Origin of the sequence: Janthinobacterium sp. PSPC3-1 (genome assembly GCF_049896105.1) — a bacterium.
In the GTDB taxonomy this organism is placed as follows: domain Bacteria; phylum Pseudomonadota; class Gammaproteobacteria; order Burkholderiales; family Burkholderiaceae_D; genus Janthinobacterium.
In genome coordinates this window covers 57,672-169,438 of sequence record NZ_JAFCTQ010000011.1, presented here as the reverse complement: position 1 = coordinate 169,438, position 111,767 = coordinate 57,672, and the positions used below count along the sequence as shown (strand labels likewise).

Sequence of the window (111,767 nt, the reverse complement as noted above, 5' to 3'; positions counted from 1 at the left end):
TGGCCGCCGACGATGGCGCGATGTGCTCGTCGCAGGAATTCATCGTCGACGCCGGCTGGGTGTAAGTTCTTTTTTAATCCCCCGCAGCAAACGTTCGCTCCTGCCGGCCTCGCGCCGCAGGAGCTTTTTTTCGTTTACCCCGGACAGGACTTTGTATTTTCGATACCGATATATAAATCGATATCACAAGCGAAAAAGAATTGATTGGATGGCTATGTTGCTTTCTCCTACCATGGGTTCATAAAAAAACGCCCAGCCGGCATCCCGCTGTGTTGGTATTCCGATAATAATGGAGACTACAATGAAATTGACACGCCGCACACTGCTCGCCAGCGCCATCCTGCTTGCCCTGTCCAGCACGACGTCCGCCTTTGCCGCCAAGCCGCTGGTGATGGGTTTCTCGCAAGTGGGCGCCGAAAGCGAATGGCGTACCGCCAATACCGTGTCGATCAAGGATGCGGCCAAGAAAGATGGCGTCACCCTGAAATTTGCCGATGCCCAGCAAAAACAGGAAAACCAGGTCAAGGCTCTGCGCTCGTTCATTGCCCAGAAAGTCGACGTGATCGCGTTTTCGCCGGTCGTCGAATCGGGCTGGGATACCGTGCTGCGTGAAGCCAAGGCCGCCAAGATTCCCGTCATCCTGACCGACCGCGCCGTCAATGTCACCGACAAATCGCTGTATGTCACCTTTATCGGTTCGGACTTCGTGGAAGAAGGCCGCCGCGCCGGCCAGTGGCTGCTCGAGCACGCCAAGAAAACCCCGGACGCGCAACTGAACATCGTCGAATTGCAAGGCACGGTCGGTTCGGCGCCGGCCATCGACCGCAAGGCGGGCTTTGCGGAAGTGATCGGCAAGAATCCGAACATGAAGATCATCCGTTCGCAAACGGGCGACTTTACGCGCGCCAAGGGCAAGGAAGTGATGGAAGCGTTCCTGAAGGCCGAAGGCAAGAAGATCAACGTGCTGTACGCGCACAATGACGACATGGCGATCGGCGCCATCCAGGCCATCGAAGAAGCGGGCATGAAACCGGGCAAGGACATCATCATTATTTCGATCGATGGCGTCAAAGGCGCGTTCGAAGCGATGATCGCCGGCAAGCTGAACGTGACTGTCGAGTGCAGCCCGCTGCTGGGCCCGCAACTGATGTCGATCGCGCGCGATGTGGTGGCCGGCAAACCGGTGCCGAAACGCATCACGACGGTGGAAGGCGTGTTCCCCGCCGAAGTGGCCGCCAAGGAATTTCCTAACCGTAAATACTAAGCTTGCCGATGACTACGCAAGTGAATCATGACGCCGCGCCAGTGCCGTTGCTGGAACTGCGCGGCATCAGCAAGTCATTTCCCGGCGTCAAAGCCCTCAGCAATGTCGCACTGCGCCTGTATCCGGGCGAAGTGCATACCTTGATGGGGCAGAACGGCGCCGGGAAGTCGACCCTGATCAAGGTGCTGACGGGCGTCTACACGCCCGACAGCGGAGAAATCATGCTGGATGGCCAACCCATCGCGCCGGCCTCGACCTCGGACGCCCAGGCGCTGGGCATCAGCACCGTGTATCAGGAAGTCAATCTGTGCCCGAACCTGTCGGTGGCTGAAAACATCTTTATCGGCCGCTATCCGCGCCGCTTCGGAGCGCGCTTTGGCCCGATAGACTGGCGTTCCATGCAGCAGCAGGCGCGTGCCTTGCTGCAGCAATTGCAGATCGATATCGATGTCACGGCACAACTATCTGCTTATCCGCTGGCGATCCAGCAGATGGTGGCCATTTCGCGCGCCCTGAATATTTCGGCGCGCGTGCTGATCCTCGACGAACCGACCTCCAGCCTCGACGAGGCGGAAGTCAACCTGCTGTTTTCCGTGCTGCGCCGCTTGCGCGAGCAGGGCATGGCCATCCTGTTCGTCACCCATTTCCTCGAGCAGACCTATGCCATTTCCGACCGCATCACGGTGATGCGCAACGGCGAGCGTGAAGGCGAATACCCGTGTAGCGAACTGTCGCGCCTGGCGCTGGTCAACAAGATGATCGGCGTGGCGGCCGATACGCAGGCGCTGGCCGACGAACCGCTGCACGATGGCGCCGCCACCTTTGGCCCGAATGTGGTCGAAGCGCAGGGCCTGGGCCGCAAGGGTGCGCTGGCGCCGATGGATTTTCGTATCCGCCAGGGCGAACTGCTGGGCCTGGCCGGCTTGCTGGGCTCGGGCCGCACCGAACTGGCGCGGCTGCTGTTTGGCGCCGACAAGGCCGATACGGGCAGCATCCGCATCAATGGCAAGGAGAAGCACTTTGCCGTGCCGCGCGACGCCATCGGCGCCGACATCGGCTTCTGCTCGGAAGACCGCAAGCACGAGGGCGCCATTCTGTCGCTGTCGGTGCGCGAAAACATTATCCTGGCCTTGCAGGCACGCACGGGCTTGCTGCGTGCGATCCCGTTCAAGCGCCAGCAGGCGCTGGCCGATGAATACGTGAAGGCGCTGGGCATCAAGACGGCCAGCATCGAGACGCCGATCGGCAGCCTGTCGGGCGGCAACCAGCAAAAAGCGCTGCTGGCGCGCTGGCTGGTGACCAATCCAAAAATGCTGATCCTGGACGAACCGACGCGCGGCATCGATGTGCGCGCCAAGCAGGAAATCATGACGTATGTCACCAAGCTGTGCCGCAAAGGCATGGCGATCCTGTTCATCTCGTCCGAGCTGCCCGAGGTGCTGCGCTGCAGCGACCGCATCGTTGTCATGCGCGACCGCAAAGCCTGCGGCGAATATGCGCGTGGCGAACTCGACGACACCACGGTGCTGCAAGTGATCGCCGGCGACACCCACGCTGCGGGAGAAACCGCATGAGCATCTCCACACCGGCCGGCGCCGCGCGTCCGGCCTCCACCACGGATGGTTCCCCTTTGCATAACGTCCTGACGCATCCGCTCGGCCGCCCGGTGGGCGCGCTGGTCCTGCTGCTGCTGGTGGCCTTTTTCACCATCCCCGGCTTTTTCCACCTCGAAGTGCGCGACGGCCATCTGTACGGCAGCGTGATCGACATTATCAACCGCGCCGCGCCCCTGATGCTGGCGGCGCTGGGCATGACGCTGGTGATCGCCACGCGCGGCATCGACATTTCCGTCGGCGCCGTGGTGGCCCTGTCGGGCACCGTGGCCGCCATGCTGATCGGCGGCACCATGGTGATGGACAACGGCGTGCCGACCTACGTCAGCAATATGCCGATGGGCTGGGCGCTGGCCGCGGCCCTGGGCGCAGCCTTGCTGTGCGGCGCCTGGAATGGCGTGCTCGTCGCCGGCCTGGGCCTGCAGCCGATTGTCGCCACCCTGATCCTGATGGTGGCCGGGCGCGGCCTGGCCCAGCTGCTGACGGACGGCCAGATCGTCACCGTCTACTACCAACCGTTCTTCTTTATCGGCAGCGGCTATCTGTTCGGTCTGCCGTTTTCCCTGTACCTGGTGGCGGCGGTGTTCATCATGACCGCCTTGCTGATGAAAAAGACCGCGCTGGGCCTGTTTATCCAGGCGGTCGGCATCAATCCGGTGGCCGCGCGCCTGGCCGGCATCAGGACCGCCACCCTGATCTTTTTTGTCTACGTGTTCTGCGCCGCCTGCGCGGGATTGTCGGGCCTGATGATCAGCTCCAATATCAAGAGCGCCGACGCCAATAACGCCGGCCTGATGCTGGAGCTGGACGCCATCCTGGCGGTGACGCTGGGCGGCACCTCCCTGGCCGGCGGCAAGTTCAGCCTGGTGGGCAGCATGATCGGCGCGCTGATCATCCAGACCCTCACCTACACCATCTATTCGCTGGGCGTGCCGCCGGAAGTGAACATGGTGGTCAAATCGGTGGTCGTGTTCCTCGTCTGCATGTCGCAATCGTCGGAATTCAAGCAATTGCTGCAACGGAGGAAAGCATGAAGGGCTTGCTGCATACCCCTTATTTCACCTCGCTCGTCACCGTGCTGTTGCTGGTGGTGATGCTGGGCCTGGGCGGCGCCCTGTATCCGGGCCTGCTGTCGACGCAAGTGATTTTCAACCTGCTGATCGATAACGCCTTTCTGCTGGTGATCGCCGTCGGCATGACCTTCGTCATCGTCTCGGGCGGCATCGACCTGTCGGTGGGCTCGGTGCTGGCGCTGTCGACCATGATCGCCGCCTGGCTGCTGCAGGTGGCGCACTGGCCGCCGCTGCTGGTGATCGCCACCGTGCTGGCGCTGGGCTGCGTGTTTGGCGCCAGCATGGGCGCCTTTATCCACTACTTCAAGCTGCAGCCATTCATCGTCACCCTGGCCGGCATGTTCCTGGCACGCGGGCTGTGCTACCTGATCAGCATCAATTCGATCACCATCGACGACCCGCTGTACGTGGCCATGTCGCAGACGCAGTTGCAGTTCCTCGGCGGCTTTGTCTCGCCCGGCGTGGTGATCGCCGTGATCACTCTGCTGGTGGCCGTGTGGCTGGCGCACGCCACGCCGTTCGGCCGCGCCGTGTATGCGATCGGCGGCAATGAGCAGTCGGCGCTGATGATGGGCTTGCCAGTGGGCCGCACCAAGGTGCTGATCTATGCCTTCAGCGGCTTTTGCGCCTCGCTCGGCGGCGTGCTGTTTTCCTTCTACATGCTGTCCGGCTACGGCTTGCATGCGCAGGGCACGGAACTGGACGCGATCGCCGCCGTCGTCATCGGCGGCACCCTGCTCAGCGGCGGCTACGGCTATGTGGCCGGCGCCTTGTCCGGCGTGCTGGTGCTGGGCACCATCCAGACCCTGATCGCCTTCGACGGCACGCTCAGCTCGTGGTGGACCAAGATCGTCATCGGCGGCCTGCTGTTCGTGTTTTGCGTGGTGCAGCGTTTGATGGCGATGGGACAGAAGAAAACCGTCTGACCGCAGCTGATTTACATATGGCCATCGGCATCACCGCCGGTGGCTTTTTTTTGACCGTACCGGAGCTATAGCGATATCTATAATATCGATATCGAATAATTTCCGATATCGATCATGATATGATTTATTCATGGATACTCTCAACCCCAACTGGTTCTTGCGAGCCCGCCTGAAGACGCGGCAATTGCTGCTCCTGATCGCCCTTGACGAGCAGCGCAATATCCATCGCGCGGCCGAAGAATTGCACATGACCCAACCGGCCGCGTCCAAGCAAATCAAGGACCTGGAAGAGATGCTCGACGTGCGTCTGTTCGACCGCTTGCCGCGCGGCATGGAGCCGACCATCTTCGGCGAGACCATGATACGCCACGCGCGCATGGCGCTGACCAGCCTGTCGCTGGCGCATGACGATATCGTCGCCCTGAAGTCGGGCCTGACAGGCCAGGTCGAAGTGGGCATCATCATGACGCCGGCCATGGCCCTGCTGCCGCGCGCGATCGCCCGCATCAAGCAGCAGGCGCCCTTGATGCGCATCGGCGTGCATGTGGAGCACAGCAATACCCTGATGGACATGCTGCAGCATGGCAAGCTCGATTTCATGATCGGGCGCATCCTGGAAAAGGAGGGCAGCTCCGGCCTTGTGTACGAGGAATTGACGGAAGAGCCGGCCAGCGTGGTGGCGCGCAACGGCCATCCGCTGATGGCGCGCAAGAATTTGCAGTTGAAGGATATCTCGACCCATCCGTGGATCCTGCCGCCGCAAGGCAGCATCCTGCGCCACCGCTGCGACATGATGTTCCGCCGCGCCGGCCTGGAGCCGCCCGTCAACACGGTCGACACCACCGCCTTGCTCCTGATTACCTCGCTGCTGCAGCAAACCGATTCGCTGCACGTGATGCCGACCGAGGTGGCGCACTACTACCAGTCGCTGAACGTGCTGAGCATTCTGCCGATCGACCTGCCGTGCAAGATGGACGCCTTCGGCATCATCCGCCAGCGCGACCATCTGCTGTCGCCGGGGGCCGACATGCTGCTCAATGCGGTGCTGGCGGCGGCCAAGGATATGTATTAGTCGGGCACCTCAAAAAAGAACAGCTGCACCAATCTGCCATTCTCTGGCGTGTCGCCAAAGACATTGCTGAGCGAGTGAAAATAATGGCCCTTGTACATGATCAGCCGGTTGTGGCGCATCGGTACTTCCAGCAGGGCCTGCCAGCTGTCGCGCCCTTCCTGCAAGTCATTGAATTTTTGCACTTTGCTGTTCGGCAGCCAGCGCTTCTGGAAATCCTTGAAGCTGGCGTAGCCGCCCGCCTTCACCTGGGCTTCGGGCAATCTGCGGTACCAGTCGCTGGGCTGGTGGCGCCAGAAGGTAGTGCCGCCCTGGCACTGCTCGGGCGGATTCAAGTACAGCACGCCCGCATAAAAATTGAAATTGCTGCCCGTTTCATTGTCGACATGGATGTCGGTGCGCGCCATCGCGTCGGCATAGCTGAGGCGGTACGAGCCGTTGTCCGGTGAAATGAAGCGGATCTCGCGCCCCAGCGCGGTGGCGATGCGCTCCATGATGGCCTGGCAGGGCTGGCCGTCGGTCTGGCTGCCCGGATAATTCTGCCCCGCATAGCGCTGCTGTTCGAACGGCAGGGCCAACGCCTGGGCGCGCCAGGCGGCGGGGTCGGGCAGGAAGTCGTCGATGATATGCAGGTCGGTTTCACGCACAAAGTCGCGCAAATCGTCGGCCACCTCCAGTTCGGTCAGGCGCTCGGGCTGCTCCGGATTCGGGCTGGCAAAGCCGACCTTGCACACCTGCGCCAGCGCCGGGTGCAGCGCCAGCGCCTGTTCGTAGCGCACCAAAGCCAGTGCGCGCTGCCCCGTGCGGTAGTACAGCTCGGCCAAGCCCTGCAGGGTTTGCCAGCGTTCCGGGCGCAGGGCGCGTGCCCGTTCCAGTTCCGCTATCGTCTCCGGCAGGCGCTGTTTGGCCAGCAGCAGCTCCGCGTGGACAATCGCATAATCGTGTTCCTGTGGCGCCAGCCGGGCGGCCTGGGCGTAGCTGGCGAGCGCCGCGTCGTTGTCGTTGCCGCGCATCACATTACCCAGGTTGTGGTGGAACAGGGCGTTATCGGGCTGCTGCTTGAGCGACAGTTTCAGCAGCCCCAGCCCCATCGCCGGCTGGCCCAGTTCCAGCATCGCCAGGCCCTGGAAATGCTGGGCTTCGGCCAGCGCCGGCTGTGCTTTATACGCCGCCTGGTAGGCATTGATCGCCTCGATCAGCTTGCCTTGCTGGTGCAGTTGGCGGCCCTTGCTCAGTTGCTGTTCGGCCAGTGTGTGTTTGCCCGTTTGTTCGCCCATTTCCCGCGTCTCCTTGAGTGTGGCGAACAGTGTAACCGAGCGTGCTTTTACATGGCGGGGCTGACGGGAATTTCTTCGCCGTTCAGCTTGATCGCCACCTTGACGATCTGTGCCTTGACCTGGCGCGCCGACATGTCCGCTTCCTGGGCGTAGGCATACACGACGATGGCGAAATTCTTGTAGCTGCTGCGCGCCGCTTCGATCTTGCGCGCCGCTTCCTGGTCCACCTTGAGCATGCTGTAGCCATCGCCATTGCTGAAGCCCAGCTTGTAGTCGCCATTGTCGTACATGTAGTAATAGGTGCCGGCCTCGGCGAACTTGGCGGGGAAGGCGCCCTTGTCCATCGCGTAGGGCGACAGCGCGCCCTGGCCGTTGATCTGGTAGCGCAGGTAGCGGCGGGTCTTCGCTTCGTTGACCTTGGCGTCGATCTGCGGCTTGATGGCGTCGAGCACTTCCTGCTTGCGGAAGGCGTCGTCGGTGCTCGTGTATTCACGCGAGATGCGCTGCGCCACGGCGGCGTAGTCGGGCGGCACGCCGGACAGGGCGATATAGCTGTACATCAGCTGGTTGCCGCTGGTGATGTCGACATAGCTGGCGCTTGGTGTGGCCGGGTCGGCTTGCGGCAGGCTGGCGGCCGCCGCTTTTACTTGTGCCTTGGCGGCCAGGTCGGCGGTGCTGGTGGCGACCGGAGCCGAGGCATCGGGCGTGGCGGTATCGGTTTCTTTCTTGCCGCAGGCGGACAGGATCAGGGCGATGGCGAACAGGGCGGGCAGGGTGCGTTTCATGATGTGGTTCCTTGTAAAAGTGGAGTAAGAGAAGAGTGGGTCAGACGATGCTTTTGCGTTTGAACTCGCCGTAGCCATAGGCCGCCAGCACGATGCTCGATGCCAGCACCAGGTAAAAGCCGATGCCGAACGACATCCCCTGCCACACCTGGCCCAGCATTTCGCTGGCCATCTGCTGCGCCATGCTGGCGGCGCGTGCACCGGCAATGCCGCTCATGGCGTCGCCCGCCTCGCTGATGGCGCCCTTGATCTTGATGTACAGCATGCCGGTGTGGACGACGATAAACAGCAGCGGCGCGCACTTGCCCAGCGCCGCTTTCGGGTGGCTGCTGGCCATGGTGGCAAAGCAGGCGGCGATCGCCAGCAGGAAAAAGAATTGGGCCGAGGTAAAACCACCGCCACCGCCGCGGGCAAAGCCTTCCAGGCTGTCGGCGGACAGGCCCAGCAGCTGCCAGTAGGAGCGCGAGACGGCGGCGAACAGCCGGATATTGATGGTGTTGAAGACAAAGGCGCCGGCCACCAGCACACCGACCGCGCCCAGCGCCTTGACGCCCAGGGTGGCGACGGCATTGCCCCACACCTGCTGGCCTTTTTCGCGCGCCAGCTTGGCGGCGGCGGCCATGTCTTCCTGGGTGATCTGCTGCGTGCTGACGAGTGTCAGGCTGTCGACCGCGCCAGCCTCAGTGAAACGCACGTCGACCGCGGCATTGATGGCGGGCGCCGTGTCGGAGCGCCAGTGGCTGGCGACGTCGAACGGATATTGCACGCCGGCGACGCTGACGGAACCTTGGCCGCCCGGCTGGTAGGCGAGGATGCGGCCCCGTGCGGCCGGGGTGGATGTTGCCGTGGTGTGCGGTGCTGTGTGCATTCTGTACTCCCTGGGAATTGGCATGCTTGATTGCATGTACCCTCCCTCAACGAGGGCGGTCCCGGGAAATACAAAAGTATTTTGAACTTATTTTTTGGCGCTGTCATCGAAACATGTGGGAACGCTCTGGAATTGCCGAGGTCTAACTGCTCAGATCTTTCCCTTCAGGAGTTCACCATGCGCCCAGACCAGTGGCAGGCATTTATCCGGCAATGCACGCAACTGTCGCACCGCCAGCGCCTGGCGGGCATGGCGCTCCTGCACAACGCAGCGTCACAAAATGCGGCCATCATCTTGATCGAGCAAACAGCGCAAGCGGACTTGCATTGCCCTGCCTGCCGTGCGACGCATTTCCACCGGCACGGCCAGGCACATGGACTGCAGCGTTATCGATGTGTACCCTGCGGCAAAACCTTCAATGCACTGACCGGCACGCCGCTGGCGCATCTGCACCATAAAACGCAATGGCTGGCCTATGCGGATTGCTTGCTGAATTCGTTTTCCGTGCGCAAGGCGGCCCAGCAAGTGCACATCCATCGCAACACCAGCTTTCGCTGGCGCCACCGCTTCCTGGCGCTGGCCAAAACCGACAGGCCGCGCTGCCTGCACGGCATTGCCGAAGCCGATGAGATGTATCTGCTGGAATCACAGAAAGGGTCACGGCACATGACGCGCCCGGCACGCCAGCGGGGTGGTGCTGCCGGCCAGCGCGGCATTTCGAACGAACAAGTCTGTATCCTGGTCGCGCGCGACCGCACCGGGCAAACCGTCGATTTCGTGACCGGCAGGGGCCAGCTGACCAAGGCAAAACTGCACGCTTGCCTGCCGCCGGTGATCGACCGCGACATCCTGCTGGTGAGCGATGGCCATCCCGCCTATCCCGTGTTTGCCAGGGAAATGGGCATCCTGCATGTGGCCGTCAATTTACGGGCCGGCATCCGTGTGCGCGGCACCGTCCATGTGCAAAATGTCAATGCGTATCACAGCCGCCTGCGGGAATGGCTGCGTGTATTTCACGGCGTGGCGACGCGCTATTTGCCCAACTACCTGGGATGGCGCTGGATACTCGACGCCCGGAGAATATTGTCGCCGGAAAGCTTGCTCAGAGCCACCTTGGGCTCGTTCCCACATTTGATGGTGACATAGCCTATTTTTTCGGTGGCTGCATGATGTCCTTGGCCGCGCCCTGGTAATCCTTCATCAGGCCCATGAAAGCGTCCTGCAGATGGCGCGCCGCTTCCTGCGGTGGCGCGCCGGTGCGCCGCGCCAGGTCGAATTTATAGGCGTGCGCGGGGCTGTAGCCGGCTTGCGAGGCGGCGTCCAGCAGCACGCCGGCGCGTTTCAGCGAGGCCGGGTCGCCTTTCACCATCAGCAGTTCGGCCAGGTAGGTCTGCGCCACCGGAAAGTCTTTCGCGGCCGCTTTTTCCAGCCACTGCATGCCGGCCTTCGGCTGTTTGACGCCGGCGTCTCCGCCGCCGATGCCGTAGCCCAGCGCCGTCAGCGCCACCAGGTCGCCGGTACGGGCGCGTTTTTCCAGCTGTTGGCGCGGAAATGGCCGCGCCGCGATCTGCATGCGGATTTCATAGTTGATGTCTTGCAGCACATTGCCGGGCCAGACCTTGGCGCCATTCGCCACCGCCGGCTTGCTTGCCGTGACCGCAGGGATGTCTGGCGCCGGTGCGCGCGTGCCGCCGTTGCCATTGGCCGCCAGCACGGCCGGCGATGGCTCGGGCGTGACCTTGCCGCTGCCCATGTTCAGCACCAGGCGCGCCGAGGTTTCGCCAAATGACACGCGCGGCTTTTGCACGTCGTGCGTCATGGTGGCCACGCGCGAGGCCACTTGCGAGAACAGTTCGCCCATCGGCAGGCCCGGTGCGTCGAGTGCGTCGAGCAGGGCGCTGGTATAGGGGCTGTTGCGCGAATCGGGTGACCAGAAGTCGCGCGCCAGCGCGCCGGGGCCGGCCGAATAGGCGATCACCACGCCGCGCGGCGCGCTGGTGTCGGCAAAGCCGTGGCTGGCGGCGCCGCTGCCATTGACGGGCAGTTGCTGGCCGCCGCGCGTGTATTCCGCGCGGCAGGCGTCGAGGATCAGCACGGCGCCGCGCGCGCCGCTGCGCTGCAGGTCGCCTGCCAGGCTGGCCACCGCGACGCCCTGCGATTGAATCGCCGCGCTGCTGAGCGCGTTCATGTTGGCGCCGATCGGCAGCACGTAATTGGCTTCGCCCGCCTGCGCGCCGTGACCGGCATAGAACACCAGGGCGATATCGGCGCCGCGTGCCTGGATGGAAAATTCGGCCGAGGCTTTTTGCAGCTGCGCGCTATTGATGTCGGTGCGCAGCAGCACTTCGAAGCCGAGCCGGCGCAAACGCTCGGCCATGGCGCGCGCATCGTTCACGGGATTTAACAGTGGCTGGGGATAGGCGGCATTGCCGATCACCAGCGCGATACGCTTGCCCGTGGCAGCGTGCGCAGCCATGGATTGCAGGAAAACCAGCGTCAGCAACAGCAGGAAAAGACGGCGCATCGCTCTCTCGGGGTTGTTGTGTGAGTAACAAAAAGTTAGCGATTTTCACATTGGTATGAGAAAATTGCCTCTGTGCATTTTACCTGACTGACAAGTTTTATTTGTCTGCAAGCGTATTTCTTCCCGGCCGCATGCAGGCGTTCCTGCTGCGGCGCGCCCCCCACACACGATCGGACCGGCTTTGCAATCGGAACAATTTGAACGTATCCAGGATTTCTGGAGCCGCCGCCAGCAGCTGACCCAGCACGAACTGGCGGAGTTTTATCAACGCACCATCGCCGCCCTGGCGCCCTGCCGTCCGCGCGAAGCGGCGTCGCTGGGCGACACCCTGGCCGACCTGCGCCACCATTTCTTTGTCGAAAAAGTCCTGGGCAGCGACAGTAGCTCGGTGCCGATCCATATCGGCGCGCTGTTCCTGTATTTCAAGCGTTTCATCATCGACCAGCTGCGCAAGCTGCCCGAGGGCGGCGGCGAGGACGATACCGCCTGCGACTTGCGCGCGCCCGACGACTATGCGCAAGTGCTGCGCGACTACCAGCTGACGCCGCAACAGGTGCGGGCCGCCGCCGAGACTTTCATCACCACCTTGCCGGACGACCTGGTCCTGCTGCTGCGCCATTGCGGCTGCGGCGGCATGCCGGTCAAGGAACTGGCCGAACAGATCGCCTCGGCCCATTACCACGGCGGCAAGCTGGGCCTGGTCCACAAGCAGAAGGGCGACGCCGGCAGCGCGGGCCGCCAGATCGTGCAGGCCTCCCACCGCGCCACCTTGCTCGGTGCCTGGGTCTTCAATCTGCTGAAACTGCGCGTCGGCGACAGCTTGACCGAGCTGGACATCGACGCGGCGCAAATAGTTTTGGATATCTTGTGCCTGGCTGCGTTAAACCAGCATGTGGATCCCGCATCCACCCAACCGAATTTGAATGAAAGGCCACCGGCATGACCGCGCTGACGCCCTCGCTGGCCATTGTTGCCGCCCGTCTGGAAACGGCCCCCGCCAGCACCGAGTTGCTGGCGGGCGAAGTTGCTGATGGCAATCCCCCCGACTGGCGCGGCATCGCCGTGCCGCCCCACCTGCTGGAACGTTTTGCCCGCCGCAGCGACGCCGCGCCCCTGGCGAACCGTCCCATCGGCGGCGGCCAGATTCATTTATTGGCGCGCCGCCCGGGCTTTGGCGCGGTGCTGCTCGATGCCTGGCAGCCAGCGCTGGGCCAGTGGCGCGGCTGGCTGGTGACGCCCGATACGTCCTATGCCGACGCCTGCGGCCTGGTGGTCGAAGAGCGCGACGCGCCCGCCGATCCGCGCGCCGGCCTGGTGCTGTGCGACATGCCGGTGACCGTGGCGGTGGCTGAGCTGGGCGCCTGCCTGGGTGTATTCAGCCAGGACCGCCTGCAGGCGGCGCGCTGGATCGAACTGCATGGCCAGGACAATGCGGCCGCCGCAGCCCCCGGCGTGGTGGCGCGGGTGGCGCTGCCGGACGGCTACGCGCTGACCGGCACGCCACTCGGCATGGCGGGCAAGGACCATCGTCATGCTTACCGCGAGCTGCTGCGCCAGGGCTTGCAGCAGCTACAGATTGGTCGGGCCACGCCAGCCACGCGCACAGCGGCAGCAGAAGCAGCAATTCCGGTGCTGCCGGCAGCGCCTGTCAAAGCGGCGAATGCCTCGCGCTGGCTGAAGATGGCGACCGCCGTGGCCGCCAGTGTGATGGTGGCGCAATCGGTCTGGATCTTCCTGCCGAGACAGGCGGCCATCGTCGACAACGCCGAATATCGCGGTGGCGGCAGCGGCGTCGAGACCGGCGTGCGCATCCGCGTGCTGTTCCGGGCCGACGCCACCGAGGCGGAAATCCGCACCTGGCTGCAGCGCGAGCGGCTCGATATCGTCAGCGGTCCCGACACCCTGGGCGCGTTTACCCTGCTCACGCGCGACCGCCAGAAAGTGTTGCCGCCGCCAGGTCCGGGCAATCCGCTGGCCGTGATCAATCCATAATATTGCACAAGACAACAGAAAGCCATCCAGCATGAACACGACTGAAAAATTTGCCTCCGCGCACTGGCGCAAACTGGCCGCCGGCATCGCCGCCGGCCTGCTGCTGACGGGCTGCGCCATGCAGCCGAATGGCCGTGGCGGCGTGCTGATGAGCGTCGATACGGCCGAGCTGTTCGGCACGCCGATCTCCACGTTCAAGCTGCGCGACGGCACCGAAGGCACCTTGCGCAAGGACCCGCAGGGCAAGTTCTCGATCAAGCTGTCGCAGGCGTTTCGCGTGGTGCCGCTGGCCAATGCCATCACGGCCCGCGTGGCGCGCGTGGAAAATGTCGGCGAGCGCACGGTGGTGATCGTCGAAACCCAGGAACGCGGCTGCGCCTACCGCTACGAGGTGCTGGCCTTCCAGGGCACCGACGTGCTGCAATGGACCATCGGCAACTGCAAGGACCGCCCGCGCGTGGAACTGGCGTCAGACGCCAGGTCGCTCAATATCGACTTCCCGAACTACAACCGCCTGTCGCGCCAGATCTATACCGACAGCCGCTTGCTCAATACCAGCGTGCCGGTGCCGCCCGGCGTCGATACGCGCACCGTGCCGTTTGCCGACGACGCCTTGCGCGGCACGGCCCCGGCGATCGTCAACATGCCGATCGGCGATGCTGCCGGGCGCGTGATTCCGGCGCCGCCGGCGCCCGCCGCCGCCCCGGTGGCCGCGCCGAAAGCCACCACCCGCAGCACGGCCAAGGCGCGCCGCCAGGAAGCGCCGGCCAAGGCCGCCGCGCCGGCCGCCATCAGCCTGCCGCTGCCGCGCGCCAGTACGCCCGCACCGGCGGCCGCGCCGATGATCTTCCAGACCGAAGAAATCAAGCCGGTCGTGATCGACCTGAGGAAATAAGATGGCGGCGAGCTTGCGCAGTCTGCAGATCCGGCAGACCCTGATCCTGATCGTCCTGACCATCGTCTACCTGTGCTTCGAACTGGGCTTCAATGCCCGCCTGCTCGACGTGGTCGGTGGCGACGTCAAGCCGCATGACGTGGAAGACGTGGAGTTCTACGGCCGCAGCCTGTCCGGCATCGCCGCCGCGCTGGTGGTGCTGCAACTGATGTGGCGCCGGCGCCTGAAGAATGGCGGCAAGGATGGCAGCGGCCCCAGCTGGAAGAAAATCATGCTGTGGTGCACGTTCACGGCGGTGCTGGTATTCATGGTGCTGAAGACCTTCGTGACGGTGCTGGTCAATACACGCGATGCCGAATTTCGCCGCATGGCCTTCAGCACCACCCTGATGCAGCGCTCGCTGGTTGGCGGCAGCCTGCAACTGAAAGGCCTGGTCGACGATCCCACGCTGTTTTCCAAGCCGGAAGGCAAGGCCTTCCTGGCGCTGTTCCCCATGCTGGCGGTATCGGTCGGCCATCTCGACGAGCGCATGGGACCGGCCAAGGAGCAGCTGGTACGCGCCAATGTGCGCCGGCTGGCCGGTGGCGCCGGCGGCTATTACAAGAATTACGAAGACGCCATCAAGGAAGTGAACGCCAAGTGGAAGCTGTATTCCGGCATTATTCCGAATGACGATCCCGGCTTGCAGGCAAAGCAGCAATCGTCGTGGGACGACTATCGCCAGAGCCTGTCGCGCCACGGCTGGCAGCCGACCAGCGTGCCGGCGCGCCGCCGTGCGGCCGTGGTCAGCAATGTGCGCAAAAAAGTGCCGGTGCCATCGAACTGGCATCCGGCCGACCAGCTGACGTTTCGCATGGCCGTCAAGCAGCGCTATGCGTCCGAAGCGGCCAGCAAGGGCGTGACCGTGAAAGGCGACCGGATTCCGCCTGGCCTGTCGTTCCCCGCCTTCGTGGCGCGTCCCGGCATCCAGGCCGAATTGCGCGATGGCTTGAAGCTGCCGGCCGGCGCCAGCGTGCAAGCCGCCTATTCCAGCCCGGCCGAGTTCGGTATCCTGTTCGAGAAATTCCTCGACCGCCAGACGGCCGAAAAGCTGGTCGAATACCTGGCCAGCCGGCAGGACTTCGACGGCGGCGGGAAATACTTTGAAGAAGGCAAGGAAGCCTCGCGCGCCGCCATCGTGCCGCCGGTCGCCCTGTTCTTCTCCCTGCTGGGCGCCATCGGCCACTTCTCGAAACTGCTGTACCTGGTCGCCACCGTGGGCCTCTTGGTGCTGGCCGCGCGCCGCGGCGAACAGGCCGGCGAGGATGGCCAGCTGAGCCGCCGCTCGGCCTGGATCGCCACCGGCGTGCTGGCCGGGGCGTTCCTGGGAACCTGGGGCATCTTTACCCTCTCGGACAATAATGTCACGCGCAGCGAGCTGTTCCACCAGATGCTGGACTGGAACCGCCAGGCCGACGCCGACAGCACGCGCTGGAAAATCGCCGGCAAGGGGCTGCTGGCCAATTTCACGCATGTGGTGGCCGTGGGGCAGGGCTATAGCTACCCCGTCAATGAAGCAATCCGCATCAATATTTTGCAGGGAATGGAATATGGTTATCACCCGGAAAAAAAATAAGGCGGCCGCGCTGGCGCTGCTGCTCGGCATGCTGGCCGGCGGCGTACAGGCCGAATGCCTGGGCATGAAGCTGCAGGCCCACCGTGGCGCCGGCAATGCGCCGGAGAATTCCCTGAGCGCCTTGCGCAACGCCTATTTCGGCACCTGGGATGGCGTCGAGACGGACCTGCAACTGCTCGGCGACGGCAGCTGGGTGGTGCACCACGACGTGCTGACGGGCCGGGTGGTCGATACGGGCCAGCCCCTGCCCGTCAGGCAGATGAATGCCGGGCAGTGGCGCGCCGCCAGCATGAAAAACCGCGGCGTGATCACGGCCGAAACGCCGCCCTTCGTGACGGACATCGCCGACCTGGCCACGCCGTTTCCCGGCAAAACCCTGAATGCGGAAATCAAGGACGTGGTGCCCTCGTGCGCGCCGATCGAAGGGCTGGTGAGCCAGCTGCGCGGCGGCATCGCGCACGGCAACTGGTTCCTGACCTCGGGCGTGCCGAACAACCTGGTCTGCGCGCGGCGCGCCGATCCGCAGGGTTACCTGGGCCTGATCGTGTTCGACGCGCGCAATGCGCAGGCGGCCGGCGCCAACCGCGTCAGCCGCTTTATCGCCAGGAATGCCCGCGCACCGAAACTCGACAAGCCCTGGCTGCAGCGGGTGCAGCAGCAGATCGGCATGCCGGTCGGCGTGCACGTCGACGCGCGCAGCCTGGACGCCAATCCCACCCTGCTGGCGGACGCGGCCGGCCTGAACATGCCCGTGTTCGTGTATGCGGTCGACGGCGATTCGGCGCTGGCGGCGTCCCTGTTGCGGGCGCAGAAGCGCAGCCACCGCTGGCCTAGCGGCGTCATCCTTGACGGCAGCGGCGATGCGTTTTGCGGCATGCTGCAATAAGGCCAGGGTCAGACTCCCACGCCCGCCAACGCCGAGCTTGGCGTTAGCGGTGGCGCGGGCCTGACCCCAGATCTACCGCAGCGCACCATCGAAAATGTTTGCATCCTGCGCGCCTCTGGCTTATAAATGTAATCGATTACATTTACTGAAGAAGCCCATGCCGCCCATCGTTCCGATTCCACCCGCGCCGGAGACCACCGTCTCGATCAGCGCCGTCGCCGCCCATGCCGGCGTGTCGGTGGCGACCGTCTCGCGCGTGATGAACGAGCACAGCAGCGTGCGGGCGCCGACGCGCGACAAGGTGCTCGCCTCCGTGGCGGCGCTGGGCTACCGCATGAACCACCTGGCGCGCAGCTTGCGCACGGCCGAGAGCCGCATGCTGTTGACCATGGTGCCCGACGTCGGCAACCCGTTTTATGCGCAGATCGTGCGCGGCATCGATACGGTGGCGCGCGAGCACGGCTATTTCGTGCTGCTGTGCGACACGGGCGCCGACGAGGGCCGCGAACGCTCGTATTTCGATTTGCTGCGCATGCACCGCGCCGACGGCGCCATCTGCCTCGACCCCGATACGGTGCAGCATGCGCTGTCGCATGAATCGATCAGCCTGCCATGGGTGGCCTGCTGCGAATTCGATCCCGCCGTGGCCGTGCCCTATGTCGGCATCGACAACCACCGCGCCGCCTCCGATGCGGTCGCGCATCTGCTGGCGCAGGGGCACACGCGCATCGGCCTGATCAATTCCGACGAGCGCTATCTGTATGCGCGCCAGCGCCGGCAGGGCTACCTGGATACGCTGGCCGCCGCCGGCGTGCAGGTGCAACCGCAATGGATGCGCACCGTGCAAAGCCTGGACTACGAGGCCGGCACGCAGGCGGCGCTGGACCTGATGGCGCAGAAAGATGCGCCGACTGCCATCTTTGCCGTCTCCGACACGCTGGCCATTGGTGTCTTGAGCGCGCTGCGCCAGCTGAACAAGCGCGTACCGCAAGACGTGGCCGTGATCGGCTTCGACGATATCGCGATTGCCGCGCAAATCGATCCTGGCCTCACCACGATTGCGCAGCCGATGCGCGAACTGGGCGAGACGGCCGCGCGCCTGCTGCTGCAGCGCCTGGCCGACCCGGCCGCGCAAGTGCCGGGGGTGGTGCTGCAACATAATTTGGTGTTACGGGGGAGTGCATAGTGAGCGTTGCCGTCAGATTTGAAGCGATCTGCAAGGACTTCGGTCCGGTGCGGGTCTTGCATGGCGTCAGTTTTGAACTGTCGCCGGGGAGGGTGTATGGCTTGCTCGGTGAAAACGGCGCCGGCAAGTCGACCCTGATGAAAATCCTGGCCGGCTACGAGGCGGTCAGCGAAGGGCAGTTATTGATCGATGGCCAGCCGCAGCGCTTTGGCAGTTCGCGTGCGGCGGAGGCCGCCGGCATCGTGCTGATCCACCAGGAATTCAACCTGGCCGAGCACCTGACGGTGGCGCAGAACATGTTCCTCGGCCATGAAAAAACGCGCGGCTGGCTGCTCGACGAAAAAGCCATGCACGAGGAGGCGTCGCGCTACCTGAAACAGGTGGGGCTGGAGGTGTCGCCCGCCACCAAGATCCGCGACCTGATCGTGGCCGAGAAACAGCTGGTGGAAATCGCCAAGGCCCTGTCGCGCCGCGCCCGCTTTTTGATCATGGACGAGCCGACCGCCACGCTCACCTCGTCGGAGACCCAGCGCCTGTTCGCGGTGATGGCGCAGCTGAAAGCGGACGGCGTGACCATCCTGTATATCTCGCACAAGCTCGATGAAGTCGAGCGCAATACGGACGAGGTGATCGTCATGCGCGATGGCCGCTTTGTCACGCGTGAGCTGACGGCCAGCCTGACGCGCCAGCAGATGGCGAATTTGATGGTGGGGCGCGAATTGTCCGACATGTTCCCGGCAAAAGTGCCGCTGGCACCAAGCGCGCCGGTACTGCTGAAGGTCGATGGCTTGTGCGTGCCCGGCTGGTCGAACAACCTGTCGTTCGAGGTGCGCGCCGGCGAAGTGCTGGGCTTTGCGGGTCTGGTGGGCGCGGGCCGCACCGAGTCCTTCGAGGCGCTGCTGGGCTTGCGTGCGCGCAGCGCCGGCACGATTCATCTGAACGGCAAACAGGTCAATATCCGCACGCCGCGCGAGGCGATGATCAATGGCATGACCTATCTGAGCGAAGACCGCAAGGGCAAGGGGCTGCATGTGAACCTGGGCCTGCGCGAAAACCTGACCATGATGACGATGGAGCGCTATGCGAAGCCGTGGCTGGACCTGAAAGCGGAAAAGGCGGCGCTGTCCAAGGCGGTCGAGGATTTCAATATCCGCACCGGCGACCAGGATAGCCGTGCGCGCATGCTGTCGGGCGGCAACCAGCAAAAGCTGGCGCTGGCCAAATACCTGCATTCCGATCCGCGCGTGATCGTGCTCGACGAACCGAGCCGTGGCGTGGACGTGGGCGCCAAGCGCGACATCTACTTTCTGATCCATCGCCTGGCCGCCGAAGGGCGCGCCGTGATCGTGATCTCGTCCGAATTGATCGAACTGATCGGCCTGTGCCACCGCGTCGCGGTGATGCGTGCCGGTACTTTACAAACCACGCTCGGCGCCGAGCACCTGACCGAAGAGGAGTTGATTGCTCATGCAACCGGCACGCACTGACACCACCACCAGTTCATTGTCCCAACTGGGCGCGCGCATCAAGGGCTTTGGCCCCGTGCTGGGCCTGATCGCCCTGTGCATTGCGGGCACCTTGCTCAACGGCGACTTCGCCACCATCGACAATCTGATGAACGTGCTCACGCGCACGGCCTTTATCGGCATTATCGCGGTCGGCATGACCTTCGTGATTATCTCGGGCGGCATCGATCTGTCGGTCGGCTCGATGGCGGCCCTGATCGCCGGCTGCATGATCTATTTCATGAACCAGCTGGCGATGGGCATGGGCGGCGACCTGGCGCCGATCACCATGCTGGTACTGGGAATCGGCATGGCGCTGGTGCTGGGCGCCGGCTTTGGCCTGATGCATGGCTTGTTGATCAGCAAGGGCAATATCGAGCCATTTATCGTGACCCTGGGCACGCTCGGCATCTTCCGCGCCGTATTGACTTACCTGGCCGACGGCGGCGCGCTGACGCTGGACTCGACCTTGTCGGACCTGTACAGCCCCGTCTACTACACCAGCGTGCTGGGCGCGCCGATTCCGATCTGGATCTTTCTGTTCGTGGCGGCGGCCGGCGCCATCATCCTCAACCGCACCACCTTTGGCCGCCATGTGCAGGCCATCGGTTCCAACGAGCAGGTGGCGCGCTATGCGGCCATCAATGTCGACCGCGTCAAGATTGCCACCTATATGCTGCTCGGCATCTGCGTCGGCATCGCCACGGTGCTGTATGTGCCGCGCCTGGGTTCGGCCACGCCGACCACTGGCCTGTTGTGGGAACTCGAAGCGATCGCCGCCGTCGTGGTGGGCGGCACGGCCCTGAAGGGCGGCGAGGGCCGCATCGTCGGTACCGTGATCGGCGCCATCCTGCTGTCCGTGATCAGCAATATCCTGAATTTGACCAGCATTATCAGTGTCTACCTGAATGCCGCAGTGCAAGGTGTGGTGATTATCGCCGTCGCCTTCCTGCAGCGAGGCCGCAAATAAAAACACAGCGGCGTTCTGAAAGGGCGGCCCGCAGGCCGTCCATAACCTTGGAGGAGAGCAGCATGAAAAGCTTTATTCGTGTAGCAGGGATGGCAGTACTGGTGATGCAGGCATGGGCCGTGCCGATGGCGGCGCAGGCCGCCGAAAAACTGGTGGTGGGCGTGGCGATTCCGACCGCCACCCACAGCTTTACGTCCGGCATCGTGTGGTGGGCCAACCAGGCTAAGGCCGAGCTGGAAAAAGCCCATCCCGGCGTGAAGGTCATCGTCAAGACGGCCGCCACCGCGCCCGAGCAGGCGAACCAGTTGCAGGACATGTTGACGGTCAACAAGATCAACACCCTGGTGATTTTCCCGATCGAATCGGCGTCCCTCACGCAGCCGGTGGCGCAGGTAAAAAACAAGGGCGTCTACGTGACCGTGGTCGACCGTGGCCTGACCAACAAGGAATCGCAGGACGCTTATATCGCCGGCGACAACACGGCATTCGGCAAGTTGCCGGCCGAATACCTGGCGAAAAGCCTGAACGGCAAGGGCAATATCGTGGTGCTGCGCGGCATGCCGACCACGCTCGACAACGAGCGCTTCGACGCCTTCAACGCGGTCATGAAGGGCCACCCGGAGATCAAGATTCTCGACGCCAAATACGGCAACTGGAACCGCGACGATGCCTTCAAGGTCATGCAGGATTACCTGACCCGCTTCAAGCAGATCGACGCCGTGTGGGCGGCCGATGACGACATGGCGATCGGCGTGCAGAAAGCCATCGCGCAAGCCAAGCGCACCGACATCAAGCAGGTATTCGGCGGCGCCGGCGCCAAGGGTGCGGTGAAGAAGATCATGGACGGTTCCGATCCGCAGATCGTTGCCAACGTGTCGTACTCGCCGAAGTTCATGTACGACGCCATCAAGCTGACCACGGAAGCGCGGTTGAAAGGCGAAAAACTGCCGGCCAACACGATCATCCCATCGGTGCTGATCACGCGCGAGAACGCCAAAGAGTTTTACTTTCCAAAGTCGCCGTTTTAATCTGATATTTCCCCGGAGCGAGCCTCCGGGGTGGAAAGGAGCAGCATGAAAACCATCCAGGGCCCGGCCATTTTCCTGGCCCAGTTTCTCGGCGACGAGCCGCCGTTCGATACGCTCGAGCACCTGGCGCAATGGGCGGCCGGCCTTGGCTACAAGGGCTTGCAGTTGCCGACCGCGCCGCGTCTGTTCGACCTGGAGCAGGCGGCCGCCAGCCAGCAATATTGCGATGATGTAATTGCGCTGCTGGCGAGGCACGGCTTGCAGGTCACCGAATTGTCGACCCATCTGCAGGGCCAGCTGATCGCGGTGCACCCCGCCTACGATGCGCTGTTCGACGGCTTTGCGCCCGAGCACGTCAAGGGCGATCCGGCCGCGCGCACGGCCTGGGCCACGCAGCAGTTGCTGTGGGCCGCCACCGCCTCGCAGCGCCTCGGTTTGAAAGCGCACGTGACGTTTTCCGGCGCGCTGGCCTGGCCGTATCTGTATCCGTGGCCACAGCGCCCGAGCGGCCTGGTGGAAACGGCGTTTGCCGAACTGGCCAAGCGCTGGCTGCCGATCCTCGATGCGTTTGACGCGGCCGGCGTCGACGTTTGTTATGAGCTGCATCCGGGCGAAGACCTGCATGACGGCGTGACGTTCGAGCGCTTTCTCGATGCCGTCAAGCAGCATCCGCGCGCCTCGATTTTGTACGACCCCAGCCACTTCGTGCTGCAGCAGCTCGACTACCTGGCCTTTATCGATATCTATCACGAGCGCATCAAGGCCTTCCACGTCAAGGATGCCGAGTTCCGTCCGAACGGGCGGCAAGGCGTGTATGGCGGCTACAGCGACTGGCAGGACCGGGCCGGGCGCTTCCGCTCGCTGGGCGACGGCCAGATCGATTTCAAAGCCATCTTTTCAAAGATGGCGCAATACGGTTTCCCGGGTTGGGCGGTGCTGGAATGGGAGTGCTGTTTGAAGCATCCGGAAGACGGCGCGGCCGAAGGCGCGCGCTTTATCCGCGAGCATATTATCCGTGTGGCCGAGCATGCGTTCGACGACTTTGCCGGCAGCGCCGTCGATCAGGATCAGATCAATCACTTGCTGGGCATGAAACAGGGAGACTGAGATGCAGCGACGACTACGGCTGGGCATGGTAGGGGGCGGGCAGGGCGCGTTTATCGGCGCCGTGCACCGCATCGCGGCGCGTATCGACGATCAATATGAGCTGGTGGCGGGCGCCCTGTCGTCCGATCCGGTACGTGCGCGAGAGAGTGGCCAGGCGCTGCATATCGCGCCCGAGCGCAGCTATAGCGATTACCGCGCCATGGCGCAGGCGGAGGCCGCGCGCGCCGACGGCATCGAGGCGGTGGCCATCGTCACGCCGAATCACCTGCACGCGCCGGTCGCCACGGCCTTCCTGGAAGCGGGCATCCACGTAATCTGCGACAAGCCGCTGGCCATTTCGCTGGCGGAAGGCAAGGCCCTGGCGGCGCTGGCGCAAGCAAAGAATCTGCTGTTTGCGCTGACCCACACCTACAGCGGCTATCCGCTGCTGCGCCATGCGAAAGCGATGGTCGAGGCGGGCGAGATTGGCGAGCTGCGCCTGGTGCAGGTCGAGTATTCGCAGGACTGGCTGGCCGAGGCGATTGTCGCCGGCGGCATGGCAGAGGGCAACTGGCATAACGATGCGTCGAAAGCCGGCCCGGGCGGCACCCTGCTCGACGTGGGCGTGCATGCCTATCACATGGCGCAGTTCGTCAGCGGACAGACGCCGCGGCAACTGCTGGCCGAACTGTCGACTTTTGTTCCGAACCGCACCCTGGACGACCATGTGCAGGTGATGCTGCGCTATGCGAACGGCGCCAAGGGGACGCTCTGGGCCAGCCAGGTGGCGACCGGTTGCGAAAACACGGTGCGCCTGCGCCTGTTCGGCAGCAAGGCCCAGCTCGACTTCGACCAGGAACAGCCGAACGCACTGTGGTTCACGCCGCAGGGCGGCAACCGCCAGCTGCTGCGTCCCGGGCGCGTCAATAGTGCCGCCGCGCAGCACGCCACGCGCGTGCCGGCCGGCCATCCTGAAGGCTACCTGGAAGCGTTTGCCCAGCTGTATCTGGATGCCGCGCTCACCATTCGCGCGCTGCAGGCGGGCGAGGCCATCCCCGAGGCGGCGCGGTCGCTGCCGACGGTGATCGATGGCGTGGCGGGGCTGGCGTTTGCCGAAGCCGTGCTGCGCAGCCATGCAGCGGGCGCGCAGTGGACCTCCTTGGAAGGTTGAGACTGCTACACTGGGCGCATGCCTACCGTCACCATCCTCCCGCAGGGCTGGCAGTTTCCCGCCAGCCTGGACACCACCTTGCTGGCCGCCGCCGAACTGGCCGGCATCCGCCTGCTCAGTTCCTGCCGCAACGGCACTTGCCGCACCTGTCTGTGTCATATGCCGCAAGGCAAGGTGCGCTACACGGTGGACTGGCCCGGCGTCAGCCCTGAGGAGCGCCTGGACGGCTATATTTTGCCGTGCGTGGCGGTGGTGGAAAGCGATGTCACCCTGCAGGCGCGGGCCGTGCGCCTCAGGCCTGACCACCCTTGAGCCGCCGCAGCAGCGCTTCCACGCTATCGCCCACCGGCAAGCCGTGGCGGCGCAGCAACTGAACGTGCAGCACCAGGTTTTCCAGCACCAGCTTGGCCGCCACGGCCAGCAGGGCCAGGTTGCGGTCTTCCGGCGTAAAGCTTTCCATGGCGTCGGCCATCTCGCACAGGTGGTTGGCGATCAGGCCGCGCAACTCCTGCTCGTTGAACGGCAGGTCGGCGAAGTCGATCGGGTCGGCCACTTCCACTTCCTGCATCAACACGGCGAGCTGTTCTGGTGTAATGCTCATGGCAGGTCCCTTATTTGCTGACGCTGTAATAACAGAGAAACATGTCGACGGCGAGCGCGCCCACTTCGCGCTGGCGCTCCGGGGCCAGCAGAGGTTCGCCCAGGGTGATCTGCGGCCAGAAGGCAAAGGTTTTCAGGGGCGACATCAACAGGTGCGCCACTTCCAGCGTCTCGCCCGCCTTGATGCGGCCGTCCTGCTGGGCCGCGCGGATCCAGATATTCAGGCCGGTTTCCTTTTCATTCAGGCGCGCCACCATGGCCTGGGCGCGCGCCGGCGAATGGATGGTCTCGCCAAACACCACGCGCGCCAGGTCGATGAACGCCGGGTCGCACAGCAACACCATTTTCTGTTCGACCAGTGCCAGTACCTGCGGCCGCAGCGGCTGGTCCGCCATATAGGGCACGGCTGGCTGGGCCACGCTGCTTTCCCACATGCGCTGCAGGATTTCCGAGAACAGTTCGTCCTTGCTGGGGAAATGGTTGTACACGGTGCGCTTGGAAACAGCGGCCGTGGCGGCAATCTTGTCCATGCTGGTCGCATCAAAACCGTGCTCGCGAAACTCGGCGATAGCGGCATCGACGATGTCGACGCGCTTGCGGTCGGTCAAGCGTTGCGGTGAGGCCATGGCTGAAATCTCCTTTGAAAACAATATTTTACACCTCTTGGTTTACTTTGCCTGAAATTGGAACTACACTGTGTAGTGTAAATTTTCCTTGTATTTGACACGACGGGCCGCATATGTCCTTGCATCACATTATCTTTCTGGGAGTCTTGATGAGCATCAGTTCTTGCACTTTGCGCGCCGCGCCTGCCGAGCCTGCCGCACCGACCGTCTTGCAACGTGTAGACGGCAAGTTCCGCAATCCGGTCACCATGCAAAAATTGGGTGGACTCGATACCATGAAGCTGATGTGGGCCTTTGCCGTCGGCAAACCGGCCAGCACGGTGCCGACCAAGGCGGTGCCGGTCCTGGCCCTGACCCGGGCCCAGTTGCTGGCGGCGCCCGACGATACCCTGTTTCGCCTCGGTCATTCGACCTTGTTGCTGAAGCTTGACGGCCATTTCTTCCTGACCGATCCGGTGTTTTCCGAACGTGCTTCGCCGGTGCAATGGGCCGGGCCGAAGCGCTTCCACCAGCCGCCGATCAGCATCGATGAATTGCCACCGATCAAGGCCGTCATCCTGTCGCACGACCATTACGACCATCTAGATCATGCGGCCGTGCTGGCGCTGGCGGCCAAGACCGAGCATTTCCTCACGCCGCTGGGCGTGGGCGATACCCTGGTGGAATGGGGTGTGCCCAAGGCCAAGGTGCAGCAGTTTGACTGGTGGCAGGGCGTGACCATCGACGGTGTGCGCCTGGTGGCGACGCCGTCGCAGCATTTCTCGGGACGCGGCTTATTTGACGGCAACAAGACCCTGTGGGCTTCGTGGGTGATCGAGGCGCCGCAACTGCGCGTGTTTTTCAGTGGCGACTCCGGCTATTTCGATGGCTTCAAGCAGATCGGCGAAAAATATGGACCCTTCGACGTGACGATGATCGAAACGGGCGCCTATGACAAGCTGTGGCCGGATGTGCACATGCAGCCCGAACAGACTTTGCAGGCGCACCTGGATCTGAAAGGCAAGTGGCTGATGCCGGTGCATAACGGCACCTTTGACCTGGGACTGCATGCCTGGCATGAGCCGTTCGACCGCATCGCGGCGCTGGCCGCCAAGCGCGGCGTCGACCTGGCCACGCCGCGGATGGGCGAAGCCGTCAACTTGCGCCAGCCGCAGCGCGGCGAGAAATGGTGGCTGACGGTGGTGGAGCAGGAAATGGCCGATTGATCCGCAACCACCTCATGCCGTTACATTGATCAGGCGGCCGATCGACTGTCCGAAACTGTTCAGCTGAGGCTGCAATGGCTGGGCGCTATTGGGACCGAGTTGCTGCGGCACCGCCACCTTGATCGCCTGGTCCAGCTGCGGCACCTTGATCGGCTCGGCGCTGCTGGCCTGCGCCTGCTGGCTGCTGCGCTGGGTATCGCTGAGCTGCTCTTTTTCCTTGATCAGCTGGCGGCGGCTGTCTGCCAGTTGCTCGCTGTCGCGCTGCACCTGGTTCTGGCCTTGTTCGACCCGCCGTTGCGCCGTTGCCAGGCTGGCCTGCAGGGAATTGATGGAAGAGAGGGAGGCCACAATAGTCACCTTGGGTATGCGCGGATCAGTGGGAACGGCTTAACCTGAATCAAGAGTAGGATAAATTTTCGCACATCGCCAGGAATCTGTGCTTTCTTGATAATCCAGGCGTGCGCTGCTTAACGCAGAGAGCAAAATGCCTGAGAAATGCCTGAGAAATGCCTGAAGTAAGTGCGTGCTATCGATGCCGCGATTGACTGGCATGGCGATAGTGATTCAGGCAGGCCAGCTTGATGGTATGCCCAGCCTCTTGCCAGGATGTTTTTTCCATATCAGTGGTAATGTTGTTTTTACACCATTCTTGCTGGCATCTGTCAGCGGTTTGCAAGGTTCTCTCGGCTATAATCGGTGGTTACCACAGCTTGATGGCCCTGCAGACAGGTAGTCAACATGAATCTCAAGAGCCTCGCCATCGCCCTGGGCATGTCCAAAACGACAGTCAGCAGGGCATTGAATGGCTATCCGGAAGTCAATTCCCGTACCCGTGAAATTGTCCTGGCCGCCGCCAAGAAAGTCGGCTACCGGCCCAATCCGCTGGCGCGCAGCCTTGCCGTCGGCCGCAGCAATGTGCTGGGCATGATTTTCCCCTTGCAGCCCAACGACCTGGGCGACAGCGTTTTCCTGTCGGTGGTCAACGGCATGTCCGACGCGGTGGAAGCGTCGAAAATGAGCTTGATCATCTCGCCCGTCTCGCCGCAAAACGAACTGCCGTCGTATGAAACCATGGTGCGCAGCCATCAGGTCGATGGCCTGGTGGTGGGGCGTACCAAGGTGAAGGATGAGCGCATCGCCTGCCTGATGCAGGCCGGTTTTCCGTTTGTCGCCCATGGCCGCACCTGCACCGACGCGCCATACGCGTATTTTGATTACGACCACGACACGGGCATCGACCTGGCCGTTTCCTTCCTGCTGGCGCATGGCCACCAGCGCATCGCCTTGCTGAGCGCACCGCAGGGCCTGCATTTCGCCTATCAACGCAAGCAAAGCTTTCTGCGCTGCATGGCGCAAGCGGGCTTGCAGGCCGATCCGCGCCACCTGCTGGAGCAGGCCCTCGATCGCCGCAGCGGCTACCAGGCGATGCAGCAACTGCTGGCCGCAACGCCGCGCCCCACCGCCGTCATCGTCGACAACCATTTGTCCGGCGTGGGCGCGGTGCGCGCGCTGATGGACGCCGGCATCGCCATCGGCAAGGAAATCTCGGTGATCGTCTGGGGCAATGTGGAAGACAGCCTGATCGGCCTGGACGTCACCACCATCGCCCAACCCGATTTGCGCCGCGCCGGCGCCAAGATGGTCGAAATGCTGCAAGCCTTGCTGGCCGGCACCCCACCGGAAAAACTCCAGGAAATCTGGCAGCCGGTGCTGTTGCCGGGGGCGACGGTGGGGCGTTGCACCACAGAGTAGCTGTGGCTACATCTCAGGCCCAATACGGGACATATTCCGCGAATTTATTGCCACTGCTACTGTCCTTGCGTTTGATGCGTCCTGCCGCGACAGCATCGGCAATCAGATTGGTGATTTGATTGCGCTGGCGTTCGCTGACCTTGAAGCGTGCCCGCAAGGTGGTATTGGTCAAGGTCTGGCTGGAAAAATATTGGAGTACCGCATGCTGATAGCAGGCTTCCACGCGTTCGGCTTGCGACATGTCGGCAAACCGTCTTGGCGCATGCAGGGTCACTTGAAAGCCGTTTGCCAGCGGCGTGAAGACGACTGGCGGCATGCCGAACAATTCGATGGCCGAAACCACTTTCTGAAACCCCGTGCCGCGTTCCTCGCAGATACGATATTGGCGAAATTTGGAGGCCAGCAATTCATTGCGTGACTCGGGCGTCGTGCCGATCAGACGGTCCAGGCGCTTGCTGGGAAGCAGCTCGCCTGGATTGGTAAAAGTGATGCGGTCAGCGTAGATTTCAATCGTGGGGCCAGCCCCGGTGATACTGAAATCCTGGTGGATCAAGGCGTTTGCCGTCAGTTCACGCAAGGCGATTTCAGGGTACAGGCCGACACGCTCGCGCAAGGACTGCTGGATGACTTCGGAGTGTGGCAAGATGCGCAGCAAATAGGCGATTACGCTCTCAAAGCCAATCGCATATCCTTTGCTATCAAGCTGCTCGTCGATGGTATCGACCTTGTTGCGGCCAGCATAGCGGATGATACGGAGGCGTTTGCGGCCGAGATGGTCGAATTGCTCCAACTCATGAGCGGCGGCGATACCGCCAAAATTGGTGATGTAGTAGCCGCTGGCATCGAAGACGACCATGTTTTCCGCTTCCAGCCAGCGCATCAGCTCGTCCTGGCGCACTGGCAGCGGGCGTTGCAGGAGTGTCGATATGCTCGGCAGATCCAGGCGTGCAATGACCTGATCGACATCAAGCAGGGTTGTCGCGCGTAACTCTTCCCAGCGCGGCGCATGGCTATTGAGCAGCAGCGCGCCGACTTCCTGGCGGGATGCCTTGCGCGTTGTTCCGCCCGAACGCACCCATGTCTCGTCGATGTTTTTTCCACGCCGGTGTGCTGGTTTGGTCGTTTGTTCGCGTATGTAAATGAACAGCAAGGGTACCGCGCCCACTGTCATGACCGCATGATCGAGTAGCAGTGGTGGCTCCACTGCGTCGCGGCCCAGATGGGTGAGCTGCAAGATGGCATTTTGCACTTGTCCCTGATCGACGCCGGCCAGCATGGCACCGGCATCGCTGATGCCGTAGATTAGGTAGCCTCCCTGCGGATAGTTAGCAAAGGCAATCAGATGCTCGGTCAGCCGTTCCTTGTTATCGGACAAGCTGAGCTTCCAGTCCAGCTCGTTGATCTCGTGCGGCACCGGATCGCGGCTCGATTGCAGCAGCGCGATTGCCTGAGCGATCCAGTGCTTGGCCATGTGATAGCAACTATATGATTTATAAGGGGGAAATGGCTTTGTCGTTTTCCTAGTGTGATAGAAATTCAGCAAAGGGCTGCGCGAAGCACGCCCTACCTTAGAGCGTTAGGCCGCGTATTTGGTTCCAGCCGCCAGCACCGCCAGCAGCCGTGCCTGGTCCTTGCGATACGTTGCCACCGCCTGCTCCTTGACATGGCCAAAGCCACGGATTTTTTCGGGCAGGGCCGCCAGGTCCACGCAGGTGGTGTAGTTGTCGGCCGTCAGGTTCACCAGCAGGCCGGCCAGCAGTTCGCGGTACGCGACGATCAAAGCCCGTTCCATCTTGCGCTCGGCCGTGTAGCCGAACAGGTCAAACGCGCCGCCACGCAGGCCCTTGGCCTTGGCCAGCCAGGTGAAGGCATGCCACATCCAGGAACCGAACTCGGCTTTGACCAGGTGTCCCTTCGCGTCCTTTTTCGCAAACAGCGGTGGCGCCAGGTTGAATTTGACCGAGAAATTGCCTTCGAACTGCTGCTGCAGTTGCAGGGCGAAACGGCCATCCGTGTACAGGCGCGCGACTTCGTATTCATCCTTGTAGGCCAGCAATTTGAAGTAGCTTTCCGCCACCGCCATCGACAGTTTCTGGCCCAGCCCCAGCACGTTTTCGCGGTCGCGCACCTGGTTGACCAAGGTCTGGTAGCCGTGTGCATAGGCCGCGTCCTGGTAGGCGGTGAGAAACTCCACGCGCTGTTTGATCACGGCATCCAGGCTTTGCGGCATTTGCATGACGATCGCCTGCGATGGCGTGGCGATCTGCGTCACCTTGCGCACGTCGACGGCGGCACGCCGGCCCCACAGGAAACTTTTCTTGTTCGACTCGATGCCGACGCCATTCAATTCGATCGCGCGCAGCAGCGCCGCTTCGGTCAGCGGGATGCGGCCCTTTTGCCAGGCGTAGCCCAGCATGAACAGATTGGCGGCGATCGAGTCGCCCATCAGCGCGGTGGCCAGCTTTGTGGCATCGATGAAGTCGGCCGCGTCCACGCCGCCCACCGACTCCTCGATCAGCTGGCGCACCTGTGCGGTCGGGTATTGCCAGTCGGCGTTTTGCGCGAAGGTGCCTGGCGGCTGTTCGTGCAGGTTGACCACGGCCAGGCTGCGGCCCGGGCGCATTTTCGAGATGGCGTCCTGGGCACCGGCCGTCAGCATGTCGCAGCCCAGGATCAGGTCGGCTTCGCCAGTGGCGATGCGCTGGGCGCGGATCTGCGCGGGCGTGGCGGCGATCTTCACGTGCGAGGTGACGGAACCGTTCTTTTGCGACATGCCCGTCATGTCCAGCACCGACGCGCCCTTGCCTTCCAGGTGGGCCGCCATGCCCATCAGCGCGCCGACCGTGATCACGCCGGTGCCGCCGATGCCGTTGATCAGGATGTTGTACGGCGCGTCGCAGGCCGGCAGCACGGGCTCCGGCAAGGGGCCGAAATCATCCTGCTTGCTGGTGCCGGTTTTGGTCTTTTTCAGGCTGCCACCCTCGACCGTCACGAAGCTGGGGCAAAAGCCCTTGGCGCACGAGTAATCCTTGTTGCACGATGACTGGTCGATGGTGCGCTTGCGGCCAAATGGCGTTTCTTTCGGCAAGATCGAGACGCAGTTCGACTGCACGCCGCAGTCGCCGCAGCCTTCGCAGACGGCGTCGTTGATGACCATGCGCTTGGCGGCGTCGGGATACTCGCCTTTTTTCCTTCTGCGGCGCTTTTCGGCGGCGCAGGTCTGGTCGTAGATCAATACCGAAACGCCCGGGATTTCCCGCAGTTCGCGCTGCACCGCATCCATGTCCTTGCGGTCGTGCAAGGTCAAATGCGCCGGCAGGTTGGCGCGGTCCGCATAGCGTGACAGGTCTTCGGTCACCAGCGCGATGCGTTGTACGCCTTCGGCTGCCACCTGCTGCGCCATCATCGGCACGGTGATCAGGCCGTCGACCGGCTGGCCGCCCGTCATCGCCACCGCATCGTTGTACAGGATTTTATAGGTGATATTGACCTTGGCGGCCTGTGCGGCGCGGATCGCCAGATAGCCCGAATGGAAATATGTGCCGTCGCCCAGATTCTGGAACACATGGGGCAGGGTGGAAAACGCCGCCTGGCCTATCCACGGCGCGCCTTCGCCGCCCATATGGGTGGTCAGCTTGTTCATTTCCGGATAGATCGATGTCGCCATCACGTGGCAGCCGATACCGGCCAGCGCCAGGCTGCCGTCGGGCACCTTGGTCGAGGTATTGTGCGGGCAACCGGAGCAATAGAAAGCCGGACGGAACGGCGTGTCGACAGCCTTTTTCAGCACCGCATCCTTGGCATCCAGAAAGCTCAGCCTTGCCTTGATCAGGTCACAGGTAACCGGGTCCGAGATCAGCCGCGCGATGCGGCTGGCGATCACCCTGGCCACTTGCGAGACGGAAAAATCGGCCTTGGAGGTCAGCAGCCATTCGCCGCGCGGCGCCACCCATTCGCCCTTTTCGTCGAACTTGCCGATCACCCGCGGGCGCACGTCGTCGCGCCAGTTGTACAGCTGTTCTTTCAATTGATATTCGACGATCTGGCGTTTTTCCTCGACCACCAGGATTTCATCGAGCCCTTGCGCGAATTCGCGCACGCTGTCCGGTTCCAGCGGCCATGGCATGGCCACCTTGAACAGGCGCAGGCCGACTTCGGCCGCCATGGCTTCGTCGATGCCGAGTTCTTCCAGCGCTTCGAGCACATCCAGGTAGGACTTGCCGGACGCGATGATGCCCAGCCGGGCGTTCGGACTATCGATGGTGGTGTGGTTGAGCTTGTTCTCGCGCGCATACGCCAGCGCCGCATAGATTTTATAGTCCTGCATCAGCGCTTCCTGGTTGCGCGCCTGCTGGCCCAGCGGAATGTTCGACAGGCGCGCGTTCAGGCCGCCTTCGGGCATGACGAAATCGTGCGGGATTTTCACTTCCACGCGGAACGGGTCGGCATCGATCGACGCGGAGGACTCCACCGTATCTGCCAGCGCCTTGAAGGCGACGGTACAGCCGGAAAAGCGCGACATGGCCCAGCCGTGGATGCCCAGGTCCAGGTATTCCTGCACATTGCACGGGTACAGCAGCGGGATCATCGAGGCTGAAAACAGGTGGTCGGACTGGTGCGGCAGGGTCGATGAATACGCGCCGTGATCGTCGCCGGCCACCAGCAGCACGCCGCCGTGCTTGGCCGTGCCCGCATGGTTCATGTGCTTGAAGACATCGCCGCAGCGGTCCACGCCCGGACCCTTGCCGTACCACATGGCGAACACGCCATCGTATTTTGCCGGGCCGATCAGGTCGACCTGCTGCGAACCCCAGACGGCCGTGGCGGCCAGGTCTTCATTTACGCCGGGCACGAACTGCACATGGTGGGCTTCCAGCTGCGATTTCGCTTTCCACAGGTTTTCGTCCAGGCCACCCAGGGGCGATCCCCGGTAGCCGGAAATGAAGCCGGCCGTGTTCAGGCCCGCAGCCTGGTCGCGCAGGCGCTGCATCATCGGCAGGCGTACCAGGGCCTGGATGCCGGACAAAAAGATCGCGCCACTGGTGGCCGTGTATTTGTCGTCGAGGCTGACGCTGGTCAAACGGGAAGATTCGGGGGGCGTAGATGGCGCGGCACCGGCGTTTCTGACGAACGCTGCGGAGCCGTTTTCCGTGGTCACGGACATGGCTGTCTCCAAAAGGGTGGCTCAGATGACGTCTGCGCAACGGCGGCGCCCGGTAAGGCGCGCGCTGGACAGACGGGATTGCCGCGTGTGTGCGGCTGCCTCAGTGTAGGGCGGGGAAGAGGGCGCGGCAAATACGCCTTGCCGATGGGGCTATAAGTTTTACTTATGTAGCGGGTGGCAGCATATGGGCGCCCTGCCAGCGGCCGCTGTCGCACAGCTGCGCCGCCACCTGTCGCACCAGGTTTTTCACGGCGGCGCCGGCGTTGGTCAATGGAATGTTCTTCGAGGCGCACAAGGCGACCGTGCGCGTCAGGACCGGACTATGGATGGCGTAGCTGCGCATGGCGCCGCTGCCCAGCTCAGCCAGCATGGGGGCGGCCGGCAAGATGGTCGCGCCCATGCCGGCCAGGATCGCCGATTTCAGGATGGCGATCGAATTAATTTCGATCACGTGCGTGGCCGTCAACCCGGCGGCGCGCGCGCGGCTGTCGATGCGCGGGCGCACCCCATGCTGCGGACCGGGCAGTATCAGGGTGGTGGCCAGCGCCTGCTGGAATGACATGGCCGGGCCGTCGGGCGCAAACGGCGCATCGCTGCGGCAGATGAAGCGCATCTCTTCCTCCACCAGCGCGCTGCTGGCAAACGGCGTCAGTTGCCCGTCGTCGAACAGCACCGCCAGGTTGATGCGGCCCGATTTGAGTTGCTCGGTCAGGTTGCCGGTGATTTCTTCCGTCAGTTGCAGGGTGATTTCGGGATACTGTGCGCGCGCGGCCAGCAGCAGGGGCAGGGCCAGCGCGCCGGAAATGCTGTGCGGCAGGCCCAGCGTCACATTGCCGGACGGGCGCGTGGCGCTTTGCGTGACGGCCGAGCGGGCGTCGGCCACCTGTTTCAGGATGGCCTGGGCGTGCTCGTAGAAGATCTTGCCGGCGTCGGTGCTGAGCACGCCCTGGGCCGAGCGGTGCAGCAGTTGCACGCCCAGTTCCTCTTCCAGCTGGCGCAGCTGTTGCGTCAGGGCCGGCTGCGCCACGTGCAGCGTCAGGGCCGCGCGCGACAGCGAGCCGTGGTCGACGATGGCAACAAAGTAGCGAAGTTGACGCAATTCCATGGACGGCAATCTGGTGAGGGAAACGGGAGCGTGTGGCATAAAAACCATGCGCTGGCGGCGGCGTTGCCGGGGCTTGCAATTTTGCTATACTCATTCTAGCGCTTCTGGTGCGCCCCGGCGTGCACGCCGACCGACTCGTGGGATGAAAGCATGTTCAAAAAAGTCGATTCTTCCCAATTAAAAGTGGGGATGTATGTCCATGACCTCAGCTGCGACTGGATGACGCATCCTTTCATGCGCAACCGTTTCCTGTTGCGCAGCGACGAAGAAATCCGCAAGATCATCGCCGCCGGCATCCACGACGTGGTGATCGACAACAGCAAGGGCCTGGACGTGCAGGATGCGCCCACCGTGGCGCAGGCGGCGGCCGCCATCGAACGCGAGCTGGTGCAGATCGCCAGCGCGCCGCAACTGGTCACGCGCGTGTCGCTGGGCATGGAGCTGGCGCGCGCGACGCAGCTGCGCAAGCAGGCGACCGGCCTGGTGCGCACGGTGATGGCCGATGTGCGCCTGGGCAATGCGGTCGATATCGACCGGGTCGAGCCGATGGTGGCGGATATTACCGAATCGATCCTGCGCAATCCGGGCGCGCTGGTAGGGTTGCTGCGCATCAAGACCAAGGACGACTACACCTTCCTCCATTCGATCAGCGTGTGCGCGCTGATGGTGGCGTTTTGCCGCTCGCGCGGCCTGGATGCGGCCACCACCCACCAGGCCGGGCTGGGTGGCTTGCTGCACGATACGGGCAAGGCGCTGGTGCCGGACGCCATCCTCAACAAACCCGGCCCCTTGAGCCCGGAAGAATTCGCCTTGGTGAAACGCCATCCGCGCGACGGCCATGCCATCCTGCTGCAAACGCCGGAGGTGGGGCCGATTCCGCTCGATATCGCCTTGCACCACCATGAGCGGCGCGACGGCAGCGGCTATCCCGACGGCCTGGCCGGCGACGCCATCGGCGAACTGGCGCAGATGGCGGCCATCGTCGACGTGTACGACGCGCTGACGTCCGAGCGCAGCTACCACAAGGCGATTCCGGCCGCCGATGCGCTGCGCAAGATCTATGAATGGAGCAAATTCCACTTCAATCCCGTCTTCGCGCAGGACTTCATGCGCTGCGTGGGTATCTATCCGGTAGGCACGATGGTCAAGCTGGAGTCGGGCCGCCTGGCCGTGGTGATCGAGGCCCACGAGAGCAATTTGCTGGCGCCCAAGGTGAATGTGTTCTTCAGTACCAGGAGCAACGCCTACATCAAGCCGGAGACGGTCGACCTGTCGCGCGGGCTGGGCTTTGGCGGCGGCGACAAGATCATCGGCCACGAATCGGCCGCCAAGTGGCAGGTCGATCCGATGCGTTTCCTGTCGCTGGCGGACGCTTAAAAAAACTCGGCGGTATCGTTCGAGGCGACGGCCGTCAGCATGCCTTTTTCTACCAGTTCATCGTAGTGGCAGGCCAGGTTGCGACCGTGGCTTTTCGCGTAGTACAGCGCCTGGTCGGCGCGGCCGAGGATGATGACGGGCGCTTCGAAGGCACTGATGCTGACGAAACCGACGCTGACGGTGACCCGGCCCACTTGCGGAAAATCGTGGGTTTCGACGTTGATGCGGAAACGATCGATGATCTTCTGGGCATTTTCCAGGGTGATCGAGCGCAGCAGCACGACGAATTCCTCGCCGCCGAAGCGGAAGATGCGGTCTTGCGAGCGGAACGACGATTGCAGCAGGTTGGCGATCAGGATCAGCACTTCATCGCCATACAGGTGGCCGAACTTGTCGTTGACCAGCTTGAAATGGTCGACATCGACCACCGCCAGCCATTGCCGTTCGGTATTGCCGTGATGGCGGCGCTCTTCGTCGGCCGGGCGCGCCGCTTCGCTGTCGAGTTCACCGCGCGATTGCAGGATCTTGGCCAGCTGGTCGTCGAAGGTTTTGCGGTTCAGCAAACCGGTCAGCGAATCGCGTTCGCTGTAATCGAGCAGATTCTGGAAATTGCGGTACACGCTGACGATGCCGCCGATCACCTGGATGGTCGCGCCCGTGTATGGCGTGGGGTTGGTGATTTCCAGGCAGGTGGTGACCTGGTCGCCGATCCAGATGGGCAGCCACAGCAGATGGCGGCCATCGGCGCACAGCGCATCGCAGCTGGTTTCATGGCGCGCGATGCAGGCCGCCAGCGCCGGATAGTCCGACAGCGGTTCGCCCGGCAGCGCGGGATCGAGATTGTCTTCCATGCGCGCCGGACTGCCCGCCACGATGATGGCCCGCGCCCGCACGAACACCTGGCCACGCACGCTGCTCAGCGCCAGCACGCGGGTTTGCGACGCGCAAGCGAGCTCCTGCACCGCCGAGATCACCGAGACGTCGAGCATGGTGTGATCGCGGTGGCCGGTCATGTCCACCATGTGTTTCAGTAGGGAATCCATCGTCGTTCTCTGGAAAGTGGTCACACAAGATTCTTCATACCAACATTGCGTCTAGCAATATACGTCCGTTACAAGAAGCCAAGGATTATTTGGTGGCACTAACCAGCGGCGAGATGCCTTTCCAAAGAAGAGCTAAGCAGGATAATGTTTTTTTGCCTCATAGGCAATTACGTATGCAAGATTTCATGTAAATACATGAGATTCCTGCATCGCAGCGTCGGCTGCTGTCGCCATCGTCGCCCGGTCAGGCGCGATCCTCCCCCATTTCACGCAAGCTTGATAATTTCCATATGGAAACTTGTGACGCGTCAACTTGGCAAATTGCCCGCGATTTATAGTCATTGCAATGGCGCAGAAATTTACGGCAAGAAACATAGTAGCAGGAATGGGCAATGTTTCACACTCGATTGCGCCAGGGACTTGTGTTTCACTTTTGGGAGCCTGTCATGAATACCTTCCTGTCGGCAGTACAGCAATTTGTCAAGGATGAGGATGGCATTACGGCAATCGAATACGGCCTGATTGCGGCCCTGATGGCAACTGCCATCACGGCCGGTTTCTTGCTGATCAAGACCAACCTGCTGTCTGTCCTCACCGAAATTTCGAGCAACCTGGTGTTGACGCCTTAAGCGGGTGCCCGCCGCCGGGCAACCGGTGGCGGGTTTTTTGACGGGAGCTTTCTCATGTCCACAAGCGTGCTGTGCGACCTGCTGCTGCTGGTCTTCGTGACGGCCGCCGCCGTCAGCGATCTGATCCGCCGCAAGATTCCCAACCGGCTGGTACTGGCGGGCCTGCTGGCCGCGTTCTGCCTGCATGGCTGGCTGGCGGCGCCATCCTGGCCATGGAACAGCCTGGGCGGTATGGCCACCGGTTTCTTCCTGTTTTTACCTCTGTATTTGCTGCGCGGCATGGCCGCCGGCGACGTCAAGCTGATCGCCATGGTGGGTGCCTTTGCCGGCCCCTGGCCGACGCTGCTGATCTGCTTTGCCACGTTCGTGCTCGGTGGCCTGATGGCCTTGTTGATCGTGACCTGGCAAGGCAGCTGGCGTGCCTGCTGGCGCAATCTGCGCCAGTTGCTGTGGCCGCTGATGGTGCGCACCGCCGGCCTGGCGCTGGCGCCGTCGCCGCCCGCAAGCCAGCCCAGCGTCGGCAACATGCCGTATGGCCTGGCGATCGCGCTGGGCACGTTGCTGGTACAGGGACGAAATTATTTCTGAAACGGATCATTGCTTCGAATCAATGTCGCTCTGAAGTTGCTCGCTAGAATGAAATTCTGCCTTTCGCAAGCTGGCCACGTTGGGAGAAATCGCATGACCGAAGTCGATTATTACACTGCCGAGACCAGCCGTCCGGCCGATGCGGCGCTGATGCCGCCCTTGCCGCCGCAGCCGAAAAGCCTGCACGAGACGGGACTGGAGCGCCAGCTGGTGGTGGAACTGATCGCCAAGGCCATGCTGGTGGGCGGCAAGAGCCATTTGTCGGTGCTCACCACGCGGCTGCGGCTGTCGATCAATGTGCTGCGCGAAGTGCTGGACTTCATGGTTGGCGAGCAACTGGCCGAAGTGGCCTGGCGTGGCGAATCCGAGATCGACGTGCAATATCAGCTGACGGGCGCCGGCAAGCAGCATGCCGCGGGTTTCATGGCGCGCTGCGCCTACCTGGGCGCGGCCCCGGTCACTTTGGCCGCGTACCGCGCCATGGTGGCGCGCCAGTCCTGGCGGGCGCAGGAGCAGCGCGTGGCCAGCGACGACCTGGCGGTGGTGCTGGGCGGCGCCCACGCCGGGCCGGGCCTGCTCGACACCATCGGCGCGGCCCTGCATTCCGGGCGTTCGCTGTTGCTGTATGGTCCGCCAGGCAGCGGCAAGTCCGCGCTGGCGCTGCAACTGGGCAAGTTGCTGCATGGCCTGGTGGCGGTGCCGCATGCCGTGGTGGCCGGGCGCGACATCATTTCCCTGTATGACCCGGCGGTGCACCTGCCGCCGGCACCGCATGGCAACCATGCGCGCCAGGCGCTCGAGCGCCGCAGCACCGATATCCGCTGGGTGCTGTGCCAGCGTCCCGTGATCCAGGTGGGCGCCGAGCTTGACGCCGGCATGCTGGAACTGCGCCATGACGAAGGTGGTGGCTGCTACCAGGCGCCGCCCCATGTGCGCGCCAACAATGGCATGCTGATCATCGACGACCTGGGCTGCCAGCGCCTGCCGGCGCCCCAATTGCTGACGCGGCTGATGCCGCCGGCCGCCTGCGGCCTCGATCAACTGGGCCTGCGTGGCGGCGCCAGCATCGGCATGCCATTCGACACTGCCCTGGTGCTGGCCACCAACCTGGCGCCGGCCGGCCTGTTTGACGCCGCGTTGCTGCGCCGCATCGGCTACAAGGTGCGGATCGGGCCGCTGGGCGAGAGCGCCTACCGCGTGCTGTTCCGCCAGCAATGCCGCGCCACCGGCATCGCCTTCGACGAGCAAGTGCTGCACCATTTGCTGCGCCAGCTGCATGGCGCCAGCGGACGGCCGCTGCTGGCCAGCACGCCGCGTGAATTGCTGGACCGCATCGCCGACTTTGCCGGCTTTGCCGGCAGCGAAGCGCAATTGACGGTGGCCACGCTGGAGCAGGCCTGGAGCAGTCTGTTTGCCGGCTGCGACGCGCAGGACGCCGTGCTCGACGAGAGCATCGCATGAAAAACCGCCGCGCACTGGTGATGATGGGGCTGGCCATCTTGCTGGGCTTGCTGGCGGTGCTGCTGGCCTCGCACTGGCTGTTGCGCCAGAGCCCTGCCGGCAAGGGCAGGATCGTGGTCGCCGCGGCCGACGTCAACCTGGGCCAGCGCCTGAGCCCGGACATGCTGCGGCTGGCCGAATGGCCGGCGGAAAGCCTGCCGGAAGGCGCGCTGCAAGATCCTCTGAAACTGTCGGGCCGGGTGCTGAAAAGCAGCGTGCTGCGCGGCGAACCGTTGAGCGAGGCGAAGCTGGCGCCGGCCGGCACCCTGGGTGGCCTGTCGGCCCTGATCACGGAAGGGCGGCGCGCCATCACCGTGCGCGTCAATGACGTGATCGGCGTGGCCGGCTTTGCCTTGCCTGGCAATTATGTCGACATCATCGTCAGCACGCAGCAGGATGCGGGCGACCGCACCTATCCGCAAAGCCGCAATATTTCCAAGATCGTGCTCGAACGCATCCTGGTGCTGGCGGTGGCGCAGGAGGTGGGGCGCGACGAAACCAAGCCGCGCGTGGTCAATGCGGTGACCCTGGAAGTGACGCCGGCGCAAGCGGAAAACCTGGACCTGGCGCGCAGCGTGGGCAGCTTGTCGCTGGTCTTGCGCAACCAGGTCGATCCGCAGCCGGGCGTCACCGGCGGCGCCACCAAATTGACGCTGCTGGGCACGCCGTCGCCCGAGCCGGCGGCCGAGCCACCGGTGGCCGCCGCGCCGCCCGCTGCCATCAAGCCGGCCGCGCCGCGCCGCGTGGCGGCGGTGGCGCCGCGCCGCGTGGCGGCGGTGGCGCCGCCACGGCATTGCAGCGGTCTGATCGACGGTACGCGCGCCTCGCGCGAATGCTTCTAGCCGCCCGCCCCCAACCATGGATATCCTGCTATGAAACGCGCCCTGCCGATCCTGTGCCCGCTCTTGCTGCTGTCGGCGGCGCCACCGCCGGCCGCCGCCGACAGCGCGCCGCGCTGCGGCGGCGCGGCCGCCACGCCCGGCCACCTGCAACTCGAGGTCGGCAAGTCGAGCATGTTGCGCCTGCCCGAGCCGGTGCTGCAGCGCAGCGTCGGCAATCCTGCGGTGGCGCAAGCCATGCTGGTGGCGCCGGACACGCTGTACGTGGTGGGCGCCGACATCGGCAGCACCAACATGATTATCCAGGGGCGAAGCGGCGTGTGCAGCGTGGTCAATGTCACCGTCAGCATGGACCCGGCAGGCTTGCGCGCGACCCTGGCCGAACTGATGCCGGAAGAAAAAGCCATCCGCGTCACGGCCGCCGCCGATACCCTGGTGCTGTCGGGCACGGTGCAGGACGCGGACGCGGTGCTGCGCGCCGTCGAGCTGGCGCAAGCCTATGTGCGGCGCGCCACCACCCCGCTGGCGCTGCCCAGGCCGGCCGCTGGCGCCGCGCCCGCCACGCCGGCGGCGGCGACAGGCGCGGGCGGGGCCGCCAGCCGCATCATCAACATGCTCAACGTCAGTGCGCCGCAGCAAGTGATGCTGGCGGTGCAGATCGCCGAAGTCTCGAAGTCGCTGCTGGAACGGCTCGAAGTGGGCGCCACCTTGCGCTTTGCCTCGGGCAGCTGGGCCACCACCTTGCTGTCGAATTTCCTCACCGGCGCGGCCAATGGCCTGCTCGACCTGCGCAAGTCGAACGGCCAGCAGCTGACCATCGAAGCGCAGAAACAGGATGGCCTGGTGCGCATCCTGGCCGAACCGACCGTGATGGCGATCAGCGGCCAGGAGGGCAGCTTTCTCGCCGGCGGCAAGATTTTCATTCCGGTCGGCCAGGACAATAACAAGATCACCCTGGAAGAGCGCGAGTATGGCGTGGGCCTGCGCTTCACGCCGACCGTGCTGTCGGGTGGACGCATCAACCTGAAGGTGGCGCCGGAAGTGTCGGAGCTGTCGCGCGAAGGGGTGGGCATTTCCAGCGCCGGCGTCAGCGGCCGCTCCATCCTGCCGGTAATCACGACGCGGCGCGCTTCGACCACGGTGCAGCTGTACGACGGCCAGAGCTATGCGATCGGCGGCCTGATCAAGAATAACCAGGTCAGCAACGTCACCGGCCTGCCCTGGCTCAGCGAGCTGCCCATCCTCGGTGCGCTGTTTCGCAGCACGGATTTCCAGCACGACCGCACCGAGCTGCTGTTCGTCATCACGGCCCACCTGGTCAAGCCGCTGCCGCCCGCCGGCGCGGCTTTGCCGACGGCGCAGCTGGCGCCGCCATCGCGGATGGATCTGATGTTGAGCGGCAAGATGGAAGGCGCGCCGCCGCCGCTGTCCGTGCCCGCCGCCGCGCCGCCCACGGTGGGTGGCTTCGAATTGCAATAAGCCAGGGAGCCATGCCATGCGATCGATTTCACTCACCTTGACACGGCCGTCGGCGCGGCTGGCGTGGCTGGCGCGCATGGCATTACTGGCGCCGCTGCTGCAGTTGGCCGGCTGCAGCAGCGGCAGTACGCCGCGCTTCGACGCGCGCTTCGGCGAGGCCACGCGCCTGGCCATGGCGCAGCAGGTACTGGACCCGGCCGCCGCCGGCAATACCACGCCGGCCAACGGCCTGGACGGCGCCAGCGCGCGCGCCGTGATGGAGCGCTACCGCGCCTCGTTTGCCGAGCCGAACGGGCAAGTACCGCCGCCGGTGACCTTCATGCTGGGAGGCGGCGGTGGAAAATAGAAGCCAGCTTCAGCACCAGCGGGGGGCGATGCTGATCATGTTTTCCATCCTGCTGATCGTGGTGCTGGGGTTTATCGGCCTGGCGCTCGACGTCGGCCAGGTCATCGGCCGCAAGACCGAATTGCAGAACCTGGCCGACAATGCGGCGCTGGCGGCCGCTCCCGAACTGGTGGGCACGGCCGCCGGCCTGGCCAATGCCGTCACCAAGGCAAAAGCCAGCGCGGCCGGCCAAAGCCTGTACCGGCGCCGCATGCAGGGTGCGCTGCTGTCCGACGACAGCATCCGCTTTGCCAGCGCGGCCGATGCGCCGGCCGGTGCATGGCATGCCGCCGGCGCGGTGCCCGACCCGGCCAGGGCGTTGTTCGTGCGGGTCGACACGCGCGACAACCTGCCGGCGCTGGGGCAGGTGACGACGGCGTTCCTGGGCGCCTGGTCGCCGGCCCTGCGCACGCTCGACACCAGCGGGCGCGCGGTGGCGGGCCGCAGCAGCCTGCGCATCACGCCGCTGGCGATCTGTGCGCTGTCGGCGGCGCCGGCGTCCTTGCGCACCAATCCGGGGCCGCCCGAGCGCCGCGAAGCGCTGGAATTCGGTTTTCGGCGCGGCGTGGCCTATAACCTGTTCAACCTGAATCCGCATGGGGCCGCGCCCGAGCATTTCTTGCTCAATCCGCTGGGTCCGCTGGGCGCCATCGGATCCTCCGCGCAATTGAGCGATGCCAGCGTCGAGCCCTTTATTTGCAGCGGCAGCGTGCTGCACACGGCGATTGGCGCCACGCCCATCCATGTGCACCGGCCGTTTCCCACCGCGCTGTGGCCAGCCTTCAATGCGCGCTTCAACCAATATGGCGCCAACCGCTGCAACCCCGTGACGGCGCCGCCCGATACGAACATCCGCGCCTTTCCGAATGCCTTGTCGAACTGGTGGATGAACGTGCCGTCCGGCTCGAACGCGGTGGCCAGCGGTGGCACCCCCTTGCTGACGGTGGCCGACTTGCCGCCGCTGGCCGCCGGCACGCCCGCCAGCATTGCGCCCGCCAGCTACGGGCCGCTGTGGTCGTTTGCCAAGGCGGTGCAATATGCCGATCCCAAGCCGGCCGGCGACTACACGGCCTTTCCCAACAGCGCCTGGGCCAGCCTGTATCCGGGCCTGCCTACGGCGCCCGCCAGCAACAGCTTTTATCCTGCCAGCGGCACGCCGTATGGTTCGTCCGCTTTCCTGACGGCGCCCGTCGGCAATGCGGGCGTGGCGCAGCGCCGCGTGCTGCATATCGCCCTGCTGGCCTGCCCCCTGCCGGCCGGCAGCGACGTGCTGGCCAACGTGCTGGGCATCGGGCGCTTTTTCATGACGGCGCCCGCCAGCGCCAGCGTATTGAGCGGTGAATTTGCCGGCATGGCCGACGAACTGGCGCTGGGCGGCCCGGCGGAGCTGCTGCGATGAGGCGCCATGTCCCGTGCCGCGCCAGCCGCCGCCAGAAGGGCGTGGCGGCGATCGAACTGGCGCTGATCATGCTGTTTTTCATGGGCCTGTTGCCGGTGGTGCTGCTGTTCGGACGCGCCCTGTTCATGTACACGATGGTGCAAAAAAGTGCGCAGGACGCGGCGCGCTACATGGCCACCTTGCCGCTGCAGCAGATGACGAATGATGTCCCTGCCACCCAGGCCGCCGCGTTTGCCACGCAGCTGGTGCGGCAGGCGCTGGCCGAGACGGGGCCGGTGCTCAATGCCAGCCGTATCCGCATCGAATGCGTATACATCGATGGCGGCTATCCCTGCGGCTCCTATCCCACGCGGCCGCTGCAGGTCAGCGTGAAGTTTGTCGCCCAGCTGCCGATCGCTTTCCTGCCCGACCTGACCTTGCGCTGGCTGCCGCAGATGGCGCCGATTTCATTGCATGCCAACGCGGTGCTGCGCTATGCGAACTGAGGCCACATATGCGCGCCGCCGGCGCGAAGGCGGCGTGTTTGCCGTCGAATTCGCCATGCTGGCGACGCTGTTTTTCATTTTCCTGTTTGCGCTGCTGGAAGTGGCGCGCGCCGTCTACCTGTGGAACCTGGTGCCGGAAATGACCCGGCGCGCCGCGCGCGCCGCCGCCGTCACCGACTTCAGCAATGCCAGCGCGGTGCAGGCGGTGCGCGAGCAGGCCGTCCTGCGTTCGGCGCCCGGCCGCCTGCCGCTGGGCGGCGCCATCAGCGACGCGTATGTGCGCATCGATTACCTGTCGCAGTCGTCCGGTGGCGGCGGCGTGCCGGCGGCGCTGCCGGTCGGCGTGATGCCGGCTTGTCCGCAACGCAACCGCATCAACTGCCTGGACAATCCGCACGGCGCCAGCTGCATCCGTTTCGTGCGGGCGCAGCTGTGCCTGCCCGGCACGGGTGGCAGTTGCGAGCGGGTGCCCTACCGGCCGATCCTGCCGCTGCTGGAGATGCTGTTCCCTTCGGGCGCGCAGGCGGTGCGCCTGCCCAGCGGCGTCACGCTGGCGGTGGCCGAGTCGCTCGGCTACCAGGACAACCCCGCCTTTTGCCCTTGATCGCCGGACCGCCGTACCGTTATCTCTAAGGAAGTGCAATGAGAGCCTTGATGATTAGCCGTGACATCCCGCTGCACGATGAAATCGCCGCCCAGGGCGCGGCGCGCATGCCGGTGCTGCGCATCCTGGAGCGCCGCAGCGGCTTGCGCGACGCCGTCGACCGCATGTTGTCCGAGGCGCCCGAACTGGTGATCGTCGACGCCAGCGGCATCGACGCCGACGAGGCCGACCTGCTCGAACGCCTGGCGCGCCAGTATCCGGCGGCCGTGTTGATGCTGCTCACGCGCGGCCAGCAGCAGGATGTGCTGATCCGCGCCATGCGCGCCGGCATGCGTGAAGTGCTGCAGCTGCCCCTGGTGCACAAGGCCTTCCACGAAGCGATGGACCGGGTCGATATCCAGGCCGGCGTGACGCAAATGCGCGACGGCAAGGTGCTGGCGTTTATCTCCTGCAAGGGCGGCAGCGGCGCCACCTTCTTGTCGACCAACTTTGCCTACGCGCTGGCCGCGCTGGCCGGCTGCAAGGTGCTGCTGATCGACCTGCACGGCCAGTTCGGCGACGCCACCCTGTATGTCTCGGACCAGAAACCGGCCATGACCTTGTCCGATATCTGCGCCCAGATCTCGCGCATGGACGGCGCCTTTCTCGCGTCCTGCCTGGTGCATGTGACGCCGAACTTCGGCGTGCTGGCGGCGGCCGACGACCCTGCCCACAAGGTCGACATGCAGCCCGAGCACATGGACCGCATCCTGGCCGTGGCGCGCCAGCACTACGACTACATCGTGCTCGACGTGGGGCGCCAGATCGATGCGCTGTCGCTGCGCGCGCTCGACAGCGCCGACGCCATCTACCCGGTGCTGCAGCTGGCGCTGCCGGACATCCGCGACGGGCGCCGCCTGCTCGACATCTTCCGCTCGCTCGGCTATCCGGGCGAACGGCTGCGGCTGATCGTCAACCGCTACGAAAAGGGCGGCCGCTTGCGCCTGGCCGACCTGGAGCAGGCGCTGGGCGCGGCCGTGGTGCACACGGTGCCGAACGATTACCTGGCGGCCACCGACTCGGTCAACCAGGGCATCCCGCTGCTGCAGCTGTCGCGCACCAGCGCGGTGGCGCGCAGCCTGGCCGACCTGGTGGAACAAGTAACAAAGCGCCGCGTGACGGAAAGCCGCGGCCTGTTCGACCGCCTGTTCAGCCGCAGCGATACCTGACCAACCATCAAGGGAGACGAGATGACACTACGCGAACGCCTGGCGGCCAACGAAGCGCCGCGCCCGGCCATCCACGGCCATGGCGCGCTGGCGCTGCACGCCTACCAGGAGCTGAAAAAAACCATGCACCAGACGATACTCGACCGTATCGACCTGGAACGCCTGAAGCGCCTGACGGCCGAGCAGTTCAAGCATGAACTGGCGCTGCTGGTGCAGCGCGTGATCGAGGAGGAACGCATCGTGCTGAACCAGCACGAGCGGCACAGCCTGGTGCTCGACATCCAGCACGAGATGCTGGGCTTCGGCCCGCTCGAGCCGCTGCTGGCCGACCCGGGCGTGTCCGATATCCTGGTCAATACCTGCGACAAGGTGTACGTCGAGCGCGGCGGGCGGCTGGAGCTGACCGACGTCACGTTCCATGACAATGCCCACCTGATGAAGATCATCGAAAAGATCGTCTCGCGGGTCGGGCGCCGGGTCGACGAATCGAGTCCGATGGTCGATGCGCGCCTGCCCGACGGCTCCAGGGTCAACGCCATCATTCCGCCGCTGGCGGTCGATGGCCCGATCCTGTCGATCCGCCGCTTCGCGGTGCAGCCTCTGACGATCGCCAACATGCTCGACTATAAAAGCCTGACGCCGCCGATGGTGCAGGTGCTGCAGGCGCTGGGCCAGGCCAAGATCAATATCCTGATCTCGGGCGGCACCGGCAGCGGCAAGACGACCCTGCTCAACGTGCTGTCCGGCTTCATACCCGGCAGCGAGCGCATCGTCACCATCGAGGACGCGGCCGAACTGGCGCTGCGCCAGCCGCACGTGGTGCGCCTGGAAACACGCCCGCCGAATATCGAGGGCAAGGGCGAAGTGAGCCAGCGCGCCCTGGTGCGCAACGCGCTGCGCATGCGGCCCGACCGCATCATCCTGGGCGAGGTGCGCGGCGCCGAGGCGCTCGACATGCTGCAGGCGATGAACACCGGCCATGAAGGCTCGCTGGCGACGATTCACTCGAACACCGCGCGCGACGCGCTGGCGCGGCTGGAAAACATGGTCGGCATGGCCAACGTGAACCTGACGCCGCGCGCCACGCGCCAGCAGATCTGTTCGGCCGTGACGGTGGTGATGCAGGTGTCGCGCCTGACCGACGGCGCGCGCAAGCTGGTCAGCCTGCAGGAAGTGACGGGCATGGAGGGCGAGATCATCGCCATGCATGAAATCTTCCGCTTCGAGCAGACCGGCGTGGACGCCAATGGCCGCGTGCTGGGCCACTTCTGCGCCACCGGCGTGCGGCCGCGCTTCACGGAGCGCCTGCGCATGTTCGGCGCGCCGGTACCCGACAGTGTGTTCGACCCCGACCGCATCTACGAATAACAACATCTAACTGAACCTACTGCGCGTCGCGCTTTGTGGCTTGCGATGCTCACTGCCTCGGCGGCCCCGTGCATTCGCACAGCTGCGCTTCTCGGCCACAAATCACTTCCGCTCGCTACGGTTCTGTTAGACGTTTAAGGAGGAATTATGGACCAGGTGTTCTACGGTTTTGCCATCGTCCTGTTCGCCGCCTGCATCCTGATGATGGAAGGCGCCTGGCTGTGGTGGTCGGGCACGCATGGCAGCGCCGCGCGGCGCATCAGCCGGCGCCTGCGCCTGATGGCCGCGCGCGGCGAGACGGGCGGCGAACGGGTCTCGATCCTCAAGCAGCGCCGCTACGCGCGCGCCCCTGGTCTGGAGCGCTGGCTGCGGAAAATTCCGCAATGCGAGGCGCTCGACCGCCTGCTGCTGCAGGCGGGCCTGGCGTGGTCGGTGGCGCAATTCCTGGCCGTTGCCGGCGGCGTGCTGCTGGCCGCGCTGCTGGTGCTGGCGGCCTGGCCGATGCCCTTGCCGGGCGTGTTGCTGCTGCTGGCGATGGCCGCCGGCGGGCCGCTGTTGTTCCTGCTGCGCGCGCGCACGGCGCGGCTGCAAAAGATCGAGGCGCAGTTGCCGGAAGCGGCCGATTTCCTGGCGCGCGCGCTGCGCGCCGGCCACTCGTTTTCAAACGTGCTGCAAATGGTGGGCGATGAATTGAATGAACCGATCAGCGGCGAATTCAAGCTGGCCCATGAAGAGATCAATTACGGCGTGCCGATGAATGAAGCGCTGCAGAACCTGGCCGTGCGCATTCCGCTGACGGACTTGCGCTACCTGGTGATCGCCGTGCTGGTGCAGCGCGAATCGGGCGGCAACCTGGCCGAAGTGCTGGTGAGCATCGCGCGTATCATCCGCGCCCGTTTGAAGCTGCTGGGACAGGTGCGCGTGCTGTCGGCCGAAGGGCGCATGTCGGCCTGGGTGCTGGGCCTGATGCCGGTGGTGATGATAGGCGTGATGTCCCTGGTCAACCCGCAATACATCAGCCTGCTGTGGACCGATCCCAGCGGCATACGCCTGCTGTGGTATGCGGCCGGCATGGTGGCGCTGGGCGTGATCTGGATGCGCAAAGTGATCAAGATTCGTATTTAAAACACCTGATTCGAGGGAGAGCGCCATGACCGGCCAGCAACTGCTGTTTCTTGTGATCGTGTTTGCCGTGGTGGCGGGACTGGCGGTGGCGGCGTCGCTGATTTTCTTTCCGGGCAGCTTGCGCCAGCGCCTGTTCGGCGCCACCGCGCCGGTGGCCAGTGCCGTGGCGCTGGAGCATGGCTGGGTGGAACGGGTGGCGCGCGTAGCCAAGCCATTTTCGAAGCTGTCGCTGCCCGAGGAAGGCTGGGAGCGCTCGCCGCTGCGCACCCGCTTCATGAATGCCGGCTGGCGCCAGGCCAGCGCGCCGGCCCTGTATTTTGCCGCCAAGTCGGTGCTGGCCCTGCTGTTTCCCACCGTGCTGGGCCTGTATGCGGCCAGCAGCATGGCGGCCGGCATGCGCAGCGTCTTGTTATTTTTCCTGTGCATCAGCGCCACCGCCGGCTATTACCTGCCCAACCTGATCCTGGCCAGCACGGCCAGGCGGCGCCAGCGCGACATCTTCGAGAACATCCCCGACGCGCTCGACCTGCTGACGGTCTGCGTCGAAGCGGGCCTGAGCCTGGAACGCGCACTGGTCAAGGTGTCCGGTGAGATCCATATCAAGAGCATGGTGCTGGCGCAGGAACTGCAGCTGGTGCTGATGGAAATGCGCGCCGGCTTTACCAAGGAAAAAGCGCTGCGCAACCTGGCGCTGCGCAGCGGCGTGGAAGACGTCGACGTGCTGGTGGCCATGCTGATCCAGTCCGAGCGCTTCGGCACCAGCATGGGCGATTCGCTGCGCGTGCATTCCGACAATCTGCGCGGCAAGCGCAGCCTGCTGGCCGAAGAGGCGGCCGCCAAGATCGCCCTCAAATTGTTGTTCCCGCTGATCTTCTGCGTGTTTCCCACCTTGATGCTGGTGCTGATGGGTCCTGCCGTGATCGAAGTCTACCGCGTGCTGGTGCCGGCCATGGCCAACCGATAAAAGGAGTCCCATGTCGATTACCCTGCCGCGCCTGGCCGTTGCCGGCGCTTGTATCTTGCTGGGCGCCTGCGCCAGCCCCGTCACCGATCCTGGCCCGGTCCCGGTCCCGGTCCCGGTCCCGGTCCCGGTCCCGGTCGCGTTTCCCGTTGATCCTGCCGAACGCAATGGCCAGGCCGTGCTGCATGCGCAGCGTGGCGAAGTGCGGCAGGCCATCGCCATCTGGGAGGCCCTGCTGGCCGGCGGCGCGCTGCGGGAGCCGCGCCATGCCTATCTGTTGCGCAACCTGGGTCATGCTTACAGGCTGGCAGGGCGCGATGCCGACGCCGTGACGGTGCTGGAAAAAGCCTGCCTGCTCGACCCGCGCAATGCGCTGGCCTGGCAACAGCTGGCGCAGGTGCTGGCCAGGCTGGGGCAGCACGAACGGGCGGCGCGCATGCAGGACCAGGCGCACAGCCTGCAGGCACGCGAGGTGCCGCGCGTCCGGGCCGAGGCCGAGGCCATGCCGGTGCCCGCGCCGGTGGCGCCGGTGATGGACCGCATCGACATTACGCAAAGTGCCGGCATGGCGGTGCTGCAGCGTGTGGCGGCGGCCAGCCCGCCGGACGCGCCGCGCCTGCGGCTGGAAATTCTCAATGGAAATGGCAAGCCGGGCATGGCGGCGGCGCTGGCGCGCAGCCTGGCCGGCAGTGACTTGCAGGTGGTTCGTACGGCTAACGCCTCGTCGTTCCGGGTGGCCCGCACGCGCGTGGAATACCGGCCGGCGCAGCGGCAGGCGGCGCGCCAGCTGGCCCGCCAGCTGGGCGGCAATATCGAATTCGCCGCCGCCGATTGCCCTGCCAGCGAACTGCGGCTGATCCTCGGGCGCGATATCGATCCGGCCGTGCTGCACCGCTACTATGTGCAGCAGCTGGAACTGGCGCGCCAGGCGCTGGCGCGGCTCGGGTAGTCCATTATGCAGTGCAAGCCTGGCGCCGGCGCGTGCTCGCCAGCGCCGCCAGGCCGATGCCCAGCAGCAGCAGGGTACCGGGCTCCGGGACTTGCTGCACCACGACGATATCGGTGCGGGTGGACTTGGAAAAGTTCAGGGTGTAGCTGCCGGCCGGCAAGGCAAAATTCGAGGTCAGCGAAAACAGCGCAAAGTCGTTAGTGAACGTGCGCGAGGTGCGCGGATCGTTGGTGCCCGCCGTCACGTTCATGCTGAACGGATCGAGGCTGCCGGTGGTGTGGTTGCCGTTCACGTCGCTGCCATTGTTGGCGTCGCCATCGGGCGCGAACTGGAACACGATGCCGTCGGCGTTGGCGCGCGCGGCGCAGCCGGCGGGGCTGCCGGCATTGCAGGAAATGCTGAAGATATCCATGATCGACACATTCGACTTGTCGCCCAGGGTCGTCACGCTGCTGCGCAGGTCGCGGCGCGCCATGAAACTGAAGGTGATGAAGCCGGCGCTCGACAAGGTCAGGTTGACCGAGCCCGTCAGCGTATCGCCCGCCGTCGACGAGGCGGCGCCCACCGTATCGCGCTGCGCTTCCGACACGGCCCGCATGGTGGCGCCGGCGGTGGTCAGCATATTGCCGAAGGAATGGGCGTCGCCGCGTGCAAACTCCAGCACCGTGCTGTGCGCATAGTTGTTTTGTGGCAGGCCGCTACAACCACCGCCGGCGCATACCTGCAGCACATCGGCATTGGCGGCGGGGCCGGTGTTGACGGCACGCGGATTGACGGCGGCGGCATTTTCAAAATACGTGCTGTCGCTGGCGTTGCGGTTGGCGCCCGTCAGCGACAGGGTGCCGGCGCTGGTGGTGATGCGGAAATTGTTGATATCGTTGACGGCCAGGCCATACGCGCCGGCCTGCGCCTGGCCGGCGGCCAGCAAACCGGCTGCGGCGAGCGCGGCGAACAGGCCTAGGGTTTTGCTTCGTGGGTGATCGACGTTCATCGCAGCCTCGTTATCATGGTCGGTTCAGTCGGGGACATTCAGAAGGGGTATCCGAGTGTCGCTGTCGACGTTGATAAGCAGCTTGCGTGCCAAACAAAAAAATCCAAGTCGAATCAAGGACTTGCGTAAAGCGAACTGAAGGGAAATGCGCTGACTGTAAGAAACACCGACACTGTGCAAAAATAGGCGATGGCAAACAAAACCCCCACCTTTCCCGGCGCGCGCACGGGCCGCGGCCAGGTCCTCGCCGTGCTGCTGTCGAACCGCGACCAGTCCGGCGCCGAACCCCTGCAGGGCCGCGTCTCGCTGGCCGCCATCGTCAAGGCATTGAAACGCAAATATCACTGGCCGATCGAGACGCACAGCTTTCCGGCCAATACGGCGGACGGCCGCGCCAGCTGGGCCACCGTCTACAGCCTGCCGGAAAAAGTGATCGCCGTCGCCCTGGCGGCCGGCGGCCAGGAATGGCTCGACAGCCGCAAGGGCTAGGTTTTACTCCTGCGGCAGCAAGGCCAGCGCCGCGCTGAAGTCGCCCATCGGCTTGCCGCCATTGGCGACCAGTGCCTTGTCGCGCGTGCTCAAGCCGTCAAGCACCGGCAGCGAGAAGCGGTGGGTAATCGCGCGCAGGATCGAGGCCGAGTCGTATTGCGTATGGTCGACCAGGCCCTTCTTCACGTACGGCGAGACCAAAATCGCCGGCACGCGCGTGCCGGGACCCCAGCGGTCGCCCTTCGGTGGCGCGGCATGGTCATAGAAGCCGCCGTTTTCATCGTAGGTGACGATCACCAGCATGTTCTTCCACTGCGGGCTCTTTTTCAACTGCGCGATGACGCTGGCGATATGCGCGTCGCCATCGGCCACGCTGGCGTAACCGGCGTGCTGGTTCAAATTGCCCTGCGGCTTGTAGAAGGTCACCGGCGGCAGCTTGCCGGCGGCCGCATCCGTCATGAACTGGCTGTCGAAATCGCGCAAGTGGGCAGCGCGGTAGGCGGGCGCCTTGACCGGGTCCATGCTGGCGAAATAATTGAACGGCTGGTGGTGGAACTGGAAGTTTGGTGGGCTCGGGAAACTGCTGCCGCGCGCACTGGCCGTGGCCAGCGCCGTGGTGTCCTTCCAGGCGCCCGCATACCAGGCCCAGTCGATGTTCTTTCCGGATAACAAGTCGCCAATATTCGTCTGCGTCTGCTGCGGCAAGGTATTGGCCTTGGTGGTATCGGCATACAGCTTGCTGCTGTCGCCGGACGCCGGTGCATTGCTGCTGGGCTGGAAAGCCGGCTGCATGGTGTTGACGGCGTAGAACATGCCGCTGCTGTCGGCCGGCGTCAGCGTGTTGTCGTTGGCGTAGACTGGCGCGCCATTGAGCACCGTGGCCGGCGCGGTGGCGGCCGGCGTCAGGCGCACGAAGTTGCCCTTGGCGTCGACATCGATCTTCGAGATCGAAGCCTTGGCGACAGAGGTGTCCGCGTTCGGATAAGTCGGCGCGCAGGCGCAGATCAGGTACTGGTGCGTCAGGAACGAGCCGCCGAAGGCGCCGATGAACAGGTTGTCGGCCAGCGCGTACTGTTTGGCGATATCCCACAGCTTCATCTTGCTGCCGTCGTAGTAGCCCATGGTGAGGCCGCCCGCATCGGAATAGGCCGCGAACTTGTCGTTGGCGCCGCCATTGATCTGCATCTGGTTGTTGTAGAAGCGGTGCACCAGGTCGCGCGTGATCACCGATTGCGGCAGGCTGATCGGGCTGTTGGCATCGTCGATCTGGAACGGCTTGTTGGGCAGGTTGGCCGATTGCGCCTGCGTGATCACGGTGCTCTGGCCGGCGGCCGTCATGCCGCCCCAGGTCGGTGGCAGCACGGGCAGGGTGCTGTTGTCGATATCCTTTTGCGCCACATAGCCGCCGGTCGAAGTCGGGTTGACACCCGGCACGCCGTTGGCGCCCGGGAACAGGCCGTACAGATTGTCGAAGCCGCGGTTTTCCGCGTAGATCACGACGATGGTCTGGATATTGTTCAGCGCCAGGCCGCTGTTCAGGGCGGCCAGGGCGTCTGCGGGTGCGGCCTGCGCGCTGGCGCCGGCGATCACCGTGGTGACGCTGGTGTTTTCCGCTTTCAGCTTCGCCAGTTCATCGCCGCTGGCCTTGTTGAAGTCCGACGCCAGGGCAGTTTCCGACACGCCGATGCGCGCCGCCAGCTTGCTGCTGGCGGCAGCGAAATCGCCGCCATTGCCATCCATCACCTGTGCCAGTTCGGTCGACAGGGCGCTGACGAAGCCCGCGTGGCCGGCGGGGGCGCGCAGCAGCAGCTTTTGCGTGACCTTGCTGCCGGCGTCGCCCACCACTTCGTGGCGGATCGCATCGGTGCCGACCATGGCCAGCACGGCGCCTTCGCCTTCCACCGTGAAGCTGCCGTCGGCGGCCGTGCGCACGGGCGCCGAATCGCTGGCGCAGGTCAGTTTTGCCGTCGTGCTTTCCAGGCACACCTGGGCGTTTTCATAGTAGCTGCCGATCACCTGGCCCTTGGTGGTGGGCGCCAGGGCATAGTTGCTGCCACAGGCCACCAGGCCGGCGCCCAGCGCCAGCGACAATAAGACGGGGAGGGGGCGTAATCGGAGCGGGCGTAATACAGGTCTTGCGTGCGGTTTCATGCTCATGCCTTCTGGGTGTGAGGGTGGAAAAGCACGGATGCTAGGCAAGCAATATGTCCGCTGCGTGACATGTCCATGTTCCGTTACATGCGATACATGCCGTAATGTTGCGGCGGCATTGGCGGCCGATTTGTCACGCAGCGGTCATATGGCGTTGCTACGCTGGCCGCCCATGTTCACAGCTGTTCGATTGCCGCCATGATGAAGTTCACGCCCTTTTTATTGCTGCTGGCCGCCTGCCAGCCGCAGCAGCTTCCCAAGCCGGCCACCGCTGCCGCCCCGCCGGCCTATCTGAATGCCGCCTACGCGCCGGCCCGGAACCAGCCGTCGGTGGCGGACATGACGGCCATGGGCCGCGCCATGTTTTTCGAACCGAGCCTGTCCATCTCCGGCAAGCTGTCATGCGCCAGTTGCCACAGCCCGGATCACGCCTACGGCCCGCCGAATGGGCTGGCGGTGCAATTGGGCGGCCCCGAACTGAAGGATGCCGGCACGCGCGCCGCGCCTTCGCTGCGCTACCTGCAGAACGCGCCATCATTCACCGAACATTTCCATGACGACGATGGCGACGACAGCATCGATGCGGGCCCGACCGGCGGGCGCAACTGGGACGGCCGCGCCCAGTCTGGCCATGAACAGGCCTTGACGCCGCTGTTGGCCAAGCACGAGATGGGCAACGTTGACGCCGCCGCCGTGGTGGACAAATTGCGGCACGGTCCGCTGGCGGCGCAGTTCAAAAAAACCTATGGCGAGAACATCTTTGAACAACCGGAGCAGGCACTGCGCCGGGCCCTGATGTCGCTCGAAGTGTTCCAGGAAAGCCCGGCGGATTTTTATCCCTACACCAGCAAGTACGATGCCTTTCTGCGCAAGCAGGTCAAGTTGAATCCGCAGGAATTGCGCGGCCTGGCCCTGTTCAACGACGAGACCAAGGGCAATTGCGCCTCCTGCCATATCAGCCAGATCACGCCCGGCGGCGCCTTCCCGCAATTTACCGACTACGGCCTGATCAATATCGGCGTGCCGCGCAATAAAAAGCTGCCCGCCAACGCCGATCCGGCATTTTTTGACATGGGCTTGTGCGGCCCCGACCGCACGGATCTGAAAGATCACCAGGAATACTGCGGCAGCTTCAAGACCCCGACCCTGCGCAACGTGGCGCTGCGTAAAAGCTTCTTCCACAACAGCAGCTTCACCAGCCTGGAACAGGTGCTGCGCTTCTACGTGCAGCGCGATACGGCGCCGCAAAAATGGTATCCGAAAAATAGCGATGGCAGCGTGCACAAGTACGACGACCTGCCGCCCGGCCTGGAGGCGAACGTCAATGTCGAGCCGCCATTCGACCGGAAAAAGGGGCAGGCGCCGGCCCTGAACGAGCGGGAAATCGCCGATGTGATCGTGTTTTTGAAGACCTTGACGGATGGCTACAAGGTGCCGGCAGCTTAAGCCGCCAGCGGCGCCGGCGTGACCTGCATCGGGGCAATGGCGAAACGTTGCTGTGCCTGCCAGATGTCATAGGCGTTCTGTTCCGCCAGCCACAGGCGCGCCTCGCCCCCGCGCTCCTTGCCCAACCAGGCTTCGATGCGCAACGCCATCTCTGGTGAAATCGCCGCGTGGCCATTGAGGACGCGCGACAGCGTGACACGGTTGACATCCAGCTGCTGCGCCGCCTCGGTCACGGACACACCCAACGCGGGCAGCACGTCATCGCGTAGCGTCAGGCCAGGATGCGGCGGATTGAACATGTTTGTCATGATATTTTTCTCAATGATAATCTTGATAGTCGACCAGGATGGCGTCGCTGCCGTCAAACCGGAATGTCAGCCGCCAGTTGCCATTCACCCACACTGAAAAGTGGTCCTGCAGGGCTTTGCCCTTGAGTGCATGCAAGCGCCAGCCCGGCAGATTCATGCCTTGAGGATCACTTGCTTCGTTCAAGCGGCGCAGCATCGCACCCAGCTTCGGCGCATGGGCTGGCTGGATGCCGGCCATGCTTCCCGTCTCGAAAAAAACCTTCAAGCCTTTGTGCTGAAATGTCTTGATCATGCGCGATTGTAGCGTGTGGCGCTACGCGCTGCAATCTTTGCCTGCCCATGCCATGCATGCTGTGGCCAGAATTGAAAACAGGCTGACATTGCTGTAAGCCCTGTCGGCTGGGAGCAAAGGGATGACCCGTATCCATCGAACATAATCGGATGGCTTTGAACGCATCGGCTATCTTTTCTGCTCAGAAGGGGTGAATTTGCAATTTCACCACACTCTTGCCATAAATGCCATGAATGGCAAATAGTTGACTTGACGCAATATGCTGCGCTGAGTTTAACTGTACGCGTGGCAGGCATAGCTGAATTCGGGCTTCGTGCTCGCACGACAGCGTGGACTTTTCTTGTTGGCTGCGTCCCTTTTTTCATTTTGGAGTTGCCATGTTCCACACTCTGCGTGCGCGCCTTATCGCCATCGCCATTGCCATCGTCGCGGTGGCGCTGGTGCTCCTTTCGCTGGTGACCTTCGTGACCGTGCGTGCCAATGTGCTGTCCTCGCTGGACAAGCAGATCAGCGATGTCACGCGCCAGTATGCGCGTGAGCTGACCGAGTGGGTGCAGGACAAGCAGCGCATTGCCAGCGCGCTGAAGGTGGCCGTAGTCCAGGCGGACCCGCAGCCCGCGCTCGATACGGCGCGCCAGGCCGGGGCCATGGATTCGGTGGGCTTTGCCTTGAGCGACAAGCGGGCTGTCTACAGCGGCTGGACGGTGCCACCGGACTTCGACGGCACGGCGCGCCCCTGGTACAAGCTGGCCGTGTCGACCGGCGGTCCCGCCATCACGCCCGCGTATGCCGATGCCAATACCGGCGAACTGTACGTGAGCTTCGTGGAGCCCGTGTTCACGCAGGCTGGCGGTCCGCTCGCGGGCGTGGTCAGCGCCGACGCGAAGCTGACCTCGGTCGTCAGGAAAGTCAACGCCATCCACCCGACTGAAAAAAGTTTTGCGGTGCTGGTCGATGGCACCAACAACACCATCCTGGCCCACGCGCGCAAGGAATTGACCCTCAAGCCGCTGATCGAATTGGCCGCCGGGCTCGATGCCGCGCTGCTGGCACGCCTGGTCCAGGGTGGCGATCACGTCGAGCTGACGATCGACGGCGCCGCGCAGATGGTGTATGCCGCCAAGGTCGAGGGCACGCCATGGATACTGCTGACGGCGGTCGACCGCGACCTGGCCACTGCGACCTTGAGCACGATGCTGCGCATGACGGTCATCATCACGGTGCTGTGCCTGCTGGCTGCCGGTGGCCTGATGTCGGTGTTCGTCAGCCGCCAGCTGCGCCGCATGCTGCTGGTGCGCGACGCGCTGGAAGACATCGCTTCCGGCGAAGGCGACCTGACGCGGCGCATGGATGCGTCCGGCCGCGACGAACTGACGCAAATTGCCAGCGCCTTCAACCGTTTCGCCGACAAGATCGCCGCCGTGCTGCTGCAAATCCGTGTTGCGTCCGATACGGTACGCACGGCATCGGGCGAGATCGCCTCTGGCAATAGCGACCTGTCGATGCGCACCGAGTCGCAGGCGAGCGCGCTGGAGGAAACCTCGGCCGCCATGGAGGAACTGATGGCCACTGTCCAGCAGAATGCGGAAAACGCCCAGCAGGCCAACGAACTGGCCACCAGCGCCAGCCAGGTGGCCGGGCGTGGCGGCGAGGTGGTGCAGCAGGTGGTGCGGACCATGGGCGACATCAATCTTGCCTCGCGCAAGATCGTCGACATCATCAGCACCATCGACGGCATCGCCTTCCAGACCAATATCCTCGCCCTCAATGCCGCGGTGGAAGCGGCGCGGGCCGGGGAAATGGGCCGCGGCTTTGCTGTGGTGGCGACAGAAGTGCGCTCGCTCGCCGGGCGTTCGGCCGAAGCGGCCAGGGAAATCAAGGCGTTGATTGGCGACTCCGTGACGCAGGTCGACGCCGGCAGCCGGCTGGTGGAGAGCGCGGGCGCGACCATGACCGAGGTGGTCGACAGCATCCGCCAGCTGGCCGGCATCGTCAAGCAGATCAGCAGCGCCAGCCATGAACAAAGCAGCGGCATCACCGAAGTGGGCACGGCGGTGACGCAAATGGATGAAAACACCCAGCAGAATGCCGCCCTGGTCGAGCAGGCCGCCGCCGCCGCGCAATCGCTGCAGCAGCAGGCCAGCGCGCTGGCCGAAGTGGTTGCCGGATTCAAGCTGCCGCAGGCGCAGCAGGCCGCCACGCGCGATGCCCTGCGCCTGCAATAACAAGGGAGATTGACCATGTCTGCAAACTATCGTGGCGCGCTCCTGGCCGGGGCGTTGAGCTTGCTGTGTCACGCCGTATCGGCCGAGGAAGTGGCCAGTTCGCCCTGGACCGTCGGCGGTGCGGTCCGCTTCAATTATGTCTACAAGAGCTGGCAGGACGACTATCCGAGCGGTTTCGTCGGCCTGGATACGGCCCGACTGGACGTCAATTTTGACGACGGCACGCTGATCAGCTCGGCGCAATACCGCTACAACCGGTATCCGAAGGGGCAGGGCGGCTACTGGCAGCACTTCCTGCATCACGGCTGGGCCGGCGTGCGCTTTGCCGACAAGAGCACGGTGCAAGCGGGCCTGGTAAAAAATCCGTTCGGGCTGCAGCCGTTCGCGTCCAACAATTTTTACGAGTCGATGGCGTTCTACACCGGTTTCGAGGACAAGTACGACCTGGGCATGACCTATGCTAGCCGACCCGGCCCCGTCGAGTGGCAGCTGGGCTTTTTCCCGCGCGACGGCGGATCGTATGGCGGCGGGGGCAATACGGCCGCAGCCTCGAATCGCTACTCGTACAATATCGTGCCCGACGATGACCGGCAAGGGTATGCCACCGGCCAGCGCGACCGCGAGCGCATGACTTTTACCGGCCGCGTGGTGGCGCATATCGGCAGCAGTGGGCGGCACGAAGTGGGGCTGTCCGCACTCACCGGCACCATCCGTAACGAAACCCGCAGCGAAGGGCGCGATACCCGCCGCAATGCCGTGGCGCTGCACTACCGGGGCGGCACGGGGCCATGGAACATCATGCTGGAAGCCTTGCGCTACAGCTATGGCACCAGCCACGGCGCGAACCAGACCTATGGCGGTCTCGACCCGAACAGCTTTGTCATCCTGGGCGCCTTCGGCTATCCCTACCCGGTGGCGTCCAAAGGCGACATCTATATCGCCAACCTCAGCTACGACATCCCAGGAAAGCTGGGGCCGCTGGGCGGCTTCAAGCTGTACAACGACTACAGCATCCTGCGCAAGCGTGTCGGCAATTACAAAAGTTCAGTGCAGAATGTCAGTGGCCTCAGCTTTTCATCCGGCAAATGGGTGTTCTATGCCGACTTCATGCTGGGCAAGCACCACCCCTACCTGTCGCCGGACGGCGGCGGGCTGGCATCGACCTCCAGCGTGCACGATGGCTACACGCGCAGGATCAACCTGCAGGCGGGGTATTATTTCTGAACCAGGGAAAAAACATGGCAAACAACCCGCAGCATCCAGATGGCCACTGGCGCCGCTTTGGCCACGGCATGCTGCTCGCGCTGCTGATCGTGGTGGTCTGGAGCGCCATTTGCTGGAACCTGCGCGACTACAGCGGGCCGTTCTGGATGGAACTGGACCACATCGGCCTCTTCCCCATGTATGTCCTGGCCATGCTGGCGCAGATGGTGGTGGCCCTGCTGCTGGCGCGCTGGAAAAGCTGGTGGTGGAGCGCCGGCATCATCTGCGGCACGCTGCTGGGCATGGCCGGCCCGATTGCGCTGGCGCTGATCGCCGCCAGCGGCATGCCGGCGATGCGGTATTGAGGCAGGCCGGGCGGGATGCGGTGGGCATTGCCCGGGGCAATCGGCTGGCGCGCTGGTCTTGTCTCCAGAAAGCAAAAAGCCCAACCTGAAAGGCTGGGCTTTTTGCTGGATGTTCTTGGTGCCGACTGCCGGTTTCGAACTGGCCACCTGATGATTACAAATCAACTGCTCTACCAAATGAGCTAAGTCGGCAAAAACTGCGCGTTGCGAATTATACGCTATTTAATACGGGTCAGGGTCGGGCGGCCGCCTTTTTTTGGTGGCTCGTCGTCGCCTGGCGGCGTGTTGCCGTCGCGTTGTTCGGTGTTGCCGGTCGGAACTGACGACAGGGTCGGGCCGGTCGCTGCCGGGGCGGGCGGCGGTGGGGCGTCGGCTGAGGCGGGGCTGTCGGTCGGCTGGCCGTGCGGGTCGTCGTTGCCGAGGACCGGCTCGAACGCCATGCCCTGGCCGTTTTCGTTGGCGTAGATGGCCATCACGTTGTCGACCGGGACGTAGATTTCGCGCGAGACGCCGCCGAAGCGGGCGTGGAAGCGCACGGCGTCGTTGTCCATCTTCAGGCCGCTGGTGGCGCCGAAGCTGATGTTCAGGACGATTTCGCCTTTCTTCACGTATTCCATCGGTACCGTGGTGCGCGAATCGACTTTGACCGCGAGGTAGGGCGTGTAGCCGCTGTCGGTGCACCACTCGTAGATGGCGCGCAGCATATAAGGTTTGGTTGAGATTTCAGACATGATAGGCACGGTGAGGCGGGAGCGCCGCCGGCAACAACATGGGCGGGCGCACCGGTAAGTCAATGAAACAGAGCAACTGGAAATAATCCAAGATGCCCCAGAAAGCGTAGCGAGCAAGCCCGATATCGGCTTGAGTAACGCAGCCGTACTTTAGTACGGCGAGTAACGCCAAGTCGAGAGCGGGCTGCGCAGTAGCTTTATGGGGATATCTTAACGGCGCATGACCTTTTCTGATGGGGTCAGCGCTTCGATATACGCCGGACGCGAGAAGATGCGTTCGGCGTATTTCATCAGCGGCGCGGCCGTTTTCGACAGTTCGATGCCGTAGTGGTCCAGGCGCCACAGCAGCGGCGCGACAGCCACGTCGAGCATCGAGAATTCGTCGCCCAGCATGTACTTGTTTTTCAGGAACAGCGGCGCCAGCGTCGTCAGGCGGTCGCGGATTTCCGCGCGCGCCTTGTCGTGGCTCTTGTCGTTGCTCTTGGCGCGTTCGCTTTCCAGCACGTGCACGTGCACGAACAGTTCTTTTTCAAAGTTGAACAGCATCAGGCGCGCGCGGGCGCGCATCAGCGGATCGGCCGGCATCAGTTGCGGATGCGGGAAGCGCTCATCGATGTACTCGTTGATGATGTTCGATTCATACAGAATCAGTTCGCGCTCGACCAGGATCGGCACCTGGCCATACGGGTTCATGGTCGAAATGTCTTCCGGCTTGTTGAACAGGTCGACGTCGCGCACTTCGAAGTCCATGCCTTTTTCAAACAGGACCAGGCGGCAGCGTTGCGAAAATGGGCAGGTTGTACCCGAATAGAGAACCATCATTTTTTATAGTTCCTTAGAAACAAAGGGGGTGAAGCCGCGAACGGCTCACCCCAGGTCGCTTGTCCACTCATGCGGACAACGCAGAAACAGGCATTAACCGGCCTTCAGCCGGTGCCTCACTTATTTGACTTCCTTCCAGAACGACGCATTCAGGCGCCATGCCAGCAGAGCAAAAGCCGACAGGAACAGCAGTACCCAAACGCCCAGGCGCTTGCGTGTCTGTTGTGCCGGTTCGGCCATCCACTCCATGTAGCCGACCAGGTCGGCCACCGCAGTGTCATACTCGATCTTGTTCAACGTGCCTGGCTTGACTTGTTCGAAGCCGACAAATTTGTGGATTTTCTTGGCCGCATCATGCGGATCAGTCTCTTCCACGAACTTGGCAGTCTGGATACCTTGCAACTCCCATAACACATGCGGCATGGCAACATTTGGCACGACCATATTGTTCCAGCCGGTCGGCCGCGTGTCGTCTTTATAGAACGTACGCAGGTAAGTATACAGGTAGTCGCCGCCTGTGCCAGCGGAAGATGATTTCGCGCGCGAAATTACCGACAAATCCGGCGGTACCACGCCGAAAAAGGCCTTGGCATCCTTCGGCGCCAGCGCGGTGGTCATCAAGTCGCCCACTTTATCACCGGAGAACAACAGATTCTGCTTGATCTGGTCTTCTGTCAGGCCCAGGTCTTTCAGGCGGTTGTAGCGCATCGAGACGGCGGCGTGGCAATTGAGGCAATAATTGACGAACAGTTTGGCGCCATGTTGCAGCGCCGCCATGTTGGTCTGGCGATCAGGCGCCTTGTCCAGCGGAAAGCCGCCTTCGCTGGCCAGGGCCAGGGCGGGCACGAACGCCAGGATGGCGAGCAGTTTTTTTGCAATCTTCATTTGATGTATGTCCTTTGAGCGTGGCGTGGGATCGGCTTAGTGCGCGTGAAACGTCACACGCGACGGCACGGTCTTGAACTTGCCCATTGCACTCCACCATGGCATCAGCAGGAAAAAGCTGAAGTAAATCAGGGTGCACACTTGCGACACGATGGTCTTGGCGTCGGTTGGCGCTTGCGTGCCGAGGTAGCCGAGGATCAGGAACGACAGGCCGAAGATGGCATACACAATCTTGTGCCAGCTCGGACGGTAGCGGATCGACTTCACCGGTGAATGGTCGAGCCATGGCAGGAAGGCCAGGATCACCACCGAGCCGCCGAAGAACACCACGCCCCAGAATTTCGCATCGAGCACCTGTGGCAGCATGCCGACGATGGCCAGCAGGGCGATCACGGCGATCGCCGCCTTGACCTTGGTCGACAGGCGCGACTTGAGCCAGATAAACACCACGTAGGCGGCGACGGCGCCCATCAGCACGTACATGAAGTCGGCCGTGGTGGCGCGCAGCACCGAGTAGAACGGCGTGAAGTACCAGGTTGGCGCGATGTGCAGCGGGGTCTTCAGCGAGTCGCCCGGCAGGAAGTTGTTGTATTCGAGGAAGTAGCCGCCCATTTCCGGCGCAAAGAACACCACCGCGCTGAAAATTACCAGGAAGATCGACACGCCGAACAGGTCGTGCACGGTGTAGTAAGGGTGTGACGGGATCGAATCGAGCGGATGGCCGTCGGCGCCCAGGGTTTCTTTTACCTCGATGCCGTCCGGATTGCTGGAGCCGACTTCGTGCAAGGCGATCAAGTGCGCCGCGACCAGGCCCAGCAGGACCAGCGGGATGGCGATCACGTGGAAGGCGAAGAAGCGGTTCAGGGTGGCGTCGGACACCACGTAGTCGCCGCGGATCCACAGCGACAGGTCAGGACCGATGAACGGGATCGCGCCGAACAGGTTGACGATCACCTGGGCGCCCCAGTACGACATCTGGCCCCATGGCAGCAGGTAGCCGAAGAACGCTTCGGCCATCAGGCACAGGAAGATGGCGAAACCGAACAGCCAGATCAGTTCGCGTGGCTTGCGGTAGGAACCGTACAGCAGGCCGCGCGTCATGTGCAGGTAGACGATGATGAAGAAGGCCGAGGCGCCGGTCGAGTGCATGTAGCGCACCAGCCAGCCCCATGGCACTTCGCGCATGATGTATTCGACCGAATTGAAGGCCAGCGCCGCATCGGGCTTGTAGTGCATGGTCAGGAAGATGCCTGTGACGATCTGCAGCACCAGCACCAGCATCGCCAGCGAGCCGAAGATGTACCAGAAGTTGAAGTTTTTCGGGGCGTAGTATTTGCCCCACTGATCGTTCCACAGCTTGGTCAGGGGAAAGCGGTCATCGACCCAGCCCAGCGCTTTTTCGGCGGCCGGGGCATCGGCCGGGAATTTGGTTTCTTTGAAAGCAGCCATGATCAAGCCTCGCCTTTCTCGTCTTTACCAATCACCAATTTGGTGTCGCTCAAGTACATGTGGCGCGGCACTTGCAGGTTGTCCGGCGCCGGCTTGTTCTTGTACACGCGGCCGGCCATGTCGAAGGTGGAGCCGTGGCAAGGACACAGGAAGCCGCCTTCCCAGTCATCGGGCAGGGAAGGTTGGGGACCGGGGGTAAATTTCGAGGAAGGCGAGCAGCCGAGGTGGGTACAGATACCGACCGCGACGAGGATTTCAGGTTTGATGGAACGCGCTTCGTTCATGCAATACGAGGGCGTGAATTCGGCGGGATTGCGTTGCGAATTGGCATCGGCGACCTTGCCGTCGGTTTTCTTCAGCGACGCGATCATTTCCGGCGTGCGCTTGAGGATCCAGACCGGTTTGCCGCGCCATTCGACGGTGCGCATTTCGCCGGGCTGCAAGGTGGCGATGTCTACTTCGACCGGCGCGCCTGCGGCTTTCGCTCGCTCCGACGGCTGGAAGGTGCTTACCAAGGCTCCCGCGGTTGCCAACCCGACTACACTGCCCGCCGCGCACGTGGCGACGAGCAAGCCGCGGCGGCCTGAATCGACCTGCTTTTCGTTACTCATGCAAACCCCAATCAGTCAAAATGCGAATCTTTATTATGAATGGCAGCCGCGAAACATCCGTCGCCGAAGCGCTTTCCCACTGTTTGCCAGCCTGCGTCTCTTTGTACGCTAACGTGGCAATATCCCTGCGGAACTTCGGTCAATGGCGCAGCCTGTACCATTTTCTTGTTAATCGCCACAGGGCAAAAAAGCCCCTGCTGGCAACCGCAAATTATAAGTGAAGCAAACAACGAATAAAACCAAAACGTTGCTTGTACCATAATTTATATACTTTTGCAGGGAGTGGCTAGTTCTTTCGAACTAGAAAGCTTGAGGCGCACCGGAATGCTGCGACCGCACATGCAAAATCTCGCTGCAAATGGAATCAATAGTATGATCGTCATGTTTTTTATACATTCCGAAGGAGAAAAAAATGGCGATGATGAAAGAATTTAAAGAGTTTGCAATGAAGGGCAATGTCGTCGACCTGGCGGTCGGTGTCATCATCGGCGGCGCCTTCGGCAAGATCGTCGATTCATTGGTGCAAGACGTCATCATGCCGCCGATCGGCCGCATTTTTGGCGGCCTCGATTTCGCCAATTACTACCTGCCCCTGAATGGCCAGGCCACCACCATGACCCTGGTGGAAGCGAAGAAAGCCGGCGCCGTGCTGGCCTATGGTAACTTCATCACCATCTTGCTCAACTTCATTATTCTGGCCTTTATCATCTTCCAGATGGTCCGCCTGATGAACAAGGCCCGCCGCGCCCATACGCCGCCGCCGGCGCCGGCCGCGCCACCGGTCACGCCGGAAGACATCATGTTGCTGCGCGAGATACGTGACTCGCTCAAGGGCGCACCAAAAAACAACGATCTGGCACAATAAGCCGTTCCGGCAATGGGCCGGCTGACCTGGGTGGAGTTTTATGCGACGTTTCTGGTTGTTGTTTGCGCAAACCGTGACCATCGCGCTGGCGCTGTACTTCGTGTACGGCGCATTGCGCCCGGCCAGCCGGGTCCAGCAGCTGGGCTCGCCCGCCACGCCGATCCCGGTGGTGGAAACGGCGTCGAGCAGCCTGGCGCCCGGTTCCTTCCGCGATGCGGCGGCGCGCGCCATGCCGGCGGTGGTCAACATCCTGACCACCCAGGCGCCCAAGCGCGGCAGCCACCCCCTGATGCGCGACCCCTTCTTCAAGCGCTTTTTCGGCGAACGCACGCCGGACATGGAGGAAGAGGGCGGCGCGATGAAAAACAGCCTCGGCTCGGGCGTGATCGTCAGCCATGAAGGCTATATTCTCACCAATAACCATGTGGTCGAAGGCGCCGACGAAATCGAAGTCGTGCTGACCGACGGGCGCAAGGCGCCGGCGCAGGTGGTGGGCCTGGACCCGGAAACGGACCTGGCCGTGATCAAGGTCAAGCTCGACAAGCTGCCGGTGATCGTGCTGGGGCAGTCGGAGCAGGCGCGCGTGGGCGACGCCGTGCTGGCGATCGGCAACCCCTTCGGCGTGGGCCAGACGGTGACCATGGGCATTATTTCCGCCCTGGGCCGCAACAACCTGCATATCAACAGTTTTGAAAACTTTATCCAGACCGACGCGGCCATCAACTTCGGCAATTCGGGCGGCGCCCTGGTCGACACGCGCGGCAATTTGATCGGCATCAATACCGCCATCTATTCGCAAAGCGGCGGCTCGGTCGGCATCGGCTTTGCCATTCCCGTCTCGACCACCAAGACGGTGATGGAAGCGATCATCAAGAACGGCCACGTGGTGCGCGGCTGGATCGGCGTGGAAACCCAGGATATCACCAAAGAGCTGGCCGAAAGCTTCGGCCTGCAGCGCAGCACCGGCGCCATCATTGCCGGCGTGGTGCGCGGCGGCCCGGCCGACAAGGCCGGCATCAAGCCGGGCGACATCCTGCTCAACGTCGACGGCAAGCCGGTCGGCGACACCACCGAAATGCTGAACCTGATCGCCCAACTGCCACCGGGTGAAAAAGCTAAAATGACGGTGCTGCGCAAGAGCCGCGAGGCGGCGCTCGACGTGGTGGTGGGCAAGCGTCCCATCCCCAAGGACCTCAACAAATAGCCGCGAATCGGAAACTGACACATGCATGTGCGTGATTTGACCCAATTTTTACGTGAACTGAGCGAAAACAACAACCGTCCCTGGTTTGTCATGAACAAGCCCCGTTACGATATCCTGCGCGAGGAATTCCTGGCGCTGGTGACTTCATTGATTGCCGAACTCGGCAAGTTCGATCCGGCCGTGAAGTTCTGCAATCCCAAGAAAGCCATGTTCCGCATCAACCGCGACGTGCGCTTTGCGCATGACAAGAGCCCGTATAAAACGCGTTTCTCGGCGGCGATCGCGCCGAACGACATGCGCCGTCCCAGCAAGGCCGGCGGCCCCACGTATTATGTGCAGATCGATGGCCACGGCAACATGCTGTTCGGCGCCGGCGAATACATGCCGCCGCCAGGCCGGCTGAAGGCGCTGCGCGAGCATATGGTCAACGATGCGCCAGGGTTTGCCAAAGTGCTCAAGAATAAGCGCCTGAAGGCCCGCTTCGGCACCATCCAGGACGAGGGTAAATTGCAGCGCCCGCCCAAGGGTTTTGACGCCGACGCAGAGCATATCGAATTCATCAAGTTGAAAAGCTTTTTTGTCTGGAGCGAGCTGCCGTTGCCCTTGAACGATCCGGACCAGTTGTTGTCGATGATGGCGGAGGGATTGAAGGATGCCTATCCGCTGGTGCAATGGATGCGCAGCGCCAAAGAAGAGCTAGAGGAAGCGGCCGACTAACACGACTGGGAGCAGATGATGGCACTTGAGCATGCAAAGTCAGGACAGGTAATCACGGTGCAGCACGGGGACGGGCACGATTTGTCGCAGTTTTCCGCCATCGCGCTGGCCAAGACGGACGAGCTGGAACTGATCCGCATGTGCATGCCCAAGGGCAAGACCATGCCGGAGCATCATGTGTTGGGGGAAATCACCCTGCTGTGCCTGCAAGGCCAGGTAGCGCTCGACGCCCACGGCAGCGTGCAGCTGCTGGGGCCGGGCCAGATGGTGTATTTGAACGGCGGCCAGGCCCACGCGCTCGAAGCGTGCGAAGACAGCCTGTTATTGCTGACCATCTTGATGGCCAAGGCCGGCCGCTAAGCCTGCTTATACCCGGTTGGCTTCGTCGCGCGGATCGCGCGCCAGCAGTTGCTGCACCATTTCCTGCGGCAAGTCGCCATCGAACAGCACGCCGGCCACCGCATTGGTGATCGGCATCTCGACCTGCATGCGCTGCGCCAGCTCGCGCACGGCCTTGGCGCAGGGCACGCCTTCGGCCACATGGCCCAGCTCGGCCACGATGGCGGGGAGCAGCTTGCCTTGCGCCAGCCCCAAGCCGACCCGGCGGTTGCGCGACAGATCGCCGGTGCAGGTGAGGATCAGGTCGCCCATGCCGGTCAGGCCCATGAACGTTTCGGTCTGGCCACCCAGGGCCGTGCCCAGGCGCGTGATTTCGGCCAGGCCGCGCGTGATCAGCGCGGCACGCGCGTTCAAGCCCAGGCCCAGGCCGTCGGCCACGCCGGTGGCGATCGCCAGCACGTTTTTCACGGCGCCGCCCACTTCCACGCCCACCAGGTCATCGCTGGCATAGACGCGGAAATTGCCGCCATGTAAGGCCGACACCACGCAGGCGCGCAGCACCGGGTCGTGCGAGGCGATGGTCAGCGCGCACGGCAGGCCGCGCGCCACTTCCTGCGCAAACGACGGCCCGGACAGGGTGCCGCCGGCGACCTTGCCGCCGAGGATATCCTGGACGATCTGGTGCGGCAGCAGGCCGGTGCCGTTTTCAAAGCCCTTGCACAGCCACACCAGGTTGGGAATAGACTTGTGTTTCAGTTGCTGCAGCAGCGGGCGCAGGCCGGCCACCGGGCAGGCGGCGATCAGCAGCGCCTGTTCGCCGCTGGCGTGCGCGACGGCCGCGTCGAAATCGGCACTGATCGCCAGTTGTGGCGGCAGCGCAAAGCCGGGCAAATAAGGGTTCTCGCCGCTGGCGGCCATGGCGGTCATGGCGTCGGCGTTGCGGCCCCACAACATCACGTCGTGGCGGGCGGCCAGCGCCATCGCCACCGCCGTGCCCCAGGCGCCGGCGCCGAGGATGGTGATGCGGCGGCGTGCGCCGGCGGCATTGCTGTCTTGAACGGTCATGTGCTTACAGACCCCACACTTCGCTGGTCTTGACGTAGCCGGTCTGGCCATCCTTGTGGCGCACCTTGATCCAGCCGCTGCTGGGCTGTTCGCTCATTTCCAGCAGCACGCCCTTGTCGAGCAGCAGCACCGCCGACGAGGTGTCGTCGGGACTGGCGCGCACTTTCAGGTTGGCGGCGCGCGCCACCAGGTTGCGTTTGGCGGACAGGCCCTTGGCCTCGGTCCAGGCCATTTCGCCGCTGGCGTCGCGGACCTTGACCCATTCGCCGTAGCTGAGCACGACTTCGAGCGGCATGCCGCGCGGCGCCACATACAGCTTGCCGCCCTTGGCGGACGGCGCGTCGTACAGGATCACGGGCGCCGCGCCCACGGTCTTGAAGTCGACGGCGTGGCTGGTGGCGGTGGCCAGCAACAGCATCGCGCCTGACATCCAACGGAATTTGCTCATGACCGTACTTTTCAACATGATGTTTGGTGAACCTTGAATGAAACACGGCGGCTTGAATAACCGAGCCGCCGTGTCGGGCCAACCCAGGACGGGGTGGCGAAGTGATACTGAAACTTAGTTGATGGTTTCGTTAGGTGCTGCTGCTGCGGCGTCAGCAATCGCTTGCAGACGTTGCTGGTAGAACACTTCGAAGTTGATCTCGGCCAGGTGCACTGGCGGGAAGCCGGCACGGGTGATCACGTCGGCGATGTTGGCGCGCAGGTAAGGGTAGATGATGTTCGGGCAGCCGATACCCAGCAGCGGATCGAGTTGATCGGCAGGGATGTTGCGTGCTTCGAAGATACCAGCTTGCTTGCCTTCAACCAGGAAAGCGACTTTTTCGCCAACCTTGGCCGTCACGGTGATGGTCACGGTGGCTTCAAAGATGCCGTCGGCCAGCGGCTCGGCGCCCACGTCCAGCGCGACTTCGATGGCCGGCGCTTCTTGTTCCAGGAAGATGGCTGGGGAATTCGGTTGTTCCAGCGACATGTCTTTCAGGTAGACGCGTTGGATTTGGAAGACTGGTTGCAGATTTTCGTCAGACATGGAACGCTTTCGTTGTAATGGACAAGAACGGCACACCGTTCAAATAGGGTGCATGCAAATACGGTGCTTGCGGCAAGCCGCGCCGGATAGGCGCAACGTGCAGGGGTGCGAGGGCAATTGTATCAAAACAATACCGCCAAAAACCAAGCAATTTCTCGACCCCACTTTATATCAGGTTGCCGTGCCATTTAACAAGGGGTCCAGCTTGCCGGCTTGATCCAGCGCATACAGGTCATCGAAACCACCGACATGGGTGTCGCCGACATAAATTTGCGGGACGGTGCGGCGGCCCGTGCGTTCCATCATTTTGACGCGCTCGGCAGGATCGAGATCGACGCGCACCTTTTGCACGGTCACGCCTTTGGCTTCGAGCAAGCGCTCGGCGCGGATGCAGTATGGGCACACGGCGGTGCTGTACACGATTACGGGGACGGACATGGTGTTCTCCTTGTGTGATTGCTCGGTGGCAAAGTGGCGGGCCTTATTTGGCCAGCGACGGTTTGGCCAGCGACAGCGTTTTCAACGGCAAGCCTTGCTTGGTCCATTCGTCGATGCCGCCTTCCAGGCTCGTTGCTTCAGCGAAACCAGCTTTGGTCAGCGCCGCAACCGCGGTTGCAGAGCGCGAGCCTTTCTGGCAAACCACTACAATGGGGCGTGTTTTGAATTTTTCCAGCTCGCCCATGCGTTTTGCCAGTTCTGCCACTGGAATATTTTTCGCGTCCGGCAGGTGACCCTTGGCGAATTCGTCCGCCGTGCGCACGTCGACCACGATGGTCTTGCCACGATTGATCAACTGGGTCACTTCGAGTACGGTGGCGCGTTTGCCGCGCATCGACAGCAGTGGCCAGAGCAGGGCGCCGCCCGACAGGATGACGATGGCAAACAGAAAAATATGGTCGATAATGAATTTCACGAAGTGTCCAATGGTTTAAGTCAATGCGCGCATTATAAAATAGAAGCCGGAACAGTTCTTTTTTACCTTTGCTTTTTTGATTGAAACCTTTTAGAAGATAGAACCATGTACAAAATCGTTTTCATGCGTCACGGCGAGTCCACCTGGAACCTCGATAACCGCTTCACCGGCTGGACCGACGTCGATCTGACGGCCAAGGGCATCAACGAAGCCAAGGCCGCCGGCCAGATCCTGAAAGAAGAAGGCTTTACTTTCGACGTGGCCTATACCTCGGTGCTCAAGCGCGCCATCCGCACCCTGTGGCTGGCACTGGACGAAATGGACATGATGTACCTGCCGGTGAAGAACGACTGGCGCCTGAACGAGCGTCATTACGGCGCCCTGCAGGGCCTGGACAAGGCGGAAACGGCCGCCAAGTATGGCGACGAGCAAGTATTGGTCTGGCGCCGCAGCTACGACACGCCGCCGCCTGCGCTGGAGGAAAGCGACGACCGTGCCTCGTTCAACGACCCACGCTATGCGGGCTTGCCGAAAGCGTCGATCCCGCTGACCGAATGCCTGAAGGATACCGTGGCGCGCGTGATGCCGGCCTGGGACGAGGAAATCGCACCGGCGATTCGCGCTGGCAAGAAGATCATTATCTCGGCCCACGGCAACAGCCTGCGCGCCCTGATCAAGATGCTGGATGGCATCAGCGACAGCGACATCGTCGGCCTGAACATCCCGAACGGCCAGCCGCTCGTGTATGAACTGGACGCGGACCTGAAACCGATCCGCCATTACTACCTGGGCGACCCGGCAGCGATTGCGGCGGCCCAGGCCGCCGTGGCGAACCAAGGGAAGGCCAAGTAACTTTGCAGTCTTTCTTCCGTGGCACAGTGATCGCCCCCTCTGCTGAACGTCCCCTGCCGGCCTGGCGTGCCGGCGCCGTGTTGTGCCTGGCGCTGCTGCTCTCTTGCGGCGCCGCGCATGGCGCCAGACCCACCGAACGCAGCAAGCAGAAGGCGGCCGCGGAATTGCAACGTGCCGGCCTGCAGCAAAAGCTGACGGCCCTGAAACGCGACATCAGCCAGACCGAAAGCGCCAAGGACGACGCGGCCGATACCCTGGCCGAGTCGGAAGAGGCGATCTCCAACGCCAACCGCGCCCTGCGCGACCTGGCGCAGGAGCAAAGCGAGACCAGCGTCAAGCTCAATGCGCTGGGCAAGGAACACCGCGAGCTGACGGCGACGGTGGAAAAACAAAAAGGACAATTGTCGAAATTGCTGCGCGAGCAATATGTCGCCGGCAATGAAGACCGCATGAAGCTGCTGCTGTCGGGCGACAATCCGAACCGCATCAACCGCGATCTGCAACTGATGGCCTATGTGTCGCAGGCGCAGGCGCGCCTGCTCGAATCGCTGCGCGCGAACTTGCTGGCGGTGGAAAAGAACCAGGCCGACGTGCAGAACGCCAAGGATGAGCTGGAAGAGATCGCCCAGGAAGAGCGCGACCAGAAAGTCGTGCTGGAACAGGAAAAGGCACGCCGCGCCAGCATGCTGGCCAATCTGTCGCAGCGCCTGGTGGCCAAGCGCAAGGAAGCGGGCAGTGTCGAGCGCGACGAGCAGCGCATGGGCAACCTGGTCGACAAGCTGGCCAAGCTGATCGAAGAGCAGGCGGCCGCGGCCGCCGCTGAAAAGAAACGCCAGCAATTGCTGGCAGAACAACGCGCCGCTGCGAAAGCGGCCGCCGCCGCCAGGGCCGCCGAGGAAAAACGTGAGCGCTTGCTCGCCGCGCGCGCCAAGGTGGAAGCCCAGGCGCAGGCACGGGCGCAAGCGCGCGCGCTGGCCGAACGCGAACGCCTGGCCAAAGAACAGCAGAGCAAATCGGGCAAAATCCAGCCGCAAACCCAGCCGCAAACCCAGCCGGTCCCGGTCCCGGTCCCGGTCCCGGCGCCGCCGGTGAAACTCGAACCGATCGACAACGACGAGCCGCCGCAGATCGCCAAGGTCGAGCCGAAGCCGGAGCCAAAACCGGAACCGAAGCCGGAGCCGAAACCCGAGCCGGCCCGCCCGACCCTGGCGCCCGCGCCACCGGACGGCGCCTTTGCCAGCCTGAAAGGGCAGTTGCGACCGCCCGTGGCCGGCCGCATCGCGGCCCGCTTTGGCAGCAAGCGCGGCGATGGCCCCACCTGGAAGGGCGTGTTCATCAAGACCGGCGAGGGCAGCGACGTGCATGCCGTGGCCGCCGGCCGCGTCGTGTTTTCGGACTGGATGCGCGGCTTCGGCAACCTGATCATCGTCGACCATGGCGGCCAGTACCTGAGTATTTATGGCAATAACCAGTCCTTGCTGAAACGCGCCGGCGACAGCGTCAGGAGCGGCGACGCGATTGCCAGCGCGGGCAACAGCGGCGGCAACGAAGAATCGGGGCTATACTTTGAGCTACGCCATCAGGGCCGTGCCTTCGATCCCGCCACCTGGGTCAAGTTTTAAGTACCACTTGCAGATTGCGAATCACATATGGGCATCAAAGTAAAAAGTATAGGCTTGATCGGCGTGGGCCTGCTGGCCGGCATCGGCGCCACGCTGCAGTTCCCGGCCATCGCCCAGAAGGTCGGCGCACCGCTGCCGCTGGACGAGCTGCGCCAGCTGTCCGACGTGTTTGGCCTGATCAAGAGCGATTACGTTGAAAAGGTGGAAGATAAAAAACTGCTGTCCGAAGCGATCGCCGGCATGGTGTCGTCGCTGGACCCGCATTCCGTCTACCTGGACAAGAATGCCTTCAAGGAAATGCGCGAAAGCGTGCAGGGCAAGTTTGTCGGCATCGGCATCGAAGTGAGCATGGAAGACGGCTACGTGAAAGTGGTCTCGCCGATCGAGGACAGCCCCGCCGCCAAGGCCGGCATCGCCGCCGGCGACGTGATCACCCGCCTCGACAACGTGCCGCTCAAGGGCTTGCAGTTAGATGAAGTCATCAAGCGCATGCGCGGCCAGCCGAACAGCAAGCTGGTGCTCACCATCTCGCGCAAGGGCGACAGCAAGCCGCTGGTGTTTCCCATCGTGCGCGAGGAAATCCGCGTGCAAAGCGTCAAGGCCAAGATGGTCGCGCCCGGTTACGCCTGGCTGCGCATCGCCCAGTTCCAGGAACCGACCGTCGACGACATGGTCAAGAAGATCAACGCCCTGTATGCGCAGGACCCCAAGCTCAAGGGCCTGGTGCTGGACTTGCGCAACGACCCGGGCGGCGTGGTGCCGGGCGCCATCGGCGTCTCGGCCGCCTTTTTGCCGGGCGATTCCGTGATCGTGTCGACCAGCGGCCAGTTGCCGGAATCGAAACAGGTGTTCTATGGCCGGCGCGAGTTTTACGCGCCGCCGGGCGCCAAGACCGACCCGCTGGCCAAGCTGCCGGCCGCGCTGAAAACCGTGCCGCTGGTGGTGCTGGTCAATGCCGGTTCGGCCTCGGCCTCGGAAATCGTCGCCGGCGCGCTGCAGGACTACCAGCGCGCCACCGTGATCGGCACCCAGACTTTCGGCAAGGGTTCGGTGCAGACCTTGCGCCAGCTGACGGCCGACACCGCCGTCAAGCTGACCACGGCGCGCTACTACACGCCGAAAGGGCGCTCGATCCAGGCACGCGGCATCGTGCCCGACATGCTGGTCGATGAAACGGCCGACGGCGACGGCTGGAACAGCCTGCGCGTGCGCGAGGCGGACCTGGAAAAACACTTGAACAGCGACGACGGCAAACCGGAGGCGGCCGCGCCGACCCTGGGCACCGTGCAAAGCCAGCTGGAAGAAGAGCAGCGATTGATCGCCACGGCGAAAAAGCGCAAGCCGCTCGAATACGGCGCCAAGGACGATTTCCAGTTGCAGCAGGCGCTGAACCACTTCCAGGGCCTGCCGGTGCAATTGTCCAAGGCGGGCGCCAGGCCGGACGCCAAGGCGGTCAAGATCAGCGACAAGCCCGAGATCAAGTCCGATATCAAGGCGGAAGACAAGAAGATCCCCGTCCAGAAACCGTGAACGACGACCAGCTGCTGCGCTACTCGCGCCATATCCTGCTGGACCAGATCGGCATCGAAGGCCAGCAGGCCTTGCTGGATGCGCAGGTGCTGGTGATCGGCGCCGGGGGGCTGGGGTCGCCGGCCGCCATGTACCTGGCCGCGTCCGGCGTGGGCCGGCTCACGCTGGTCGATGACGACACGGTCGACCTGACCAACCTGCAGCGCCAGATCGCCCACACCACGCAGCGCGTCGGCCAGCCCAAGGTTGTTTCGGCGCGTAGCACGCTGGTGGACATCAATCCTGACATCGAAGTCATCGCCTTGCAGGAGCGCGTGAGTGGCGCGCGCCTGGCCGGGCTGGTGGCAGGGGCCACCGTGGTGCTCGACTGCACCGACAATTTCGCCACCCGCCACGCCGTCAACCGTGCCTGCGTGGCGCACAAGGTGCCGCTGGTGTCGGGCGCCGTGATCCGCTTCGATGGCCAGGTCAGCGTGTTCGATCCGCGCACGGGCACGCAGCCATGTTATTCCTGCCTGTTCCCGCAGGATCAGCAGTTCACCGACGAAGCCTGTTCCACCATGGGCGTGTTCGCGCCATTGGTCGGCGTGGTCGGCAGCATGCAGGCGGCCGAAGCGCTCAAGCTCATCATGGGCATCGGTGCGTCGCTGGCCGGGCGCCTGCTGCTGCTCGACGGCCTGCACATGGAATGGAGCAGCATGCGCGTGGCGCGCGACCCGGCCTGCCCGGTATGTGGCGATGAATCTGCCCACTGCGCCTTGCCGATTTGAACACGCCGGTATAAATTTTCTTAAATTTTCCCTGTATGACAGGCTTTGTCATATTTCGGCTTTATACTCTGCACTCCACTGACCTACTTCTCTCTCTTCTTATGCAAAACGCAGCAACCCGTTCGATACCGCAGCGCCGCGCGCGCGGCTTCACGCTGATTGAAATCATGGTGGTGGTGGTGATCATGGGCATCCTGGCCTCGCTGGTGGTGCCCAAGCTGATCGCCCGCACCGGTGAATCGAAGGTGGCGGCGGCGAAAGTCGACATCGCCACCGTGATGCAGGCATTGAAACTGTACCGCCTGGACAACCAGCGCTATCCGACCACCGAGCAGGGCTTGCGCTCGCTGGTGGAAAAACCGACCGTCGGCCCGGCCGCGAATGGGTGGAAGGCGGGCGGCTACCTGGAAAAAATGCCGAAAGACCCATGGGGCAACCCTTACCAGTATTTGTCGCCGGGCCTGAAGGGCGAAGTCGACATCATCTCGCTGGGCGCCGACGGCCAGCCTGGCGGTAGCGGCGACGACGCCGATATCGGCTCCTGGGACCAGTAAGCTCTTATTTCATGCCTGCCATGAGTGCCAAACGCCAGTTGCGCCAGCGCGGCTTCACGCTGATCGAACTGCTGGTGGTGATGGTCATCATCGGCATCACGCTGGGCCTGGTGTCGCTCAACGCCATGCCGAACGGCCAGCAGGCGCTGCAAAAAGAGGCCGAACGCATCGCCCTGCTGCTGCAGCTGGCGCGCGATGAAGCCATCGTGCGCAGCCGGCAGGTGGCGTTCGAAGCCGATGAAAACCAGTACCGTTTTTTGGTCCTCAATGAAAAGCTGTGGCAAGCCGTGACGAAGGATGATTTGCTGCGCGAGCGCAGCTTCGCCAATACGCCGATGCTGCTCAGCGTGCAGCCGTCGACCAGCGCGGCCCAGCCGCTGCGCATCGTGTTCGGCCGCGAGCCGGTCGACAAACCGTTCGTGCTGACCATGTCCAGCGGCGAGCGCAGCGTGTCCATCCGCGCCGACGGCATCGGCCACTTCACGGTCGAGCAATAATGACATTCTTCCCACCCCGCCCGCAGTTGTGTGCATCGCAGCGTGGTTTTACCCTGCTTGAAGTACTGGTGGCGCTGGTGATCGTCGGCACCGCGCTGGGCGCGTCCTTGCGCGCCGTCGGCAGCCTGACGCAGAACAGCGATGGCCTGCGCAGCGCCATGATGGCCACCTGGTCGGCCGAAAACCATCTGGTGCGCTTGCGGCTGGAGAAAAAATTCCCGCAGACGGGCAAGCGCACCGAGGATTGCCCGCAGGGCGACCTGAAACTGATTTGCGAGGAAGAAGTGGTGGCCACGCCGAACCCGCGCATGCGCCAGGTGCGCGTGAATGTCTATGACGCGCAGTACCCGGCCCGGCGCATCGTGCGCCTGGTCCTGTTGTCGTTCAACGACTGATGGCGCGCCCACGCTCCGCCGCCGGCTTCACGCTGATCGAGCTCCTGGTGGCGATCGGCATCCTGGCCATGGTCGCCGTGCTGGGCTGGCGTGGCCTGGACAGCATCGTGCGTTCGCGCGAAGTGCTCAACGCGCAGCTCGAGCAGTCGCGCGGCATGCAGCTGACCTTCGCGCAGATGCAGAGCGATTGCGACCACCTGGCCGGCGCCAGTTCCGTCAATGCGGCAAGCAATACCCTGCTCAATGGCCGCGCCAACCTGTCGGCCGAGATAGACCGCCTGATCCTGGTGCGCCAGGCCGCCTCCGAGCAGCAGCCGCAGCAGCTGCAAGTGGTCACCTACCGCCTGGTCGGCGGCGTGCTGACGCGGCGCGAGTCGAATGGCACGCGCGACCTGGCCGTGCTCGACACCCTGTGGCAGGCGGCGCGCGACGACACCGATAGCGGCAATGCCAACGTGGTGCTGCTGCGCGGCGTCGACAGCATGGCGATGCGCGGCCAGCGCAAACTGACCAGCAACGCGGCGCCCGACTGGATCACCCTGGCCGCCGGCAGCAAGACCGACGACCTGGCCGGCCTGGAAGTGACCTTGCAACTGCCGGGCCAGGCCGCCGGCCTGTCCAAAGTCTTCTTGCTGGGGCCGGGATGAAGCCGTTTCATATGCCCACCCGCCAGCGCGGCGTGGCCGTCATCACGGCCCTGCTGCTGACGGCGCTGGCCATCACGGTGGTGGCCAGCCTGTTCTGGCAGCAGCAGGTGCAGGTGCGGTCGATGGAAAACCAGCGCCAGCGCTTGCAGACGCAGTGGGCCATGCGCGGCATGGTCGACTTTGCCCGCTTCTGGCTGCGCCAGGACAATCCGTCCCTGACGGCGACGGACGGCGTCTGGGCCACGCCGATCGAGGAAGCGCGGTTAGACGATTACGTCGACCGCGAAAAGGTCGAGATGGAAAAATTCGACGCCACCGTCTCGGGCCGCGCGCTCGACGCGCAGGCGCGTTTCAATCTAACCAACCTGGTCGATATCACGGGTGCGCCCAATCCCGGACAGCTGCAGGCCTACCAGCGCTTGCTGGGCAACTTGCAACTCGATAGCGGCCTGGCGCGGGCCACGGCCGACGCAGTGGTGCGCGCACGGCCCAAGGCGCGCGCCGCTAACGACAACAGCGACAGGAAAACCGACACCGGTACCGGCGGCAGCAGCGAGCCGGTGGCCATGACGCAGATCGAGGATTTGCTGGCGATACCGGGCTATACCCCGCAAGTGATCGAAAAGCTGCGCGATTACGTGATCGTGCTGCCGCAGGTGACCCCCGTCAACGTCAATACCGCCTCGGCCGAAGTGCTCGCTGCCGTCACCGACATGTCGGTTTCCGAAGCGAGCGCGCTGACACTGTCGAATCCGCGCAAAAAGTTTGTCGATACGGGCAATTTCAAGAATAATATTAATGGCAAGAATGTGATCGACGGTGTGGAGATCGATGTGAAAAGCCAGTACTTCCTCACCGTGATCCGGGTGCGGCTGGACCGCGCCGCGCTCGACGCGCAGGCGCTGGTGTGGCGCCAGCCGAACCCACAGCGCACCACCAGCCTGGTCTGGTTGCGGGAAAATTAAAACCTGAAAGCGAGTCCCTTTGATAACTTTGTATATCCGCCACCCGGCCAAGGCCTCCACCGATAGCGCGGCCGCATGCGCCTTCGTGCTGGCCGGCGACGGCGGCGCGCTGCAGCAGCAGGGCAGTGCCGCCCTGGGCAGCCTGGGCCAGCTGATCGCCGGCGCACAACGCGTGGTGCTGCTGCTGGCGGCGGCCGACGTCACCTTGCTGCGCCTGAAAACCCCGCCGCTGGCCGGCGCGCGCCTGCGCGCGGCCCTGCCTGGGCTGGTGGAAGAACATATCCTGGGCGACGCGCAGGACTGCGTGCTGGCCGCCGGCGCGCCCGACGCCGCCGGCCTGCGCACGGTGGCCGTGGCGCAGCGCGCCTGGGTCGAAGTGCTGGTGCAGGCCTTGCTGGCGCAGGGTGCGCGCAAGGTGGCCGTGCTGCCATCGCAACTGTGCCTGCCCTTGCCGCCCGGTGGCGTATCGGCCAGCCTGCAGACGGGCAGCCAGGGCATCGAACTGGCCTTGCGCCAGGCGCCGCAAGAGGGCCTGGGCCTGGTGCTGCCGTTCGACGCGCAACAGGCGCTGGCCACCACGCGCGCGTTTGCCGGCGACGTGCCGCTGACCATTTACGTGGCGCAGGATGAACTGGCGCCATACCAGCAGCTGGCGCAGGACGTGGCCGGCGTGACGGTGGAGCCTGACCATTGGGCGCACTGGGTCCAGGCCAGCCGCACTGCCGCCCTGGACCTGGCGCCGGCGCTGGGCGCGGGCGGCAGCGCCGCGCGCGACTGGGCGCGCTGGCGCTGGCCGTTGCGCCTGGCGCTGGCAGCCGTGATCGTCAACCTGGTCGGCATCAATATCGAATGGTCGCGCCTGAAGCGCGAAGTGGCCACCGTCAACACCTCGATGCTGCAGACCTTCAAGGCGGCCTACCCGAATGAGGCGCCGGTATTCGGCCTGGAAGAGGAACAGATGCGGCGCAATATCGCCGCCGCCAAGCTGCAGGGCGGCCAGGCCAGCATGGACGACTTTACCAGCATGAGCGCGGCGCTGGGCGAGGCCCTGGGTGGCCTGGCCGGGCGCGGCGTGGTGGCCTCGCTGGAATACCGCGAGCGCAGCCTGATCGTGCGCATCAAGCCCGACATGGTCGACGCCAGCGCCCAGGCGCAGGTGAAACAGGGGCTGGCCGCGCGCAAGCTGGACCTGAACGAGACCGAGCCCGGTATCTGGAAAATCACGGTCGCCACGGTCGCCAAGGGAGCAGCAGCATGAGCATCGCATTGAACAAGGGGCGGGCGGCACTGGCCACGCGCCAGCAGGCCATGCAGGCCTTCTGGGCCGAGCGCACGGCGCAGGAGCGCAAGCTTCTCTCCATCGGCGCGGTGGTGGCCGGCGTGGCGCTGGTGTATGCGGTGTTGTTCGAGCCGGCCTGGAACGGCCGCATCGCGCTGCAAAAAAGCCTGCCCGAGCTGCGCCAGAAGGCGGCCGTGCTTCAGTCGCTGGCGCGCGAAGCGGAAGACTTGTCGCGCCAGGCGCCGGTGCAGGTGGCTGCCATGAACCGCGAGGGCCTCGATGCGTCGCTCAAGGCGCGCGGCCTGGCGCCGCAATCGCTGTCGCTGACCGGCGAATATGCGCGCGTGCAGCTCAATGGCGTGCCGTTTGCCAGCGTCATGCTGTGGCTGGACGGCCTGCGCCGCGAAGGCCGCATCGCGGTGCAGGACGCGAAGATCACCGCGCAAAGCAAGGCCGGGCTGGTCGACGCGACCATCTCGCTGCACCAGAGTCCGGGCGTGACCCGATGAAGCGGATGGCGATCTGGCTGCTGGCGATCCTTGTCAGCGTCGGCCTGACCCTGCTGGTTTTCTTTCCGGCCGCCTGGGTGGCCGGCATCGTCGAAAAGCAGACCGGCGGGCGTTTGACCTTGGGCGACGCGCAAGGTACCCTGTGGCGCGGCTCGGCCTTTGTCGGCGGCGCGGCCAGTGCCGGCGGCGCCGTCACGCCGCTGCTGCCCGGCCGCTTCAGCTGGCGCATTGCGCCGTCGGTGCTGTGGGGTTCGGTCGACGTCGAGCTGCAAAACGCCGAGGCGCTGTCGCAGCCGGTCAATCTGCGTGGCTCGTGGTCGCACTGGCAGGTCAGCCCGGCGGCGCTGCTGCTGCCGGCCGATGGCCTGGGTGGCCTGGGCGCGCCCTTGAATACGGTGGCGCCGACCGGCAGCATGCGGCTGTCGTGGAGCACCTTGCAACTGGCCCTGGAGCAGCAGCAGTTTTCGGCCATCGGGCGCACCACCTTGCAGATGACCGACATGGCCTCGCGCCTGTCGTCGCTGCGCCCGCTGGGCAGTTATGAACTCGATTTCGACTGGCAGGGACAGCAGGCCCGGTTGACCTTGCGTTCCATGAAGGGCCCCTTGCTGCTCGACGGCAGCGGCAGCCTGAATCAGGGGCGCATGCAGTTTTCCGGCCAGGCCCAGGCCGCAGCAGGATATGAAGAGACCTTGGCGAGTTTGTTGAATTTGCTGGGACAGCGCCGTAGCAATAGCGAAAAAAACATCATCGCCCTAGAGTTTAGACAATGAAAAAATCATCCGTGAGCCCAATCAAACCATCCTTTTCGCTGCGCCGCCTGTCCGCCGCCGCCCTGTTGTGCTGTTCGGTGGCCGGCCTGCCGGCACCCGCCTGGTCCGCGCCCGGCGACGAGGCGGCGCTCAACTTTGTCGCCGCCGATATCGAGTCGGTGATCAAGGCGGTGGGCCATTACACCAACATCAATTTCGTGATCGACCCGCGGGTCAAGGGCACGATTACCCTGGTGTCGGAAAAATCGATCAGCAAGACCCAGGCATTTGCGCTGCTGGCCTCGGCTCTGCGCCTGCAAGGCTATGCGGTGGTGTCGGGCGACGGCTACGCCAAGGTGGTGCCGGAAGCGGACGCCAAGCTGCAGTCGGTGCCGACCCAGGTCGGCAATGGCGCGGCCCAGGTCAAGGGCGACCAGATCGCCACCCAGGTGTTTTACCTGAACTACGAATCGTCGGCCAACCTGCTGGCCGTGCTGCGCCCGCTGATTTCGCCGAACAACACGATCAACGCCAACCCGGGCAACAACTCGCTGGTGATCACCGACTACGCCGACAACCTCAAGCGCATGGCGAAAATCATCGCCGCGCTCGACGTGCCGGCATCGACCGACCTGGACGTGATCCCGGTGCGCTATGCGATCGCCTCCGACCTGGCGTCGATGGTGAACAAGCTGATGGAGGGCGGCAACGCCGGCGCAGGCACGGCTGTCGATACGGGCAAGGTGTCGGTGCTGGCCGACCCGCGCACCAACTCGCTGGTGCTGCGCGCGCCGTCGGCGGCGCGTGCCAACCTGGCCAAGTCGCTGATCGCCAAGCTGGACCAGCCCACCACGCAGCTGGGCAATGTGCACGTGGTCTACCTGAAGAACGCCGACGCCACCAAGCTGGCGCAGACCCTGCGCGCGGTGGTGACCTCGGACGGCTCGGCCGCCACCGCGCAGCAGGGCACCAATACCAATAACAGCTCGCAGGGTAACAACAACCAGACCCAGAACATCAGCGGCATCAACAGCTCCGGCATGGGCGGCAACACGCAAGGCGGCACCAGCGGCGGCGCGTCGCTCAACAATGCGCCGCAGCAGCTGTCCTCGGGCGGCGCGGCCGGTTTCATCCAGGCCGACGCGTCGACGAATACCCTGATCTTGACGTGCAACGAAGCCGTGTACCGCAACCTGCGCGCCGTGATCGACCAGCTCGACGTGCGCCGCGCCCAGGTCTATATCGAGGCGCTGATCGTCGAAGTGACGTCGGCCAAGGCCTCCGAATTCGGCGTGCAGTGGCTGGGGCTTTCCGGCGACAGCAGCAGCAACTACCGCGTCGGCGCCCTGCAATCGTTCGCCACCGGCACCACCAACAATATTGGCGCGCTGGCGACCGGCAAGGGCGCCGTGCTGCCGACCGGTGGCCTGACGCTGGGTATTTTCAAGCAGATCAACGGCGCGCTGGGTCTCGGTGCGCTGGCCCATGCGCTTGAATCGGACGGCAACGCCAATATCCTGTCGACGCCGAACCTGATCACCCTGGACAATGAACTGGCCACCATGCAAGTGGGCCAGAACGTGCCTATCCTGACGGGCCAGTACACCAGCACGGCCGGCACCAACAGCAATCCGTTCCAGACCATCGACCGCAAGGACGTCGGCCTGACCCTGAAAGTGCGTCCGCAGATTTCCGAAGGCGGCACCATCAAGATGGCGATTTACCACGAGACGTCGAGCGTGGACAAATCGACCACCAACGCGGTCAGCGGCATTACCATCAACAACCGCGTGATCGAAAACAATGTGCTGGCCGACGACGGCCAGATCATCGTGCTCGGTGGCCTGATCGAGGACAGCACCGGCGACAATGCGGAAAAAGTGCGCGGCCTGGGCGATATTCCCGTGCTGGGCAACCTGTTCAAGTACCAGACGCGCGAACGCAAGAAAACCAATCTGATGATCTTCTTGCGCCCGGTGATCGTGCGCAGCAAGGAGCAGAGCGGCAGCCTGGCGGCCGACCGTTACGACTACATGCGCGCGGCCGAAACGGCCGCCGTGCCGGCCACCGGCAACCTGATGCTGAAAGACCTGGGCACGCCCGTGCTGCCGGCCTTGCAGAACGGCCAGCCGGTGGGCGGCAATATGGTCACGCGTCCGGTGCCGCCGGCGCCGTTGCCGCCACCGGGTGCGCCGGCCAATGCGGCCACGCCGCTGCTGCAGCAGTACCAGCAGCAAAATCCGCAGCAAAACCCGCAACAGTGATCGGCCAGTCATGAGTAATTTGCTTCCTTACGCCTACGCGCGCGATTTCGGCCTGCTGGCCCGGGCCGGCGCGCAGGACGGCGGCGCGGTCGAGGTGCTGGTGGCCGTGTCGACGGCGCCGTCGGCGATCGCCGAAGTGTCGCGCCGTTTCGGCCAGATTCAATTGAAGGTCCTGCCGCGCGAGGAACTCGATGCGGCGATCGCCGGCGCCTATGCCGGCGGTGGCGGCAACGCGACCCAGATGGCCGATGAATTCGACGCCGACCTGGACTTGACCAAGCTGCTGCAGGACGTGCCGGCGATCGAGGACCTGCTCGAATCGTCCGACGACGCGCCGGTGATCCGCATGATCAACGCGCTGCTGACGCAGGCGTTGCGCGAAGGCGCCTCCGATATCCATATCGAACCGTTCGAGCAGACCTCGGTGGTGCGCTTTCGCATCGACGGCAGCCTGCGCGACGTGGTGCGTCCGCGCAAGGCCATCCATGGCTCGCTGATCTCGCGTATCAAGATCATGGCGCAGCTCGACATCGCCGAAAAGCGCCTGCCGCAGGACGGCCGCATCACCCTGCGCGTGGGCGGCAAGCCGGTCGACGTGCGCGTCTCGACCCTGCCCACCGGCCACGGCGAACGGGCCGTATTGCGTCTGCTCGACAAAGAGGCGGGCCGGCTCGACCTGCAGCACCTGGGCATGAGCGCGCCCATGCTGGGGCAGTTCGACGGCCTGATCAACCAGCCGCACGGCATCGTGCTGGTCACCGGGCCGACCGGCTCGGGCAAGACCACCACCCTGTATGCGGCCCTGTCGATGCTGAACGCCACCACCACCAATATCCTGACGGTGGAAGACCCGATCGAGTACGACCTGGCGGGCGTGGGCCAGACGCAAGTGAACCCGCGCATCGACATGACCTTTGCCAAGGCCCTGCGCGCGATCTTGCGGCAGGACCCGGACGTGATCATGATCGGCGAGATCCGCGACCTGGAAACGGCGCAGATCGCCGTGCAGGCCTCCCTGACGGGCCACCTGGTGCTGGCCACCCTGCACACCAACGACGCCTCGGCGGCCGTGACGCGCCTGCTGGACATGGGGATCGAGCCGTTCCTGCTGTCGTCGTCGTTGCTCGGCGTGCTGGCGCAGCGGCTGGTGCGCAAGCTGTGCGGCTCCTGCAAGACCTTCGATCACCAAAGCGGATACTGGCAGGCGGTCGGCTGCGAGCAGTGCGGCCAGACCGGCTACCAGGGCCGCGTGGGCGTGTATGAACTGCTGCGCACCACCGAGCAGATCCGCGCGCAGATTCACAACCGCGCCTCGGAAGCGGACGTGCGCGCCGTCGCCCTGCAGGACGGCATGACCGGCATGCGCGAGGACGGCGAACGCTGGCTGCGCGACGGCACCACCACGCAAGCCGAGCTGCTGCGCGTGACCAAAGACTAGGCCCGCCACCATGCCCGCATTCCGTTATGAAGCCGTCGACGCCGTGGGCGCCACCCGCAAGGGCGTGCTCAATGCCGACAGTCCGCGCGCCGCGCGCGCCGAACTGCGCCTGCAAGGCCTGGTGCCGCTGGCCGTCGACCTGATCGCCGCGCAAGTCGATGCGGCCGGCGTCACCAGGCGGCGCGGCTTCGGCGAGCGCCTGTCGACCACCGAACTGGCGCTGTTTACGCGCCAGCTGGCCAGCCTGCTGGAAGCGGGCCTGCCGCTGGAGCAGGCCTTTTCCGCCTTGCTGGAACAGGCCGAGCGGCCGTATTTGCGCGACCTGATCGCCTCGATCCGCTCCGAAGTGATCGGCGGCGCCGCGTTTTCCGACGTGCTGGCGCGCCATCCGCGCGACTTTGCCGAGATCTACCGCGCGCTGGTCGCGTCGGGCGAGCAGATCGGCCACCTGTCGCGCGTGCTGTCGCGCCTGGCCGACTATATCGAGCGCAGGAATGCGCTGGTGCAGAAGGTCAAGCTGGCGTTCACCTATCCCGCGATCGTCACGGTGGTGGCGTTTTCCATCGTGATCTTCCTGCTCACCTACGTGGTGCCGCAGATCGTCTCGGTGTTTGCCAATACCAAGCAGAAGCTGCCGATGCTGACGGTGATCATGCTGGCGCTGTCGGACTTCTTGCGCAACTATGGCCTGGTGGTGGGCATCGCGCTGATCGGCGCCTGGGTGGCCTGGCGCCGCGCCCTGCAGCAGCCGGCCCTGAAACGGCGCTGGCATACCTGGCTGCTGACGGCGCCGCTGTACGGCAAGTTCGAGCGCAGCCTGAACACGGCGCGCTTTGCCAGCACCCTGGCCATCACCACCGGCTCGGGCGTGCCGATTTTGCGCGCGCTCGACACCAGCCGCGACACCCTGACCAATGTGGCGATGCAGGAGCTGGTGGCTGATGCCAGCGGCGCGGTGCGCGAAGGCGTCAGCCTGGCGCGCGCGCTGTCGGCGCAAAAGCATTTTCCGCCGATGCTGATCCACATGATACGGGCCGGGGAAATCACCGGCGAGTTGCCGGCCATGCTGGAGCGCGCCGCCAGCGCCCAGGAGCAGGACCTGGAACGCCGCACCCTGACCATCGCCGGCCTGCTGGAGCCGGCCCTGATCCTGGCGATGGGCGTGGTGGTGCTGCTGATCGTGCTGGCCGTGCTGATGCCGATTATCGAAATCAATCAGTTAGTGCGTTAAAAAAGAATCTGGAAAATCATGAAGCGTCTGCCTCAATTTGTAACTTTGCTCGCCCTGGTGGCGCTGTCCGTGTCGCTGGCCTATTGGGCCATGCAGCTGTTCAAGGCGCCGCAACGGCCGATCAATCCGCCGCCGGTGCCTGTCGTGCAGGACGCCAGCGTGGAGGCGGGCGCCGCGCTGTTCGGCGGCCAGGTCAGCGTGGCCACCGCCAGCAATTACCAGTTGCGTGGCGTGGTGGCGCCCGCCAATGGCCGCGGCGCCGTGGCCATCATCGCCACCGACGGCCAGCCGGCCAAGGCCTACCCGACCGGCTTTGAGGTGGCGCCCGGCGTGACGGTGCGCGAAGTGCAGGCGCGCTACGTGCTGCTGCAGGACGGCGGCGTGAGCAAGCGCATCGACCTGGTGGCCGACGACAAGGCGCTGGCGCTGCCGTCGATGACGCCGCTGCCAGTGGCCACGCCGGCGCCGCCGGCGCAGGCCCCCAACAATGCGCTGGTGCCGCCGCCGCTGCCGATGGAGCGTCCACCGGTGACGGTGGCGCCCGCCGGCCAGGTCACCACCAACCAGCCGCCGCCGAATTCGCCGGCAAATTGAGTCCGCGCGCCATTCTCCCGGGAGTACCCATGTTGTCACTGCGTGCCGTCCTTGCCGGCTGCATGGCGGCGCTGTGCTGCCTGCCGTTCGCTGCGGTCCATGCCGCGCCTGAAACCGATGCCGCCGCCGCAGCAACCGCAGCGCCAGCCCCTCCGGCGCGCCCGCGCGTGGCGCTGGTGCTGTCGGGCGGCGGCGCGCGCGGCTTTGCCCATATCGGCGTGCTGAAAGTACTGCAGGAACTGCATGTGCCGGTCGACATGGTGGTCGGCACCAGCATGGGCGGCGTGGTTGGCGGCGCCTACGCGGCCGGCGCCTCGGTGGCGGACCTGGAAAAGATGGCGCGCGAAACCGATTGGCAGCGCGTGGTGGCCGACCGTCCGCCGCGCGAGGAACTGGCGTTCCGGCGCCGCGAGGAAGACCTGCTGCTGGCGTCGCGCATCGAATTTGGCGTCAGCCGCGACGGCATTTCAACGCCGCCGGCCGCCGCCAGCAATGCGGCGCTGGAGATGGCCCTGACCCGTTTGCTGCCGCCGGGCATGCGCGACCGCCCCGCCAGCGCCTTGCCGCTGCCGTTCCGTTCGGTGGCTTCGGACCTGGTCAATGGCGAACTGGTGGAACTGGTCGACACGCCCTTGTTCCTGTCGATGCGCGCGTCGCTGGCCGTGCCGGGCGTGTTTTCGCCGGTGCGCGTCAATAACCGGCTGGTGGTCGATGGCGGCCTGGTGCGCAATCTTCCCGTCGACATGGCGCGCGCCATGGGCGCCGACATCATCATCGCCGTCAACGTCGGCACGCCGCTGGCGCCGGAAAAAGAGCTGGGCAGCGCGATCGGCGTGGCCCAGCAGATGCTGCAGATCCTGACCGAGCAGAACGTGCAGCGCTCGCTGAAGGAACTGCGTGCCGACGATATCCTGGTGGCGCCCGACCTGGGCGGTGTCAGTTTTCTCGATTTTGGCAATCATGCGCGCGCCATGCGCGCCGGCGAACAGGCGGCGCAGGCGCTGGCCGCGCGCCTGGCGCCGCTGGCGCTGCCGCCGGAACAATACGCGGCGCGCGAGCAGCTGCGCCTGGCCGCGCCGGCCCTGCTGGACGTGGCCTTGCCGCTGACGCGCCTGGCGGTCGAAAGCGAAGGCGACATCAACCCGCGCACCCTGCAGGCGCAATCGGGCCTGGTGCAAGGCCAGCTGGTCAGCCAGGCCGACGTGCAGACGGCGGCGGCGCGCCTGTATGGCCGTGGCGATATCGCCCGCGTGGAGACGGCGGTGGTCGACGCCGGCGAGCAGCGCACGGTGACCATCAACGCGGTCGAAGCGCCGTGGGCCAGCAACCGCCTGCGCGTGGGGCTGGAATTGGGCAGCGACTTCAAGGACAGCAATACCTTTGCCCTGAAACTGCTGCACGTGGCCTCCAATTTGAACAGCTGGGGCGGCGAGCTGCGCAGCATGGCGCAGATCGGCACCACGCGCGACTTCGGGGTGCAGTTCTGGCAGCCGCTGGGGGCCGGCAACCCGTGGTATATCGCGCCCACCCTGCAATACACCTCGTCGGCGGTCGACCTGTTCGACAAGGGCCGGCGCAGCGCCCGCATGGCCTATCGCGGCCATGGCGCCTCGCTGGTGCTGGGCCGCCAGTTCGGCTATTGGGGCGACCTGCAGGTCGGCGTCACGCGCAGCAAGGTCAAAGGCAGCCTGGTGATCCCCGCCGACCCCGGCGCGCCGGAAGAACGCGCGCTCGGTACCAACCAGTTCGTGCAGTTCCGCATCGACACGCTCGACGGCACGGGTTTTCCCACCCGTGGCGTGCTGCTGGACGCCACCTGGATGCATACGCCGTCGCCCGGCGTCGGCGAAGCGGGCCTGGGCCGTTCGGCCGTCACGGGCCTGAAGGCGTTCGGGCGCGGCAACTGGGCCGGCCACGTGTATGGCGAATGGGCGCGCGCCCAGCATGGCGAGGCGCCGCTGAACCTGGGCGGCTTCCTGCGCCTGTCGGGCACGCAGTTCGAATCGGTGACGGGGCGCAGCGTGGCGCTGGCCAGGGTGGTGATGGCGCGCCGCATCGGCGCGCTGCCGGCCACCTTCGGCGGCGCCGTGCGGGCCGGTTTCTCGCTGGAGATGGGCGGCGGCTTCGACCAGAGCGAACGCTGGAAGGCCAGCAAATTCACCCAGGCCGCCAGCGCCTTCATTTCGGTCGACACCCGTTTCGGCCCCGTGTACGTGGCCGGCGGCGCCTCGAAGGGCGGCGAGGGCACGCTTTATCTGTTCCTCGGGCCGGCCTGGTGATGCGGCGCCGCTGCCGCCGGCGCGGGCCGGCGCAGCGCGGTAAACGCGGCAAACTCCCATGAGCGGAAACCGAGCAGCAGGGTAAACCCATCGCGCTCGAGCGGGGCCAGGCGGCGGTCGCTCTGGTGCAGCCGCGCCAGTTCCTCGGCCAGCTGGCGGATCTTTTGCACCATCTCCTGCGCGCTGGGCAGGCTCAGGCGGGCCGGGATGCACATCAGCGTTTCGCCGGCGCCGTCGAAATGGCCGCTGAAATAATCGGCCACCACATGCTCGCGGAAGTACTGCTGCACCGGGCCGTCGGCCAGCCAGTGAAAGGCGTTCGACACGCGCAGGCTGTAGCGGTTCAGCGGCTTCAGTTCGATCAGGCCCAGGCGGTCCAGTTCGGCCAGGTAGACGATGCATTCGGCCTGCGTCAGCGCATAGGTTTCCACCACCTGCTCCAGGTTCCAGTGCCCCAGGCAGCAGATCGCCACCAGCAGCAATCGCGGCTGCGCCACCAGCGATTTTTCCTGCACCAGGGTCAGCGTGTCGGCATGCGGCGTGATGTCGGCCGCGCCGCGCAGCACGTCTTCCATGGCGATGCCGGCCGCCTTGCAGATCAGGGCCAGGCGCGACAGCGACATGTCGTGCTGGCCGAACATGCGCTTGACGCTCGATTCGCTCATGTCGATGCGTTCGGCCAGCACCTTGTAGGTCATGCCGACGGCGCGCAGCTCGGTGCGCAGCACGCGCAGCACCAGTTCGGGTGAACTCATGGTCTATCCTTTTTTGCAATGTTGGTGGCGTATGACGGTACTGAATGTAGCTGTTTATGCCACTTTGCACAAGGTAATAGTACTTTGCGGAAAAAGCGCCGACACTGTGCTTCCCCTACCCGCAGAGGCTTCCATGTCCCTTCATCCGCTCCTTGCCAGCCTGCTGCTGGCGCTGGCCGCCACCGCGCCCTGGTCCGCCCAGGCGCAGGAAAAGGGACAGGTGGAGGCGGGTGCCGGCCGTACCTTTCGCGAAGGCGACGGCAAGGCATGGCTGGCTTACCGTTTCGCTGCGCTGCCGTTCCGGGGCGGCGTCGCCGTGCCTGCGCTTGAGGTGGTGGGGTATGCGGGGGCGGCCCGTGGCGACGCGGGCCGCAAGTTCGCCGGCGCTGGCCTGCAAGGTGCCGTCAACTATCAGTTCGACGCCTTTACCCTGAGCGGACGGGCCGGCATGGGCTATACGCGCGGCAGCGGCAAGCGCGCCGATGGCGACAGGGACGGGAAAAAACGGCTGGGGATATTGTATGGACTGGGCACGGCGTATGCCGTGACGGACAACTGGAGCGTGCACTTCGACTGGGACCGCGTGCCGGTGCGCTACAACGGCCAGCAAAAAGCCACGGTGGACCTGTTTTCGCTGGGCCTGTCATACCGTTTCTGACGGTGCGGCAGGCCGGCATTCGATGGCCTGATCGCGGACGCCCCACCGGGGGCGTCCGCAGGCGGCCTGGCCTATGGCTTACAACACGTAGCGCGACAGGTCTTCGTTGACCGACAGCGCTTCCAGGCGCTCGTTCACGTACGCCGCGTCGATCACCAGCAGGTTTTCGCCGGTGCTGCTGCCTTCGCTGGCCGTAAACGACACTTCTTCCAGCAGCTTTTCCATCACCGTATGCAGGCGGCGCGCGCCGATGTTTTCGGTGCGCTCATTGACCGAATAGGCGATTTCGGCCAGGCGCGTGATGCCTTCTGGCGCGAACTGCAAGGTCAGGTTTTCGGTGGCCAGCAGGGCTTCGTACTGCATCGTCAGGCAGGCGTCGGTGCTGGTCAGGATACGCTCGAAATCCGAGATCGACAGCGATTCGAGTTCCACCCGGATCGGGAAGCGGCCCTGCAGTTCCGGGATCAGGTCCGACGGTTTCGACAAATGAAACGCGCCCGAGGCGATGAACAGGATATGGTCGGTGCGTATCATGCCGTACTTGGTATTGACGGTGGTGCCTTCGACCAGCGGCAGCAGGTCGCGCTGCACGCCGGCGCGCGAGATATCGGCGCCGCCGGACTCCGAGCGCGACGCGATCTTGTCGATCTCATCCAGAAACACGATGCCGTTCTGCTCGACGTTCTGGATCGCCTTCTGCTTCAGCTCATCTTCGTTGACCAGCTTGGCCGCTTCTTCCTCGACCAGCAGTTTCAGCGCTTCCTTGATCTTGACCTTGCGCGCCTTCTTGCGCGCACCGCCGCCCGCGCCGGAAAACATCGACTTGATCTGCTCCGTCATCTCTTCCATGCCCGGTGGCGCCATGAACTCCATCTGCGGGCCCGCTTCGGCCAGGTCGATCTCGATTTCCTTGTCGTCCAGCTCGCCCTGGCGCAAACGCTTGCGGAAGGTCTGGCGCGTGCTATCGCCGCTGCCCGAGTCCACCGCCGCGGCCGTGTTCGGCGTAAAGCCGAAGTCGCGCGCCGGCGGCACCAGGATATCGATCACGCGGTCTTCGGCCGCGTCTTCGGCGCGCGCGCGCACCTTCTTCATTTCCAGCGAGCGGGTCTGCTTGATGCCGATATCGATCAGGTCGCGGATGATGGTGTCGACATCGCGGCCCACATAACCGACTTCGGTAAATTTGGTCGCCTCGATCTTGATGAACGGTGCCTCGGCCAGCTTGGCCAGGCGGCGCGCGATTTCCGTCTTGCCGACGCCGGTAGGGCCGATCATCAGGATGTTCTTCGGCGTGATTTCATGGCGCAGCGGCTCGGCCACCTGCTGGCGGCGCCAGCGGTTGCGCAAGGCGATGGCGACGGCGCGCTTGGCCTTGGCCTGGCCCACCACGTGTTTGTCGAGTTCGGTAACAATTTCCGACGGGGTCATGTTCATGATCATATTCTGCTCAGCTTTCCGACTTAATCCAAAGTCTCGATAATGTGCGACATGTTTGTGTAAATGCAGAGCTCGGCGGCGATGGTCAGCGATTTCTTGACCACTTCGGCCGGCGACAAGTCCGTGTTTTCCTGCAGCGCCTTGGCGGCCGACTGGGCGTAGGTGCCGCCCGAACCGATGGCGCCGATGCCGTCTTCCGGTTCCAGCACGTCGCCGTTACCGGTGATCACCAGGGTCGACTCGCTGTCGGCCACCAGCAGCATGGCTTCGAGGCGGCGCAGCACGCGGTCGGTGCGCCAGTCCTTGGCCAGCTCGACCGAGGCGCGCAGCAGATTGCCCTGGTGTTTTTCCAGCTTGCCCTCGAAGCGGTCGAGCAGGGTGAAGGCGTCGGCGGTGCCGCCGGCAAAGCCGACCAGGACCTTGCCCTGGTACAGCTTGCGCACCTTGCGGGCCGTGCCCTTCATGACGATATTGCCCAGGGTGACCTGGCCGTCGCCGCCGAGGGCCACTTGCTTGCCGCGCCGTACGCAGAGGATGGTGGTGCCGTGAAATTGTTCCATAGTGACCTCAAAAAGTGTGCTGCAGATGCGCGCGGAATGGCGTCATTGCGCGCCGATGGCTCAAACGTGGGGATGGATCAGGCAATTGCAAGCGATACGGCAACGGTCGGGGCCGGGACGAAAAAAAAGCATGCGGCCGTGGCTGCATGCTTTTTTCCTGCATCAATGCAAGGCAATAATCAGTCGCCGTACAGTTTCTGTTTCAGTTCGCGCCGTTGCTGGGCTTCCAGCGACAGGGTGGCGGTGGGGCGCGCGATCAGGCGCGGAATGCCGATCGGCTCGCCCGTTTCTTCGCACCAGCCATAGTCGCCGCCGTCGATGCTGGCGATCGATTGCTGCACTTTTTTCAGCAATTTGCGCTCGCGGTCGCGCGTGCGCAGTTCCAGCGCATGCTCTTCCTCGATGGTGGCGCGGTCGGCCGGATCGGGCACGAGCACGGTTTCGCGCAGGTGTTCGGTGGTTTCGCCGGCGTTTTTCAGCAGCTCTTTTTCCAGCTGTTGCAGGCGCGCCTTGAAGAATGCCAGTTGTGCCGGATTCATGTAGTCATCCTCGCTCATGGCGCGAATCGCTTCTTCGCTGATGACGGGGATGTCCTGATTGGCGGCCGGGGTCGATTTATTAGTTTTGGTCATGACTTCGCTTACCTTCGATACGACAGAGTTTTCAAATTGATCAGTTGATGCGGCGATGCCGAGCAACTGTACAGGTTCCGCTGGGCATTACTGTCCGGATGTACTGCTTGCGACCTTGGCTTGCCGGCACAGGCCAGGACTGCCGTCCGGCCATAATGCCATGTTGATAACTTTTTACCGCTTTATCCAGTCTCGCTCTATGCGCGTTGACGGGCGTGTTGGGTGGATCGGTTTCATGCCTGGCGTGCGGCCATCGGCAGTTTGCCAGCCTTTCATGACAGGCTCACGACAGGGGCCGTTTTCGTCGCTGATTTTGGCACGCTTTTCGGTATATTGCCATCCCGATTTGTTGCCGGAGCGATCATCTGTCGCCCCGTCTCGGTTTATTCCGGCAAGTTTGCCTGCGGACGGCGGGAAAGCATGCTTGACTAACCCTTTTACTTGCCTGTTTGCAATGGGTAAATCGCAAAACCCGGCTAGTTTATACCAAACATTGTTCGAGTCCGCGAATAAAAATATCTTTTGGTAGATTTTTGCCAATAAACACCATTTTGCTGCCGCGCACTTCTCCCTCGCCCCATTTGGCGCCCAGGTCGCTGCCCATCAGCTGGTGCACGCCCTGGAACACCACCTTGCGTTCGGCGCCCTGCATCAGCAATACCCCCTTGTAGCGCAGCATGCGCGGACCATACACCTGCACCAGGCCACCGAGGAATTCATCGAGCTTGGCGCTGTCGAACGGTTGCGTGCTCTTGAAGACAAAGGCGGCGATATCATCGCTGTGATGGGCATGGTGGTGGTCGGCATGGCCGCAATCGGTGGCGCAGGCGTCGCCGTGCTCATGCTTGTGTTCATCATGCGCGTGCCCATGCCCATGGTCGTGAGGATGGTCGTGATCATGGACGTGCGCCGTTTCGGTGGCCAGGAAATCCGGATCCAGTTCCAGCTTTTCGTTCAGGTTGAAGCCGCGGATGTCGAGCACTTCGGCCAGCGGCGCGCGGCCGAAATCGACTTTGGCTATCGGCGCGCGCGGATTGATGCGTTTCAGGCGGCGGCTCAGGATGTCCAGCTCGTCTACGTTGACCAGGTCGGTTTTCGACAGCAGCAGCTTGTCGGCAAAGCCCACTTGCCGCTGCGCTTCCTCGTAATCGTCCAGTTGCTGCATCGCGTGGCGCGCGTCGACCACGGTGATGATGGCGTCCAGCATGTAATGGCTGCCCACCTCTTCATCGACAAAAAAAGTCTGCGCCACCGGGCCCGGATTGGCCAGGCCCGTTGTTTCGATGACGACGCGGTCGAACGACAAGGTGCCCGCATCGCGCTTTTGCGCCAGCGCCGTCAGCGCCACGATCAGGTCGCCGCGCACGGTGCAGCAGATGCAGCCGTTGTTCATTTCAATGATCTGTTCGCTACTGTCCTGCACCAGGATTTCATTGTCGATGTTTTCCTGGCCAAATTCATTTTCGATCACGGCGATGCGCATGCCGTGGTCTTCCTGCAAGATGCGATTCAACAAAGTGGTTTTGCCGGCGCCCAAAAAGCCGGTGAGGATGGTAGCGGGGATCATTGCCATGTAGAGTACCTGTGCGGTGAGTCGGTGTTGCCGCCTGCCAGCGGGCGTATCCGGACGATTATGCCGGAATTTTACAAATGCTTGCAAATGCGGCGGAATCGGCTTGATATGGATCACACCAGCAACTGGCGGCCCGCTATTTGACCTTGGCGCGCGGATGCGTCTTGTCGTACACCTCCGACAGATGCTGGAAGTCGAGCGCCGTATAGACCTGGGTCGAAGTGATGCTCGAGTGCCCCAGCATTTCCTGCACCGCGCGCAGGTCGCCCGACGATTGCAGCACATGCGAGGCGAACGAGTGGCGCAGCACGTGCGGATGCACATTGGCGGGAATGCCGGTGGCCAGCGCATGGGCTTTCAGGCGCAACTGCAGCACGCGCGGCGAGATGCGCGTGCCGCGCGTGCTCAGGAACAGCGCCGCGCTGCCGTCGAGCGGGGGCGGGCGCACCGCCAGCCAGCTTGACAGGGCCACCAGGGCGGCCTTGCCGACAGGCACCTTGCGCATCTTGTCGCCCTTGCCGGTGACCACCACTTCGAAGCTGGCCATGTCGACCCAGCCCAGCGACACAGGACCATGCGCGTCGGCCTTGCGGTAATGGGTGTCGAGGCTGGTCAGCTCGGACACGCGCAGGCCGCTCGAATACAGCAGTTCGAACATGGCGCGGCTGCACAGTTCTTCAAGCTCCGCCTTGCCCTCCTGGTGCGGCGCGGGCGCGACCAGGCGCACAGCGTCGTCCACCGACAGGGCTTTCGGCAAGGTTTTTGACCGTTTTGGCGCGCGGATGCCGTCGACCGGATTGGCGGCTATCGCCGTCTCGCCGGCCAGCCAGTCGAAAAAGCCGCGCCAGGACGACAGCTTGCGGGCGATCGAGCGCGGCTCCAGGCCGCTGGCGTGCAGTTTCGAGGTATAGCGGCGCACTTCCTGATGCGCCAGCGCCTGCCAGGCTAGATCGCCGCTCAGCGCCAGCAATTCGCGCAGGTCGCGCCCGTAGGCCGCCACGGTGTGCGGCGACAGCTTGCGCTGGGTTGCCAGCTGGGCCAGCCAGGCGTCCAGCCACTCGGCCTTGCTGCGCGACAGGCTCATGGCGTGTTACGGCGTGGCGCGCAAGGCGGCCAGCGCGGCGCTGGCGGTGGCGCCGATATGCACCAGGAAATCGGTGCCCATGCTGGCGGTAAACCGCTCGCTGTCGGGCGAGCCCAGCACCAGCAGGCCGAAGGTGCCGCTGCCGCCCGGCGCACGCAAGGCGATCATCACGGTTGATGCGATCTTGTCCGACTGCAGCCAGTGCACGGCTTCGAAATCGCGGTTGCTGCCGCAATACGGGGTTTGCAGGCCATTGGCGAACATGCGCACATCGGCCGTCACGTCCTGGGCATACCAGGCGTCGGCGAAGTCGGGCGCCAGCTGCCACAGCCGCAGGCTGGCGTGGGGCACGTCGAAATGGCTTTGCAGGGCGTCGACCAGCACGCGCGGCATGGCGCCGTCTTCGCGCACCTGCAACATGGCCTGGTTCCAGCCGTGGAATTTATTGGCGATGGCGCCGTTTTCCTGGGCCACGCGGCTGAGGTTGGACATGCGCAGCTCGAGCGCCTTGTACTTGTCGCGCATCACTTCCATCTGGCGTTCCTGCAGCGAGATGGTGCGGCCCGTGATCGGGCTGCTCAGCTTGACCTCACCGAGCAGGCTGGTGTGTTCTTCGAAAAAGTTCGGATGCTCGCTCAGATACTGGGCGACGGTGCTTGAGTCGAGTGGTGCGGTCATTGATGGATGCAATCAGTAGTCATGGAAATCGCCTGATTCTAACCGACAGCGCGCCGTGATACGGTTCAACAGCGCGCGGCCATGAAAAAAGCGGCATGGTTGCCCATGCCGCTTTGTATTCCATGTCCCTGCCGCCGGTCAGGCGTGGCGGCTCAGGTCATCAGAAGTTGTGATGCAAGCCGATGCCGACGTAATTGTCGGTGCGCGAAACATTATAGTTGCCGGAATAGACGCCGCCGACGGCCGAGTAGTTGGCCAGTTTCTTGTTCGAAATATCAGCGTAGACGTAGGTGCGTTTCGACAGATTGTAGTCATAGCCCAGCGATGCCTGTTTGGTCTTGACCACGCCGTCTGGCGTTTTCTGACCGTAACCAGCACGAATCTTGCCAGGGCCCACGTCATAGTTCATGCCCAATACCCATGCCTTGGTATCGGTATTGACGATCTTGAAGTTGCCGTCATCCTGATTCTGGTACGACGCCATCAGTTTCAGTTCTGGCGCCACGTTGAACGATGCTGCAACCGACCAGAGTTTGGCTTGCAAACCATTACGCTCGTAGGCGCCCATGGCAGCGAACTGGCCGTAGTTATAGGTGAGCGACATCGAGTACGGGTTCGATGCTGGAACGACGTTGGCTGGCACGGCGAAGTTGCCGTTCGGGTTGCTGATCAGGTTGCGTACTGAGGTATTGACGATAGCGTTGCTGTTCGCTTCCTTGGCGGCGACGGTGGCGTTGAACTGGAAACCGCTGAACACTGGCGAGTTGTAGAACACGGCGTTCGAGAAACGGTTTTGCGAGTTGCCTGGCGCGCTCAGCGGATCACTGGTGTAGCCAGCTACTTGCAGGTCGGTCTGGAAGCCGGCTTTCGTCGGCATGCCCGACCATGGTTCGAACGCGGTGACCGACTCCTGGAAGGCGGTCAGGCCACGGCCCAGGCGGACGGTACCGAAGTCGCCTTGCAGGCCGACGCGGCTTTGACCCTGGAACAGCGGACGGCTGTTGCTTTCCAGCGTGCCGGTGTCGGATTCATAGCGAATTTCCAGTTGGAAAATAGCTTTCAGGCCATTGCCCAGATCTTCCGTACCCTTGAAACCCAGTTTGTTGTTGTCGCGCTTGGTGACGGCTGCGCTTGAACCGGTCGTCTTGCCCAGGCCGGCATCGATGGTGCCGTAGATTTGCACGGACGATTGTGCTTGCGCAGTGGCGGCAAAGGCGCCGAACAGTGCGAGGGCAACGAGTGATTTTTTCATGTCTTTTTCCCTAGTTAAAGTGGTTTCCGTCAGAGATCCGAGCAGAGTGAAAGGCGCTGATTGCCGCGTTTCGATGAGTCAACCTTAAGTCCTCGGCGCGGCGCACGTGTGGGATTGGTCAAATATGGATGAAAAAATTGGTGGAAAGCCTGGCAAGCAGCCTGCGCTGTTGTATTTTCGTAACGCCGGGTTTTTGCCGTGTGTGCGAATAAGTGCTGTCGCTCCCTCTTGCCGCGCCATCATTGATGCCGTCGGGGCTGCGCGCAAGCGAAGAAAATATTGTGTCTAATCAATTTTCCTTTGTCCCGTAGCGGATTTGGCACGCAAGGAAGTTACACTATGTAACAGTTTGCATGACATGACAGCGTTTTTGGACGCGCCGTGCCGTAGCAAGCCAGGAGACAGCAGATTATTAGAATCATTGACTCAATATAGAGAATCGATGGCAAATCGCGAAATTTTAGGATTGATCAAGGGAGCGCGTGCGGGCGACGTCGTTTGCCAACTGGCGCTGGGAAGAGTGTATCTGTTTGGCCACGGCGTGCCGAAAAGCGTGCCGACGGCCTTGCATTGGCTGGCGCGCGCGGCGCAGGAAGGCAGCGAGGAAGCGTGCTTGTTGATCGGCACGCATGTGCCTTTCGAGCTGGCGCAAGCGGCGGCCAAGGCACTCATCCCCTATTATCAACAGGCGTTTGATGCCGGCCTGGCGCAAGCCGGCCTGGTGCTGGCGCAACTGGTGCTGGCCGACTGCGCCAACCACTGCGAGGCGGTGCGCGCCAAGGCCCGGCTGGGGCTGGAAGCGGCCGCCCGGGCCGGTTTGCCCGATGCGCTGTGGCTGCTGTCGCGGCAGGATGGCGCGCAGGACCAGGCGCAACAGCGCGGCGGCGACGCCTGGCTGGAGCAGGCCTGGCTGTCGGGCGACCAGGCCGGCTTCCTCACGCATGCGATGCCGCTGGCGCGGGAATTGTTGCAGCGCCAGGCGATCCATGGCGCGCGCAGCATCAGCTTGACGCCAGGGCAAGTATTGCTCTTGTCGCGCTGCGCGCAGGCGCTGGCGCCCACCGGCGGCACCGAGAGCTGGCAGTGCTGCGAGCTGGCGGCGCATGCTGGCGACCGGGCCTCGCAGCTGGAACTGGGCCTCGGTTATGCGCGCATGGACGCCCATGGCCGCAAATTGGCCGCGCGCAACGGCGCGGCCAATTTCAAGCGTGCCGTGCGCTGGCTGACGCAAGCCGGCGAACAGGGCCTGGCCGAAGCCTGGTTCGTGCTGTCGCGCATTTATACCAAACCCGAATTTTCCCAGCGTAATGTGGTCGAAGCGCATTGCTGCCTGGAGCGGGCAGCCGACCTGGGCCACGGACCGGCCCAGCTCGAATGCGGCATGCACGCCTGGCGTAACCGCCGCGAAGGCATCAACAGCGACGTGCGCGCCGCCTACTGGCTGTTGCAGGCACAGTCGCAAGGCAGCGGCGAGGCCGAAGCGGTGCTGGCGAAAATCGCGCCGCGCGCCGAGCCGGGCGAGTGGGGCCAGTTTGCCGGCGCGCACAGCCCTGCGCTCAGGCGCGAACTCGATCAAAGCCAGCCTTTGCTGGCAGGGCGCATGGCGCTGGCGTGCTGCTTTCACCTGACGCGCGCCGAAGCGCTGCTGCTCGACGTGCATGCGGCCGACCAGGGGCATTGTTTGCTGATCGATATCAGCGCCACGCATGGCCGCGGCAAGCGGCGCCTGGTGCTGATCCGCTCGGCGCAGGAACGCCAGGTGCTGGACCAGGTGCTGCGCGTGTTCGAGCGCGTCGATTGCGGTATCGACGGCCCGGAGGGCAATTACCGGCAGCGCCTGTACCGCCTGAAATGCTATCTGGCGGAACTCGACGCGCCGCCGGAACAGCAGTTCCTGGCGGCCTGAATTTACACCTCGATCTGGCCTTCGAAAACCGTCACCGCCGGCCCTGTCATCAGGACCGGCTGGCCCGGTCCTTGCCAGGCGATCGACAGTTCACCGCCGCGCGCGCTGATGCGCACGGGCGAGTCGAGCAGGCCGCGCAAGATGCCGGCCACGGCGGCGGCGCAGGCGCCGGTGCCGCAGGCCAGGGTTTCGCCGGCGCCCCGTTCATACACGCGCAACTTCACATGATGGCGGTCGATCACCTGCATGTAGCCGGCGTTGACCCTGCGCGGAAAGCGTGGATGGTGTTCGATCAGGGGGCCGGACAGCTCCAGCGACTCGGCATCGACATCGCCGACCACCTGCACCGCGTGCGGGTTGCCCATCGATACCACCGACACCAGCACCGTGGCATCCTGCCCCGGCAGCGCCAGGTCCAGCGGCCAGATGGTGTCGTCGCCTTGCTGCACGCCATCCAGGCCGCTGGCATCGAACGGCACCAGCGCAGGTTCCAGCACCGGCGCGCCCATGTCGACCGTAATGCTGCCGTCGAGTTCCAGGCGTGGCGCGATCACGCCGGCCATGGTTTCCACGCTGATGCTGCTTTTGGCGGACAAGCCTTTTTCGCTGACGAATTTGACAAACGCGCGCGCGCCGTTGCCGCACTGTTCCACTTCGCCGCCATCGTTGTTGTAGATGCGGTAGCGGAAGTCGCAGCCGGGCAGGCGGGCTTTTTCCACCACCAGGATCTGGTCGGCGCCGATGCCGAAACGGCGGTCGGCCAGACGCTGCCATTGTGCCGGCGTGAAATCGATCTGCTGGCTGATGGCGTCGATGACGATGAAGTCATTGCCGGCGCCGTGCATCTTGGTAAAGTTCAGTTTCATGCTGTTCAGTCTGGTTTTTGCTGGTGATAGAACGAGGCTTCGCCTGCGGGACGCGTCTTGAAGCGTTTGTGGGTCCAGAAATATTCGGCCGGCGCCTCGCGCACGCGCTCCTCGATGAATTCGTTCATGCGGCGCGTGGCGGCCGTGATGTCATCGCCCGGATAATCGTCCCAGGCCGGGTAATAGGTCACCTGCCAGCCCTGGTAATTGGGTAAAAAGGTGGCGATCACGGGGATCACCTGCGCGCGGGCCGCCATCGCCAGGCGCGCGGTGGCCGTCAGGGTGGCGGCCGGCACGCCGAAGAAGGGCACGAACTCGGCGTCTTTTTCACCGAAATCCATGTCCGGCAGCATGAAATAGGGCAGGCCGTCGCGCAGCGCGCGCAAGATGGTCTTGATGCCGTCCTGGCGCGTAAACAGCCGCGATGGCTTGAAGCGCGAGCGGCCATCGCGCAAGGCCTTGTCGAACACGGCGTTCTTTTGCTGCACATACATCGACGACGCTTCGATTTCCATCGCGGTGGCGGCGCCAGCCACATCCAGGCAGACAAAATGCGGACACAGCAAAATGGTCGGCTTGCTGGTGATCTGCTGGCCGGGAAACGCCGGCACCTTTTTGATCAGGCGGTTCAGGCGCGCTTCCGAGGCCCACCACAAAATGCTGCGTTCCCACACGCTGCGCGAATAGGCCTGGAAATGCTGGCGCGCCAGGGTTCGCCGCTGTTGTTCCGTCAGTTCCGGCATGCACAGGCGCAAGTTGGTCAGGGCGATCTCGCGCCGCGGCCCCATGACCAGGAACAAAATATTGCCGATGCCGGCGCCGAAGCGGCCCAGGATGGGCAGCGGCAGCCAGTGCAGCAGCCACATGAAGCCGATCAGCAGCCTCATGATGGTGCTCCGTCCGTGGCCGCCGCCGGTGGCCTGGCGGTCGGCGGCGGTGCGCCGCGCGGCACCTTGAAGCGGTTGTAGCTCCACAGGTACTGGGCCGGGCTGCGCGCGATCAGTTGTTCCATCGCGGCATTGATGGTGCGCGCCTGTTCGGCCGAACTGCCGTCGAGCGACTCCGTAAACGGCACGAAGTGCACGCGGTAGCCGCGTCCGCCCGGCAGGCGCTCGGCATAGGTGATGATCACTTCGGCGCCGCCCATCTGCGCCAGCTTGGCCGGCAGGGTCATGGTGTAGGCCTGGCGGCCAAAGAACTCGGCCCACACGCCTTCGCCTTCCTGCGGCACCTGGTCGGGCAGCAGGCCGATCGGCTGGCCTTTTTTCAGACATTTGGCAAAGATGCGCACGCCCGACATATTGGCCGGCGCCAGCATCAGGTTTTCACGCGCGCGCGCGCCTTCGATCAGCGGTTTCAGCGCGGCGCGCTTGGGCGGGCGGTACATCACGGTCAGCGCCGTGCGCAGGGCGATCTGCTGGGCGACGATTTCAAAGCAGCCCAGGTGAGGCGTCAGGAACACGATGCCGCGGCCATGCGCCAGCGCCCGCTCGACCAGTTCCCAGTTTTCCACCGTCGCATGGCGCGCCACGCGTTCGGCTGGCGCGCACCAGATAAAGGGCAGTTCCAGCACGCTCTTGCCCGCTTCGGCCACGGCCGCATGCAAGTGTTGCGAAAACCCCGCACCTTGCATGTTCTCGCGCATGCGGCGGCGGTAGGACGGTGAAATGGCGTAAATCACCCAGCCCATCGCAGCGCCAAGCGCATGCAGAAAGGGCAGGGGAAACAGCGATAAAAAGCGGAAGATGGGGACGAGCATGAATGATCTGTTTCTAAAGTATGGCGTGTTGCACTGCCAAAATTTTTTAAGAAGCGTAAAATACCACGTTGTAGTATCCGCTGAGTTAATAGACAACTTGCGAAGCGGAATATAAATATCGCTAAAGCGTCGCAGGCAAATCCTCTTTACTGCGACAGAACATTCACATAGTAAACAGGAGCTTGCATGTCCAACGATTATCTCTTCACGTCCGAATCCGTCTCGGAAGGCCACCCCGACAAGGTTGCCGATCAAATTTCCGACGCCATTCTCGACGCCATCCTGACCCAGGACCCGAACGCCCGCGTGGCCGCCGAAACGCTGTGCAACACCGGCCTGGTGGTGCTGGCGGGTGAAATTACCACCCACGCCAATGTGGATTATATTCAAGTTGCGCGCGAGACCATCAAACGCATCGGTTACGACAACACCGAATACGGCATCGACTACAAGGGTTGCGCCGTGCTGGTGGCCTACGACAAGCAGTCGCCGGACATCGCGCAAGGCGTCGATGAAGGTGCCGGCATCGACCTCGACCAGGGCGCCGGCGACCAGGGCCTGATGTTCGGCTACGCCTGCGATGAAACGGCCGAGCTGATGCCCGCCGCCATCCACTACGCGCACCGTCTGGTCGAGCGCCAGTCGCAATTGCGCAAGGATGGCCGCCTGCCATGGCTGCGTCCGGACGCGAAATCGCAAGTGACCTTGCGCTATGTCGACGGCCGCCCTGTCGGCGTGCACACGGTGGTGCTGTCGACCCAGCATGCGCCGGAAATGACGCATGCGCAGATCGAAGAAGCCGTGATCGAGGAAATCATCAAGCCGATTTTGCCGCGCGAGTGGCTGACGGAAACCAAATTCCTCGTCAACCCGACCGGCCGCTTCGTCATCGGCGGCCCGCAAGGCGATTGTGGCCTGACCGGCCGCAAGATCATCGTCGACACCTACGGTGGCGCGGCCCCGCACGGCGGCGGCGCGTTCTCGGGCAAGGACCCCTCGAAAGTCGACCGTTCGGCCGCCTACGCCGCCCGCTACGTGGCGAAAAACATCGTCGCCGCCGGCCTGGCGCGCCAGTGCCAGGTGCAGGTCAGCTACGCCATCGGCGTGGCCAAGCCGATCAATATCACCGTCTATACCGAAGGCACGGGCGTGATTCCCGACGCGGAAATCGCGAAACTGGTGCTGGCTCACTTTGACCTGCGTCCGAAAGGCATCGTGCAGATGCTGGACCTGCTGCGCCCGATCTACCAGAAGAGCGCCGCCTACGGCCACTTCGGCCGCGAAGAGCCGGAATTCACGTGGGAGCGTACCGACAAGGTCGCCCTGTTGCGTGATGCGGCTGGCCTGAAGTAAAGCCCTTTCAATGCGTGAGAGAGCACTTGCTTTGGGGTGCTTTCGACGTTAAATCCAGCGGGCCGGAGACGCAGGCCCGAGAAAATGCCGATGGCGGCGTTGCAGCTTCCTTGCCGTACATTCGTACTGTCTGCGTCGCTGCGCCTTGCCCTCGACATTTTTCGGCCACGCTTGGCCCGAGAGCCAGTGCTGGCGACTTGGGTGCTGGCATTGCAGTCTGACAAGTGGCGCGAATTTGATTGGCGCGCCGACCTTGACAATGTTAAAATCCGGCGTCCGAGGAGCGTTGCGACGAAGAAATTCGCCAGGCTCGGAATATCCTGCAACTGCGCTCACGTACCTTTTTCACAACTGAAAGGAGGGCGTGATGAACGCCGTACTCAAATCGCAACACGACTACACCATCGCCGATATCACCTTGGCCGCATGGGGCGACAAAGAAATCAAGATTGCTGAAACGGAAATGCCTGGCCTGATGGCCATCCGCGAGGAATTCGCGGCAGCGCAGCCATTGAAGGGCGCGCGCATCACCGGTTCCATCCACATGACCATCCAGACCGCCGTGCTGATCCAGACCCTGGAAGCACTGGGCGCGCAAGTGCGCTGGGCGTCGTGCAACATCTATTCCACGCAAGACCACGCCGCCGCCGCCATCGCCGCCGCCGGCACGCCGGTATTCGCCGTCAAGGGCGAGTCGCTGGACGACTACTGGGAATACACGCACCGCATCTTCGAATGGCCTTCGGTCGACGGCAAGGCGGTCTACTCGAACATGATCCTCGACGATGGCGGCGACGCGACCCTGCTGCTGCACCTGGGCGTGCGCGCCGAGAGCGATGCTTCCGTGCTGTCGAACCCGACCTCGGAAGAAGAGATCTGCCTGTACAACTCGATCAAGCAGCGCCTGGCCGTCGATGCCACCTGGTACTCGAAGCGCCTGCCGGAAATCCTCGGCGTGACCGAAGAAACCACCACCGGCGTGCACCGCCTGTACCAGATGCATAAAGAAGGCAAGCTGGCCTTCCCTGCGATCAACGTCAACGACTCCGTCACCAAGTCGAAATTCGACAATCTGTACGGCTGCCGCGAATCGCTGGTCGACGGCATCAAGCGCGCCACCGACGTGATGATCGCCGGCAAGGTTGCCGTGATCGCCGGTTATGGCGACGTCGGCAAGGGTTCGGCCCAGGCCATGCGCGCGCTGTCGGCGCAAGTATGGGTGACGGAAGTCGATCCGATCTGCGCCCTGCAGGCGGCGATGGAAGGCTACCGCGTGGTGACCATGGATTACGCCTGCGAACACGGCGACATCTTTGTCACCTGCACCGGCAACTACCATATCCTGACGCACGATCACCTGACGCGCATGAAAGACCAGGCCATCGTCTGCAACATTGGTCACTTCGACAATGAAATCGACGTCGCCTCGCTCAAGCAATACGAGTGGGAAAACATCAAGCCGCAAGTCGACCACATCATCTTCCCGTCGGGCCGCCGCATCATCCTGCTGGCCGAAGGCCGCCTGGTCAACCTCGGTTGCGGTACCGGTCACCCGTCGTACGTGATGAGTTCGTCGTTCGCCAACCAGACGATCGCCCAGATCGAACTGTACGCCAACACGGCCAACTACCCGGTCGGCGTCTACACCTTGCCGAAACACCTCGATGAAAAAGTCGCGCGCCTGCAACTCAAAAAGTTGAATGCACAGCTGACGGAACTGACTGAAGAGCAAGCTGCTTACATCGGCGTGCGTCAAGAAGGCCCTTACAAGCCGGAACACTACCGCTACTAATCGGTAGGTTGGGCTGTACATCACCCTCCCGGGGCCGGCGCCCGCCGCCGGCCTGACTCTTCTTTTGACAGGCTAAAGAAATGCGCTTGCTTCTGATCTGGTTTATCAATGCGGCAGCCTTGTTTGCCGTGCCTTACCTGATGCATTCGATCACCATGAGCAGCGGCTGGACTGCGCTGCTGGCCGCTGCCTTGCTGGGGCTGGTCAATGCGCTGATCCGTCCCTTGCTGGTCCTGCTGACCTTGCCGGTAACATTCTTGTCGCTGGGATTGTTTATCCTGATTATCAACGGCTTCCTGTTCTGGCTGGTGGCGCAAGTGGTCGATGGCTTCCATGTCGCCAGTTTCTGGTCGGCCGTGGGTGGCGCCATTCTGTACAGCATCATTTCCTGGGCCTTGTCGACCTTACTTTTGAGTAAAAGCGATGGCAACCCATAACTTCAGTATTGAGTTTTTCCCGCCGAAAACCCCGGAAGGGGCGGAAAAATTGCGCGTCACGCGCGCCAAGCTGTCCGAATTGCAGCCGAAGTATTTTTCGGTGACCTTCGGCGCCGGCGGCACCACGCAGCAGGGCACGCTGGACACCGTGCGCGAGATCCTGGCGGCCGGCGAAGAAGCCGCACCGCACCTGTCCTGCGTCGGCGGTTCGCGCGAGTCGATTCGCGCCGTGCTGGCCGACTTCAAGGCCGCTGGCGTGAGCCGCATCGTCGCCTTGCGTGGCGACTTGCCGAGCGGCTATGGCGCCTCGGGCGAGTTCCGTTATGCCAACGAACTGGTGGAATTCATCCGTACCGAGACGGGCGACCATTTCCATATCGAAGTGGCGGCCTATCCCGAAGTGCACCCGCAGGCGCGTTCGCCGCAGGACGACCTGCAGGCGTTTGCGCGCAAGGTGCAGGCCGGCGCCGATGCGGCGATTACCCAGTACTTCTACAATGCCGACGCGTATTTCCAGTTTGTCGAGCAGACCCAGAAGCTGGGCATCAACGTGCCCATCGTGGCCGGCATCATGCCGATCACGAACTACACGCAGCTGATGCGCTTTTCGGATATGTGCGGCGCGGAAATTCCACGCTGGGTGCGCTTGAAACTGGCCAGCTTTGGCGATGACAGCGCCTCGATCAAGGCGTTTGGTCTGGACGTGGTGACCGGCTTGTGCGAACGCCTGCTCGAAGGCGGCGCGCCGGGCTTGCATTTCTATAGCATGAACCAGGCGGCGCCCACCACCGCCTTGTGGCAGCGGCTGGTCAAGTAATCCCGTTCTGATTTCTTCAGAGCAGATCGCCCTCGGTCACGATGTGATCGAGGGCGATGTCATATGGGCCGCTGGCAAACTGCGCCTGCAGGCAGCCATAGGCGATGCCCAGGGTACGCGGGCGCGGCGCCTGTTCCAGCGTGCGGTCATAGTAACCGCCGCCATAACCGAGCCGGTAGCGCTCCGGATTGAAACCCAGGCACGGTACCAGCAGGGTCGCCGGGGCGGTCCGCAAGCGCAGCTCGGCCGGCACGGCCACGCCCATGCCGTCCTTGACCATGAGCTCGCCCGGCGTCCAGCTTGTAAACGCCAGCGGCGCATGCTTTTCCAGTACCACCGGCAGGCTCAATGCCACGCCACGCGTGTTGAGTTCGGCGTAGGCGGCATGCAGGTCGGGTTCGCCATGGAGGGGCCAGTAGACGGCAAGTTCGGCAATGTTTTCAGTTGCACACCATGCCAGCAGGCGCTGTGCGATGGCCGCATCCCACTGCCTACGGACGGCTTCGGGCAGGGCGCGGCGGGTCGCCAGCAGGGCTTTGCGCAGGCTGGCCTTTTCCTGTAGAGCAATGGGTGGCGAGCTGGCCGGATCGCATGTTATTCTAGGGTCGCTATTCATATCACCATCAAGCCTACATTGAGAGTCGTACATTGATTTCCCCACTGAAATGGATTGCCGGTACGATGCTGTGTGTTGCATCCGCCTTCACACCCCTGGCCGCATTTGCCCAGGCCGCCACCCCAGTCAATCCGGCCGTCCCCGATACGCGCAGCGAAGATGACGCTTTCCTGCTGCTGCGCGACGCCGCGCGCAAGGACGATCTCGAGAAGGTCGATTTTTATGCCGGCCGCCTGGCCAATTACCAGGTGCCCTCCTATGTCGACTATTATCGGCTGAAACCGCGCATCCGGCAGCTCTCCGAAGCGCAATTTCGCGATTACCTGGCCCGCTACAAGGGCAGCGCGATCGCCGACCGTTTCCGCAACGACTGGCTGCTGGAACTGGGCCGCCAGCGCAACTGGGTGATTTTCGATGAACAATATCCGCAGTTCGCGCTCGATGACGATACCCAGCTGAAATGCTATGCGCTGATGTCGCGCGTGGCCAAGGGCCAGAAAGTGGCGGACGAGGCGCGCAACCTGTTGCTCTCGCCGCCCGGTTATGGCGAAGCGTGTGGCAGCCTGATCACGGCGCTGGCGCAAAGCGGGCAGTTCGACAGCAACGATTTATGGGCGCAGATCCGCCTGGCCGGCCAGAGCAACGCCACCGGCCCGGCGCGCCGCATCGCGCTGCTGCTGGGCGCCTCGGACGCGAAAATGGCGCAGGCGATCGACCTGCCGGCGCTGGTGCTGGCCAAGGGCCCGGGCGACAGCCGTGCCGACCATGAAATGTACCTGGTGGCCGTGGGCCGCATGGCCAGGAGCACGCTGAAACTGGGCGTGGTGGCGCTGCAAAAAAACCTGTCCCGGCTGACGGCGCAGGAACAGGCGATAGGCTGGGCCAGCCTGGCCTTGCAGGCCTCGTATTCGCTGGCGCCGGAAGCGCTGGAATACTGGCAGAAGTCCAGCGGTGCGCCGCTGACCCAGGAACAACTGCAGTGGAAGACAAGGATCGCCCTGCGTGAAGGCAACTGGCCGCTGGTGAAATCGACCATCCAGGCCATGCCGACGTCCCTGCGCCAGGACCCGGCCTGGGTCTACTGGCTGGCGCGCTCCTTGCAGGCGGAAACCCCGGGCCGTGCCAACGCCCAGGCCGACAAGCTGTACCGCAGCATCAATGACCAGTCGAATTTCTATGGCTTGCTGGCCAATGAAGAGCTGGGCAACCATCTGGTGCTGCCGCCACCGGGCCAGCCGGTCAGCCCGGCGGAAATCGCCGCCATGGCCGCCAATCCGGGCCTGCAGCGCGCGCTGAAATTTTTCAATATGCGCCTGCGTTTCGAGGGTACGCGCGAATGGAACTGGGAATTGCGCTCGATGACGGACCGCCAGCACCTGGCGGCCGCCGAATTTGCGCGCCAGAACAATGTGCTCGACCGCATGGTCAACACCTCGGACCGCACGCGCCTGGAAGTGGACTATACGCAGCGCTACCCGACGCCGCACGACGACGTGATGCATCCGGCCACGCAGACCCTGGGCCTGGACAAGGCCTGGGTGTATGGCCTGATCCGCCAGGAATCGCGCTTTATCATGGATGCCCAGTCGCATGTGGGCGCTTCCGGCCTGATGCAGGTGATGCCGTCGACGGCCCGCTATGTGGCCAAGAAGATCGGCTTGAGCGATTTCGTCACGGAAACGCTCAGCGATGTGCGCACCAACGTGTTGCTGGGTACCAATTACCTGAACATGGTATTGGGTGGCCTCGATGGCTCGCAAGTGCTGGCCAGCGCCGCCTATAACGCCGGCCCGGGCCGGCTGCGCATCTGGCGCGCCACCATGACGCGCCCGCTGGAAGGGGCCGTGTTTGCCGAAACCATTCCGTACACGGAAACGCGCACCTACGTGAAAAACGTGATGTCCAACGCCACTTATTATGCGGCCCTGTTTGAAAAGAGCCCGCAGTCGCTGAAGGCCCGCCTGGGTACGGTGGGTCCGAAAAACAGCGCGATTGCCGCCGATTTGCCTTAATCTCACTAACCGACAGCCGATCATGCAAACCACCGTCCTTGACCCCAGCCTGAAGCAAGCCCTGTCCAGCGCGCGCGAGCCCGGCCTGACCCTTATTATCGGCAACAAGAATTATTCGTCCTGGTCGATGCGGCCGTGGGTGGCGCTGCACGCCTTCGGCATTGCGTTCCAGGAAGTACGCGTGCTGCTCGACCAGAAAGATACGTCGAGCAAGATCGCCGAATATTCGGCCTGCGGCCGCGTACCCGTGCTGCTGGCCGGCGAGATCACCATCTGGGACAGCCTGGCCATTTGCGAATACCTGGCCGAACAGTTTCCGGACAAACACCTGTGGCCGCAGGACGTGGCCGCGCGCGCCATGGCACGCTGCATCTGCGCCGAAATGCATTCGGGTTTTACGGACCTGCGCAACGATATGTCCATGCATATCAAGGCGCACCTGCCGGGCCGAGGCCGCACGCCGGGTGCCCAGGCCGATATCGGCCGCATCAGCGAAATCTGGGAAGAGTGCCTGTCGCGTTTCGGCCACCATCAGTTCCTGTTCGGCGAGTTCTCGATTGCCGACGCCTATTTCGCGCCCGTCGTAATGCGCTTCCGTACCTATGGCGTGTCGCTGGCGCCAGCCCTGAACGCGTATTGCGAGCGCGTGCAGGCGCACCCGGCCGTGGCACGCTGGATCACGGAAGCGCTGGCCGAGACGGAAGTGGCGGCCAAGCATGATGCCGATTTGCCGGATTAAGCGGGACTGTGCCTGAGATGAAGATTTATACGGTCGGCGGCGCCGTGCGCGACGCCTTGCTGGGCTTGCCGGTCAAGGACCATGACCATGTGGTGGTGGGCGCCACGCCGGAGCAGATGCTGCGCAAGGGCTTCCGGCCGGTCGGCAAGGATTTTCCTGTGTTCCTGCACCCGCAGACCCAGGAGGAATACGCACTGGCCCGCACCGAGCGCAAGACGGCGCCCGGCTACCGGGGCTTTGTCTTCCATGCGGCGCCCGACGTGTCGCTGGAAGACGACCTGGTGCGGCGCGATCTGACCATCAATGCGATTGCCCGCGACGAAGACGGCCAGTTGAGCGATCCGTTTGGCGGCGTCGACGATATCCATAATAAAGTGTTCAGGCACGTCTCCGACGCCTTTGGCGAAGACCCGGTGCGCGTGCTGCGCCTGGCCCGCTTTGCCGCCCGCTTCGGCGATTTTACGGTGGCGCCCGCTACCCTGGCGCTGATGCGCGGCATGGTGGCGCAGGGCGAAGTCGATGCGCTGGTGGCCGAGCGCGTCTGGCAGGAGGTGGCGAAGGGCTTGATGGAAGCGCAGCCGTCGCGCATGCTGACGGTGCTGCAGGACTGCGGCGCCCTGGCGCGCATACTGCCCGAGCTGACCGTCAATGACCGTCTGTTGCAGGTGATCGACCGCGCAGCCGCCGAAGGCCATGAACTGTGCGTGCGCTTTGCCGTGCTGATGCTGGCGGTGCCGGTGGTACACATCAATACATTGGGCGAGCGCCTGCGCGTGCCGAACGACTGCCGCGAGCTGGCGGTGATGGCGGCGCGCGAGCAGCTTGTTATCGAAAATGCGCTGGCCTTGAGCGCGGAAGAACTGGTCAGTTTGTGCGAGCGCTGCGACGGCCTGCGCAAGCCGCAGCGTTTTGTGCAGATGCTGCAGGCGGTCGAATGTGCTGCGCGAGTGACTCGGGACCGGGCTTTTCCGCAGTCCGCCTGGCTGCAAGCGATGCTGGCGGCCGTGCGCGGCGTCGATGCGGGTGCGCTGGCGCTGGGCTGCGCACAGGAACCGAGACGTATCCCGCAAGTCATTCATGCCGCGCGCGTGGAAGCCGTCAGCAACGTGATCAGCAGCCGGGAAGTGCCATGACCCTGCCGAAACTGTTCCAGAATCCGTTTCGCCGCTGGCTGCAAAAAACCGGTGATGCGCGTCCGGCGGTGCTGGTCAAGCAGCTGCACGAGCGCGACCGGCGCCGGATGATGAAACACTTCTTGTCGCTGGAAAAGAGCGACCGCCTGCTGCGCTTCGGCAGTTCCCTGCCCGACGAGCTGGTGGCGCAATATGTGCAGAAGATGGATTTTTCGCGCGATATGGTCTACGGCGTCTACAGCAGCACCTTCAAGCTGGTCGGCGTGGGCCACCTGGCGTTTGCGCCGAAAGACAAGTCGCCCGCGAAAAGCGTGGTGACGACCAAGGAGCAGGTGGCCGAGTTCGGCGTGTCGGTGTCGAAATCGATGCGCGGCATGGGCGTGGGCTCGAAGCTGTTCGAGCGGGCGGCGATTCACTGCCGCAACAACGATGTCGATACGCTGTACATGCATTGCTTGTCGTCCAACAAGACGATGATGCATATCGCCAAGAAGGCGGGCATGGAAATCCAGCGAGAGTATGGCGAAGCCGATGCCTATCTAAAATTGCTGCCGCCCAACCCCAGCAGCATGCTGCAGGAAGCGGTGCAGGAACAGTTCGCCATGTTCGACTACACCTTCAAGGCCAATGCGCGCGCCGCGTCCAAGCTGTGGGACAGCCTGCCGGGGCGCAAGAAAAAGCCCCAGGAACCGCCGTCACAATAAGGGCAGGGCGGTCGTATCCTTGATACGCTGCAGGGCAAAGCTCGATTTCACGTCCAGCACGGCCGGATGGCGCAACAGGGTCGCCATCATGAAGCGCGAAAAATGCTCCATGTCTTCCACGTGCACGCGCAGCAGGTAATCCATTTCGCCCGTCATCGCATAGCAGGCCACCACTTCCGGCCATTGCGACACGGCCACCGCGAAATCGGCCCGTGGCGAGGTGGTCGTCACCAGGTTGGGCGCCAGCACGCGCGCCGTGCTGTGGGTATGGGCGGCGGCGTCGCTGTGCTTTTCCAGCCGCACATTGACATAGGCCAACAGGCCCAGGCCGATCTTTTCAGGGTCCAGCAGGGCCACGTACTGGCGGATCACGCCCGCTTCCTCCAGCCGTTTGACCCGCCGCAGACAAGGCGATGGTGACAGGCTGACCTGTTCGGCCACGTCCTGGTTTGACAGCCGGCCGTCGGCCTGCAGCACCGAGAGGATCTTGCGGTCGGTTTTATCCAGCGTAATTTTGCTCATGCGTACCTCCGTGGGACTTGTTTCACGCAATATTATTGCGCAAATCATGGTTGTTCGGGAGATCTTTGGCATTTAA

Annotated in this window: 110 protein-coding genes, 1 tRNA gene and 1 riboswitch (1 of these 112 only partly in view); of the genes, 72 read left to right on the top strand and 39 right to left on the bottom strand. The window is 63.7% G+C overall.

Features of this window, described 5'->3' with window-relative positions:
• From ACP7B7_RS14330 to ACP7B7_RS14305, 6 genes are all read left to right on the top strand, one after another.
• On the top strand, positions 1-65 hold the end of the coding sequence (locus ACP7B7_RS14330; RefSeq protein ID WP_308923376.1) for an SDR family NAD(P)-dependent oxidoreductase. 703 nt of this gene lie to the left of the window's left edge; 65 of the gene's 768 nt are visible here — the last part of the coding sequence; its start codon lies off the left edge, out of view; its stop codon occupies positions 63-65.
• 236 nt (positions 66-301) lie between these two features.
• Complete coding sequence (locus ACP7B7_RS14325) at positions 302-1,264, top strand: ABC transporter substrate-binding protein (protein WP_308923377.1); 963 nt, start codon at positions 302-304, stop codon at positions 1,262-1,264.
• A gap of 8 nt (positions 1,265-1,272) precedes the next feature.
• Complete coding sequence (locus tag ACP7B7_RS14320; protein WP_308923378.1) at positions 1,273-2,838, top strand: sugar ABC transporter ATP-binding protein; 1,566 nt, start codon at positions 1,273-1,275, stop codon at positions 2,836-2,838.
• A complete protein-coding gene (locus ACP7B7_RS14315; RefSeq protein ID WP_308923379.1) occupies positions 2,835-3,911 on the top strand; it encodes an ABC transporter permease in 1,077 nt (358 codons plus the stop codon). The genes ACP7B7_RS14320 and ACP7B7_RS14315 overlap by 4 nt, the downstream gene beginning before the upstream one ends.
• Positions 3,908-4,876 carry a galactofuranose ABC transporter, permease protein YjfF gene (gene yjfF, locus ACP7B7_RS14310; protein WP_308923380.1) on the top strand — a complete coding sequence of 323 codons (969 nt, stop codon included), beginning with the start codon at positions 3,908-3,910 and terminating at the stop codon, positions 4,874-4,876. The genes ACP7B7_RS14315 and yjfF overlap by 4 nt, the downstream gene beginning before the upstream one ends.
• Before the next feature lie 130 nt (positions 4,877-5,006).
• Positions 5,007-5,948, top strand: a complete 942-nt coding sequence (locus ACP7B7_RS14305) for a LysR family transcriptional regulator (RefSeq protein WP_308923381.1) — start codon at positions 5,007-5,009, stop codon at positions 5,946-5,948.
• Here the strand turns inward: ACP7B7_RS14305 and ACP7B7_RS14300 are convergent.
• From ACP7B7_RS14300 to ACP7B7_RS14290, 3 genes are read right to left on the bottom strand one after another with little or no spacing between them, the layout of a single operon-like run.
• Positions 5,945-7,222 (bottom strand): DUF6445 family protein, encoded by a 1,278-nt coding sequence (locus ACP7B7_RS14300; RefSeq protein ID WP_426077072.1) that lies wholly within the window; start codon positions 7,220-7,222, stop codon positions 5,945-5,947. The genes ACP7B7_RS14305 and ACP7B7_RS14300 overlap by 4 nt on opposite strands.
• Before the next feature lie 47 nt (positions 7,223-7,269).
• Positions 7,270-8,007 carry a hypothetical protein gene (locus ACP7B7_RS14295; protein WP_308923383.1) on the bottom strand — a complete coding sequence of 246 codons (738 nt, stop codon included), beginning with the start codon at positions 8,005-8,007 and terminating at the stop codon, positions 7,270-7,272.
• 40 nt (positions 8,008-8,047) lie between these two features.
• The gene (locus ACP7B7_RS14290; protein WP_308923384.1) at positions 8,048-8,875 is read right to left on the bottom strand and encodes a hypothetical protein; all 828 of its coding nucleotides are present in this window, start codon (positions 8,873-8,875) and stop codon (positions 8,048-8,050) included.
• A gap of 177 nt (positions 8,876-9,052) precedes the next feature.
• On the opposite strand from ACP7B7_RS14290, the gene ACP7B7_RS14285 reads away from it, so the two are divergent.
• Positions 9,053-10,021, top strand: a complete 969-nt coding sequence (locus tag ACP7B7_RS14285) for an IS1595 family transposase (RefSeq protein WP_308923385.1) — start codon at positions 9,053-9,055, stop codon at positions 10,019-10,021.
• Position 10,022: 1 nt separating this feature from the next.
• On the opposite strand, the gene ACP7B7_RS14280 is transcribed toward ACP7B7_RS14285, so the two are convergent.
• Positions 10,023-11,399 carry a caspase family protein gene (locus ACP7B7_RS14280; RefSeq protein WP_308923386.1) on the bottom strand — a complete coding sequence of 459 codons (1,377 nt, stop codon included), beginning with the start codon at positions 11,397-11,399 and terminating at the stop codon, positions 10,023-10,025.
• Positions 11,400-11,580: 181 nt separating this feature from the next.
• Here ACP7B7_RS14280 and ACP7B7_RS14275 point away from each other — a divergent pair, with 181 nt between their 5' ends.
• From ACP7B7_RS14275 to ACP7B7_RS14220, 12 genes are all read left to right on the top strand, one after another.
• Positions 11,581-12,342: a hypothetical protein gene (locus ACP7B7_RS14275; RefSeq protein ID WP_308923387.1), complete on the top strand. Its 762-nt coding sequence runs from the start codon at positions 11,581-11,583 to the stop codon at positions 12,340-12,342.
• Positions 12,339-13,391, top strand: coding sequence for a hypothetical protein (locus ACP7B7_RS14270; protein WP_308923388.1), 1,053 nt, complete (start codon positions 12,339-12,341; stop codon positions 13,389-13,391). The genes ACP7B7_RS14275 and ACP7B7_RS14270 overlap by 4 nt, the downstream gene beginning before the upstream one ends.
• Positions 13,392-13,422: 31 nt before the next feature.
• On the top strand, positions 13,423-14,286 hold the full coding sequence (locus ACP7B7_RS14265; RefSeq protein ID WP_308923389.1) for a hypothetical protein: 864 nt from the start codon (positions 13,423-13,425) through the stop codon (positions 14,284-14,286).
• A gap of 1 nt (position 14,287) precedes the next feature.
• Entirely contained in the window at positions 14,288-15,901 is a 1,614-nt protein-coding gene (locus ACP7B7_RS14260; RefSeq protein WP_426077071.1) for a hypothetical protein, read from the top strand.
• Complete coding sequence (locus ACP7B7_RS14255) at positions 15,876-16,787, top strand: glycerophosphodiester phosphodiesterase (RefSeq protein WP_308923391.1); 912 nt, start codon at positions 15,876-15,878, stop codon at positions 16,785-16,787. The genes ACP7B7_RS14260 and ACP7B7_RS14255 overlap by 26 nt, the downstream gene beginning before the upstream one ends.
• A 157-nt stretch (positions 16,788-16,944) precedes the next feature.
• A complete protein-coding gene (locus ACP7B7_RS14250; protein ID WP_426077070.1) occupies positions 16,945-17,973 on the top strand; it encodes a LacI family DNA-binding transcriptional regulator in 1,029 nt (342 codons plus the stop codon).
• Positions 17,973-19,460, top strand: coding sequence for a sugar ABC transporter ATP-binding protein (locus ACP7B7_RS14245; RefSeq protein ID WP_426077069.1), 1,488 nt, complete (start codon positions 17,973-17,975; stop codon positions 19,458-19,460). Before ACP7B7_RS14250 ends, ACP7B7_RS14245 begins: the two co-directional genes overlap by 1 nt.
• A complete protein-coding gene (locus tag ACP7B7_RS14240; protein ID WP_426077068.1) occupies positions 19,441-20,448 on the top strand; it encodes an ABC transporter permease in 1,008 nt (335 codons plus the stop codon). Before ACP7B7_RS14245 ends, ACP7B7_RS14240 begins: the two co-directional genes overlap by 20 nt.
• A 104-nt stretch (positions 20,449-20,552) precedes the next feature.
• On the top strand, positions 20,553-21,476 hold the full coding sequence (locus ACP7B7_RS14235) for a substrate-binding domain-containing protein (protein WP_374694286.1): 924 nt from the start codon (positions 20,553-20,555) through the stop codon (positions 21,474-21,476).
• A gap of 45 nt (positions 21,477-21,521) precedes the next feature.
• Positions 21,522-22,583: a sugar phosphate isomerase/epimerase family protein gene (locus ACP7B7_RS14230; protein WP_426077067.1), complete on the top strand. Its 1,062-nt coding sequence runs from the start codon at positions 21,522-21,524 to the stop codon at positions 22,581-22,583.
• 1 nt (position 22,584) lies between these two features.
• Positions 22,585-23,733 carry a Gfo/Idh/MocA family protein gene (locus tag ACP7B7_RS14225; protein ID WP_426077066.1) on the top strand — a complete coding sequence of 383 codons (1,149 nt, stop codon included), beginning with the start codon at positions 22,585-22,587 and terminating at the stop codon, positions 23,731-23,733.
• An 18-nt stretch (positions 23,734-23,751) separates the two neighbouring features.
• A complete protein-coding gene (locus tag ACP7B7_RS14220; protein ID WP_426077065.1) occupies positions 23,752-24,045 on the top strand; it encodes a 2Fe-2S iron-sulfur cluster-binding protein in 294 nt (97 codons plus the stop codon).
• On the opposite strand, the gene ACP7B7_RS14215 is transcribed toward ACP7B7_RS14220, so the two are convergent.
• Both ACP7B7_RS14215 and ACP7B7_RS14210 read right to left on the bottom strand, forming a co-directional pair.
• On the bottom strand, positions 24,026-24,334 hold the full coding sequence (locus tag ACP7B7_RS14215) for a hypothetical protein (RefSeq protein WP_426077064.1): 309 nt from the start codon (positions 24,332-24,334) through the stop codon (positions 24,026-24,028). The genes ACP7B7_RS14220 and ACP7B7_RS14215 overlap by 20 nt on opposite strands.
• Before the next feature lie 10 nt (positions 24,335-24,344).
• Positions 24,345-24,959, bottom strand: a complete 615-nt coding sequence (locus ACP7B7_RS14210) for a TetR/AcrR family transcriptional regulator (RefSeq protein ID WP_308923399.1) — start codon at positions 24,957-24,959, stop codon at positions 24,345-24,347.
• A gap of 149 nt (positions 24,960-25,108) precedes the next feature.
• Here ACP7B7_RS14210 and ACP7B7_RS14205 point away from each other — a divergent pair, with 149 nt between their 5' ends.
• The gene (locus tag ACP7B7_RS14205; protein ID WP_308923400.1) at positions 25,109-26,164 is read left to right on the top strand and encodes an MBL fold metallo-hydrolase; all 1,056 of its coding nucleotides are present in this window, start codon (positions 25,109-25,111) and stop codon (positions 26,162-26,164) included.
• A 12-nt stretch (positions 26,165-26,176) separates the two neighbouring features.
• On the opposite strand, the gene ACP7B7_RS14200 is transcribed toward ACP7B7_RS14205, so the two are convergent.
• Positions 26,177-26,512 carry a hypothetical protein gene (locus tag ACP7B7_RS14200; protein ID WP_308923401.1) on the bottom strand — a complete coding sequence of 112 codons (336 nt, stop codon included), beginning with the start codon at positions 26,510-26,512 and terminating at the stop codon, positions 26,177-26,179.
• A 390-nt stretch (positions 26,513-26,902) separates the two neighbouring features.
• Here ACP7B7_RS14200 and ACP7B7_RS14195 point away from each other — a divergent pair, with 390 nt between their 5' ends.
• Positions 26,903-27,916: a substrate-binding domain-containing protein gene (locus ACP7B7_RS14195; protein ID WP_308923402.1), complete on the top strand. Its 1,014-nt coding sequence runs from the start codon at positions 26,903-26,905 to the stop codon at positions 27,914-27,916.
• 13 nt (positions 27,917-27,929) lie between these two features.
• Here the strand turns inward: ACP7B7_RS14195 and ACP7B7_RS14190 are convergent, their stop codons facing one another.
• The 3 genes from ACP7B7_RS14190 to ACP7B7_RS14180 form a co-directional block, all read right to left on the bottom strand.
• The gene (locus ACP7B7_RS14190; RefSeq protein ID WP_308923403.1) at positions 27,930-29,387 is read right to left on the bottom strand and encodes an ATP-binding protein; all 1,458 of its coding nucleotides are present in this window, start codon (positions 29,385-29,387) and stop codon (positions 27,930-27,932) included.
• Positions 29,388-29,492: 105 nt separating this feature from the next.
• A complete protein-coding gene (locus tag ACP7B7_RS14185) occupies positions 29,493-33,080 on the bottom strand; it encodes an indolepyruvate ferredoxin oxidoreductase family protein (protein WP_426077063.1) in 3,588 nt (1,195 codons plus the stop codon).
• A gap of 163 nt (positions 33,081-33,243) precedes the next feature.
• The gene (locus tag ACP7B7_RS14180; RefSeq protein ID WP_426077062.1) at positions 33,244-34,185 is read right to left on the bottom strand and encodes a LysR substrate-binding domain-containing protein; all 942 of its coding nucleotides are present in this window, start codon (positions 34,183-34,185) and stop codon (positions 33,244-33,246) included.
• Between the two features lie 150 nt (positions 34,186-34,335).
• Between ACP7B7_RS14180 and ACP7B7_RS14175 the strand changes: the two genes are divergently transcribed.
• The gene (locus tag ACP7B7_RS14175) at positions 34,336-35,562 is read left to right on the top strand and encodes an HD-GYP domain-containing protein (protein WP_426077061.1); all 1,227 of its coding nucleotides are present in this window, start codon (positions 34,336-34,338) and stop codon (positions 35,560-35,562) included.
• Here the strand turns inward: ACP7B7_RS14175 and ACP7B7_RS14170 are convergent.
• A complete protein-coding gene (locus tag ACP7B7_RS14170; protein ID WP_308923407.1) occupies positions 35,559-36,605 on the bottom strand; it encodes a GGDEF domain-containing protein in 1,047 nt (348 codons plus the stop codon). The genes ACP7B7_RS14175 and ACP7B7_RS14170 overlap by 4 nt on opposite strands.
• 446 nt (positions 36,606-37,051) lie before the next feature.
• On the opposite strand from ACP7B7_RS14170, the gene ACP7B7_RS14165 reads away from it, so the two are divergent.
• From ACP7B7_RS14165 to ACP7B7_RS14100, 14 genes are all read left to right on the top strand, one after another.
• A complete protein-coding gene (locus tag ACP7B7_RS14165) occupies positions 37,052-37,234 on the top strand; it encodes a Flp family type IVb pilin (RefSeq protein ID WP_065310268.1) in 183 nt (60 codons plus the stop codon).
• 54 nt (positions 37,235-37,288) lie between these two features.
• A complete protein-coding gene (locus ACP7B7_RS14160; protein ID WP_426077060.1) occupies positions 37,289-37,822 on the top strand; it encodes an A24 family peptidase in 534 nt (177 codons plus the stop codon).
• Positions 37,823-37,915: 93 nt separating this feature from the next.
• Entirely contained in the window at positions 37,916-39,283 is a 1,368-nt protein-coding gene (locus tag ACP7B7_RS14155; protein ID WP_308923409.1) for an ATP-binding protein, read from the top strand.
• Entirely contained in the window at positions 39,280-40,164 is an 885-nt protein-coding gene (gene cpaB, locus ACP7B7_RS14150; RefSeq protein WP_426077059.1) for a Flp pilus assembly protein CpaB, read from the top strand. Before ACP7B7_RS14155 ends, cpaB begins: the two co-directional genes overlap by 4 nt.
• Before the next feature lie 30 nt (positions 40,165-40,194).
• A complete protein-coding gene (locus ACP7B7_RS14145) occupies positions 40,195-41,640 on the top strand; it encodes a type II and III secretion system protein family protein (RefSeq protein ID WP_426077058.1) in 1,446 nt (481 codons plus the stop codon).
• Between the two features lie 16 nt (positions 41,641-41,656).
• Positions 41,657-41,986: a hypothetical protein gene (locus ACP7B7_RS14140; RefSeq protein ID WP_308923412.1), complete on the top strand. Its 330-nt coding sequence runs from the start codon at positions 41,657-41,659 to the stop codon at positions 41,984-41,986.
• A 28-nt stretch (positions 41,987-42,014) separates the two neighbouring features.
• A complete protein-coding gene (locus ACP7B7_RS14135) occupies positions 42,015-43,424 on the top strand; it encodes a pilus assembly protein TadG-related protein (RefSeq protein WP_426077057.1) in 1,410 nt (469 codons plus the stop codon).
• On the top strand, positions 43,421-43,909 hold the full coding sequence (locus tag ACP7B7_RS14130) for a TadE/TadG family type IV pilus assembly protein (RefSeq protein WP_426077056.1): 489 nt from the start codon (positions 43,421-43,423) through the stop codon (positions 43,907-43,909). Before ACP7B7_RS14135 ends, ACP7B7_RS14130 begins: the two co-directional genes overlap by 4 nt.
• Positions 43,899-44,513, top strand: a complete 615-nt coding sequence (locus ACP7B7_RS14125; RefSeq protein WP_426077055.1) for a TadE/TadG family type IV pilus assembly protein — start codon at positions 43,899-43,901, stop codon at positions 44,511-44,513. The genes ACP7B7_RS14130 and ACP7B7_RS14125 overlap by 11 nt, the downstream gene beginning before the upstream one ends.
• Before the next feature lie 38 nt (positions 44,514-44,551).
• Positions 44,552-45,721, top strand: coding sequence for an AAA family ATPase (locus ACP7B7_RS14120; protein ID WP_308923415.1), 1,170 nt, complete (start codon positions 44,552-44,554; stop codon positions 45,719-45,721).
• A gap of 21 nt (positions 45,722-45,742) precedes the next feature.
• Positions 45,743-47,089: a CpaF family protein gene (locus tag ACP7B7_RS14115; protein WP_308923416.1), complete on the top strand. Its 1,347-nt coding sequence runs from the start codon at positions 45,743-45,745 to the stop codon at positions 47,087-47,089.
• A 147-nt stretch (positions 47,090-47,236) separates the two neighbouring features.
• The gene (locus ACP7B7_RS14110; protein ID WP_426077054.1) at positions 47,237-48,214 is read left to right on the top strand and encodes a type II secretion system F family protein; all 978 of its coding nucleotides are present in this window, start codon (positions 47,237-47,239) and stop codon (positions 48,212-48,214) included.
• A 25-nt stretch (positions 48,215-48,239) separates the two neighbouring features.
• Entirely contained in the window at positions 48,240-49,178 is a 939-nt protein-coding gene (locus ACP7B7_RS14105; protein WP_308923418.1) for a type II secretion system F family protein, read from the top strand.
• 10 nt (positions 49,179-49,188) lie between these two features.
• A complete protein-coding gene (locus tag ACP7B7_RS14100; RefSeq protein ID WP_426077053.1) occupies positions 49,189-50,124 on the top strand; it encodes a LytR C-terminal domain-containing protein in 936 nt (311 codons plus the stop codon).
• A gap of 4 nt (positions 50,125-50,128) precedes the next feature.
• Here the strand turns inward: ACP7B7_RS14100 and ACP7B7_RS14095 are convergent, their stop codons facing one another.
• Positions 50,129-51,115, bottom strand: a complete 987-nt coding sequence (locus tag ACP7B7_RS14095) for an EDSAP-1 family PEP-CTERM protein (protein ID WP_426077052.1) — start codon at positions 51,113-51,115, stop codon at positions 50,129-50,131.
• Positions 51,116-51,304: 189 nt separating this feature from the next.
• Here ACP7B7_RS14095 and ACP7B7_RS14090 point away from each other — a divergent pair, with 189 nt between their 5' ends.
• Positions 51,305-51,604 carry a hypothetical protein gene (locus ACP7B7_RS14090; RefSeq protein WP_426077051.1) on the top strand — a complete coding sequence of 100 codons (300 nt, stop codon included), beginning with the start codon at positions 51,305-51,307 and terminating at the stop codon, positions 51,602-51,604.
• 3 nt (positions 51,605-51,607) lie between these two features.
• Here ACP7B7_RS14090 and acpA read toward each other — a convergent pair whose 3' ends face one another.
• Positions 51,608-53,755: an acid phosphatase gene (gene acpA / locus ACP7B7_RS14085; protein WP_308923422.1), complete on the bottom strand. Its 2,148-nt coding sequence runs from the start codon at positions 53,753-53,755 to the stop codon at positions 51,608-51,610.
• 201 nt (positions 53,756-53,956) lie between these two features.
• On the opposite strand from acpA, the gene ACP7B7_RS14080 reads away from it, so the two are divergent.
• A complete protein-coding gene (locus tag ACP7B7_RS14080) occupies positions 53,957-55,201 on the top strand; it encodes a cytochrome-c peroxidase (protein ID WP_308925636.1) in 1,245 nt (414 codons plus the stop codon).
• On the opposite strand, the gene ACP7B7_RS14075 is transcribed toward ACP7B7_RS14080, so the two are convergent.
• Both ACP7B7_RS14075 and ACP7B7_RS14070 read right to left on the bottom strand, forming a co-directional pair.
• Entirely contained in the window at positions 55,198-55,509 is a 312-nt protein-coding gene (locus tag ACP7B7_RS14075; protein WP_308923423.1) for a HigA family addiction module antitoxin, read from the bottom strand. The two genes, ACP7B7_RS14080 and ACP7B7_RS14075, sit on opposite strands and share 4 nt — an antisense overlap.
• 10 nt (positions 55,510-55,519) lie before the next feature.
• Positions 55,520-55,801: a type II toxin-antitoxin system RelE/ParE family toxin gene (locus ACP7B7_RS14070; protein ID WP_426077050.1), complete on the bottom strand. Its 282-nt coding sequence runs from the start codon at positions 55,799-55,801 to the stop codon at positions 55,520-55,522.
• A 377-nt stretch (positions 55,802-56,178) separates the two neighbouring features.
• Between ACP7B7_RS14070 and ACP7B7_RS14065 the strand changes: the two genes are divergently transcribed.
• From ACP7B7_RS14065 to ACP7B7_RS14055, 3 genes are read left to right on the top strand one after another with little or no spacing between them, the layout of a single operon-like run.
• Positions 56,179-58,026 (top strand): methyl-accepting chemotaxis protein, encoded by a 1,848-nt coding sequence (locus ACP7B7_RS14065; RefSeq protein ID WP_426077049.1) that lies wholly within the window; start codon positions 56,179-56,181, stop codon positions 58,024-58,026.
• Between the two features lie 15 nt (positions 58,027-58,041).
• A complete protein-coding gene (locus ACP7B7_RS14060; RefSeq protein ID WP_308923426.1) occupies positions 58,042-59,250 on the top strand; it encodes a hypothetical protein in 1,209 nt (402 codons plus the stop codon).
• Between the two features lie 14 nt (positions 59,251-59,264).
• A complete protein-coding gene (locus tag ACP7B7_RS14055; RefSeq protein WP_308923427.1) occupies positions 59,265-59,594 on the top strand; it encodes a hypothetical protein in 330 nt (109 codons plus the stop codon).
• Positions 59,595-59,710: 116 nt separating this feature from the next.
• On the opposite strand, the gene ACP7B7_RS14050 is transcribed toward ACP7B7_RS14055, so the two are convergent.
• From ACP7B7_RS14050 to petA, 6 genes are all read right to left on the bottom strand, one after another.
• Positions 59,711-59,786: transfer RNA gene (locus ACP7B7_RS14050), tRNA-Thr, on the bottom strand.
• Positions 59,787-59,812: 26 nt separating this feature from the next.
• Positions 59,813-60,325, bottom strand: a complete 513-nt coding sequence (locus ACP7B7_RS14045; RefSeq protein WP_308923428.1) for a ClpXP protease specificity-enhancing factor — start codon at positions 60,323-60,325, stop codon at positions 59,813-59,815.
• A 210-nt stretch (positions 60,326-60,535) separates the two neighbouring features.
• On the bottom strand, positions 60,536-61,147 hold the full coding sequence (locus ACP7B7_RS14040; RefSeq protein WP_008443913.1) for a glutathione S-transferase N-terminal domain-containing protein: 612 nt from the start codon (positions 61,145-61,147) through the stop codon (positions 60,536-60,538).
• A 120-nt stretch (positions 61,148-61,267) separates the two neighbouring features.
• Complete coding sequence (locus ACP7B7_RS14035) at positions 61,268-62,032, bottom strand: cytochrome c1 (protein ID WP_308923429.1); 765 nt, start codon at positions 62,030-62,032, stop codon at positions 61,268-61,270.
• Positions 62,033-62,068: 36 nt separating this feature from the next.
• Positions 62,069-63,481 carry a cytochrome b gene (locus ACP7B7_RS14030; protein WP_426077048.1) on the bottom strand — a complete coding sequence of 471 codons (1,413 nt, stop codon included), beginning with the start codon at positions 63,479-63,481 and terminating at the stop codon, positions 62,069-62,071.
• A gap of 2 nt (positions 63,482-63,483) precedes the next feature.
• Positions 63,484-64,092, bottom strand: a complete 609-nt coding sequence (gene petA / locus ACP7B7_RS14025) for a ubiquinol-cytochrome c reductase iron-sulfur subunit (RefSeq protein ID WP_308923431.1) — start codon at positions 64,090-64,092, stop codon at positions 63,484-63,486.
• A 412-nt stretch (positions 64,093-64,504) separates the two neighbouring features.
• Here petA and mscL point away from each other — a divergent pair, with 412 nt between their 5' ends.
• Genes mscL through ACP7B7_RS14005 form a run of 4 tightly spaced genes read left to right on the top strand, consistent with a single transcriptional unit; the run spans position 64,505 to position 67,238 of the window.
• Entirely contained in the window at positions 64,505-64,957 is a 453-nt protein-coding gene (gene mscL / locus ACP7B7_RS14020; RefSeq protein ID WP_308923432.1) for a large conductance mechanosensitive channel protein MscL, read from the top strand.
• A 40-nt stretch (positions 64,958-64,997) separates the two neighbouring features.
• Positions 64,998-66,161: a Do family serine endopeptidase gene (locus ACP7B7_RS14015; protein WP_308923433.1), complete on the top strand. Its 1,164-nt coding sequence runs from the start codon at positions 64,998-65,000 to the stop codon at positions 66,159-66,161.
• Between the two features lie 21 nt (positions 66,162-66,182).
• Complete coding sequence (locus ACP7B7_RS14010) at positions 66,183-66,878, top strand: DUF2461 domain-containing protein (RefSeq protein ID WP_426077047.1); 696 nt, start codon at positions 66,183-66,185, stop codon at positions 66,876-66,878.
• A gap of 15 nt (positions 66,879-66,893) precedes the next feature.
• On the top strand, positions 66,894-67,238 hold the full coding sequence (locus ACP7B7_RS14005) for a hypothetical protein (protein WP_308923435.1): 345 nt from the start codon (positions 66,894-66,896) through the stop codon (positions 67,236-67,238).
• 6 nt (positions 67,239-67,244) lie between these two features.
• Here ACP7B7_RS14005 and ACP7B7_RS14000 read toward each other — a convergent pair whose 3' ends face one another.
• From ACP7B7_RS14000 to ACP7B7_RS13980, 5 genes are all read right to left on the bottom strand, one after another.
• Positions 67,245-68,282 (bottom strand): NAD(P)H-dependent glycerol-3-phosphate dehydrogenase, encoded by a 1,038-nt coding sequence (locus tag ACP7B7_RS14000; RefSeq protein ID WP_308923436.1) that lies wholly within the window; start codon positions 68,280-68,282, stop codon positions 67,245-67,247.
• Positions 68,283-68,286: 4 nt separating this feature from the next.
• Complete coding sequence (locus ACP7B7_RS13995) at positions 68,287-68,730, bottom strand: SH3 domain-containing protein (RefSeq protein WP_308923437.1); 444 nt, start codon at positions 68,728-68,730, stop codon at positions 68,287-68,289.
• A gap of 114 nt (positions 68,731-68,844) precedes the next feature.
• A complete protein-coding gene (gene secB, locus ACP7B7_RS13990; RefSeq protein ID WP_308923438.1) occupies positions 68,845-69,315 on the bottom strand; it encodes a protein-export chaperone SecB in 471 nt (156 codons plus the stop codon).
• A gap of 171 nt (positions 69,316-69,486) precedes the next feature.
• Positions 69,487-69,753: a glutaredoxin 3 gene (grxC, locus tag ACP7B7_RS13985; RefSeq protein ID WP_308923439.1), complete on the bottom strand. Its 267-nt coding sequence runs from the start codon at positions 69,751-69,753 to the stop codon at positions 69,487-69,489.
• Between the two features lie 43 nt (positions 69,754-69,796).
• Positions 69,797-70,228 carry a rhodanese-like domain-containing protein gene (locus tag ACP7B7_RS13980; RefSeq protein ID WP_308923440.1) on the bottom strand — a complete coding sequence of 144 codons (432 nt, stop codon included), beginning with the start codon at positions 70,226-70,228 and terminating at the stop codon, positions 69,797-69,799.
• 105 nt (positions 70,229-70,333) lie between these two features.
• On the opposite strand from ACP7B7_RS13980, the gene gpmA reads away from it, so the two are divergent.
• From gpmA to ACP7B7_RS13895, 17 genes are all read left to right on the top strand, one after another.
• Positions 70,334-71,080, top strand: a complete 747-nt coding sequence (gene gpmA, locus ACP7B7_RS13975) for a 2,3-diphosphoglycerate-dependent phosphoglycerate mutase (RefSeq protein WP_308923441.1) — start codon at positions 70,334-70,336, stop codon at positions 71,078-71,080.
• Between the two features lie 77 nt (positions 71,081-71,157).
• Complete coding sequence (locus ACP7B7_RS13970; RefSeq protein ID WP_426077081.1) at positions 71,158-72,702, top strand: murein hydrolase activator EnvC family protein; 1,545 nt, start codon at positions 71,158-71,160, stop codon at positions 72,700-72,702.
• A gap of 27 nt (positions 72,703-72,729) precedes the next feature.
• Positions 72,730-74,232, top strand: coding sequence for a S41 family peptidase (locus ACP7B7_RS13965; protein ID WP_426077046.1), 1,503 nt, complete (start codon positions 72,730-72,732; stop codon positions 74,230-74,232).
• Positions 74,229-75,002 (top strand): HesA/MoeB/ThiF family protein, encoded by a 774-nt coding sequence (locus ACP7B7_RS13960; protein WP_426077045.1) that lies wholly within the window; start codon positions 74,229-74,231, stop codon positions 75,000-75,002. Before ACP7B7_RS13965 ends, ACP7B7_RS13960 begins: the two co-directional genes overlap by 4 nt.
• A gap of 101 nt (positions 75,003-75,103) precedes the next feature.
• Positions 75,104-75,556, top strand: a complete 453-nt coding sequence (gene gspG / locus ACP7B7_RS13955) for a type II secretion system major pseudopilin GspG (RefSeq protein ID WP_308923444.1) — start codon at positions 75,104-75,106, stop codon at positions 75,554-75,556.
• Positions 75,557-75,567: 11 nt separating this feature from the next.
• Complete coding sequence (gspH, locus tag ACP7B7_RS13950; protein ID WP_426077044.1) at positions 75,568-76,053, top strand: type II secretion system minor pseudopilin GspH; 486 nt, start codon at positions 75,568-75,570, stop codon at positions 76,051-76,053.
• Positions 76,053-76,448: a type II secretion system minor pseudopilin GspI gene (gene gspI / locus ACP7B7_RS13945; RefSeq protein WP_308923446.1), complete on the top strand. Its 396-nt coding sequence runs from the start codon at positions 76,053-76,055 to the stop codon at positions 76,446-76,448. Before gspH ends, gspI begins: the two co-directional genes overlap by 1 nt.
• Entirely contained in the window at positions 76,448-77,095 is a 648-nt protein-coding gene (locus ACP7B7_RS13940) for a PulJ/GspJ family protein (RefSeq protein WP_426077043.1), read from the top strand. The genes gspI and ACP7B7_RS13940 overlap by 1 nt, the downstream gene beginning before the upstream one ends.
• A complete protein-coding gene (gene gspK / locus ACP7B7_RS13935; protein WP_426077042.1) occupies positions 77,092-78,060 on the top strand; it encodes a type II secretion system minor pseudopilin GspK in 969 nt (322 codons plus the stop codon). Before ACP7B7_RS13940 ends, gspK begins: the two co-directional genes overlap by 4 nt.
• Positions 78,061-78,079: 19 nt before the next feature.
• Positions 78,080-79,318: a type II secretion system protein GspL gene (gene gspL / locus ACP7B7_RS13930; RefSeq protein WP_426077041.1), complete on the top strand. Its 1,239-nt coding sequence runs from the start codon at positions 78,080-78,082 to the stop codon at positions 79,316-79,318.
• A complete protein-coding gene (gene gspM, locus ACP7B7_RS13925) occupies positions 79,315-79,848 on the top strand; it encodes a type II secretion system protein GspM (protein WP_426077040.1) in 534 nt (177 codons plus the stop codon). The genes gspL and gspM overlap by 4 nt, the downstream gene beginning before the upstream one ends.
• Complete coding sequence (locus tag ACP7B7_RS13920) at positions 79,845-80,621, top strand: type II secretion system protein N (protein ID WP_426077039.1); 777 nt, start codon at positions 79,845-79,847, stop codon at positions 80,619-80,621. The genes gspM and ACP7B7_RS13920 overlap by 4 nt, the downstream gene beginning before the upstream one ends.
• Complete coding sequence (gene gspD / locus ACP7B7_RS13915; RefSeq protein ID WP_308923452.1) at positions 80,618-82,864, top strand: type II secretion system secretin GspD; 2,247 nt, start codon at positions 80,618-80,620, stop codon at positions 82,862-82,864. The genes ACP7B7_RS13920 and gspD overlap by 4 nt, the downstream gene beginning before the upstream one ends.
• A 10-nt stretch (positions 82,865-82,874) precedes the next feature.
• Positions 82,875-84,302 carry a type II secretion system ATPase GspE gene (gspE, locus tag ACP7B7_RS13910; protein ID WP_308923453.1) on the top strand — a complete coding sequence of 476 codons (1,428 nt, stop codon included), beginning with the start codon at positions 82,875-82,877 and terminating at the stop codon, positions 84,300-84,302.
• A gap of 10 nt (positions 84,303-84,312) precedes the next feature.
• Complete coding sequence (gene gspF / locus ACP7B7_RS13905) at positions 84,313-85,533, top strand: type II secretion system inner membrane protein GspF (protein ID WP_426077038.1); 1,221 nt, start codon at positions 84,313-84,315, stop codon at positions 85,531-85,533.
• Positions 85,534-85,551: 18 nt separating this feature from the next.
• Positions 85,552-86,127, top strand: coding sequence for a type II secretion system protein N (locus ACP7B7_RS13900; RefSeq protein ID WP_308923455.1), 576 nt, complete (start codon positions 85,552-85,554; stop codon positions 86,125-86,127).
• Positions 86,128-86,156: 29 nt separating this feature from the next.
• Positions 86,157-88,406: a patatin-like phospholipase family protein gene (locus tag ACP7B7_RS13895; protein ID WP_426077037.1), complete on the top strand. Its 2,250-nt coding sequence runs from the start codon at positions 86,157-86,159 to the stop codon at positions 88,404-88,406.
• Here ACP7B7_RS13895 and ACP7B7_RS13890 read toward each other — a convergent pair.
• Complete coding sequence (locus ACP7B7_RS13890; RefSeq protein WP_426077036.1) at positions 88,379-89,161, bottom strand: helix-turn-helix domain-containing protein; 783 nt, start codon at positions 89,159-89,161, stop codon at positions 88,379-88,381. The two genes, ACP7B7_RS13895 and ACP7B7_RS13890, sit on opposite strands and share 28 nt — an antisense overlap.
• Before the next feature lie 133 nt (positions 89,162-89,294).
• On the opposite strand from ACP7B7_RS13890, the gene ACP7B7_RS13885 reads away from it, so the two are divergent.
• The gene (locus tag ACP7B7_RS13885) at positions 89,295-89,819 is read left to right on the top strand and encodes an outer membrane protein (protein ID WP_426077035.1); all 525 of its coding nucleotides are present in this window, start codon (positions 89,295-89,297) and stop codon (positions 89,817-89,819) included.
• 78 nt (positions 89,820-89,897) lie between these two features.
• Here the strand turns inward: ACP7B7_RS13885 and hslU are convergent, their stop codons facing one another.
• The 7 genes from hslU to ACP7B7_RS13850 all read right to left on the bottom strand — a co-directional run bounded on the left by hslU (position 89,898) and on the right by ACP7B7_RS13850 (position 97,035).
• Positions 89,898-91,253 (bottom strand): ATP-dependent protease ATPase subunit HslU, encoded by a 1,356-nt coding sequence (gene hslU, locus ACP7B7_RS13880; protein WP_426077034.1) that lies wholly within the window; start codon positions 91,251-91,253, stop codon positions 89,898-89,900.
• A 26-nt stretch (positions 91,254-91,279) separates the two neighbouring features.
• A complete protein-coding gene (gene hslV, locus ACP7B7_RS13875) occupies positions 91,280-91,816 on the bottom strand; it encodes an ATP-dependent protease subunit HslV (RefSeq protein WP_010394217.1) in 537 nt (178 codons plus the stop codon).
• A 179-nt stretch (positions 91,817-91,995) separates the two neighbouring features.
• Positions 91,996-92,448, bottom strand: coding sequence for an RNA polymerase-binding protein DksA (gene dksA / locus ACP7B7_RS13870; RefSeq protein WP_308923460.1), 453 nt, complete (start codon positions 92,446-92,448; stop codon positions 91,996-91,998).
• A 481-nt stretch (positions 92,449-92,929) separates the two neighbouring features.
• Positions 92,930-94,021, bottom strand: coding sequence for a CobW family GTP-binding protein (locus tag ACP7B7_RS13865; RefSeq protein WP_426077033.1), 1,092 nt, complete (start codon positions 94,019-94,021; stop codon positions 92,930-92,932).
• 136 nt (positions 94,022-94,157) lie between these two features.
• A complete protein-coding gene (locus tag ACP7B7_RS13860) occupies positions 94,158-95,105 on the bottom strand; it encodes a tyrosine recombinase XerC (RefSeq protein WP_426077032.1) in 948 nt (315 codons plus the stop codon).
• 6 nt (positions 95,106-95,111) lie between these two features.
• Positions 95,112-95,783, bottom strand: a complete 672-nt coding sequence (locus tag ACP7B7_RS13855; protein WP_426077031.1) for a DUF484 family protein — start codon at positions 95,781-95,783, stop codon at positions 95,112-95,114.
• Positions 95,784-95,943: 160 nt separating this feature from the next.
• Positions 95,944-97,035: a porin gene (locus ACP7B7_RS13850; RefSeq protein WP_308923464.1), complete on the bottom strand. Its 1,092-nt coding sequence runs from the start codon at positions 97,033-97,035 to the stop codon at positions 95,944-95,946.
• A gap of 442 nt (positions 97,036-97,477) precedes the next feature.
• Between ACP7B7_RS13850 and ACP7B7_RS13845 the strand changes: the two genes are divergently transcribed.
• Complete coding sequence (locus tag ACP7B7_RS13845) at positions 97,478-98,941, top strand: hypothetical protein (RefSeq protein ID WP_426077030.1); 1,464 nt, start codon at positions 97,478-97,480, stop codon at positions 98,939-98,941.
• A 2-nt stretch (positions 98,942-98,943) separates the two neighbouring features.
• Here the strand turns inward: ACP7B7_RS13845 and dapF are convergent, their stop codons facing one another.
• From dapF to ACP7B7_RS13830, 3 genes are read right to left on the bottom strand one after another with little or no spacing between them, the layout of a single operon-like run.
• Positions 98,944-99,807 carry a diaminopimelate epimerase gene (dapF, locus tag ACP7B7_RS13840; RefSeq protein ID WP_426077029.1) on the bottom strand — a complete coding sequence of 288 codons (864 nt, stop codon included), beginning with the start codon at positions 99,805-99,807 and terminating at the stop codon, positions 98,944-98,946.
• 5 nt (positions 99,808-99,812) lie between these two features.
• Positions 99,813-100,694 carry a lipid A biosynthesis acyltransferase gene (locus ACP7B7_RS13835; RefSeq protein WP_426077028.1) on the bottom strand — a complete coding sequence of 294 codons (882 nt, stop codon included), beginning with the start codon at positions 100,692-100,694 and terminating at the stop codon, positions 99,813-99,815.
• A complete protein-coding gene (locus ACP7B7_RS13830) occupies positions 100,691-101,566 on the bottom strand; it encodes a lysophospholipid acyltransferase family protein (RefSeq protein ID WP_426077027.1) in 876 nt (291 codons plus the stop codon). Before ACP7B7_RS13830 ends, ACP7B7_RS13835 begins: the two co-directional genes overlap by 4 nt.
• A gap of 186 nt (positions 101,567-101,752) precedes the next feature.
• On the opposite strand from ACP7B7_RS13830, the gene metK reads away from it, so the two are divergent.
• The 4 genes from metK to metF all read left to right on the top strand — a co-directional run bounded on the left by metK (position 101,753) and on the right by metF (position 105,965).
• Positions 101,753-102,919: a methionine adenosyltransferase gene (metK, locus tag ACP7B7_RS13825; RefSeq protein ID WP_308923469.1), complete on the top strand. Its 1,167-nt coding sequence runs from the start codon at positions 101,753-101,755 to the stop codon at positions 102,917-102,919.
• Between the two features lie 273 nt (positions 102,920-103,192).
• Positions 103,193-103,260: riboswitch (S-adenosyl-L-homocysteine riboswitch) on the top strand.
• Between the two features lie 26 nt (positions 103,261-103,286).
• The gene (gene ahcY / locus ACP7B7_RS13820; protein ID WP_426077026.1) at positions 103,287-104,711 is read left to right on the top strand and encodes an adenosylhomocysteinase; all 1,425 of its coding nucleotides are present in this window, start codon (positions 103,287-103,289) and stop codon (positions 104,709-104,711) included.
• An 80-nt stretch (positions 104,712-104,791) separates the two neighbouring features.
• A complete protein-coding gene (locus ACP7B7_RS13815; protein ID WP_426077025.1) occupies positions 104,792-105,148 on the top strand; it encodes a phage holin family protein in 357 nt (118 codons plus the stop codon).
• A complete protein-coding gene (metF, locus tag ACP7B7_RS13810; protein WP_426077024.1) occupies positions 105,135-105,965 on the top strand; it encodes a methylenetetrahydrofolate reductase [NAD(P)H] in 831 nt (276 codons plus the stop codon). Before ACP7B7_RS13815 ends, metF begins: the two co-directional genes overlap by 14 nt.
• A gap of 16 nt (positions 105,966-105,981) precedes the next feature.
• Here the strand turns inward: metF and ACP7B7_RS13805 are convergent, their stop codons facing one another.
• Entirely contained in the window at positions 105,982-106,581 is a 600-nt protein-coding gene (locus tag ACP7B7_RS13805; RefSeq protein ID WP_308923473.1) for a 5-formyltetrahydrofolate cyclo-ligase, read from the bottom strand.
• Between the two features lie 65 nt (positions 106,582-106,646).
• Here ACP7B7_RS13805 and ACP7B7_RS13800 point away from each other — a divergent pair, with 65 nt between their 5' ends.
• The 4 genes from ACP7B7_RS13800 to ACP7B7_RS13785 are packed head-to-tail and all read left to right on the top strand — an operon-like array spanning position 106,647 to position 111,169.
• Entirely contained in the window at positions 106,647-108,593 is a 1,947-nt protein-coding gene (locus ACP7B7_RS13800; protein WP_308923474.1) for a lytic transglycosylase domain-containing protein, read from the top strand.
• 22 nt (positions 108,594-108,615) lie between these two features.
• Positions 108,616-109,332: a glutathione S-transferase family protein gene (locus tag ACP7B7_RS13795; protein ID WP_308923475.1), complete on the top strand. Its 717-nt coding sequence runs from the start codon at positions 108,616-108,618 to the stop codon at positions 109,330-109,332.
• A 17-nt stretch (positions 109,333-109,349) separates the two neighbouring features.
• Complete coding sequence (locus tag ACP7B7_RS13790) at positions 109,350-110,465, top strand: multifunctional CCA tRNA nucleotidyl transferase/2'3'-cyclic phosphodiesterase/2'nucleotidase/phosphatase (protein WP_308923476.1); 1,116 nt, start codon at positions 109,350-109,352, stop codon at positions 110,463-110,465.
• Positions 110,462-111,169, top strand: coding sequence for a GNAT family N-acetyltransferase (locus tag ACP7B7_RS13785; protein ID WP_308923477.1), 708 nt, complete (start codon positions 110,462-110,464; stop codon positions 111,167-111,169). The genes ACP7B7_RS13790 and ACP7B7_RS13785 overlap by 4 nt, the downstream gene beginning before the upstream one ends.
• Here the strand turns inward: ACP7B7_RS13785 and ACP7B7_RS13780 are convergent.
• On the bottom strand, positions 111,161-111,691 hold the full coding sequence (locus tag ACP7B7_RS13780; protein WP_308923478.1) for an Lrp/AsnC family transcriptional regulator: 531 nt from the start codon (positions 111,689-111,691) through the stop codon (positions 111,161-111,163). The two genes, ACP7B7_RS13785 and ACP7B7_RS13780, sit on opposite strands and share 9 nt — an antisense overlap.
• Between the last annotated feature and the right edge of the window lie 76 nt (positions 111,692-111,767).

Bases quoted from the DNA above. Each gene is read 5' to 3' on its own strand.
- ACP7B7_RS13900 (WP_308923455.1), top strand. From the start codon at position 85,552: ATGAAGCGTCTGCCTCAATTTGTAACTTTGCTCGCCCTGGTGGCGCTG.
- gspF (WP_426077038.1), top strand. From the start codon at position 84,313: ATGCCCGCATTCCGTTATGAAGCCGTCGACGCCGTGGGCGCCACCCGC.
- gspE (WP_308923453.1), top strand. From the start codon at position 82,875: ATGAGTAATTTGCTTCCTTACGCCTACGCGCGCGATTTCGGCCTGCTG.
- ACP7B7_RS14045 (WP_308923428.1), bottom strand. From the start codon at position 60,325: ATGTCTGAAATCTCAACCAAACCTTATATGCTGCGCGCCATCTACGAG.
- ACP7B7_RS14195 (WP_308923402.1), top strand. From the start codon at position 26,903: ATGAATCTCAAGAGCCTCGCCATCGCCCTGGGCATGTCCAAAACGACA.
- ACP7B7_RS14005 (WP_308923435.1), top strand. From the start codon at position 66,894: ATGATGGCACTTGAGCATGCAAAGTCAGGACAGGTAATCACGGTGCAG.
- ACP7B7_RS13795 (WP_308923475.1), top strand. From the start codon at position 108,616: ATGCAAACCACCGTCCTTGACCCCAGCCTGAAGCAAGCCCTGTCCAGC.
- metF (WP_426077024.1), top strand. From the start codon at position 105,135: ATGGCAACCCATAACTTCAGTATTGAGTTTTTCCCGCCGAAAACCCCG.
- hslU (WP_426077034.1), bottom strand. From the start codon at position 91,253: ATGAACATGACCCCGTCGGAAATTGTTACCGAACTCGACAAACACGTG.
- ACP7B7_RS14210 (WP_308923399.1), bottom strand. From the start codon at position 24,959: ATGGCCTCACCGCAACGCTTGACCGACCGCAAGCGCGTCGACATCGTC.
- ACP7B7_RS14280 (WP_308923386.1), bottom strand. From the start codon at position 11,399: ATGCGCCGTCTTTTCCTGCTGTTGCTGACGCTGGTTTTCCTGCAATCC.
- ACP7B7_RS14305 (WP_308923381.1), top strand. From the start codon at position 5,007: ATGGATACTCTCAACCCCAACTGGTTCTTGCGAGCCCGCCTGAAGACG.
- ACP7B7_RS14320 (WP_308923378.1), top strand. From the start codon at position 1,273: ATGACTACGCAAGTGAATCATGACGCCGCGCCAGTGCCGTTGCTGGAA.
- ACP7B7_RS14290 (WP_308923384.1), bottom strand. From the start codon at position 8,875: ATGCACACAGCACCGCACACCACGGCAACATCCACCCCGGCCGCACGG.
- ACP7B7_RS14190 (WP_308923403.1), bottom strand. From the start codon at position 29,387: ATGGCCAAGCACTGGATCGCTCAGGCAATCGCGCTGCTGCAATCGAGC.
- ACP7B7_RS14010 (WP_426077047.1), top strand. From the start codon at position 66,183: ATGCATGTGCGTGATTTGACCCAATTTTTACGTGAACTGAGCGAAAAC.
- ACP7B7_RS13785 (WP_308923477.1), top strand. From the start codon at position 110,462: ATGACCCTGCCGAAACTGTTCCAGAATCCGTTTCGCCGCTGGCTGCAA.
- ACP7B7_RS13835 (WP_426077028.1), bottom strand. From the start codon at position 100,694: ATGAGGCTGCTGATCGGCTTCATGTGGCTGCTGCACTGGCTGCCGCTG.
- acpA (WP_308923422.1), bottom strand. From the start codon at position 53,755: ATGAAACCGCACGCAAGACCTGTATTACGCCCGCTCCGATTACGCCCC.
- ACP7B7_RS14130 (WP_426077056.1), top strand. From the start codon at position 43,421: ATGAGGCGCCATGTCCCGTGCCGCGCCAGCCGCCGCCAGAAGGGCGTG.
- ACP7B7_RS14070 (WP_426077050.1), bottom strand. From the start codon at position 55,801: ATGATCAAGACATTTCAGCACAAAGGCTTGAAGGTTTTTTTCGAGACG.
- ACP7B7_RS13940 (WP_426077043.1), top strand. From the start codon at position 76,448: ATGGCGCGCCCACGCTCCGCCGCCGGCTTCACGCTGATCGAGCTCCTG.
- ACP7B7_RS14170 (WP_308923407.1), bottom strand. From the start codon at position 36,605: ATGGATTCCCTACTGAAACACATGGTGGACATGACCGGCCACCGCGAT.
- gspD (WP_308923452.1), top strand. From the start codon at position 80,618: ATGAAAAAATCATCCGTGAGCCCAATCAAACCATCCTTTTCGCTGCGC.
- gspK (WP_426077042.1), top strand. From the start codon at position 77,092: ATGAAGCCGTTTCATATGCCCACCCGCCAGCGCGGCGTGGCCGTCATC.
- ACP7B7_RS14120 (WP_308923415.1), top strand. From the start codon at position 44,552: ATGAGAGCCTTGATGATTAGCCGTGACATCCCGCTGCACGATGAAATC.
- ACP7B7_RS13855 (WP_426077031.1), bottom strand. From the start codon at position 95,783: ATGACCGCACCACTCGACTCAAGCACCGTCGCCCAGTATCTGAGCGAG.
- ACP7B7_RS14230 (WP_426077067.1), top strand. From the start codon at position 21,522: ATGAAAACCATCCAGGGCCCGGCCATTTTCCTGGCCCAGTTTCTCGGC.
- gspG (WP_308923444.1), top strand. From the start codon at position 75,104: ATGCAAAACGCAGCAACCCGTTCGATACCGCAGCGCCGCGCGCGCGGC.
- gspI (WP_308923446.1), top strand. From the start codon at position 76,053: ATGACATTCTTCCCACCCCGCCCGCAGTTGTGTGCATCGCAGCGTGGT.
- ACP7B7_RS13920 (WP_426077039.1), top strand. From the start codon at position 79,845: ATGAAGCGGATGGCGATCTGGCTGCTGGCGATCCTTGTCAGCGTCGGC.
- ACP7B7_RS14155 (WP_308923409.1), top strand. From the start codon at position 37,916: ATGACCGAAGTCGATTATTACACTGCCGAGACCAGCCGTCCGGCCGAT.
- gpmA (WP_308923441.1), top strand. From the start codon at position 70,334: ATGTACAAAATCGTTTTCATGCGTCACGGCGAGTCCACCTGGAACCTC.
- ACP7B7_RS14040 (WP_008443913.1), bottom strand. From the start codon at position 61,147: ATGATGGTTCTCTATTCGGGTACAACCTGCCCATTTTCGCAACGCTGC.
- ACP7B7_RS14000 (WP_308923436.1), bottom strand. From the start codon at position 68,282: ATGACCGTTCAAGACAGCAATGCCGCCGGCGCACGCCGCCGCATCACC.
- ACP7B7_RS14265 (WP_308923389.1), top strand. From the start codon at position 13,423: ATGAACACGACTGAAAAATTTGCCTCCGCGCACTGGCGCAAACTGGCC.
- ACP7B7_RS14235 (WP_374694286.1), top strand. From the start codon at position 20,553: ATGCAGGCATGGGCCGTGCCGATGGCGGCGCAGGCCGCCGAAAAACTG.
- ACP7B7_RS14315 (WP_308923379.1), top strand. From the start codon at position 2,835: ATGAGCATCTCCACACCGGCCGGCGCCGCGCGTCCGGCCTCCACCACG.
- ACP7B7_RS13865 (WP_426077033.1), bottom strand. From the start codon at position 94,021: ATGGCAATGATCCCCGCTACCATCCTCACCGGCTTTTTGGGCGCCGGC.
- ACP7B7_RS13850 (WP_308923464.1), bottom strand. From the start codon at position 97,035: ATGAAAAAATCACTCGTTGCCCTCGCACTGTTCGGCGCCTTTGCCGCC.
- ACP7B7_RS14225 (WP_426077066.1), top strand. From the start codon at position 22,585: ATGCAGCGACGACTACGGCTGGGCATGGTAGGGGGCGGGCAGGGCGCG.
- ACP7B7_RS14090 (WP_426077051.1), top strand. From the start codon at position 51,305: ATGGCAAACAAAACCCCCACCTTTCCCGGCGCGCGCACGGGCCGCGGC.
- ACP7B7_RS14255 (WP_308923391.1), top strand. From the start codon at position 15,876: ATGGTTATCACCCGGAAAAAAAATAAGGCGGCCGCGCTGGCGCTGCTG.
- ACP7B7_RS13780 (WP_308923478.1), bottom strand. From the start codon at position 111,691: ATGAGCAAAATTACGCTGGATAAAACCGACCGCAAGATCCTCTCGGTG.
- gspH (WP_426077044.1), top strand. From the start codon at position 75,568: ATGCCTGCCATGAGTGCCAAACGCCAGTTGCGCCAGCGCGGCTTCACG.
- ACP7B7_RS14075 (WP_308923423.1), bottom strand. From the start codon at position 55,509: ATGACAAACATGTTCAATCCGCCGCATCCTGGCCTGACGCTACGCGAT.
- mscL (WP_308923432.1), top strand. From the start codon at position 64,505: ATGGCGATGATGAAAGAATTTAAAGAGTTTGCAATGAAGGGCAATGTC.
- ACP7B7_RS14160 (WP_426077060.1), top strand. From the start codon at position 37,289: ATGTCCACAAGCGTGCTGTGCGACCTGCTGCTGCTGGTCTTCGTGACG.
- yjfF (WP_308923380.1), top strand. From the start codon at position 3,908: ATGAAGGGCTTGCTGCATACCCCTTATTTCACCTCGCTCGTCACCGTG.
- ACP7B7_RS14240 (WP_426077068.1), top strand. From the start codon at position 19,441: ATGCAACCGGCACGCACTGACACCACCACCAGTTCATTGTCCCAACTG.
- ACP7B7_RS14165 (WP_065310268.1), top strand. From the start codon at position 37,052: ATGAATACCTTCCTGTCGGCAGTACAGCAATTTGTCAAGGATGAGGAT.
- ACP7B7_RS13895 (WP_426077037.1), top strand. From the start codon at position 86,157: ATGTTGTCACTGCGTGCCGTCCTTGCCGGCTGCATGGCGGCGCTGTGC.
- ACP7B7_RS13800 (WP_308923474.1), top strand. From the start codon at position 106,647: ATGCTGTGTGTTGCATCCGCCTTCACACCCCTGGCCGCATTTGCCCAG.
- ACP7B7_RS14215 (WP_426077064.1), bottom strand. From the start codon at position 24,334: ATGAGCATTACACCAGAACAGCTCGCCGTGTTGATGCAGGAAGTGGAA.
- ACP7B7_RS13890 (WP_426077036.1), bottom strand. From the start codon at position 89,161: ATGAGTTCACCCGAACTGGTGCTGCGCGTGCTGCGCACCGAGCTGCGC.
- ACP7B7_RS14300 (WP_426077072.1), bottom strand. From the start codon at position 7,222: ATGGGCGAACAAACGGGCAAACACACACTGGCCGAACAGCAACTGAGC.
- ACP7B7_RS14185 (WP_426077063.1), bottom strand. From the start codon at position 33,080: ATGTCCGTGACCACGGAAAACGGCTCCGCAGCGTTCGTCAGAAACGCC.
- ACP7B7_RS14180 (WP_426077062.1), bottom strand. From the start codon at position 34,185: ATGGAATTGCGTCAACTTCGCTACTTTGTTGCCATCGTCGACCACGGC.
- hslV (WP_010394217.1), bottom strand. From the start codon at position 91,816: ATGGAACAATTTCACGGCACCACCATCCTCTGCGTACGGCGCGGCAAG.
- ACP7B7_RS13815 (WP_426077025.1), top strand. From the start codon at position 104,792: ATGCGCTTGCTTCTGATCTGGTTTATCAATGCGGCAGCCTTGTTTGCC.
- ACP7B7_RS14030 (WP_426077048.1), bottom strand. From the start codon at position 63,481: ATGGCTGCTTTCAAAGAAACCAAATTCCCGGCCGATGCCCCGGCCGCC.
- secB (WP_308923438.1), bottom strand. From the start codon at position 69,315: ATGTCTGACGAAAATCTGCAACCAGTCTTCCAAATCCAACGCGTCTAC.
- ACP7B7_RS14205 (WP_308923400.1), top strand. From the start codon at position 25,109: ATGAGCATCAGTTCTTGCACTTTGCGCGCCGCGCCTGCCGAGCCTGCC.
- ACP7B7_RS13790 (WP_308923476.1), top strand. From the start codon at position 109,350: ATGAAGATTTATACGGTCGGCGGCGCCGTGCGCGACGCCTTGCTGGGC.
- ACP7B7_RS14065 (WP_426077049.1), top strand. From the start codon at position 56,179: ATGTTCCACACTCTGCGTGCGCGCCTTATCGCCATCGCCATTGCCATC.
- ACP7B7_RS14285 (WP_308923385.1), top strand. From the start codon at position 9,053: ATGCGCCCAGACCAGTGGCAGGCATTTATCCGGCAATGCACGCAACTG.
- ACP7B7_RS14140 (WP_308923412.1), top strand. From the start codon at position 41,657: ATGCGATCGATTTCACTCACCTTGACACGGCCGTCGGCGCGGCTGGCG.
- petA (WP_308923431.1), bottom strand. From the start codon at position 64,092: ATGAGTAACGAAAAGCAGGTCGATTCAGGCCGCCGCGGCTTGCTCGTC.
- ACP7B7_RS13995 (WP_308923437.1), bottom strand. From the start codon at position 68,730: ATGAGCAAATTCCGTTGGATGTCAGGCGCGATGCTGTTGCTGGCCACC.
- dapF (WP_426077029.1), bottom strand. From the start codon at position 99,807: ATGAAACTGAACTTTACCAAGATGCACGGCGCCGGCAATGACTTCATC.
- ACP7B7_RS13845 (WP_426077030.1), top strand. From the start codon at position 97,478: ATGGCAAATCGCGAAATTTTAGGATTGATCAAGGGAGCGCGTGCGGGC.
- dksA (WP_308923460.1), bottom strand. From the start codon at position 92,448: ATGACCAAAACTAATAAATCGACCCCGGCCGCCAATCAGGACATCCCC.
- ACP7B7_RS14035 (WP_308923429.1), bottom strand. From the start codon at position 62,032: ATGAAGATTGCAAAAAAACTGCTCGCCATCCTGGCGTTCGTGCCCGCC.
- ACP7B7_RS14055 (WP_308923427.1), top strand. From the start codon at position 59,265: ATGGCAAACAACCCGCAGCATCCAGATGGCCACTGGCGCCGCTTTGGC.
- ACP7B7_RS13965 (WP_426077046.1), top strand. From the start codon at position 72,730: ATGGGCATCAAAGTAAAAAGTATAGGCTTGATCGGCGTGGGCCTGCTG.
- gspM (WP_426077040.1), top strand. From the start codon at position 79,315: ATGAGCATCGCATTGAACAAGGGGCGGGCGGCACTGGCCACGCGCCAG.
- metK (WP_308923469.1), top strand. From the start codon at position 101,753: ATGTCCAACGATTATCTCTTCACGTCCGAATCCGTCTCGGAAGGCCAC.
- grxC (WP_308923439.1), bottom strand. From the start codon at position 69,753: ATGTCCGTCCCCGTAATCGTGTACAGCACCGCCGTGTGCCCATACTGC.
- ACP7B7_RS14095 (WP_426077052.1), bottom strand. From the start codon at position 51,115: ATGAACGTCGATCACCCACGAAGCAAAACCCTAGGCCTGTTCGCCGCG.
- ACP7B7_RS14270 (WP_308923388.1), top strand. From the start codon at position 12,339: ATGACCGCGCTGACGCCCTCGCTGGCCATTGTTGCCGCCCGTCTGGAA.
- ACP7B7_RS14015 (WP_308923433.1), top strand. From the start codon at position 64,998: ATGCGACGTTTCTGGTTGTTGTTTGCGCAAACCGTGACCATCGCGCTG.
- ACP7B7_RS14295 (WP_308923383.1), bottom strand. From the start codon at position 8,007: ATGAAACGCACCCTGCCCGCCCTGTTCGCCATCGCCCTGATCCTGTCC.
- ACP7B7_RS14080 (WP_308925636.1), top strand. From the start codon at position 53,957: ATGAAGTTCACGCCCTTTTTATTGCTGCTGGCCGCCTGCCAGCCGCAG.
- ACP7B7_RS14175 (WP_426077061.1), top strand. From the start codon at position 34,336: ATGTTCAAAAAAGTCGATTCTTCCCAATTAAAAGTGGGGATGTATGTC.
- ACP7B7_RS14135 (WP_426077057.1), top strand. From the start codon at position 42,015: ATGCTGATCATGTTTTCCATCCTGCTGATCGTGGTGCTGGGGTTTATC.
- ACP7B7_RS14110 (WP_426077054.1), top strand. From the start codon at position 47,237: ATGGACCAGGTGTTCTACGGTTTTGCCATCGTCCTGTTCGCCGCCTGC.
- ACP7B7_RS14250 (WP_426077070.1), top strand. From the start codon at position 16,945: ATGCCGCCCATCGTTCCGATTCCACCCGCGCCGGAGACCACCGTCTCG.
- ACP7B7_RS14125 (WP_426077055.1), top strand. From the start codon at position 43,899: ATGCGAACTGAGGCCACATATGCGCGCCGCCGGCGCGAAGGCGGCGTG.
- ACP7B7_RS14325 (WP_308923377.1), top strand. From the start codon at position 302: ATGAAATTGACACGCCGCACACTGCTCGCCAGCGCCATCCTGCTTGCC.
- ACP7B7_RS13860 (WP_426077032.1), bottom strand. From the start codon at position 95,105: ATGAGCCTGTCGCGCAGCAAGGCCGAGTGGCTGGACGCCTGGCTGGCC.
- cpaB (WP_426077059.1), top strand. From the start codon at position 39,280: ATGAAAAACCGCCGCGCACTGGTGATGATGGGGCTGGCCATCTTGCTG.
- ACP7B7_RS14145 (WP_426077058.1), top strand. From the start codon at position 40,195: ATGAAACGCGCCCTGCCGATCCTGTGCCCGCTCTTGCTGCTGTCGGCG.
- ACP7B7_RS13830 (WP_426077027.1), bottom strand. From the start codon at position 101,566: ATGCTCGTCCCCATCTTCCGCTTTTTATCGCTGTTTCCCCTGCCCTTT.
- ACP7B7_RS14105 (WP_308923418.1), top strand. From the start codon at position 48,240: ATGACCGGCCAGCAACTGCTGTTTCTTGTGATCGTGTTTGCCGTGGTG.
- ACP7B7_RS14060 (WP_308923426.1), top strand. From the start codon at position 58,042: ATGTCTGCAAACTATCGTGGCGCGCTCCTGGCCGGGGCGTTGAGCTTG.
- ACP7B7_RS14115 (WP_308923416.1), top strand. From the start codon at position 45,743: ATGACACTACGCGAACGCCTGGCGGCCAACGAAGCGCCGCGCCCGGCC.
- ACP7B7_RS14220 (WP_426077065.1), top strand. From the start codon at position 23,752: ATGCCTACCGTCACCATCCTCCCGCAGGGCTGGCAGTTTCCCGCCAGC.
- ACP7B7_RS13805 (WP_308923473.1), bottom strand. From the start codon at position 106,581: ATGAATAGCGACCCTAGAATAACATGCGATCCGGCCAGCTCGCCACCC.
- ahcY (WP_426077026.1), top strand. From the start codon at position 103,287: ATGAACGCCGTACTCAAATCGCAACACGACTACACCATCGCCGATATC.
- ACP7B7_RS14100 (WP_426077053.1), top strand. From the start codon at position 49,189: ATGTCGATTACCCTGCCGCGCCTGGCCGTTGCCGGCGCTTGTATCTTG.
- ACP7B7_RS13885 (WP_426077035.1), top strand. From the start codon at position 89,295: ATGTCCCTTCATCCGCTCCTTGCCAGCCTGCTGCTGGCGCTGGCCGCC.
- ACP7B7_RS14260 (WP_426077071.1), top strand. From the start codon at position 14,288: ATGGCGGCGAGCTTGCGCAGTCTGCAGATCCGGCAGACCCTGATCCTG.